Below are 111,086 nucleotides of genomic sequence, written 5' to 3'. Positions count from 1 at the left end.
CCGTGCCGATGCCGACGAGCGGGAGCAGCGGGGCGGCCGGGGCCGCGGCGGGAATCGGTTCAGACATAGCCATCGGTGGCCCTCCTGCGGGCGAGTACGGCCTCGGCCAGGACCAGGTCCAGCGGCCGGGTCACCTTGAACGCCTCCTCGTGGCCGGGAACGACCACGACCGGCGAGCCGAGCCGTTCGACCAGCCCGGCGTCGTCGGTGACGCCCTCGCCCTCGACGACGGTGTCATGCGCCTTGCGCAGGGTCGCCAGATCGAAGCCCTGCGGCGTCTGTACGGCGCGCAGCAGCGCCCGCTCCGGGGTGCCGACCACCGGTTCGGGGGCGCCCTGCGGCTGCGGATCGACCTGCTTGACGGTGTCGGCCAGCGGCAGCGCCGGGACGACGGCGGGCGCACCGGCGCGGACGGCGGCGACCACCGCGTCGACCGTGTCGACCGGGACCAGCGGCCGCGCGGCGTCGTGGACCAGCACCACGTCGATGGTGTCCGGGAGCGCCGCCAGACCGAGCTGGACGGACTCCTGGCGGGTCCCGCCGCCGGGGACGACCCGCAGGTCGGTGCGCCCGGGCAGCGGATGCTCATCGAGCAGGCGGCTGACCTCGGCGGCGCCGTCGGGCGGCGCGACCACGACGATCACGGAGACGGCACGGGACGCGGCCATCGCACGGACGGCGTGCACCAGCATGGGGGTGCCGCCCAGGGTGCGCAGCGCCTTGGGGGTGCCGGGACCGAGCCGGACACCACGGCCGGCGGCGGGAATCACCGCGGCGGTGCGGAGGGGACGGGGGGGATCTGGCATCGATGACTCCGGAGTCCGGGGCGAGCCCGGAATTGACGCAGACAGGTTTGTTTCCTCGGACGAGGTGGGTATGGCCTGGGCGTGCCCCCTACGGGGGGAGTGCCGGGCGCGACGCCTTGACCGGACCCTTCCGTGACATCGGTCGAGCCAGCTGCCCGGGCCCGGCACGTCACAGGGGGGCGGTGGTCCTCACCGGCACCAACCGGCCCCCATGGATCCGTCGTAACACCCGCAGATATGCCGCAGCGCCCGGCAACGGACCGCTTCCCCTCGGGGAATCGATCGTCACTCGGGCACCGCGGCATTGCTACGTCGTCGCTGCGTAGGATTTCCGTGGAGTGGATTTCCTGGCGCTGGCTTTGCCTGCGTTGGATGGCGCCAACGCCGGTTATGGCCAATGCTTCAGCGTCGTCAGGACGCGAGTACCTCGTCGAGCAGGGCCTCGGCCTTGTCCTCGTTGGTGTTCTCCGCGAGAGCGAGCTCGCTCACCAGGATCTGGCGCGCCTTCGCGAGCATCCTCTTCTCACCGGCGGAGAGGCCGCGCTCACGCTCACGCCGCCACAGGTCACGCACCACTTCGGCAACCTTGATCACATCGCCGGAGGCGAGCTTCTCGAGATTTGCCTTGTAGCGACGGGACCAGTTCGTGGGCTCTTCGGCATACGGTGCGCGAAGCACCTCGAAGACCCGGTCCAGCCCGTCCTGACCAACCACGTCGCGTACGCCGACGAACTCCGCATTGTCCGCTGGCACACGAACAGTCAAGTCGCCCTGGGCGACCTTCAGCACCAAGTAGGTCTTGTCCACGCCTTTGATCTGGCGAGTTTCGATGGCCTCGATCAGCGCGGCCCCGTGATGGGGATAGACCACGGTGTCGCCAACCTTGAACGTCATGTGACAGGTACCCCTTCCGTGGCTATCCATGCTAACACGGGAACGGGCCGTTCTGAATGGCGTTTTCGCAGGTCAGGGCGTATCTCGGGGCTTGACAACAGCGACCGGAACGTGCTGCGAGGGGCCTCCGGAGACGGGAATTCGCAGGTCGGAGGGGCTGCACGGGTGAGCGGAAACATGCCCGTCACGTACCGGGAAGGCGATGATCGGCAGGCCGAACGTCCCGGTTTGCACGGATCCACACGAGCGAGTTCCGGTACTCCGTTCGGCTGCTCAGGGGCCTCTTGGGGCGGATTCCGGAATTGATCACGAACCGGCGGGCGAAGAGTGTGATCAATTCCGCGAGCCCTTCACATTCCCTGCGAATACCGCTTTTCCCAGGAAGGAAACCAGCCCCTCACCACCCGAACAGCCGCGTGCCGAAAATTCATGCCCGTTCTTGAGAACGTTCTCGACTCCGTCTGATCTGCGAACCGTTCCGGGAGCCGTTCCAGCCGCCGTTCCGCGGGCCGTTCCGTGTACCGCGTGCGGCCGCCCGTTTCCCGGTGCGTTCTCCCGCCCTCTTCCCGGGTGCTCCGGCCGCCGTCGGCTCCCGTTCGGGGCCGCGTGTCGGGGGCGGCGGAACGGGGGTCCGGACGGCGGTGGCGGGCCGCTGATCACGCTGGGGGCGGGTCGGGTGCGGCGGCGCGTGGGCGGCTCGGTAACCTAGCGGCGCTGACACACCCTTAGGGCGGCTTTACGCACCCGTCGTCATGACGCGTACGGAGGCCGCCCCAGCCGTCCATCCGCGACCGGGCACGAACGTTCGGCCGCCGTAGCTCGTCAAGGAGATGCCGCCGCCGTGAGCCGCAGCCTTCGACGCGGCGTCCTCGCCGCCACCGTCCTTTCGCTCTCGATCGCCACGCTGTCCGCGTGCGGGGCCGGGAACGACGCCCAGACGCTGGAGGTCAAGCCGGACAACGCCGCGACCTCCGTGGGCGACATCAAGATCCAGAACGCCAACGTGATCACCCAGCCCGAGGTGGACGCCAAGGGCCCGGCCGTGATCTCCGCGACGGTGTTCAACAGCGGCCTCAAGGACCAGAAGCTGACCGCGATCTCCGTCAACGGCAGTGGCCAGACGGCCAAGCTCGCGCCGGCCGACCACGGCTCCGGCCCGATCACCGTGCCCGCCGGCGGCTCCGTCGTGATCGGCGGCGAGGGCAACCCCTCGGCCGTCCTCGCCAGCGGCCGGGAGGCCGTCCAGGACGGCAACGCGCAGCCGCTGACCTTCAAGTTCAGCTCCACCGGCCAGGTGCGGATCAACGCCTACGTCGTCCCGGCGAAGAACTACTTCGAGGGCTACGGGCCGTCGCAGCTGCCGTCGCCGTCCGGCTCGCCGTCGCCGTCCGCGTCCGGCAAGCCCTCGGGCAAGCCGTCCGGCTCCGCGTCCCCGTCCGGTTCGGGTAAGCCGACCACGGCGGCGGACCACGCCGAGGACTGAGCCGGCCGCACGACGGCGGCAGGCCGTCACCAGTACGCGTCAGGGGCGCCCCTCCAGATCGGAGGGGCGCCCCTGACGCGTAGTGCCTCAGCCGCGCGGCGCAGCGCGGCTCACTGGTGCACAGGCCGGTTTACGGCTCGAACTTGTAGCCCAGGCCGCGGACCGTGACGAGGTAGCGCGGTGCGCCCGGATCGGGCTCGATCTTGGCGCGCAGCCGCTTGACGTGCACGTCCAGCGTCTTGGTGTCGCCCACGTAGTCGGCGCCCCAGACCCGGTCGATGAGCTGCATACGGGTCAGCACCCGGCCGGCGTTGCGCAGCAGCATCTCCAGGAGGTCGAACTCCTTCAGCGGCAGGTCGACCTTGCCGCCGGCGACCGTGACGACATGGCGGTCCACGTCCATCCGGACCGGACCGGCCTCCAGGGCCTGCGGGGCGACCTCCTCGGGCTCGCCGCGGCGGCGCAGCACGGCGCGGATCCGGGCGACCAGTTCGCGGGAGGAGAAGGGCTTGGTGACGTAGTCGTCGGCTCCTATTTCCAGGCCGACCACCTTGTCGATCTCGCTGTCCTTGGCGGTCACCATGATGACCGGGACATTGGAGCGGCCGCGGAGCTGGCGGCAGACCTCGGTGCCGGGCAGGCCGGGCAGCATCAGGTCCAGCAGCACGAGATCGGCGCCGTTGCGCTCGAACTCGTCCAGTCCGTCAGGGCCCGTAGCCGCGATGGCGACCTCGAAGCCCTCCTTGCGAAGCATGTACGACAGTGCATCGCTGAACGATTCCTCGTCCTCGACGACAAGCACTCGGGTCACGGAAGGACCTCCGGGGCTGGGTGAGCAGGGAGCGGATCGTTGAAGGTCTCGTACGGGCGGTCCTCTTCGTCGAGGCCCTCCGCTGAGAGGTCGGCGGGCCGTTCGCGGTCGCGTACGGCCCCGGCTTCCGGGAGACGCAGGGTGAAGGTGGAGCCTTGTCCCTCGGCGCTCCACACCGTGACCTCCCCGCCGTGCGAGGCGGCCACGTGCTTGACGATGGCGAGGCCGAGGCCGGTCCCGCCGGTGGCGCGCGAGCGCGCCGGGTCGACGCGGTAGAACCGCTCGAAGACGCGGTCGCGGTCCTTCTCGGATATCCCGATGCCCTGGTCGGTCACCGCGATCTCGATCAGGTCGCCACCGGGCGCCGAGACATGGCGTCCGGCGATCCCCACGCGGGTGCGCGCCGGGGAGTAGTTGACGGCGTTCTCGACGAGGTTGCCCAGGGCCGCCGCGAGCTGGCCGCGATTGCCCCAGACATGCAGGTCGGCGGTGCCGCCGACGGCCATGGTGATCTGCTTCGCACCGGCCTGCTGGCGGCAGCGGTCCATCGCCTCGGCGACCAGCTCGTCGACCCGGACCGGCTCGGCGTCCTCCAGCGGGTCGTCGTTCTGCACCCGGGAGAGATCGATGAGCTCCTGGACGAGGCTGGTCAGGCGGGTCGCCTCGTTCTGCATCCGGCCGGCGAAGCGCTCGACGGCCTCGGGGTCGTCGCTGGCGTCCATCACGGCCTCGGAGAGCAGTGACAGGGCGCCGACCGGCGTCTTGAGCTCATGGCTGACGTTGGCGACGAAGTCGCGGCGGACCGCTTCTATGCGGCGGGCCTCGGTGAGGTCCTCCACCAGCAGCAGGACGAGCCGGGAGCCGAGCGGGGCGACTCTGGCGGAGACCGCGAGGGCCTCGCCACGACCCGTGCCGCGGCGCGGGAGGTCCAGCTCGACCTGGCGTATCTCGCCGTCCCTGCGGGTGTCGCGGGCCATCTGCATCATCGGTTCGACGGCGAGCTTGCCGCCGCGGACCAGCCCGAGGGCGTACGCGGCGGAGCTGGCCTTGACGACGGCGTCGGCCTCGTCGAGCACCACGGCGGAGGAGCGGAGCACCGAGAGCACGGTGTCGACCCCGGGCGGCAGCGCGGCGTCGACGTGCAGCGAGCTGCGGGTGGGCTTGGCCTGATCGCGCTCGCTCCAGCGGAACGCCAGCATGGCGAAGACGCCGGTGCACAAGCCGGCGATCGCTGCCACTGCGGCGACGGCCGCATCCACGTTCATGACTCCAGGTTATGCGCCGGGTCGGACACTTCCCCAGCCGTGCGAGGCCCTGCTCGAACAGCCGTCGCCCAGAGTTCACCGTGGCGTCCACACCGGTTCACTCCGGAGGCCGGTGCGGAGCGTGTGCCCGCCCGCCGGATACCCCTAGGGAAACCGGCGCGTGCGCCCCGCCGCTCCGGCGCACGGCCAGGTGAACCGCCCGACCGGCCTCGGGGCAGTGGATACGTCGCCCAGAGTTCACCTTCACGTCGGTGCGGGTTCACCCCCGGTGGCACCGCAGGTCGCGCGGCGCCCGCAAGGTGAGGGTGCGGGTGCCGGACCGGTTCCGCTCCGACCCGCGACCGGACACCCTGAGCCACCGCGGGCGGGCGCCCCTCCGGAGCACGGCACCGCGGAGTACCGGCTCCGCGGAGCGCTCCTCCGGGATCCGGGCCGCGCGGGCACCGGCCGTGAGAGCGTGGGCACAGGTCACCCTGCACCCCGTTCCACCTCCCACGCCACATCACCACATCGAAGCGAGAGAAGGTCACTGATGCGGGACGCGTACCACGAGGAGCTGGATTCGATCGGCGAGGGCCTGGTCGAGATGGCCCGGCTCGTCGGCTCCGCGATCGGGCGCGCCACCACGGCGATACTCGACGCGGACCTCAAGCTGGCCGAGAACGTCATCGCCGCCGACGAGAAGGTCGACGACCTCCAGCGCGACCTGGAGGCCCGCGCCATCGCCCTGCTGGCGCGGCAGCAGCCGGTCGCCACCGACCTGCGGATCGTCGTCACCTCGCTGCGGATGAGCGCCGACCTGGAGCGCTCCGGCGACCTGGCCCAGCACGTGGCCAAGCTGGCCCGGCTGCGCTTCCCGGAGACCGCCGTTCCGCAGGATCTGCACGCCACCATCCTGGAGATGGGGCAGCTGGCGCAGCGCCTGATGGCCAAGGCCGCCGAGGTCATCATCACCAAGGACGTCGACCTCGCGCTCCAGCTGGAGCAGGACGACGACGCGATGGACATGCTGCACCGCACGCTCTTCCAGCACCTGATGGACGACCGCTGGAAGCACGGCATCGAGACGGCCGTGGATGTGACCCTGCTGGGCCGCTACTACGAGCGCTTCGCCGACCACGCGGTGTCCGTCGCCAAGCGGGTCGTCTACCTGGTCACCGGCGAGCACGCCGACGAGATCGCCCCGCCGACGGCGGTGGAGGGAGCCTGACGGCAGCGGCGGGCGGAGGGCGCGAGTCCGCCCCATGAGCCACCGTGCGCCGTTGACGTGTGCTTCCACGCGCCGTTGACGCGCCTCGTCACCCGGGCTTGCAATGGGCAGCAGGTGACCCCTAGGAGGCAATGCATGGCACCCATGGCGGACTCCCCCAACCCCGCGGCCGAGGCCCCGACGGCCGTCGACCGCCCGCGGCTCCCGCTGCTCGGCGCCTGTGGCTGCGGCCCCGGCTGCAGCTGCGGCTGCCAGTCGGGCGGACCGTGCCAGTGCGGCGGCGGCTGCTAGCGACCCCGACGGCACAGCGCCACGGCGGCCCCGGCCGGTCGGTCTTCACGACCCTCCGGCCGGGGCCGTCCCGCATTCCGTCATTCCGCCGTCGTCACAGCGTGATCGCCAGCGGATGGATCTCATCCGCCTTGTGGCCGGCGCGCTCGTGTATGCGCTGCACCGCTCCCGCCGACGGCGCTTCCGACAGACAGAACACATCGCCGGACTCGGTGTCGGCCCAGGCGTTCTCGAAGGTCACGCCCTCCTCGCCCTGGATAGCGAGATCGGCCTGATGCGCGGCCTTGAACTCGTCGGCCGTGAGGCCCTTCATACCGTGATGAATGTCCATGAACTTGGGCATCGAGCTCATCCTCCAGATCGCAGACGACACCCCTTCTTCCATGCTGCCTGCTGCCCTTGTTCTCAGCTACGGCTGCCCGTCGGGCGCCGCCGGAACGGTCCGGGCGAGGGCGCCCTCCTGGGGCTCTGACCTGCCCGGATGGGCGGTGCGCCGAGCGCACGCCAAGGCCCCCGGCCGATGCGTATCACCGCGGACCGGGGGCCTGCTCCGCACACGCGGTGCGGACTGCTGCTGCGTGGGCTACTTCTTCTTGCCCTGGGTCTGGCGGGCCCGTTTTTTCGACCAGGTCAGCGGGACACAAACTACCGCTGACCTGCGATCGGGCTGTCATCGTTGGTCGTTGTTGGCTGTTGCTTGTCGCCTTCGGAGGGCCCAGAGAGGGCCCGGCGGTGTCGCCCCAGCCCCCCTCACTCATGAAGAGGAGCAGCCCCCCGACGCCGCAGCGCGAGGGCCTCCGCATGCTTGCGGATCGCTGCCATCCGAGCCTCCCACTCCGCACCCGAGCGGTGGTCAGGGTGGGCGGTCGTCTGTCCCTGGTGTTTGCGGTAATGGAGACCGGTCTCACCGATGAACCAGCCGTCAGCCATCACATCGAGGGCCATCAGGAGGGCGGTGTCCTCGGACGCGGGTAGGGCCATCCATCCACCTGCTTCCGCGATCAGGCCTTCTCGGACGCAGAGCGACGCGGGGTGAACCTGGGGTCGGTGAGTGGATTTCCAGTAGGCATACAGGTCGCCTCGGACGAGCAGACCGGGTTCGGGGTCGCCGAGCGTGTTGTGCCGAAGTGAGCCGTCTGGCATGAGGTCGAGCACCCGGCAGACAGTCCAGCCGACGGACGGGTGCGTCTCCATGACCTCGATGTCTCGGGCGAGAGCGCCGCCGGGCAGGATGTCGTCGGCGTCGAGAACCTTCACCAGCTCACCCCGGCTGCGCCCCCAAGCCAGGGTTCGGGCCACTCCAGGGCCGCCGCGCCGGTTGTCGCTCACCATGACGCGAGAGTCCTCGCGGATGTCGACCGGCACGTCGGTCTGCTTGCCGCCGTCGACCTGGACCAGCCACTCCCACTCCCAGCCATCCGGCAGTTCCTGCGCGCGGAGCGAGGCGAATGCCTCGGACAGGAAGCTCAACGCTGTGTCGTGCACCGGCGTCACGATCGATACGAACTGGGTCACTGGGTCCACCTCTCCAGCGGCACGGAGTACTGAAGCTCCGTCCGCTCCCCGGCAAGCACCACGTGTGAGTACTCAACGACGTCGCCATCGGTAGACACGCTGGTCTTGTCCAGCAGGATCACTGCGCCGCCAACAGGGATGCCCAGCTTCCGCGCCTCGGCCTGGGTGGCTAGCCGGGTCCTGACCCCGTCGTCGATGCGGTCGATCTCAATCCCGATGGTGCTCAGTTGGTGGTGTGTGCCTCCGGGCCACGGCTCCTTGGAGCTGTCCAACAGATCGGGGTTTTGGGCAGCAACCTCGTGGACCAGGTAGGAGTCGATCAGCGACAGTGCGGTTGTATCCCCAGAGGTGCTGTGCCAGTACTGCCGGTGCAGCATCAGGGTGCCGGTCTCCACCCCGAACCGTTCGGCAAGGTTGTCATCTGCGGGGATGGTGCTGAACGTCGCGTGGGTCTCGATCTGGTCGTGGTCCAGGCTGGTGTCCTTGTCTATGACCCCTTGGCTCCGGCGTACTTCGTCGGGTCGCCTCGCCAGTCTTTTCTCCCAGACGTAGCGCTCTTGATGCCGGCGAATCTGGTGCGGCGGGCGTTCGCGGACCTTCGTACCGTGCCCTCGGACCATGCTGACCAAGCCCTCAGCCTCCAAGGCCTTGTACGCCGCGAGGATCGTGGTCTTTGACCCCTTGCCTTGGGCGACCAGTTCCCGAATCTGGGGCAGCTGATCTCCCGGGCGATACCCGGCGGTGCCGGCTGCGATCTCCTGCGCGATCTGTTCTGCGAGTCCGCGCCATTGCGGCGTTTTGGGTGCCATGTAGTACCCCTCTCTCAACCCCGCTAGTGAACCACAGTCCCGGGATAGCGCTGTCCCGGGACTGTTGACAGTCCCGGGACAGCATGCCAATCTCATGGACGTGCCAAGCAGTCCCGGGACAGCAAATCCGGGCTGGTGGCGGCTCGCCAAGGGGCCCTTCTTTGGGCTGCTTTGTGGGCGTGTCGGTTCGGGATGGCTCGTGCAAGTGGGGCCCTGAGCTGGTCGTTCCTTGAGAACTGAACAGCGTGACAAGTCGACGGGGTGCAAGTCCCCGTCCCCCGCAACGGCCCGGGTGATGGCCGCGGCGGCCACTTAGCGGCAGGTGAACCTGTCCTGCCCGCGTACTGGCTCTGAGGACGCCCCCTTCACCGGGGAGCGCCACCCCGTACGCGCCGCCCTGCTGGCGTCAGAGCAGTGACGATGACGCGCCCGATTTTCCCGGCTCGGGACCGGTGCTCCGTGGCAACGGCGCACCGGTGAAGCCGCATCCCTGCTCTCTGTGGGAGGTCGGTGTGAACCGACGACATACCTCGGCGCCGCCCTGATGGACCGCTCGGCGGCGCCTCCACGACTTCCGGTCCGCCTCTACCTGGCCCCGCAGCCCTATGACGCTGCGGCCGGTTGCCTCCTCCGCCCGTCCGGCCTGTGCCGTACGGGCGGGGCTGAGGGGAGCCGGAACCCCCTGGTTCCACAACGGCGCGCGGCCCCGGTGTTCGAGCACCGGGGCCGCTTTCTGGGCCGTTCCACTGCGAAGGGAGCACGACCCGATGAGGAACATCGCTGCTGTTCAGGCGGTCGTTACCGCCACCGAGTTCGACCGCGGGCCGACGGCCGCGGAGCTGGACGCGATCGACGCGGAAATGCTGTCGATCCTGGAGGACGTGGTGCGACTGGACGAGCAGATCGCCCTGCTGAACCCTCCTCTCTCGGAGCTGAAGGAGCGGCGTCACCGCCGGGCCCGGCGCCGGGTGCTGGCCGAGCGGCGGGTCCTGGCCAACCGCAACGCCGCGCAGACCGGCGATGCGGCATGAGCGAGTCCTTGACCCCCGCCGCACACATGCAGGCCGCATCCGAGGCGGTGCGCCAGCACAACCACGCCGCCATGGCCGGCGGGTACGACAGCACGCCCGAGGTCAGCCGCGCTGTGATCGCCCTGGTGGAGATGTGCGCGCGGTTGCAGCAGGCGACCGAGCACATGGACAGGCGTGTGCACCGCGATCTGGCGGCCGGAAGGCTCGCCCCGGATGACGGGACGACGCCCGAGGAACACGCGCACGGTGCCGGTGTGGCGCTCCTGGAGGCACGGCTGGCCCTGTCTGAACTGCTCGGCCAACTCCAGGAGGCCAGTGGCCATCTGTGGCACCTGGGCATGGTCTACGAGCCCAGGGAGACCGACGCATGAGCCACGAAGACACCACCACCGATCTTGGTGCGTCGCTCCGCGTCGAGGACCGGTCGACGGGCGTCAACGCCTCGTCGACGCCCGTCGACATCGGCTACGTCATCGCCGTGCTGGCGGGCGCCCTGACCGTGCTTCTGACCGCCGCGGCGTTCTGGCTGTCCTACGAGCACCTGCAGGAAGTCGCCGCCCGCCACGGCATGGCCGACGCAACCGCCCGCTCCTGGGCCTGGCCCGCCACCGTCGACCTGTTCATCGTCATCGGCGAACTCCTCATCCTGCGCGCCTCCCTGGCCCACCGGGTCGACGGATGGGCAATCCTCCTGGCCGCAGCCGGATCAGGCGGCTCCATCGCCCTGAACGTGGCAGGCGTCGGCGACCACGCCCAATGCCTCGACTACGTCGTAGCCGCCGTACCACCGGTCGCGGCCCTCCTGGCCTTCGGCGCCCTGATGCGGCAGGTCCACGCCTATCTCGCCGCCCGCATCACGACGCCCGGCGACGCAGATGCCGACACCGTCAACCGCCCGTCGACGCCCGTCGAAAAGGCGCCCGACCAGACCGCCGAACCGGTCACCGAGTCCACCCCAGCGGCGGACCTCCCGCTACCGGAACCGCTCCTGGAGGCAGCAGACACCAAGGCACCGTCGACGCCCGCCGACGCACCGGCCGACCCCGTCGAGGAGACCTCGACGCCCGTCGACCTGTGCACCCCGGTGATCTACCCCAACCGCGTCGACCAACTGATCCGCGCCCTGTACGGCACGGACTTCACCCAGCCGAACACCGCCCGCATGACCGAAGCCATGGCCGCCGCCGGCCTTGGCACCTCCGAATCCACCGCCCGCACCGCACGCGCCCGAGTCCGCACCCGCGAACCCCAGCTGGCCGCCTTTCCCACCGCCATCGCGAGCTGACATCCCCAGCCTCAAGGAGGAGGAACAATGCGAACCAATACCTGGGCCTCCCCGCGGCAGCGCCCCGGGCGTCCCTCCAGCCAGCCGTTCGTCGTCGACATCCCCGAAACGCCCCTCCCACGCCGGCCAGATGGCCATGCCTCTGAGGGAGGTGGCGTGAGCGAGCCCATCGTGCTGACGCGCACAATCCTGCCGGTACAGGGCTGGTGGCGAGACGTCGAGCCCGCCCCGGCCAGCCTCCCGCCCGGCTACGTGGCCGCCCGGCGGCCGGTCATCGCCGGTCCGGACGCTGACGAGCTGCGGGTGCGCGCGTGGCTGCGTCGGCGGCTCGGCGGTGCGGCATGACGACGCCTCCTCCGCCCTCGACCCCGCCGACCGTCCACCTCCCGACTCCGGCGGACACCACCGCAGATGACTGGTGGGAGGCCCTCTACGGCGATGGCACCGCCGACGCTGCCGAGGTCCCCGCGCCGCGTGCGGTGACGGCCCCGGCTGGCCGCCTCCCGTTCTGGTGGACAGGGGAGGGGGTCGCCCTCGGCGACGACGCCGAGGAGGTGGACACCGACCCGGTGCCGCCGTGCGAGCACCCCGAGCTGCTGGAGGTCCACGACACCTACGGCGAGCTGGTCGCCTACCTCTGCCCGGCCTGCGACGCCCAGTTTCCCGCCCCGGACACCGAGGAGGACGAGGCGCGGCCGTACGACCGGTTCGTCGCCACCACCCGCTCCGCGGCCTCGACGGCGTCCTCGAAGGTCTCGGGCTGGTTGCCCGCCGGCGCCAAGGGCATCGAGCTCAACCCTCGCGCCCGGCGCCTGCTCTACAACGGCAGCGCCGCCGGGCTGGGCTGGTACCTGCACATCGGCCCGCCCATCAAGCACCTCCTGGAGGAGTGCGGCCGGGAGGCCAGCATCGGGGCCTCCCTCATCGTCGGCGTCGCCATCTGCGGCGCCGCCGCCGTCCTCGTCGACCGCCGCACCCGCCACTGGTGGCCGCCGCTGGCGTGGGTCTGCCGCGCCCCGCTGGCCGCCGCCGTCCTCGCCCTGTGCCTCTACACACCCACCGCGTTCTAGGAGTTCACATGTTCACGCTCGCAGCAGCACACGCCGGTATCCAGGGCGGCCAGATCCTCGGCACCCTCGGTGCCAGCGGCGCCGCGCTGGCCGCCACGGTGATCCTCGTGATGGGGGTCAAGGGCCAGCACAAGATCAAGCTCGACCAGATGCAGGCGGCTGGCGTCGGGTTGGTCGCGGGCGTCCTCTACGCCACGGCGGCCAGCATCTGGAGCACCCCCGGCAACGTCACCAAGGGCCTGGCCTCTGCGATCCAGGGGGGAGTCGGCGGCAACGTCGGCATGGGAGCCATCGCCCTCTGCCTGGTCGCGATCATCTACGGCAAGAAGCTCAAGCCCCGGACCGCCGCGCTGTTCGGCATCGCGGCGGCGACCATCTTCGCGGGCGCGGGCGGCATCTGGGGCGTGTTCAACACGACCCTGGCTGCGTTCCTCAACCAGGCTCTCGGGGTGGCCTGATGACCAGCGAGACCATGACGGAGGCGGGGGAGCGGACCGAGGCCGGCCATGACTCCCCCGGCCTCCGGGCCTACCTCCCCACCCGCCAGCTCGCCCGTGCGCTGTGCTCCGGCTCCGCCGTCCTGATCGGCAAGGGCTGGGCCTGGATCACCGCCGAGGGCGCCAAGGAGGCCGGGTCCCGGCTGCTCTACAGCGGCTTCGGCCTCTACGCCGGTGCCTACGTCGCCCACACCACCCCGCAGATCGTGATGCCGGTGGTCGTGGTCGGCTGGATCGGCGGCGCCCTGATGTTCGCCCCCTCCCCTCCCCCACCCGGCAAGGCCAAGCCCCGCGTTGACCTGACCAAGCCGGCCGCCACCGAGGACCAGCACCAGGATCTCGTCGAGGACCAGGAGCTGGACGAGCCCGAGCCTGAGCCGGACCTCGAATCCGTCGCGCGGCTCGTCCGCTGCCTGGCCGGGACGCAGCACCAGGGCGCGCACCTCGATGACCTCCTCGCCACGGGCGAGCTGGGCGACTGGGACAAGGACGCGCTCAAGGACGCGCTCGCCGAGTGGGAAATCCCGGTCGAGGAGAAGGGGTTCAAGCTCACCCTCGACGGCCGCCAGCGGGTGCGGCAGGGGGTGCGCCTACGGGACCTCCCGGCCGGTGCCGGGGAGGCCCCCGCGGCGGCCGGGGAGGGGGCCCCGTCCGGCCCTCCGTCGGCGCCCGCTCAGGCGCCCGCCAGCACCCCGCCCGAGGGGCCCGCCGAGACCGTCGCCGACCCCTCCCCTCCCCTCGCTCCAGAGACCCTCTCAGGGGCCCCGGTAGGCGGGTAGAAACCGCAGGTCAGCCCGGCGCCTACCAACTCGCCTACCAGGCGCCTACCTACCGCCCTACCTCCAGCCGAAAGAGGTTCTCGATGAACCACTACCGCTACCGCTGCGACCACTGCGGCATCTCCTGGCCGCTCCGCGAAACGCTCGCTGAAGCCGACCACGACCGTGCCGAACACCGTGCCACCCACGAGCCGGTGTCCTTCCGCCCCGCGCTCCGGATGGCCGCCGGCATCGGGATCGTCGGCACCGCCATGGCGATCTGGAACTGGATCCACGGCCGCTGACCGCTGCCTGTCCGCCCTCCGCGTGGGGGCGGGCGGGGAGCGCGTCAGAAGCCGCTCCACAACAGCGCGGGCCCGGCCGTCATCCGCCAAGACACCGACCGGGCCCGCTCCCATCTCCGAAGAGACGGAGCCCATCGTGCCACTCAAGCGCGGCATGCCCACCCGCGACCCCGAAAAGGCCCGGCCCGAGGACGTACGGGAGTACTCCGCCCGCGACGGCGGCTGGACCCGCGACCCCTCCACCCGCCCCGTCCCCGGCACCCCGAAGGAGGCCAGGTGATGGATCAGGAGCAGCGCGAGCGGCTGGAGCGCGAACTGCGCGACCGGAACAACAAGTCCAGCAACAACAAGTCCGGCAAGAACCCGAGGTGACCTGATGCCCGTCGACGACGAGTTCATCGACTGCGACCTGTGCGACCCCACCGACGGCAGCGAGTCCTACCCCTACCCCCACTGCTGCCAGTGCGGTGCCGACGGCTCCAGCGAACGCCCCGACTGCACCTGCGCCTAGCCATGGCTAGGGCGGGCCGCAGTCATTGGCGTGAGGCGGCCCGCCCTGGTCTCCATCCAGCGTGAAGAGGAGACACCCAGCATGACGCAACCCGCTCCCATCCGGCGAGCACCCGGCCATCTCGCCGTCGCTCTCAATCTGGCGCGACGCGGGATTCCTGCCCTTCCGCTGCGGGCGGGGAAGGTCCCGTTCGGGAACTGCCCCGCCTGCCGCGACAACGCCTGCAGCGGCCGGCCGAACATGAAGACCCCCGGCCCCTGCCACTGCCCCCGCATCTGCCACGCATGGGCCGCCGCCACCACCAACCCCGCCGTTCTGAGTGGGCGCCTGTGGGCGCAGGCGTGGGAGGAGGCTCAGGCGGTGGCCTATCACCCCGGTGGGGCAGGGCTGACCGTCGTCGACCTCGACAACACCGAGGCAGTCACCTGGGCCCGGCACACGCTCCCCGCCACCCGGACCGTGCGCACGACGCGGGGGGAGCACTGGATCTACCGAGGTGCGATGCAGTCCGCGAACGCCGTGCGGCCCGGTGTCGACATTAAGTCGCACATGGCCTACGCCCGCTGGCTCGGCCCCGGCACCGGCACCGGCACCATGACCGACCTGCCGGACGCCGTGCGGGCGCTGGCCGTGAAGGAACCCTCTGCGGCCCGGCCGGTGCCGCAAGTCATCGCCGTGCCCACAGGGCCCGGGAGCGGGACGTGTCGCCATCGCTCGCCCGTCTATCTGGACCGTGGCATCGCCATGGCTGAGCAGCGCATCGCCGAGGCCCGCAGCGCGGTGCACACCACCGTCTACCGCACCTTCCTCGCCGTGCTGTCCGCCCACGGCCGGTGCGGCTGCCTGACCGACACCCACGTCGCGCGACTGTTCACCGCCGCTCAGGCCAAGGGCGAATCCCCCCGGCACTGCACCGACGCCTGGACCAACGCCCTCACCGCATTGGGACTGTGACCATGTCCGACGACGAGAAGAATCCCGCCCGCGAGGTCATCACCGACTACGCGAGGGCGCACTTCCGGTACTTCCGCACCGCTGACGGCACCGTGTACGCGCAGAAGAACGGCCACCCCGTCGCCCGCCCGATCCGCTCCCAGGGCACCACGGGCAGCCACCGCCAGGAACTCATGGTCGGCCTGTTCAAGGACGGGCGCGGCGTGTTCAACGGCACCGCGCTCAAGGAGGCGTTGGACTTGATCGAAGCACTCGCGCTGACCGAGGACGTGCAGCCCGTCCACATCCGTGTGGCCCCCGGATTCGACGGGGCGACGTGGCTGGACCTGGGCCGCAACGACGGGCAGTCCGTCCGTATCCACCCCACCGGCTGGGACATCGCCATCCCCGACCCGCGCGAGGTGTGCTGGCGGCGCACCCAGCTCACCGGGGAACTGCCCCTGCCGGCCAAGGACACCGACGGCAAGGGCATCGACCTGCTGCTGAGGCTGTGCAACTTCGCCAACGCGGAGACCGAGTGCCTGGCCCTCGCCTGGCTGATCGGCTGCCTCGGACCGTCTGTGCCCGTCCCCGCTCCGTTCCTCACCGGCCCCCAGGGCGCGGGCAAGTCCACCGCGGGGCGGATGCTCCTGCGGATCATCGAGGGCATGAGCGGCGACCTGCGCCGTCCCCCGAAGGATGAGGAGAACCTGATCGCGGCCGTCGCCGCCGGGTGGGTCACGGCCCTAGACAACCTCTCCCACATGACCCCGGACCTGTCCGACGCCATGTGCTGCATCGTCACCGGCGCCGAGAACGTCAAGCGCGCCCTCTTCACCGACGGGGACGTTCACCGCGCCCGCTACCGCCGCCCCTTGCTCCTGACTGGCATCGACGTGGGAGTTATTCGGCCCGACCTCGCGGAACGGCTCCTGCCGCTGCGGCTGGAGCGCCCCCGCGTCCGGCGCACCGAGGCGGAACTGTGGGCGGAGTACGCGGAGGTTCTGCCCGTGGTCCTCGGGTCCTTGCTCGATCTCACGGTCAAGGTCCGCGCCGCCGAGGCGGAGACCCCTACCGACCTGCGGATGGCGGACTTCGCGCACCTGTGCGCGCAGCTCGACGCGGCAACCGGCCTCGGAGCGCTTACCGCCTACCGGGCCAGCCTGGACGATCTGAACGACGACGTGATCGAGGGTGATCTCCTCGCGCAGACTGTCCTCAGGCACGCCGAGGGCCTTGAGGCGGGCGGAGAGCAGCGGATGACCTCCACCGAGTGGCTGCACTGCCTCAGTCGCCTCTACGGCGGCGACGAACTGCGTCCCCTGCCCAAGGGCTGGCCGACCACGGGCAAAGTGCTCTCCGACCGGCTCAAGCGTCTCCAGCCGACGCTTGCCGCTCGCGGTGTCCTCATCGACTCGGGCCGCACCAGCGAAGGCCGCTACCTCGAAATGACCCGTCTGCAAGCCCCGCCACCGCACGATCCGAAGCGGATGTTCTGACCCGCGATCCGCACGATCGCCCGGACAAGCAAGAAGAGCACCCCCGGCCACCCCCGGCCCGGCGTGCTCCTCTTGCTGTTCGGCGGAACGCCGCCCGATGGTCGCGCCGCGCAGCGGCTCCTTCTTCACGCTGTAAGGCGCACCGCACCACAACAGACACCACCCCCTCTTTTGTCCTAAGAGGAGAGACGCTGCGTCATCTGCGTCATGCCAGCCGGAAAACGGCCCCTGACCTGCGACGAAAGCCATGACGCAGACGGCGGACTCTGCGTCATCCTGCGTCATCTGCGTCATTCAATGACGCAGCCCATGACGCGCCGATGACGCACCCCCTGGCCGCTGCGTCACACGAAACCGCAGGTCAGAAGCCTGAATGACGCTGATGACGCAATGACGCAGAAATCCGCACCTCGGACACACGCGAAGTCCCGAGAACCCCGAAGCCAACGTGAACTCAACCTCTGAGGACCCCATGAGCCGAACTCGTTCCGCTCAACCCGACCCCTGCGCCACCCTCCGCGGCGGTCTGCCCGATCGGTACCTCACCCCCAACGACGTCGCCGAGATCTTCGGCGTCCCCCTCGAAACCGTCTACCAGTGGCGCAGGAAACGCACCGGTCCGCCCGGCTTCCGCGTCGGTAAGCACGTTCGCTACGACCCCGCCGAAGTGGGGGCCTACGTCACTCAGCTCAAGAACGTCGACCGCGTCGCGGCCTGACGCGACCTCACACGCCGTCAGGGGTGGCCGCTGAACGGCCACCCCTGCTCCATGCTGGGAAAGGACTCCGCCTCTGATGGCAGGAAGCATTCAAGACCGTTGGTTCAGGACCGAGACCGACGCCAACGGCAAGACCGTCCGCGTCAAGACCGAGCGCCACGGCACCGGCCTGCGCTACAGGGCTCGCTACTTCGCACCCGACGGCAAGCGCAAAAGCAAGTCGTTCGCCGACGGACAGAAGCGCCTCGCCGAGCAGTGGCTGAGCAAGATGGCTGCGGACGTGGCTCGCGGCGACTACATCGACCCGAACGCGTCCCGGACGTCCTTTCAGGAGTTCGCGGAGGGATGGCTTGCGAGCCAGAGCGGAGACCCGAACACCCGAGCGTCGATGCAGTCTCAACTCAGGCTGCACGCCTTCCCCCGCATCGGGTCACGTCCGCTCGGGTCGTTCCAGCCAAGCCACATTCGCGAGTTCGTGACGCAGCTCGAAGCGTCCGGCATGTCCGGCGCGTACGCCCGTGTGATCTTCTCGAACGTCCGGGCCATCCTCTCCGCGGCCGTGGAGGACGGCTACCTACGCCGGAACCCCTGCAACTCGCGCACGGTGACGCTCCCCGAGATGGGCATGCGCCGTGTCGTCCCGTGGCAGCCGGAACGGGTCTTCGCTGTGCGGGCCGCCATGGTCGAACGCTTCCGCACCATGGTCGACATGGGCGCCGGCTGCGGCCTGCGTCAGGGCGAGGTCCTCGGGCTGTGCGTCGATGAGCTGGACTTCGACACCAACACCCTGCACGTGGTGCAGCAACTCAAGCTGAGCCTGAGCAAGCCCGTATTCGCGCCCCCAAAGGGCGGCAAGCTCCGTGACGTGCCTCTGCCCGATCCTGTGGCAGAGGCACTGAAGGAGCACATCGAGCGCTTCCCGCCCGTCGAAGTCACGCTGCCGTGGATGCGGGCGAACGGCCAGCCCGTGACCAAGCACCTGATCTTCAGCGGACCGCGCGGGGGGCACGTGTGGCGTACGTCACTGAACGAGGACCACTGGAAGCCCGCACTGGCCAAGGTGGGCGTCATCCCCAAGGCGAAGAGCCGTGAGCACGAAGCCGCGCGGGAGCACGGCATGCACGCCCTGCGGCACTTCTACGCGTCCGTTCTCCTGGACGCCGGGGAGAGCATCAAGGCCGTCAGCGAGTACCTCGGGCACTCCGACCCAGGGCTGACGCTGAAGGTGTACGCACACCTCATGCCGAGTAGCCGGGACCGCGCCCGGAAGGCTCTCGGGCTGGCGCTCCGGCCGCAAGGCTCGGGGGGCTGAGGGCCCGCAGTGGGCCCAGGCCGTGAAAACGCCCCCGACCGGCACCATAAGTGCAGGTCGGGGGCGTGATCGCGATTCTTACTTCTTCTTGCCCTGGTTCTTCACTGCCTCGATGGCGGCCTTGGCGGCCTCCGGGTCGAGGTAGGTGCCGCCGGGCTTGAGGGGGCGGAAGTCGGCGTCCAGCTCGTAGGCGAGCGGGATGCCGGTGGGGATGTTCAGGCCGGCGATGTTCTCGTCGGAGATGCCGTCGAGGTGCTTGACCAGGGCGCGGAGGCTGTTGCCGTGGGCGGCGACCAGGACCGTGCGGCCGGCGAGGAGGTCCGGGACGATGCCGTCGTACCAGTACGGCAGCATGCGGACGACGACGTCCTTGAGGCACTCGGTCTTCGGGCGCAGCTCCGGCGGGATCGACGCGTAGCGCGGGTCGCCCGACTGGGAGAACTCGGCGCCGTCCTCCAGGGCGGGCGGCGGGGTGTCGTACGAGCGGCGCCAGAGCATGAACTGCTCCTCGCCGAACTCGGCCAGCGTCTGCGCCTTGTCCTTGCCCTGGAGCGCACCGTAGTGGCGCTCGTTCAGCCGCCAGCTGCGGTGGACGGGGATCCAGTGCCGGTCGGCGGACTCCAGGGCGAGCTGCGCGGTGCGGATGGCGCGCTTCTGGAGGGAGGTGTGCACTACGTCGGGGAGCAGGCCGGCGTCCTTGAGCAGCTCTCCGCCGCGGACTGCCTCCTTCTCGCCCTTCTCATTGAGATTGACGTCCACCCAGCCGGTGAACAGGTTCTTCGCGTTCCACTCGCTCTCGCCGTGGCGGAGGAGGATCAGCTTGTACGGTGCGTCGGCCATGGCGTCGAGCGTAATCGACGTCCGGACCAGGCCCTGCGCGGGTCCAGGAGCTGGGATCTCCGACGACGTTTGACGTTTCCCGTCAATTGAGTGGCGGGTCGAGCCGGGCGATCAGTAGGGTGCGGATGCCGCACTCACCACTTACACCAGTCGCCGCCCCTTCCGTGTCCGCGCCCGCGCTTCCGGCGCCCGCCGCGGCCGCAGCCGCCCGCAGCTCCGCCACGCACCGCTTCACCATTTCGACGGGGGAAATGTCATGTCCGCATCCACGCCTGGCTCCACCAGGCGGTCCGGTTTCCGACGGGCCGCCGTGGAGAGCGTCTCCGGCCTCCCCCCGCAGTTCTGGTGGCTGTGGACCAGCACCTTGATCAACCGGCTGGGCGCCTTCGTCGCCACCTTCCTCGCCCTCTATCTCACCGTCGAGCGCGGCTACTCGGCCTCGTACGCGGGACTGGTGGCGGCGCTGCACGGCCTGGGCGGCGTGATCTCGTCCGTAGGCGCCGGGGTGATGACCGACCGGCTCGGCCGGCGGCCCACCATGCTGATCGCGCAGCTGTCGACGGCGGCGTCCGTCTTGCTGCTCGGCTTCATGACGGACCCGGTCGCCATCGCGGTGGTGGCGGGCCTGGTCGGAATGGCGAGCAACGCCTCCCGCCCCGCCGTCCAGGCGATGATGGCGGACATCGTCGCCCCCGGGGACCGCGTCCGTGCCTTCGCGCTGAACTACTGGGCGATCAACCTCGGCTTCGCCATCTCCTCCACCGCCGCCGGACTCATCGCCGAGCACGGCTACTTGGCCCTCTTCGTGGGCGAGGCCACGCTCGTGCTGGCCTGTGCGCTGGTGGTCTTCTGGAAGCTTCCGGAATCGCGGCCCGCCCAGAGCGCTTACGACGGTCCGGACGACGAGGGCACCGGGCCGGCCCCCGCACCGGTCTCCATGCTGACCGTCCTGCGCGACGGCCGGTTCATGACTGTCGTCGGTCTCAACCTGCTGCTCGCGCTGCTCTTCCAGCAGGCCTATGTCTCGATGCCGGTGTCGATGGGTCAGGACGGCTTCTCCAGCACCGAGTTCGGCATGGTCATCGCGGTCAACGGCGTCCTCGTCGTACTCCTTCAGATCCCGGTCACGCGCTTCATCGAGCACCGCAGCCCGGCCATGCTGCTCATCGGCTCCGCCCTGCTGGCCGGCTACGGCTTCGGGCTGACGGCGCTGGCCGGTTCGGTCGCCATGTACGCGGTCGCCGTCACCGTCTGGACCCTCGGCGAGATCATCAACTCCCCCACCCAGATGGGGCTGGTGGTACGGCTGTCCCCGCTGCACGGCCGCGGCCGCTACCAGGGCATGTACTCCCTGTCCTGGTCCGTCGCCTCCCTGGCGGCCCCGCTGGTCGGCGGTGTGGTGATCGACCAGTACGGGGCGGATGTCCTGTGGGCCGGCTGCGCGGCCGTGGGCACGGTGGCGGCGGTGGGGTACGGGCTCCTGCTCCGGGGCCTGCCGGAGCAGGAGGGCGGGGCGGGGAAGGTGGCGGCGGGTCAGTCTGCTGTGGGGCAGCCCGCCGCGGGGCAGTCGGCTGTGGGCACGCGGGAGTCGTCGGAGTCGGTGCCGCGACCTTCCGTGCGGGAGCGGGAGGCCGGGACGTCGGTGGGGGCGGGCGAGCCGGTGGGGTGATGGGGGCGGGTGGCCCGGGAGGTGGCGTGGCCGCGAGGCCCGCGCCGCTCCCCCGCCCGGCCCCTTCCTCGTTCCTCGTACGGCTACGCCGAAGGACGCTGCGTCAGATGCGCGAAGGCGTCGAGGTTGCGGGTGGATTCGCCGCGGGAGACCCGCCAGGCGTACTCCTTGCGGATTGCCGTGGCGAAGCCCATCTCCAGCAGGGTGTTGAAGCTGCCGTCGGCGTTCTCCAGGACGGTGCCGAGGATGCGGTCGAGTTCGTCGGGGGTGACGGCGGCCAGCGGGAGCTTGCCCACGAGGTAGATGTCGCCGAGCTTGTCGATCGCGTAACCGACGCCGTAGAGGCGGGTGTTGCGTTCGAGGAGCCAGCGGTGCACGGCCTCGTGGTTCTCGTCGGGGCGGCGGACGACGAAGGCGTTGATGGAGAGGGAGTGCCGGCCGACGATCAGCGAGCAGGTCGTGGAGAGCTTGCGGGTGCCGGGGAGCTTGATGACGTAGGTGCCGGCGGAGGGGGATTCCCAGTCGAGGCCGGCGTCGTTCAGCGTCTGCTCGACCACGTCGTGCGCGGTCGCACCTTGGGGCACGGCCGGCCCGGCCTGCCCCGTCGTCCTGCTCACGCCGTGCTCCTCGCCCGTGTCACCCATGGAGCGATCGTAGGTGACGGCGGTGTTCCTGCATGGCGGCGGAGTAGACCTCACCGGTCGCGGCGGCGGCGGTGTCCCAGCCGAAGGACTGGGCGTGCCGGGCCGCGTCGGTGCCCATCCGGGTGGGCAGGGCCGGGTCCGCGACGAAGCGGGCGAGCGCGCGGGCGTAGTCGGCGGGGTCATGACCGGCGACGAGGAAGCCGCTGACGCCGTCGCGCACCGCCACCGGCAGTCCGCCGACCGCGGCCGCGATGACCGGGGTGCCACAGGCCTGGGCCTCGATGGCGACCAGTCCGAACGATTCGCTGTACGAGGGCATGACCAGCACGGAGGCAGCGCGGTACCAGTCGGCGAGCTGTTCCTGGCCGACCGGCGGACGGAACTGGACCAGATCCGCGATGCCGAGCCGGGCAGCCAGCTTCTGGAGGCCCTCGGGCTTGGCCAGACCGCTGCCACTGGGCCCGCCGACCACGGGCACCACCAGACGGGAGCGCAGCGAGGGGTCCCCGTCCAGCAGGGCGGCGGCCGCACGCAGCAGGATGTCAGGGGCCTTCAGCGGCTGTATTCGGCCGGCGAAGAGCGGAATGATCGCGTCCTGCGGCAGGCCGAGGCGGGCGCGGGCGGCGGCCCGGCTCTCGGCGACGTCGTCGCCGGTGGGCCGGAAGCGGTCGAGGTTGACGCCGGGGTGCACCACCGCGATCTTGCCGGGCTCGGCCTCGTAATGCCGGGCGAGCTCGTCCGCCTCCTCGGCGGTGTTGGCTATCAGCCGGTCCGCGGCCCGGACGATCTGGGTCTCGCCGATGACCCGGGCTGCCGGCTCGGGGGTGTCGCCCACGGCCAGCGCGGCGTTCTTGACCTTGGCCATGGTGTGCATGGCGTGCACGAGCGGGACGCCCCAGCGCTCGCCGGCCAGCCAGCCGACGTGGCCGGAGAGCCAGTAGTGGGAGTGCACCAGGTCGTAGTAGCCGGGGCGGTGGCCGGCCCAGGCCTGCATCACGCCATGGGTGAAGGCGCACAGCTGCGCGGGCAGCTCCTCCTTCGCCAGGCCCTCGTACGGGCCGGCGTCCACATGCCGTACGAGGACGCCGGGGGCGAGCTCGACGGCGGGCGGGAGGGTGCCGGTGGTGGCGCGGGTGAAGATCTCCACCTCGATGTTGATCGAGGCGAGCTTCCTGGCCAGCTCGACGATGTAGACATTCATGCCGCCGGCGTCGCCGGTGCCGGGCTGATGCAGCGGGGAGGTGTGGACGCTGAGCATCGCCACCCGCCGCGGACGGCGGGGGCTGCCGGGCAGCCGCAGCCGGGCCTGGCCCGGGAACTGGCCATGGGGACGACTGCGGAGCCGGGACACGTATTGGCTCACGTCGAGCTACCTCCTAGGCGGGGCGGCGGCGCGCCTCCGACCCCGTCCAACAACTGACCGCGGCCATCCATTTCCGTTCGGCACGCGCTCCGCGTACTTTGCCAAAGCGTGACCGAGTGGGGCGGGCGGGAGCCCGGTGGGCCTGGGCGCCGGGGGGCCTGGGCGGGAGCCGACGGGCCCGGAGCGGTCAGGTGGCGCCCCCGTAGGCCCTCGGCCGGTCCCGGCGGGCCTCCGCGGACGGTGCACCCGCGGCCACCCCATACTCTCGATGCCATGGCCCGCCGCCCCTCCGTCCCCGCCGCCGCCCCGGCGAGCGCACCGTCCCGCCCCGTCGGCAACGCCACTCGCGGGACCACCAACCCCAACCGGCTGCGCCGTATGGACCGCTGGATCGCCGCGGAACACGGCGCCGTGCTGCGCCGCGCCGCCGACCCCGTCGCCGTCGACCTCGGCTACGGGGCCGCGCCCTGGACCGCGGTGGAGCTGCTGGGCCGGCTGCGGACGGTCCGGCCGGACGCCCGGGTCGTCGGCATCGAGATCGACCCGGCGCGGGTGGCGGCCGCGCGGACCTATGAGCGGCCGGGGCTGGACTTCCTCCACGGTGGCTTCGAGGTGCCGCTGCCGGGTCAGCGGACGCGGGCGCCGGTCCTCATCCGGGCCGCGAATGTGCTGCGGCAGTACGGCGAGGACGAGGTGGCCGCCGTGTGGCGGCGGCTGTGCGCACGGCTGGCGCCCGGCGGGCTGCTGGTCGAGGGCACCTGCGACGAGATCGGGCGGCGGCACGTCTGGGTGGCGCTGGGCCCCGAGGGGCCGCGCACGGTGACCTTCGCGGCCCGCCTCAGCGCCCTGCAAACCCCCTCTGACCTGGCCGAACGCCTTCCGAAGGCGCTGATCCACCGAAATGTGCCGGGCGAGCCGGTCCATGCCTTCCTGCGGGACTTCGACCGCGCCTGGGCCACCGCCGCCCCGCTCGGCGCGCTGGGCGCCCGCCAGCGCTGGCGGGCGGCCGTGGCGGCGCTGGCCACGGACTGGCCGCTGACCGGCGACCCGCGGCGCCGCCGCCAGGGAGAGGTCACCGTGCGGTGGGAGGCCCTGGCCCCTAGGGGGTGACCGGGGCCGCGCACCTAGGGGGTGAGCGCGGCCGCGCCTTACGCGGTCAGCAGCGGGTCGCCGAGCTTCCCCAGCTCCCGGATGCGCCGCTCCGTCTCCGAGCCGCCCGGGGCCGTGTACGTCACCAGCGCCTGGTCCGGGTCGGTGCCCAGCCGGAAGCTCTCGAAGGTGACGACGAGCTCGCCCACCTGGGGATGCAGAATCCGCTTGGTGCCGCGCAGGCACTCGTGCACCGACTGCGTCTCCCAGATCCGCCGGAAGTCCGGGCTGTGGGCGAGGAGTTCATTGACCACCTCGCAGATCCGGGGGTCGTCGGGGTGCCGACCGCTGTCGGCGCGCAGATTGCCGACCACCTCCACGGCCTTGTCCTCCCACTCCGGGTGCAGGGCGCGGGCCGCCGGGTCGAGGAAGACCAGCAGGGCGGCGTTCCGCCGGTCCGGGGCGAGCGCCTCCAGGTCGAAGGCGATCCGGCCGCCCAGCGTGTTCCAGGCCAGGATGTCCAGCCCGCGGCCGACGACCATGGCCGGGACGGTGTCCGCCATCGCGTCCAGGACCTGCTGGATCTCGGGGCGTACGGTCTGCCGGGGCGCGGGGCAGGGCGCGCATTCCGCTCCGAAGCGCCGGGGTACGGCGATATTGCGCAGATAGGTCACCTCGCCGCCGGACAACCGCAGCGCCCGCGCGATGGCATCCAGGACGGAGTCGGAGATGGCGGGCGCCCGGCCCTGCTCGATCCGGGTGTAGTAGTCGACGCTGATGCCGGCGAGCTGGGCGACCTCCTCGCGCCGCAGCCCGCGCACCCGGCGCCGGTTCACGCCACCGGGCAGGCCCAGGTCGGCCGGGTCGAGCGCGGCGCGGCGCGCCTTGAGGAACGAGCTGATCTCGATTTCCGCGTACAGCATCGGTCCAGTATGCGGCGCACGGCCGGTTGGGTGGTTCCCGCCGTCCCAGGTTGTGACGGGCCTGGTCCGCTCCCGGTACGGACAGCAATGTGGTGCCCGGACGCCTCCGGGGCGCCCCGGAGGCGCACTCCGGCACGCCCCGGAGAAGCCCTTCGACAACCCCTGAGAACTCGCAGAAGGAGCACCTCATGCAGCGCAGGATCCTCGGCGGCACCGGCATCTCGGTCAGCGAGTACGCGCTCGGCGCGATGATGCTCGGCGGCTGGGGCAACACCGATCACGACGACTGCGTACGGATCGTGCACCGTGCGCTGGACGCCGGGATCAACTTCGTGGACACCGCGGATGTGTACGCCGCCGGCGAGTCCGAGGAGATCGTCGGCAAGGCGCTCAAGGGCCGTCGCGAGGACGTCGTCCTGGCCACGAAGGCCGTCAGCTCCATGGGCCCGGACGCCAACCACGGCGGCAGCTCCCGGCGTTGGATCGTGCGGGCGGTGGAGGACAGCCTGCGCCGTCTGGGCACCGACTACATCGACCTCTACCAGATGCACCGCCCCGACCCGACGACCGATATCGACGAGACGCTCTCCGCGCTCTCCGACCTCGTCCGCGCCGGGAAGGTGCGGGCGATCGGCTCCTCGACCTTCCCCGCCGAGCAGATCGTCGAGGCCCAGTGGACCGCCGAGCGCCGCGGCCACCTCCGCTTCCGCACCGAGCAGCCGCCGTACTCGATGCTGGCCCGCGGGGTGGAGAACGCGGTGCTGCCGACCGCGCAGCGCTACGGCATGGGCGTGCTGACCTGGGGCCCGCTCAGCGCCGGCTGGCTGTCCGGCCGCGACCTCTCGGCCAGTTCACGGGCCGGTCTGGAGAGCCAGAAGTTCGACCTCTCCATCCCCGGGAACGCCCGGAAGGCCGAGGCGGTCCACGCCCTGTCCGAGGTCGCGGAGGAGGCGGGCCTGCCCCTGCCCCATCTGGCCACCGCCTTCGTCCGCTCCCACCCGGCCGTGACCTCCGTGATCATCGGCCCGCGCACCCTCGACCAGCTCGACAGCATGCTGGAAGGCTCGGAGGTGACCCTCGGCGCGGACGTCCTGGACCGCATCGACGCCATCGTCCCCCCGGGCACCGACCTCAACCGGGCCGACGCCTACTACCTGCCGCCGGCGGTCGCGGATGCCTCGCTGCGGAGGCGGTGACCGTGACGGAGCGCCCCGCTCGGCGGCGGCCGTCAGCGCAACGCCCCTGACGAAGAGGCCGCCCAGACGGCGCGGTGCTGTCACCCCGGCAGCACAGCAGACACAGGTTCTCGGGACCGGCGGACGGCGCTGCCGTCATCTCGCGGTCCGTTGCACCGCGTGGCTGGTCGGCAGGCCGGACGGACCCAGCACCGGTGCGGTGTGCGGCGCTGTCACCCTGGGCTGCCGGCCGAGGGGAGGCCGGTACCGCTGGAGTTGTCCGACGGTGCCTCGCCCAAGGCTCTGCTGAGCGTTTTCAGTGCCACGATCACCGCGTCGGCTTCCGCGTCGGGCAGTGTGGGCAGCATCTGCCGCAGAGCCGGTTCGGCGTCCCTGTTCCGGGCTTCCCTGGCCTGTGCGCCGGCCTGCTCGGCGATCTTGGCGACGGTGCGGCGCCGGTCGGCCGGGTCGGCTCCCAGCTCGACCAGGCCCCGCTTGTGCAGGGCTGCCACCACCGTGGACACCCTGCTCTGGGCGAAGCCGGTGCGCTGGGCGATGGCTCCCACCGGCTGCGGACCGGCGAGGTACAGGCATTCCAGGACCAGCAGCTCGGTCGGCCCCAGGTCGGAGGTGTCCTTCATCGCCGCGGTCGCGGCAGCCGTGAGGCGTCTGGCGAGTTGGTGCAGCTCAGCGAGGTTCATGGGACTGGTCGGCGGCGTCACGCACATCCTCCTTCAGGAACATCCTCGATGATACATCTGAAGTAATGCATCTCAGGAGATGTATCTTGGGTGATGAATCCGCACAGGCGCAGCCCTGACAGCGCCACCACATGCCGAGGAGGAAACATGGTCCGGCCGATAGCCCGGGTGCTGCTGTTCCCGTTCGCGATGGCCGTCCTGCTGGTCGGCATCTACACCGCCGCGATGCACGCTCCGGCCCCGCACCACCTGAAGGTCGCGGTCGCCGGAGCGCCGGCGCAGACCGAGCCACTGACCGCTTCCCTGCGCCGGGACCTGGGCGACGCGTACGACATCAGCACCGTCACCTCGGCCGAACGGGCCCGGCAGCTGGTCGTGCAGCGGGCCGTGGCGGCCGCCTACGTCCCCACGCCTTCGCCCGGTGACCGCGACACGGGCGCGCCGAGCAAGGCCTTCGCCCAACCGCCGCACCCGGACGGCCCCGTGCTCTACGTTGCCTCAGCCGCCGGTGCCGCCCAAGTGCCCCTGGCCGCCGTGCCGTTCACGAACGCCGCCGTCCAGCAGCACCAGTTCCTCCAGGTCCGCGACCTGGCCCCGCTCAGCCCCGATGACACCAGCGACACCAGCACCATGTACGCCGCCATCGGCTTCACCCTGGCGGGCTACCTCTCGGCAGTCATGCTCTCCACCGCATTCGGCACCGCGCTCACCCGGCGGCGCACCGTGGCCGCCCTTGCCGCCTTCGGCGCCGTCTCCGCGCTCACCGTCTGGCTCATCACCGGACCGCTCCTGGGTGCCGTACACGGCACGGCCCCCGCCATCCTCGTCACCGGCTGGCTCACCGTGGTGGCCGTCGGCCTGGCCACCGTGTTCCTGTCCCGCTTCTGCGGGCGCATGACCGCACTGCCCGCCGTCGGGATCTTCATGTTCCTGGGCATGCCCGCCTCTGGAGCGGCCCTGCCCATCGAGACCATGCCCGCCCCGATCCGCGCCCTGCACGACCTGCTGCCGATGACCTCCACCTCCGGCAGCCTGCGCCAGATCATGTACTTCGACAGCGACGGCATCGGCCGCTACTGGATCACCCTCGCCCTGTGGGCCGCCGCCGGCCTCGCCCTGACCCTCGCCTACGACGCCCTCAAGGCCCGCCGCGCCGGTCGCCGCAACGACACCGCCGCCCTGCCCCGCCAGACCGCCGCCGAACCCGCCCTCTCCCACTGATCGCGCTCCGGCACACACCCACCCCAGCACCCCAGAGAGAGGCCTCATCCGTGACCGACGTGCCGCTCCCGTTTCCCCATCACGGCCACGACACCGACCCGGCCGGTCCGACCGGCCCGCCGGGAGACCCACTGACGCTGCTCGCCACCCGAACCGACCTGGCCGATGTCGACTTCACCGGACTGGACCTGCGCTCGGTACTGCGTCGCGATCCGCGTCCCCGGACGTTTACGCGCTGCGTCTTCACCGAGGCCAACCTGCGCGGTGCCCACCTCGCCGGAGCCGTCTTCACCGACTGCTCCGCAGCGGCGGCCGACTTCACCGGCGCCCTGCTCGACCAGGCCCGCTGGCAGGGCGGCAGCGCCGCCGGCGCCAAATTCACCGACGCCGACTGCGGCGACCTCACCTGCGACAGCGCCGACCTGGCCAACACCAAGTGGGGCGGCGCCCTGCTCGCCGACGCCACCTTCACCGGCTGCCGCATGATCGGGGCCCGCCTCACCGGCCACCGCGGCCTGGGCCTCCAACTCGCCCGCTGCAACCTGGCCGTCGCCAACCTCAACGGCCTGAGCCTGCGCGGCGCCCACCTCGTCGGCATCCGCTTCACCGAAGCCGACCTCGGCGGTGCCGACTTCCGCGACGCCACCCTCGAAGACTGCCGCCTCGCCGAAGCCAACCTACGGGCCGCCAACTTCACCGGCGCCGATCTGCGCGGCGCCGACCTCGGCGAACTCACCATCGCCATCGCCGCACAGTTCCGCGGCGCAGTCATCTCCCCAGACCAAGCCGCCCAAATTTGCGACGCCCTCGGCCTGAACGTCCTCGGCTGATCCCCGGTGGAAGGGCAGCGCAGATCACCCCGGTGATCACATGCACCGCATCCGCCGGCGGTGGCGGACGCTTCGCTGCCGAGGCGGTGAGGCAGGTGGGGCCGGGGCCGGCCCCACTCCTGTGGGACCGGCCCCGGGCATAGCGGGCGACGGCCACAGCGGAGGGTTGACTGCGGCCATCTCGAACGGCGCGGCTGGTCAAGCCGTACGGGTGCGAGGGGCTCCTCTGAGATGCTTGGGACACCACGTGAGAAGGGGCGGCGTTCATGCTGTGGAAGACCCATGGGGAACGGCAGATTTACACGAACCAGTGGGTGAACCTGTGCCTCGTCGATGTCGAACAGCCGGATGGGCGGCGCTGGGAGCATCACGTCGTACGCCTGCGTCATCTGGCCGTAGCCGCAGTGGTCAATGAGTACCGCGAAGTCCTGATGATGTGGCGCCACCGTTTCATCACCGACTCCTGGGCATGGGAGTTGCCCATGGGGCTGATAGAGGCGGGTGAGACTCCAGAGCAGGCTGCGGCTCGGGAGGTGGAGGAAGAGACCGGCTGGCGCCCCGGCCCGATGAAGCCGTTGATCTATGCCGAGCCGGCCAACGGAATCACGGACTCCCAGCATTACGTGTTCCGGGCAGACGGCGCGACTCACATCGGCCCGCCCACGGAGAAGAACGAGTCCGACAGGATCGAGTGGGTTCCTTTGGAGCGGGTGCGCGGAATGATCGACCGGCGAGAGGTCGTCAGCAGCGGTTCACTCGTCGGTCTGCTGTATGTCCTTATGGACGAGGTGATCCGCGGCCCGCACGAAGCGTCCGCAGAGCCCGCCCCCGCGGATGTCATGCGGCCTTGAGCCGCGCCACCTCCCGCGCCCGTTCGGACAGTTGGCGCACGGCGGGAAGCCGACGATACGGGCGCAGCCCCACTCCCAGAGTGGCGAAGTGCTCGTCCCCGCGAGCACTGGAAGTCCCGGCGTAGTCGTCCAGGAAGCGGTCCCACGCCTCGCAGGACTCCTCCACGTGGCGCAGGGCGAGGAGGCGTCGGGCGAGAAGTCCGTTGGCGTGCAGTCGTCCTTGGCGTTCCGGTGCCGGCCGGTAGCGGTTGGACCGGCGCAGCGCCCTGACCGATTCCGGGCGGTCGCCCAGCTCCCACAACACGTGGGCCACGTGGAATTCGTAGGCAGCACGGTCGTAGCCGCCGATGTGGTCGTTACGGCCGTCGGCCCGCGACAGGGCCTCTTCGGTCTCCCGTAGTCGGGTGAATGCCTGGCGGCGGTCCTTCACCATCGCGGCGCCGTGTGCCTGTTGCCCCCGGAGGAACGCGGTCAGGCGGGGGCCTGCGACGGGGGCGGCTACGGCGGCCGAGTCGGCAAGTTCAAGTGCTTTCGCGCCGTGGCCGAGGTTCGAGGCCTGCAACGCCATGCCCCGCAGGGTGCGGCAGTAGGTGACGTGGTCCTCGGCGGCGCCGGCCAGCTTGAGCGCCTTGACGTAATACCGCTGTCCGATGCGGTGTTCCCGTTCGTACATGGCCATCCAGCCCGTGAGGTAGACGAGATCGGCGGCGGCCGACCGCATCGCTTTCCGGGCTTCGTCCGTGCCGCCTGCTTGCATGTAGGGGCCGACGGTGTTGACGAGAAAGGCGGCGGCCATCGGCCGTGCGTGCGCTCCGCCGAGATCGTCGAGGATGTCCGCGACGTTCTCCGTCATCTTCCGGACCGTCTGAATGTCGCCCATGCCGATCCGTACCGTACGGCCGGCGGGCGTCGCTTCGGCCCTTCCGGTGACGGCATCGAAGCGCGGCACGACCAGCGCTGCCGAATACAGTCCGGCGCCGAGTACCGCGCGCCGTGAAGGGTCCATGTCGGCCCGCCCCAAATCCATCACTCCCGCCGCGACGTCCGCTGCTTCGCCCGGGTCGGCGCTTTCGCCGAGTCCGGCTTCGACCAGCGTTACGGGGCGCTGCAAAAGCCGTGAGAGCGCCTCGGCGACCGCGCCGCGCGCCTCCACCTTCGGTACGGACCCCTTCAGCCAGTGGGACACCGACGATTTGTCGTAGTGCAGCGTCACCCCGAGCTCTGCGGCGGCCCGGTTCACTGCCCGCGCGAGCTGCGCGTTTCCGATCCCTCCTTCCCGCATGAGGTCTGCGAGCGCGAGGTTCGGAGTTCTTGATCGTGGTGCCATCTCGTGGACCCCCGAGCGTTCAACCAGTTCAACCGTCTCTCCACTCTGCTCCCTTACCCGGTGCGCAGTAAGGGAGTTGAGTGAATACCGGCCGTCGGAAGGTTTCTCCGTCGGCTGCTTGACAGCCCTGTTCGCGCCTGCCCCTGAGAGGTGGACGAGGTGGAGGACAACGGCCGCCGGACGATCGTGACCGACATCCACCAGGGCGTCTATCTGTTGCGGTGTGGTTCGCGCGTATGGCCTGCTGTGGACCCTGTGGGACTGCGGATCATCCGGACGCGGGCACAGCGGATCGCCGACGGTGACTTCCGGTGAGCGACGCACGCACGCAACGTCGAACGACAGGGCGTGCGGCCGGGGCGCGGGCGCTCACGCCAAATGCAACGCCGCCAGCAACGCATCCACCAACGGCCGGTCCCGCTCCTGAGTGAGGCGGGTGCGGGCCTCGTCGGGGGAGAGCCACTCCAGGCGGTCGACCTCGGTGTTGGGGGTGAAGGCGCCGGCCAGGGCCTCGGCGGCCCAGTAACGGACCTGTTTGGGGCGGCCGTTGGCGTAGTAGTAGGAGGTGGGCAGGGGGGCGCCGGGGCGGCAGTCCATGCCGGTTTCCTCGGCCACCTCGCGCACCGCGCCGGCCAGCGCGCTCTCGCCGCGCTTCAGCTTGCCTTTGGGGTGCGACCAGTCGTCGTACTTGGGGCGGTGGACGAGGGCGATCTCCAGCCCGTCCTCGGTCGAGGCGCGGCGCCACAGGACGCAGCCCGCGGCCCGTACCGGCTTCTGAGGGGACGTCACCTCGGCACCCCTTTCCGTGCGGTCATGGGGCCACCTTCTCAGCCCGGCCGCGCCCCGTCCGCGCGTTCATGCCCCGCGTCGCCTCCTCAGCCTTTGCGGTCCGGCGTCCGGGGCAGCCAGACGCGGCCGAAGGCGAAGCGGGCCGCCTCGACCTCGTGGCGCTGGTCGGCGTGCAGCACACCCAGGGCGTAGGCGGTGGCCGGGGCGATACGGGGGGTGCGGGCCGCGGCGGCGGCTGCGGCGGCGGCCTCCGCGGCGTCCCGGTGCCACTCCAGGGCCCGGCCGGCCTCCGCGAGCCGGAGGTCGCTGGTCTCCGGCGCGATCACCTCCCGGGCGTAGCGGCTCAGCCGCACCAGCATCCGGACCTGGTGCCAGGGCGCGTCCTGGCGCTGGTCGGCGGCGAGGGCGGCGGCGTTGTACGGGTAGCCCGCGCGGGACAGCGGCAGGGCGGCGACCGCGTCCGCGAGCCGCCGGTGGGCCTGCTCGGCGAGCGGTGGGAGCGCCTCGTCGGCCGGGAGCTCGGCGGCCGTACGGGCCAGCGGCGCCTCGGAGGCGAGCACGGCCACGGAGTCGGCGACGGCGTGGAAGCGGGAGGAGCCCAGGGCCTGGAGCGCGGCGGAGTGGGCGCGGGTGCGGGCGAGGGTGAGCTGCCGGTCCAGCAGCGCCCCGGCGCGCGCCGCACCGGCCGACAGCGCGCCGTCGGGGTCCGGGTCGGAGGAGGAAGTGGAGGAGGAGGCGGAGGAAGGGGAGGACGCGGTGGCGGCAGTGGCGGAGGGGGTCGGGCGGTCGGACCGTTTTCCCCGTTCTCCGCGGGCGGTCCGGTCGCTGCGCTCCGGGCCCCGGCCGGTCAGTCGCTGGAGGGCCGTCATGAGCCGTTCGCGGCGGGCCGCGCAGGCCTGTTCGCGGGCCAGGGTGCCGGACAGCCAGCCCAGTTCGGAGCGGAGCTGGTCGGCCCAGTCCTCTTCGGTCAGCGGCCGGAAGGTGTGCAGGGTGGCGCTGATCCGGCGGGCGGCGCGGCGCAGCTGCCGGGCGGCCTCACCGGCGCCCTCGGCGTCCGAACCGCTCTCCCGGTGCAGCCGCAGACTGCGCAGGAAGTCCGCGGACTGCTGGTGCAGGTAGTCGGCGAGCACCTCATCGGCCGTATGGGAGGCGAGCTCGGCACCGAGGTCGGGGGTGCCGGGGTCGGTGCCGTCGTCGCCGGTGCGGGCGGCCGTCACGGGGTCGTACGCGGTGTCGTCCGGCCCGTACATGCCGTCGTTCCCCCCGTACGGCCCGTCCACCACCGCGGCACGGGCACCGGGCGCCCGGCCGGGCTCGTATCCGATTCCGAGGAGACCCGCCGGCCCTCCGGTCGACTGGTCATGTCGCTGGGCCACGCCGGCGCCTCCGGGCGTCAATGAGCATTTCCTGTACGTTGCGCAGCGGCGCGCCGTCCGCGTCCACCGCATGCCGGGTCCAGTCCCCGTCCGGGCCCAGGTGCCAGGACGAGGTGGCATCCGACGTCCCCCGCTCCAGCAGCCGGTTGAGGGAGGCGCGGTGCGCCGGGTCGGCGACCCGTACCAGTGCCTCGATCCGGCGGTCCAGATTCCGGTGCATCATGTCGGCGCTGCCCAGCCACACCTCGGGCTCCCCGCCGTTGCCGAAGACGAAGATCCGGGAGTGTTCGAGGAAACGGCCGAGGATGCTGCGGACCCGGATGGTCTCGCTCAGGCCGGTGACACCCGGCCGGAGCGCGCAGATGCCGCGCACCCAGATGTCGACCGGCACCCCGGCCTGGGAGGCGCGGTAGAGCGCGTCGATGACGGCCTCGTCGACCATCGAGTTGACCTTGATACGGACGTAGGCGTCGCGGCCGGCCCGCTGGTTCTCGATCTCCTTGTTGATCCGCTGGATCAGGCCGTCCCGCAGGGACTTGGGGGCGACCAGGAGGCGGCGGTAGGTCTCGCGGCGGGAGTAGCCGGAGAGCCGGTTGAAGAGGTCGGAGAGGTCCGCGCCGACCTGCGGATCGGCGGTCAGCAGCCCGAGATCCTCGTAGAGCCGCGCCGTCTTGGGGTGGTAGTTGCCGGTCCCCACATGGGAGTAGCGGCGCAGCATCTCGCCTTCCTGGCGGACCACCAGCGAGAGCTTGCAGTGCGTCTTGAGGCCGACCAGCCCGTAGACGACATGGCAGCCGGATTCCTCCAGCTTCCGCGCCCACTTGATGTTGGCCTGCTCGTCGAAGCGGGCCTTGATCTCGACGAGGACGAGCACCTGCTTGCCGGACTCCGCGGCGTCTATCAGGGCGTCCACGATCGGCGAGTCACCGGAGGTGCGGTAGAGCGTCTGCTTGATCGCGAGCACGTCCGGGTCACCGGCGGCCTGCTCCAGGAACGCCTGGACGGAGGTCGAGAAGGAGTCGTAGGGGTGGTGCAGCAGGACGTCGCGGGCGCGCAGGGCGGCGAAGATGTCCGGCGCGGACGCCGACTCCACCTCGGCGAGGTCACGGTGGGTGCCGGCCACGAACTTGGGGTACTTCAGCTCCGGCCGGTCCAGCGCCCCGATGCCGAAGAGGCCGGTCAGGTCCAGCGGGCCGGGCAGCGGGTAGACCTCGGCGTCGGAGATCTTCAGTTCCTGGACGAGCAGATCGAGCACGGCCGGGTCGATGGACTCCTCGACCTCCAGGCGGACCGGCGGCCCGAAGCGCCGCCGCATCAGCTCCTTCTCCAGCGCCTGGAGGAGGTTCTCCGCGTCGTCCTCCTCGACCTCCAGGTCCTCGTTGCGGGTGACCCGGAACATGTGGTGCGCGCGCACCTCCATGCCCGGGAACAGCTCCTCCAGGTGGGCGGCGATGACGTCCTCGATGGGGACGTAGCGCTGCGGGGAGGCCTCCAGGAAGCGGGAGAGCAGCGGCGGTACCTTGACCCGCGCGAAGTGGTCGTGGCCGCTGGCCGGGTTGCGTACGACGACGGCCAGATTCAGCGAGAGGCCGGAGATGTACGGGAAGGGGTGCGCCGGGTCCACCGCCAGGGGCGTGAGCACCGGGAAGATCTGCTGACGGAAGAGGGTGAACAGGCGGGCCTGCTCCTTCTCGGTCAGCTCGGGCCAGCGGATCAGATGAATGCCCTGGTCAGCCAGCTCGGGGGCGATGTCCTGCTGGAAGCAGGCGGCGTGCCGGGCCATGAGCTCACGTGAGCGCGTCCAGATGAGGTCCAGCACCTCACGGGGCTGCAGCCCGGACGCGGAGCGGGTGGCGACGCCGGTGGCTATCCGCCGCTTCAGGCCCGCGACCCGGACCATGAAGAACTCGTCCAGATTGCTGGCGAAAATCGCCAGGAAATTAGCCCGTTCGAGGAGGGGGGTGGCCGGGTCCTCGGCCAGTTCCAGCACCCGCTCGTTGAAGGCCAGCCAGCTCCGCTCGCGGTCCAGGAACCGGCCGCTGGGCAGCTCCTCGCCGTCCGCGCCCACCACGCCCTCGTCCTCGTACGCGTCCGGATCGGCGTCCAGGTCGGGCTCCAGGCCGGGCACCGTGCCCCGGACCGCGTTCGGGCGGTGCGCAGCGATGGAGCCCACCGAAGGCTGGGCCGAGGGGCCCGGGGCCTGCGAGGGCTTCGTGGTGGACATCTCGGGCTGGATCTGTGCCTGAGCGCTGGGCTGCTGGTTCATGGCCTTATTCTTCCGCGTTCCGGGGGTTCCAGGCGCGTCGGGAGGTGGCGGCGGCGCGAGATGGAGCCTCGGGTTCGGGACGGTCGGCACAGCGGGCTGCATTCAGCGATGCTCGCAAGCGACTTTGAATCGCCGGTAACGCGGATATGGCGGACAGGCAAGCGGGGTGCTACGCCCAGGGGTATTTCGGGTCGGCCGGGGCCGGGCGCCACGCCGGGTGCGGCGGGGCTCGGAGGCCGGGGCCGGAGGCCGATCGGCGGGCCGCGTCCCTTGTCTTTCCCCTGGGCTGCCTTTGTAACACGCCCGGAGAGCCGGGAGAAATACGCGGATTTCTGATCAAGGAATTGCGGGGAGGGTGATCTTGCGGAAGGGGGCGGGAAATACGTCCACGCCCCTAGGGGTCCGCGGGATGCGCCGCGATTCGCGGGGTTCTTCGGGGTTCATCGGAGTTCATCGTGGTTCCGCATATTCCGGGATTCCGGAGGGCGGCGGACGTGAGAGCCGACGGTGCGGTCCGGGGGGGCGCCTCCCGCCGGGGCTGGTGCCCCGCCGGTCTGCCGACCCGCCGGTACGGCCCCCGCGCGCCCCGCCCGCGTTCCCCCTCCCGCCCTTTCCGTGACCGAGCCGAATTCCCGGCGGCCGAAATGCCACGGCGATGAGGGCGGGAGGGAAATCCCGTAAGGGCCGTAAGGGACGTAAGACCCGGAAGGAGAAACCGCCGGGATATCGCGATGCGGTTTCAGCCGTGCCGGCGGCGCATCACCCGGAATGCGATCACCGTCAGTACGGCCGTCAGGGCGAGCACGATGCCGCTCTCGATCCAGGCCAGCGGCCAGTGGTGCGATACCGGGTGGTGGTCCATGTACTGGCCGACCACGTGGTGCGTCCGCAGGCAGCCCTCGTGGTTGCCCGCCGACTCGCAGATGGTGTCGGGCAGATGGGCGCCGGAGCGGGTGTAGTACCCCTGGCCCACGAGCCAGGCGTTGTCCGGCAGCTGGGCCGACTCCTTGGGCCCGAACTCGGTGCTCCTGGTCGGCAGCAGGTACGGCCTGATCTGCCCGAGCGCGACCTGGACCACGACCATGGCGCCCAGCGTCACCCCCATCGTCAGCACCGTACGGCGCAGCCGCAGCCCGGCCAGCACCCCGATCGCCAGGGCCAGCAGGGAGTAGGCGACCGGCACCGGGCCGAGAGAGGCGAAGCCGAGGGTCGAGTACCAGTAGGAGCCGGAGACCTCGTCGCCGACGACCTGCCACATCCAGGCGAACACCGCCGAGAGCGCCGCGGTGGCGGTCAGGACGACCAGCGCGGGCAGCGCGGTCTTGGCCGCCAGCCAGCGCAGCGGGCCGACCGACTGGGTCAGTACGAGCTTGTGGGTGCCGGCCTCCAGCTCACGGGCGATCAGCGGCGCACCGAGGAACAGGCCGATCAGCACGGGCAGCAACAGCAGCTCCGCCTCGGCGAGTTGCAGGGGGCGGGCGTAGGCGCTGCGGAATGCGTTGACCGCGTCCTGGGTGCCGTCGCAGCGCGGGACCAGGGAGATCATCGAGCAGCCGTCGAGGTGGTGGGCGTCGATGAACGCGGCCGCCCGGCTGCGCAGCACCGCGCACCCGACCGCACCGGCGGTCACGGCGGCGAGCAGCACGCCGAAGAACAGCCGGTGCTGCCGCCGGACCAGCCAGACGAGACCGCCCAGCCCTCCGCGGCCGCCCGCCTCCCGGGTTCCGCCCGGATCGCCCGCGGCGGGTCCGGCCCCGTTCGCCCCGAGGTGTGCTGTGGTGGTCATGCCGCCGCTCCCTTGCCGCTGTGATGGATGTGCCGTGTGCGTGGTGCGCCGTCCGGCGGGTACTGCCTGCCGCCGCGCAGGCCCGCCGGGCCGGGCGGCCCGTTGCGCGGCAGGCCGGGGATACCGGGCTTGTTGCCGGGCCGGCGCCGCTCGGGCGCCGAGAGCGGTTCCGCACTCGGTGCGATCAGGCCGGGGGCGCCGGGCGCGCGCAGATAGGCGAGCAGCAGCTCCTCCAAGGACGGCTCCGCGACCTCCCAGGGCCCGGCCGCCACCGGGCCCTTGCGCCGTACGACCGCGGTGAAGTGACGCCCCGACAGCTGCGCCTCGATGACCGGGTGTGCGCCGATCCCGGGCGGCAGCCCCGCACCCCGGCGCTGCCCCATCACCAGGGCGTGCGCCCCGATGACGTCATCGACCTCGCCCGCGAGCCGCACCCGGCCGCCGCCCAGCACCAGCAGATGGTCACAGACCCCGTCGAGCTCGGCGAGCAGGTCCGACGACAGCACGACGGTGGTGCCCTGCTCGGCGGCCTGGGCCAGCAGCAGTGCGGTGATCCGGTGCCGGGCGAGGGGGTCGAGACCGGCCAACGGCTCGTCGAGCAGCAGGAGTTCGGGGCTCCTGGCGAAGGCGAGGGCGAGAGCGAGAAAGGTGCGCTGCCCCTGGGAGAGGGCGCCGACCCGGGCGCCGAGGGGGAGGTGGCCGTCCCGGACGATCCGTTCGGCGCACCGTCCGCTCCAGCGGCCGGGGTTGAGCTCACGGCCCCGCCGCAGGGTCTCGGCGACCGTCAGCCGGGGGTAGCGCGGCGTGCCCTGGGTGAGGTGGGCGACCCGGGGGCGGGCCGAGGCGCCGGACGGAGCCTCGCCCCAGACCCGTACGGACCCTTCGCGGGGGCGGGTCAGCCCGGAGACGAGTGAGAGCAGGGTGCTCTTCCCGGCGCCGTTCGGCCCCACCAGCGCGCAGATACGGCCGGCCGGCAGCCGGAAGGTGCAGTCGCGCAGCGCCCAGCGGCGGCGGTACCGCTTGCCGAGGCCGACCGCCTCGACGGCGGTACGCCCCGGGGTCCGGCCGGTCACCTGGTCCATGGCCATCGGCCGCATCCCGCCCCCCTGAGCCATTCCACTAATTAAGTAGTGAAAGGGTGGGGGAAGTGGGCTGCACCTGTCAACCTCGGCTGTCCGCGCAGCCCGTGGGGCGGCCACTTCCGCCCACGCGACCAGGCCCCCGGCAACGCCGAAGGGGCGGCCCTCACGGGTCCGCCCCTCAGATTTCAGCCGCGCCCCGGCGCCGCCCGGCCGCCGCTCTCCGGCCTCAGCTCATCGCCCTCAGCGCATCGGCCCTCAGCTCATCGCCGTCACGTCTCCGAGCGATACATCAGATCCGTCTCGTGCGTCGCGAACCCCATCCGCTCGTACACGGTCACCGCCGCCTTGTTGTCCGCGTCCACGTACAGCATCGCCGTCGGCAGCCCCTGTCCGGCCAGATGACGCAGCCCGATCGAGGTCAGCGCCTTGCCCAGACCGCCGCCCTGGGCGCCCGGCCGCACACCCAGCACATAGACCTCACCCAGGCCCTCGTCGGCGTGCACCTTGGTCCAGTGGAAGCCGACCAGCCGCCCTTCCTTCTCCGCCAGGAAGAAGCCCTTGGGGTCGAACCACGCCTCGGCCTTGCGGTCGTCCAGATCGCGCTGGATCAGCGAACCCTGCTCCGGATGGTGCGCGAACGCCTCCGCGTTCACCTCCAGCCAGGCCGCGTCATCGGCACCCGGCTGGAAGGTCCGTACGGACACGCCCTCCGGCAGCACCGGCTCCGCCAGCTCCAGATCCGTCAGCGAGCGCCGCATCTGCCGCAGCTCCCGGAACATCGTCAGCCCCAGGGTCTGGGCGAGGTGCCGCGCGGCCGGATGCCCGCCGTGCGCCCAGACCCGCAGCCGGCGCCCGGACTGCTCCAGCAGCTCGCCGCCCAGCGCCCGGCCGTGCCCGCGGCCACGGTGCCCGGGGTGCACCACCAGTTCGGCGGCCGGCGCCTCCACCGGGTCGGTGTCCTCCAGCTGCCCGTAGGCGACCAGCTCCTCACCCTCGTCGCCGCGCGTGTACACCAGCACATGGCGCACGCCGTCGCGCCGGCCCCCGCGCAACTGGAGCCGCCCCTGCTCGGACACGGCGGGCTGCCCATCCGTCCGCGCGGCCCGCTCGATCAGCTCAAGGACGGCCGCGCCCGCTTCCGGCGCCAGCTCGTCGACCACCTGAATCCTGCGGCCGGCCCGGCCCATCTCCTGTGCAGCGTCATTCATGTGTGAAGCGTACGACTCCCCCGGGCCCCGGGCGGGGCACCACCCGCACACGGTCCGCTCCCCCGCAACCAGCTCGTCACCTGTGCACCCCTGTTGCGCTACGCGCGTGGACCATAAGCTGCCGTCCGCTCAGGAACATCCAGGAGGGGACCCCCATGCCCGCGACACCGCAACGGCGCCGCGCCGTACGAAGATTGACGATCGGCGCCGCCGTACTGGCCGCCGCAGGAATCGCCGCCGGTGCTCTGCCGGCCGGCGCCGACACCGGCCACCGCGACCGCACCGGCCGCACCGTCGACGTCCAGCTGCTTTCCTTCAACGACTTCCACGGCAACCTGGAACCGCCGCAGGGCTCCTCCGGCACGGTCGAGGAGCTCCAGGCGGACGGCAGCAAGAAGAGCGTCCCGGCGGGCGGTGCCGAATACCTCGCGCAGTCGCTGCGGACGGCCCGTAAGGGTCACCCCTACTCGGTGACCGCCGCGGCCGGCGACCTGGTCGGGGCCAGCCCGCTGCTGTCCGGGCTGTTCCACGACGAGCCGACCGTCGAGGCGATGAACAAGCTGGGCCTCGATGTCACCTCCGTCGGCAACCATGAATTCGACGAGGGCCGGAAGGAACTGACGCGTCTTCAGAAGGGCGGCTGTCACCCGAAGGACGGCTGCTACGAGGACGGCAAGAAGTTCCGGGGCGCCGGCTTCCCGTACCTCACCGCCAATGTCACGGACGAGAAGACCGGCAAGCCGCTGCTCAAGCCGTACACCGTCTGGAAGCACAAGGGCGTCAAGATCGGCTTCATCGGGGTCACGCTGGAGGGCACCCCGGACATCGTCAACGCCGAGGGCATCAAGGGCCTGAAGTTCCATGACGAGGTCGAGACGATCAACAAGTACGCCAAGGTCCTCAACCGGCAGGGCGTGAAGTCGGTCGTGGCCCTGATCCACGAGGGCGGAATGCCCGCCTCCACCTCGTACAACTACAACTGCGACAGCCCCGGCCCCGGCGACGGCATCTCCGGTCCGATCACCGAGATCGCCAAGCACGTCACCTCGAAGGTCGACGCGCTGGTCACCGGCCACACCCACCAGGCCTACGCCTGCACCATCCCGGACCCCTCCGGGCGGCCGCGCACCGTCACCTCCGCCGCGTCGTACGGCAAGCTCTACACCGACACCACGCTCACCTACGACCGCCGCACCCACGACATCGTGCGGGCCGGCGTCAAGGCGCCCGGTGCGGTCAACCACGTCGTCCACCGCGACCAGCCCAAGGCCGCGGACATGACGTCCCTGATCGCCCGCTGGAACAAGCTGGCCGCGCCGGTCGCGAGCCGCCCCGTCGGCCATATCTCCGCCGACATCGCGGGCCGCGGCGCCAACGCCCCCGAGTCACCGCTCGGCGACGTCATCTCCGATGCCCAGCTCGAAGCCACCAAGGCGGACGGCAAGGGCGGCGCCCAGCTCGCCCTGATGAACCCCGGCGGCATCCGCTCCGACCTCGCCTTCACGGCGTCCGGCTCGGAGGGCGACGGGGTCGTCACCTACGGGGAGGCGTTCACCGTCCAGCCGTTCACCAACATGATGAACGTCATCGACCTCACCGGCGCCCAGCTCCTCAGCGGCCTCCAGCAGCAGGTCAGCGGCCCCAACGCGGCCTCCCCGAAGATCCTCCAGGTCTCCAAGGGCCTGACCTACACCCTGGACATGACCAAGTCGGGCGCCGACCGCGTCGTCAAGGACTCGGTGAAGCTGAACGGGGAGCCCCTCGACCCGGCCAAGACCTACCGCGTCGCCATGAACGAGTTCCTGGCCGGCGGCGGCGACGGCTTCCCCGCCTTCAAGGACGCCAAGAACAAGTACGTCGGCCCCTCCGACCTCGACGCCTTCACCGCCTACCTGACGGCCCACTCCTCGGCGGACAAGCCCCTCACGCCGCCGAAGGCTGACCGGATCACGGTCGTGAAGTAGGGCGCGGCAGCCGGTCGGGGCCCCTCCACAGCTACCGGCGCCGATGCAGCTCCCGCAAACACCGCGTCCCCGCTCCGGACACCTTCCGGGGCGGGGACGCCTTCGTCTAGTCGCGCGTAGCGCCCTCGGGCCACACGATGTCTACGGGCACCCCTGCACTCCGCGCATAGGCCACCACGTCAGCCGTTCCTCCAAAGCCACGCGCGGGCTGCCCGTCCCATACAGCGATCAGCCGGTCGACGAGGCCGACGAGGATTTCGCTGCCCGTCATATGCGTCTGTGACGTCGATTCACTCATGCCCGTGTGGTGCACCTCTACGGCCTGTTGTAGCAGTGCGTCGTAGGCAGCGTGATGCGTGGAAGGCAGGCCATCCCGGTACTGGTCAGCAGGAATCACCACCTCAATCCGCCCGCCAGCAGCGAGCACAGATTCGGCGAACCATGTGTCGGGACCGTCCGCGATGCACGAGACGCCACACAGCTCCGTCGGCTCGTACTTCTTCACCTCGGCATCAAGACTCGTCCTGACGAGCTTTTCGACTGCGGCTGACAGCCCGCGATGCCCCGTGATTCCGACCCTCACAGCAGCGCACCTCTCATCATGGTCACAGGAAAACGCCATAGAGGCGTTCATCGAAATCGCGCACGATCTTCGCCGGTGTTGCCGATGTATAGCCTCGGCGTAGCGCGCGTGCCCGTTCTACGATCCGTCCGGACTTGTACCGCAGGCCGATCTCCAATGCGCGCGAACCCAACCCGAACGCCGCGTCCAGGCGACCGCCTGCCAGGTGCCCGGACGCTACGTCGAGTGCCAGCAATGCCCTTTGCTTCTCATGCCCAGCTGTCATGACCGCACCGGCTGAATCCTGGGCACCCGACACCCATCGCGGAATCCCAAGACGAGCGCCGCAGGAGACACGACACGCTGCAACCTTGTTGTCGTTGAAGGTGAATACCCATGGCCATGGGGGCGATTCGTCGTCCGTGATCTTTTCCGCGCTACGAGCAGCAGCGGTCAGTGCCGCGTCCGCTGCTGCCTCATCCCTCGCCGCAGCATGCGCCAGCGCCTCCACACTCGACAGCCAGGCATCAGCGATGTGCGGGCGTCCTGCCCCAAGCTGTTTGCGTGCGGCGCGGCACAGGTCCAACGCCTGTGAAGCATTACCCGCATGCGCTTCAAACTGCGCCAGGCTGCCTACCTGATATGCCGTCAGTAGAGGGTTGGCGGCGCTCCGTGCTGCCTTTACCGCTGAGCCGTACCATGTGCGGGCCGAGCCGTAGTCGCCCATGTCCCATGACAGCCAAGCGGCAAGGCCGGCAACCTCGCTCCCCACAGCAGCGAGCCGTACCCTCTGCTCCTTTGTCTCAGCCTCACTGGCCAAGCCTTGCGCAAACCGCAGGTGCGCCAAGACTGGTTCCACAAGAAGGCGCGAGGCAGTCGAGCCGTCCATCCGCCGAAACGCTGAAGTCGCCACACGCAGTGTGGCAGCCTGCCCGCCGTCCGCAGGCTGCGCACGAGTAGCCGGGAAAGCCGCGAAGGCCGGCGCGGCGGCAACAGCCGCAGCACCCGCGAGAAAATTGCGCCGTTCCACGTCAGCGCCCTCTGCTTTCACAGCGAGAGCCGCTGTGTGATCGGCGAGGCCGACCAGGTGCGGAGGGATCTGTAAGTGCTGTGCCGCTCTCGCCAATTGCGCAGTGTCGTATGAGTCAGCCCCACGCTTCTCCAGACGGGACACAGCAGACTGACTCGTTCCGCAGGCTTCCCCGAGCTGTTTCTGTGACACGCGCCGTATCGCACGCGCGAGCTTCACGACCTTGCCGTAGTCGCCCACTCGTGAAACCTCCCGGATGGCCTGCGACGACCAGCTCATCAGCCCCGCCCCTTCGGTTGTACAAGCGCTGACCCCGGTGTCAGCACCAGCATTCACTTTGCGCATAGCCGTATGCAGAACGCGGGTCATTCCTGGCTCGTCCAGCATGCCGGGCGATTGAGTCGGTTCACTACCCGTCACCGGGAGGGAACACACGATGACGACGCACCAGAGGGCTTCAGCGTGCGAGGCAACCGCAACGAACCTCAACGGGCAAGACCTCGACCTCAACACCGTGCGGTACGCGATCAGCCGCGCTCGCGGCCAGAGCAGCGCGCCGCTGAACCATGACGCGCTGACCGAGTTGGAAGCCGAACTCTGCAACTACATCGACCGGTTGTTGCCGGCCGCCAAGGAAGCCGTCGCCAAGCTGTGGCACGGCGGTACCGCGTGGCACCAGCAGATTTCCCGCCTGGACGGGATCGAGCGCCAGGTCGGACAGGGTTTGGGCGCGGGTGTGCTCTCAGCGCACGTTCAGGTGCAGCAGCTCGCCAAAGACTGCCAATGGCTCATCAACCACCAAGGGCAGCAGCAGTGACAGACCGGTCAAAGACGAGCCTGCCGAAGATCGCCCCAGCTCGGAAACAGGGAACGCCACAAGGACCATGGGGCCCGCCCGCGGGGGCGCAAGTGGCGCACATGCGGATCGGAAAGTTCCTGGACGTAGTCGAGGCCCCCGGCATCATCGGCACGGCCATGCTCGCCCTGGGGACCACTCCCGTTCCACACATCGTCACCCCGGATGACCACACGGCGCATTGGCTGCTCCCGCGCGGCGCCGCCAACCGTCGTCCATGGCCCTGGGCTCGCATCTCCCGTTACGTCAAGGTCCGCACAAGCGTCACAGAGTTCGGCGTACCTGGAACCGACCTCACCGACGGGCCCGGCCCGCACTGGGTCTACCCGGATGGATGGGACGGCGGCCACGTCGCTGACGAGTGGCTCGTGGAAGACCTCGCGGTCTGCACCCTCGGGCACCTCGGGCCGCCCGCGCAGCGCTGCGAGCTGTGCCCCAAACCCTTGTGGCCCGAAGACGGTGTTCGTGTCGTGCGCTCCCGCAGCCCCGTGCGGACACACCCCAGTAACACCATCCGCGTGCACACGCATTGCGCCCGAACCCGGGGCCTCAAGCCCCGCCCTGGCGGGTCGCGACCGTAGCGCGAAGCCGCTGGTACAGGCCGGGCAAGCGCTAACCCAAACTCCCGCCCCAGCCACCGCAAGAAAACAGACGGCACCCGGGGCGGGTCAGCAACGCACGACGGATCGGGGAGAGTCCCCGAACCGGACGGCTTGAGGAGGCAACAGCCATGACTCTCAAGGAAGCGCTGAAGCGCGCAGCCATCGTTCGCGGCGGTGGCGAGGACGACGACGATGGCGGGGGCGGCAACCCGCCGACAGGCGACTCCGACGACGGGCGCGACTACATGCACTGACCGGCAGTAGTCTCCCCTGACCTGTGGGGCCGATCCTCTGACGCAGCGGGTCGGCCCCTGCCGCCGAGAGGACTCAGCTGTGCCCGGCAAAGGACCATTCGAACTCCCTGACCACGTGCAGAGCGTGGTCACACCCATGAGCACACGACTCGTCGTCAACCGCCGTGGCTCCACCGTCTGGGACGTACAGACTCCCGATGGCCGGTTCGCGGTCAAGCTGGGCTACCCCAGCCAGACGCACGCATGGACGGCATGGGCCCCCGCCCGAGAAGCCACCATCCTTCGCCAGCTCATTCCCGAAGAAGTGCGGTTCGGGGAATGGGCAGAGGGCACCTGGAGCGCGCAACCGTGGCGCGAGGGCGAGTCTCTCCACCGCGTGTGGGAGCCTCATCGACACCTGAAGGAGCCCACGGCTCCCGATCCAGAGGAAGCGCGTTCATGCGCCGCGGCACTGGCCAAGCTGCACGAAGACGGGTGGGCACACGGCGATGTGCAGCCGAACCACTTCGTCATCGGCCCCACCGGAACCTTCCTCATCGACCTGGCCCTGGCGCACGGCGGCGAAGTGCCGGAGGACTACGACTTCCGATACCGGGGCTGTCTGGTCCACTACGAAGCGCCGGAGATTTCGCGAAGCATCTTGGACAGCGGCACCGCCACGCCGACGAAGGAGGCCGATGTCTACGCGCTGGGCGCCTCGTTCTTCCTCTCCGCCACCGGCCGGCGGCACGTCCCCTTCCCGGACGACGCCAGCCGGAGGGATCAGCGGCGAGCCATCGTGGACAAGCCACACCGGCCGATCACCGTGCCGGGTGCGCAGGGCAGGCTCATTGAGCAGATGATGAGCCGCGACCCGGCCGATCGACCGAGCAGCACCGAAGTCTGCCAAGCACTGCGTGCGGCACGCTGAGCCCGCCCCCTCACCCCGTCCCGAACCACGTCTCCGCGAGGGATTCCAGGGTCGGTTCGGGTGGGGTGGGCAGTTCGCGGAGGTAGCGGGGAAGGTTGCTGTAGACGTGCAGGAGGGTGTGGGCGAGGAGGTCGGTGGGGGTGAAGGTCTCGCCGTAGGCGCGGAAGATGCGTGACAGGAGGCGGGGGTCGGCGCGGGAGACGTAGAGGCCCACGGCGACGAAGTCGTAGGCCCGCTGCCCGATCATCGCGGGTTCGAAGTCGAGGAGGCCGGTCAGCCGCCAGTCGTCGTACTCGTCGACGGTCAGATGCTGGCGCATGAACTCCGTGTGGAGCAGGACGCCGGGCTCCCGGGCGGAGGGCGGCACGGCGGCGAGGAAGCCGGGGATCTGTTCCAGCCAGGGTTCGGGGAGGCCGTGGGCGCGCTGCCGGTCGACCGCGGTGGTGCGCTGCCGGGCGAGGAAGTCGTCCCAGTCGTCGGGGCCGAGGATCCCGGCGAGCGGTGACGGGTCCAGGGCGTGCAGGGCGGCCAGGGTCTCGCCGGCTTCGGTGGCGATCCGGTCCTGGTCGGCGCGGGGTATGCGGGGCCAGGTGACGGCCAGGTCGGTGCCGCGCAGACGGGACATCAGGACGTAGCGCCAGCCGTTCTCGTACGGACCGGCGTCGTGGACGTACGGGGTGGGGACGGGGAGCCGCCCCTGGAGGTGGGTGAGGACCTGGGCCTCGGTCACGCCGTCGTCGGCCGCGGCGGCGGGGAAGAGCTTGAGGACATAGCGCTTCCCGACGGCGTAGACGGGCTGGGAGCCCGCCGGATAGCGGGTGAGGGGGTCGGCCCGGAGGCCGAGCCGGGTACAGAGCGCGGCGACGCCCGGCCGCATCACCGTTTCGTCGGGGACGATCGCGTCCCACTCGTCGTCCGTGTCCACGCGAGGCAGCATGCGCGGACGGTAGGGCGGTGAGCGGGGCGGCGGCAAAGGATTTTCGGCGGGTCGGGGGGCATCGGGGTAGCACCCAGGGGGAGTGGGGGCTCCGCCGGGTGGGGGAAGGGGCGGGGCCGCGGGAGGACGCCGTCCGGCCATGGGGCCGCCGGCTCCCACCCTGGATGGTGCTGCCGCCGCTCTGGTTCGGGGCGGTGCTGCTGGTCGTACGGGGTGTGCCGGGGCTGGTCGAGAACGTCACCACGGTCACCGGGCTCACCCCTTACGGGCTGCTGGGGATGGCGGAGCGGCCGGCCGATCCGTCGTCCGGGGAGTTCTGGACCGGCATGGCGATCAATGCGTACTTCTTCGTGGGCGCGGTGGTGTTGCTGCCACTGGCCGTGCTCCACCACAGGGGCCTGCGGGCCGCCGGGGGCACCGGCGGCCCGGCCGGTCAGGAGAAGTCGGCGGCGTGATCCCGCGCCCACTGGGCGAACGTCCGGGCCGGGCGGCCGGTGATCCGCTCGACGGTGTCCGAGACGGGGAAGGCCGGCGCGTCGACCGTGCGGCCGAACATCCGGACCAGTTCCAGCGCGGCCTCCTTGGGGAAGTGCGGTCCGGCCATCGCCTCGGCCGCCGCCTCCTCGGAGATCTGCTCGACCCGGGTCTCCTTACCGGTCGCCCGGCCGATCTCGGCGACCTGCTGGGTCACCGTCAGCTCCGCCGGGCCGGTGACGAGATACGCCTGGCCGAGATGCGCTCCGCTGCGGTCCAGCAGGGCGGTGGCCGCGACATCGGCGAGGTCGGCCTCGTGGACGGGGACGCCGCGGGCGTCCGGGTGCGCGTCACGGACCACACCGGAGGTGCGGATCGCCGGAGCCCAGGCGAGTGCGTTGGTGGCGTAGTTGCCGCCGCGGACGAAGGTCCATTCCAGGCCGGAGTCCCGCACCGCGCGCTCCAGACCGGCGTGCAGGCGGGCGATGTGGTGCGCGTCGTCGTCCGGCGTATCGGTCACCGCCATCGAGGAGTTGAGGACGATCCGGCGGACACCGGCCCGGACGGCGGCCTCGGTCAGCGCCGCCGCGGCGTGGTCGCCGCCGGCCGCGAGATTGAGGAACAGCGCCTCGGCACCGGCCAGCAGCGGTTCCAGGGCGTCCGCGCCGGTGAGGTCGGCGCGGACGGTCTCGGCCTCGGCGGGCAGCCCGGCGCGGGCCGGATCGCGGGTCAGCGCGCGGACCGCGGCGCCCTCCGCGAGGAGCCGGCGGACAAGTACGCGGCCGATGTTGCCTGTTGCGCCGGTCACAACGATCATGGGGGCAGCTTCCTGCGACTTCATGGGATGACAACCGTCTTCCGTTAGTTGAGTGAATGCACGGAATGTGAGCAAGGAAACAGAAAAGCTGGGCAATGGCGCGGAGCGTATTGGTACGGATCAATGGGCGCCGACAAGTCTCACGGTGTTGCAACGGTGTTGCCGGGGTGTTGCATGGGTCACCAAGAGATGTGACGGTAGTTCAAGTCACCGTGGATGTACGGCAATTTTCTGCCAAGAGTGCGGGGACAACCCTCATGTATCCGACTTACTTCCGGTGTGACTTGCGTTCACGGGCCCCGCTCGTGGTGAGATAAGCGGATGCGAACCCCCACACGCATATCTTCACCCTCGCCCACGCCCGCCGCGCCGCACTCCTCGCATTACCCCGCGCCGGGCGCCCAGGACGACCCCACCGGCGACACCAGAAAGCTCGACGCGATCAATCCCTACGCGGACCTGGCGGCCCTCGCCGACCCCGAGCCGGAGCCGGAACTCGATCCGGAATTCGGCTCGTTCGACGCCGATGGCGCCCCGCGGCGCCGCACCTACCTCAACGAGCGCGACGACAGCGACGACCCGCTGGGCCTCGGACTGCGCTCGGATGACGAGACCGGCGAGGCCTGGAAGCCGCCGAGCCACCGCCGCCGGAACGGCAACGGCAGCCGCAGCCGCAGCCGCCGCAAGAAGCGCGGGCTCAGCAAGTTCGCCGCCATGTCGATCACCCTGAAGCTGCTGGTCACGGCTTTGGTCGGGGTGGCATTCCTGACGCTCTTCGACCGGTTCGCGGTGCTGTACGTACAGAACGCGGCGGCGAAAAAGGTGAAGGACGCACTGCATCTGAACGCCACTCCCGAGGTCGACATCAAGGGATTCCCGTTCCTCACCCAGGTCATGGACAAGCATGTCGACCAGGTGAAAGTCACGATTCCCGACCTGGCCGCCGACCGGGTTTCGCTGGCGAAATTCGAGGCCACCGCGAATGACGTACGCATCGACGGTGATCTGCCCAGCTCCATCAAGGGCGCCACGATCGGCACCATGAACGGCAGCGTGCTGCTCGCCTTCGACGACATGAACCGCGAGCTGGGGGCCTCGCAGGTGAAGTTCAGCGAGCGGGGGCCCAGCGCGGTGCGCGCGGTCGGTCAACTGCCGATCGCCGGACATGAATTGCGGGTACAGGCAGAGGCGCGCATCCGGCGGGCCGGAGACCGCGGGGTCTCCACCGACATCAGCCGGATGCGCCTGGACATCGGCGATATCGCCGTCTACCGCCCCGGCACCGGCAAGGAGGAGGGCCTGCGGCTGACCCGCAAGACCGCCGCCGAGCTCAGCCGGCAGGCCGCCAAGGTGAAGTCGATGCTGAGCGTCCCGGCGATCGCGGACCGGATCGGCATTCCCAAGCCGTACATCCAGGAAGCGCTGCACAACGAGGAGAAGCTGCACGAGCTGACCGGGTCGCCGCGCTTCGTCCAGAAGCTGATGAAGGTCAATCTGGTCGATGTGGTGGCCGACCACCCGTGGCTGCTGGAGAAGGTCGGCATCGACCCGAAGATCCTCGGCGCGCTGACCGGGCTCACCAAGCCGCAGCTCGCGGACCAGCTCTCGCTGTCCTTCCAGCTGCCCAAGACGCCCGGGAACGTCCGGCTGCGCAACATCTCCGTCGAGGAGGACGGCATCCGGGCCGATATCGCGGGGTCGGAGCTGCCGTTCGGGGACGCGGCGAAGAAGCAGCCGAAGAAGTAACCGGCGAAGCAGCCGGAGAAGCAGAAGCAGGGGACGCGCGGCAGGGGCCGCGGTGGCGGGCGCCGTAGGGGGCGGGTCCGCTGCCGCGGCCCCTGGGCGTTCCGCGGGTCGGCTACTGGGGGGCCGGGGGTTGCGGCATCCCGGGCGGCGGGGTCGCGGCGCCCGGCAGTGTCAGCACCGCCTCGGTGCCGCCGACGTCCGCGGACCGCAGCCGCACCGCACCGCCCGCCTGCTCCGCCGTACGCGCCACGATCGACAGCCCCAGGCCGCTGCCGGGCAGGCTGCGGGCGGACGGCGAGCGCCAGAACCGCTCGAAGACATGCGGGAGTTCGTCCTGCGGAATGCCGGGGCCGTGATCGCGCACGGTCAGCTCGCCGCCGGTCAGCCGCACCTCGACGGTCCCGCCGGGCGGGCTGAACTTCACCGCGTTGTCCAGCAGATTCACCACCGCCCGCTCCAGCGGGGCCGGCTCGGCCCGGACGAACCAGGGGTTCAGCTCCGCCGCGATGGTCAGCGACGGGCCGCGCAGCCGGGCCCGCTCCAGCGCCGCGCCGACGATCTCGTGCAGCGCCACCACCGCGACGGCGCTCTGCCCGGCCACCGGCGGCCGCGACAGCTCCTGCAGATCGCCGATCAGCTCCGCCAGCTCGCCCATCTGCGCCTTCACCGAGGTCAGCAGCGCCTCCTTGTCGGCGGGCGGGATCGGCCGGCCGGACCGCTCGCTGCGCACCAGCAGATCGATATTGGTACGCAGCGAGGTCAGCGGCGTCCGCAGCTCATGCCCCGCGTCCGCGATCAGCTGCTGCTGGAGATCACGGGAGGCGGCCAGCGCCGCGGTCATGGAGTTGAAGGAACGGGAGAGCCGGGCGATCTCGTCCTCGCCCTCGGCCGGGATGCGGATGGTCAGGTCCTCGGTGCGGGCGACCTGTTCCACCGCGTCGGCCAGCCGGTCCACCGGCTTGAGACCGGAGCGCGAGATCACCAGGCCCGCGGTGCCCGCGCCGACGACGCCCAGCCCCGCGACGGCGATCAGCAGCAGCGCCAGGCGGTTCAGCGCACTGTCGACCTCGGTCAGCGGACGTGAGATGGACACCGCGAACTGCACGCCCTGGACACCGATGTGCTTGGTCAGCACCCGGACGTCCGCGCCACCGGTGGTGACCGCGTCATGCAGGGTGTCGCGCGCCAGGCCCTGCGCCACCGCGACATCCGCGCGCTGCACCTGCACCGGCTGGGAGTTGGGGCCGATGCAGCGCGAGCCGTCGACCTGGACGATCTGGACGTTGTAGTACGAGGGCGGGGCGTTCTTGCTCTCGGTCGGGTCGGTGGGCTGGCAGTTGGCGTAGGTCAGCTGGAGGTAGTCGGCGGGGACGCTGACGTTCTGAAGGGAGCTGTCCACCTCCTCCAGCAGCTGGGCGCGGGTGAGCAGCCAGCAGGCCAGCGCGGAGACCGCCACCGCCACGGCCACCGCGGCCGCCGTGAGCAGGGTCAGCCGCGAGCGCAGCGGCAGCCGCGCGATCCGGGCGCCGAGCCGGCTGCGCGCACCGTCCGCCGCCACTCCCCCGTGTGTGTGCGCCGTGCTCATTCCGACCCGCCGTCCGTCCTCAGGACGTAGCCGACCCCCCGCACGGTGTGCACCAGCCGCGGCTCGCCGCCCGCTTCCGTCTTGCGGCGCAGATACATCACGTACACATCGAGGGAGTTGGAGGTGGGCTCGAAGTCGAAGCCCCAGACGGCCTTCAGGATCTGCTCACGGGTGAGCACCTGCCGCGGATGGGCGAGGAACATCTCCAGCAGCGTGAACTCCGTACGGGTCAGCTCGACCTGCCGACCGCCCCGGGTCACCTCGCGGGTCGCCAGGTCCATCCGCAGGTCGGCGAAGCTCAGCACCTCGCCCGCCTCGGGCGGCGCACCGGCCGCCGCCGCGTACGAGCTGCGGCGCAGCAGGGCACGGATCCGGGCGAGCAGCTCGTCCAGCTCGAAGGGCTTGACGAGATAGTCGTCGGCACCGGCGTCCAGCCCGGTGACCCGGTCGCCGACGGTGTCCCGGGCGGTCAGCATCAGGATCGGCACGGTCACCCCGCTCGCCCGCAGCCGGCGGGCGGCGGTCAGCCCGTCCATACGGGGCATCAGAACATCCAGCACGATCAGTTCCGGGTCGTAGGCGGCGACCTTCTCGACCGCGTCCAGACCGTCGACCGCCTGCTCGGTCACATAGCCCTCGAAGACCAGCGAGCGCTGGAGGGCCTCACGGACCGCGGGCTCGTCGTCGACGATCAGGATGCGGGCGGGATGGTCACCGTGCTCGGCGGGGCTCATGTGCGTGGTTACCTCGGACCTCGGGTGTGCGGACGGCTGGAGCTCAGCCTTGCACGACGACGGGCGATCCGAGAGGGGGACGCAGCCTCTCGCCGGGCGGGGCAGGGCGGCGGGCGGGTGCGCGGTCAGACACCGCTGCTGCCGCCGCCGCGCAGGGCGTCGAGGTCGTCCTTGACGGTGTTGATCGGTATCGCGAAGCCGAGACCGACGCTGCCCGCGCTGCTGCTCGATGCCGAACTCGGTGAGTACATCGCGGAGTTGATGCCGATGATCTGCCCCTGCATATTGATCAGGGCGCCACCGGAGTTGCCGGGGTTGAGTGAGGCGTCGGTCTGGATGGCCTTGTACGAGGTCTTCGACGAGCCGGTGTCGCCGTTGTACTGATTCCCGCCGAACTCGAACGGCCAGCCGCCGCCCGGACCACCCTGCTGCCCCTGCCCCTGCCCCTGCCCCTGCCCCTCGTCCTTGGGGACGGTGACATCCCGGTCGAGGGCGGAGACTATTCCGCTGGTCACGGAGCCGGTGAGGCCCTCGGGCGAGCCGATCGCCACCACCTGGTCGCCAACCGTGATCTTGCTGGAGTCGCCGAGCTGGGCCGCGGTGAGGTCCTTGGCGCCGCGCACCTTGACCAGCGCCAGGTCCTTGTCGGGATCGGTGCCGACGACCTTGGCGGTCTTGCGGCTGCCGTCGCTGAAGGTGACGGTGACCGAGTCAGCCCCGGCCACCACATGGTTGTTGGTGACGACCTCGCCGCCACTGGTGACGACCACACCGGACCCGGTGGACTCGCCGCCGGCGGTCCGCGCCTTGATCTCCACGATCGCCGGGCTGACCGCCTTGGCCACCCCGGAGACCCCGCTGCCGCTGGTCTTGCCCGCGTTGACCAGCGGGGTGGAGGAGGTGTTCTGCGTCGAGGAGTGGGTGGCGCCGGCGATCAGCGCCGCGCTGCCACCCCCGATGAGACCCGAGGCCAGCGCCACCGCCGCGATCAGCGCGACCGGCCGCCGGGCCCGCCGCCGCGGCTCGGGGGCGTACGGAGGCGGCGGCGGAACCGCCTGCTCACCGAACCCGCCGTACGAGGCACCCGGGCTCCCCGCGGTCCCCCCGTACGCCTCATGGCCGTGGCCGTAGCCCTGACCGTGATCCGGGCCGTGGTCCTGGCCACGACCGTCATCCTGGCCGTGGCCCTGCTCGTCGTCGCCGTACGCGTACGGCCGGTGCTGAGGCATCTCATCGCCGCTTCGGCGGTAGCTCTGGGTCATGAAAATGACTCTGCGGCCGCTCCATGAGAGCTGCCTGAGAACGTCCTGAGAGACCCGACAGAAGTGGGTATGCCCGGTATAAAGACGGCCGGATCAGCGGCGCGTACCGGCTCGTTCAGCCGCCGCAGCCGCAGGAACGCCGGACCACCAGCCGCGACGGGAACTGCCGCAGCCGCTCCCGCCGGGAGCCGACCACCCGCAGCCCGTCGTCCAGCACCAGATCGACCGCGGCCCGCGCCATCGCCTGCCGGTCCGAGGCGACGGTCGTCAGCGGCGGATCGGTCAACGCGGCTTCCTTCACATCATCGAAGCCCGCGACCGCCAGCTCACCGGGCACATCGATACGCAGCTCGCGCGCGGCCCGCAGCACACCGATGGCCTGGTCGTCCGTCGCGCACATGATGGCCGGCGGCCGCTCCGGACCGGCCAGCAGCTTCAACGCGACCTGGTAGGCGTCATAGCGGTTGTACGGCGACTGGAAGTAGTAACCCTCCGGCGACCGCCCGGACTCCAGCATGGCCCGCCGCCAGCCCTCGACATGGTCGGTGACCGGGTCGCCGGACTTCGGGGTCTCCTCCGTACCGCCGAGGAAGGCGACATACGGATGGCCGTGCTCCAGCAGATGCCGGGTCGCCAGCTGCGCGCCCCACACGTCATCCGTCATCACCGCGACATCGTCGATGGCGTCCGGCCGCCGGTGCAGCAGCACCACCCGCGCGTCCCACGCGTCGATCTCGGCGGCGGCGTGCTCACTGGGCCCCTGGCTGATCAGGATCAGCCCGGACACCCGCATCCCGAGGAACGCGCGCAGATAGTGCACCTCGCGCTCATCGAGATAGTTGGCGTTCCCGACCAGCACCATCTTTCCGCGCTCGGCGGCGGCCTGTTCGACGGCGTGCGCCATCTCCGCGAAGAACGGCTGCCGGGTGTCCGGCACGATCAGACCTATGAGATCGGTACGGCGGGACGCCATCGCCTGGGCGACGCGGTCCGGCCGGTAGCCGAGCTCCTTGATGGCGGCGAGTACCCGCTCGCGCGTGGCCGGGGCGACCGGCCTTGGTCCGTTGTTGATGACGTAACTGACAACGGCGGTGGACGTACCCGCCAGTCTTGCCACATCATCCCGCGTCACCTTGGCCACGCGCGGCAGTCTACGCGGGTGGTGCTACCGGCGGGCAGGTCGTGCGCCCCCGGAGTCCGCGCCCGCGGTGACCGCCTTCCCGGAGCCGTCACCGTCCCCCGCGCCGCGGCCCTGGACCGGCTCCCCACCACGGCCGGACTGCGCCGCCTTCGCCGCGTCCTCCTTGGCCTTGGCCTCCGCCGCCCGCTCCACCTTCTCCGGCGTCACGAAGCGGTAGCCGACGTTACGGACCGTGCCGATCAGCGACTCGTGCTCGGGGCCGAGCTTGGCGCGCAGCCGCCGGACATGGACGTCGACCGTCCGCGTACCACCGAAGTAGTCATAGCCCCAGACCTCCTGGAGGAGCTGGGCGCGGGTGAAGACCCGGCCGGGATGCTGCGCCAGATACTTCAGCAGCTCGAACTCCTTGAAGGTCAGGTCCAGGACCCGCCCCTTCAGCTTCGCGCTGTACGTCGCCTCGTCCACCGAGAGATCACCGTTGCGGATCTCCATCGGGCTGTCGTCGGTGGTGATCTGCTGGCGGCCCATCGCCAGCCGCAGCCGCGCCTCGACCTCGGCGGGGCCCGCGGTGTCCAGCAGGACATCATCGACGCCCCAGTCCGCCGTGACGGCGGCGAGCCCGCCCTCCGTCACCACCAGGACCAGCGGGCAGCCGGGCCCGGTGGACCGCAGCAGCTGGCACAGGGACCGCACATGCGGCAGGTCACGGCGGCCGTCGATCAGTATGACGTCGGCCCCTGGGGTGTCGATCAGGGCCGGGCCCTCGGCGGGAGCCACCCGCACACTGTGCAGCAGCAGGCCGAGCGCCGGGAGCACCTCCGTCGACGGCTGGAGTGCGTTGGTCAGCAGCAGAAGTGAACTCACGTCCGACCACCTACCCGGTTCTCGGGGTGCTGTGCTCTCGGTTGCGTGCGGTCCTGCCTGCTTCGCTCGCCCATGACGTCTGGTTCCTCCTCGGTCCCTGCGACGGGGGCACCTCCCGGCCCTGGCCGGGGGAGTCTGCGGCACTGCTTCGTACGGTCCTTCCCACCGCGCACCAGGCGGTTGAAAGCACAAAAGGACCCGGGGGCTACGCTGCCCGGATCCTTCTTGCCCAGCAGAATAGCTCACCTGGGTTCCGGACCCGAGGCGACTTTTGCAGCTTTTTGTATTCCGTCGATCACTTCGAGTGGTCAACGGGTGCCGTCGTTGACCATCCGACGGGGCCACTCGCGGGGCGCCCGCAACGCGGCTCAGCCCCCATTTGACGGGGCCGGGGACGTCTTGGCCCGGGCCCGGCCGCGGCGCATGCGACGGGCGTCGCGGGTGCGGCGAGATGTGGCGAATTTCTTGCCGCGACGAGTCCACGATGTGGACTGCTTCCCACGTTTTCGGCTTTCCCCCCATGTGGGACCTCGCCGTTGCGCCTGCGGCGGGCGGGTCCGCTGCGCGGGGCTGTCGGGGTGCGGTGACGGGCCTCCGCGGGTGGGGGTTTCCGGACTGCTTCGCTTTACGACCGGAAACCCCCACCCGCTCCGACCCGTCCCCTCCCGTCGGGGGATGGGAAAAGCGTTGGTGGGGGACCCGTAGGTGGTCCGGCGCACCTCGTAGATCGCAGTGCCTCGTTGATCGCAGCGCCTCGTAGATCGCAGTGACAGCTCGGTCGCACCGACACGGCTCACGGCGGCGCGCCCCCACCCACCGTCACTCACTCCCCCAACGGGAGGTGACGGGCCTCCGGGGCCTGGTGTGTGGACGTAAAGCGAAGCAGTCCACACACCAGGCCCCGGAGGCCCGTCACCGCACCCGACACCCACCCAGCCCGCCGCAGGCGCAACGGCGAGCAACACCCACGGCGGGAAAGCCAAAAACGTGGGGCTCAGCCCGCCTCGGCGAGAGGCTCGGCGAATTGGGCCGCGTACAAGCGGGCGTATGCCCCGTTGGCCGCCAGCAGGGCGTCGTGGGGGCCCTGTTCGACGATGGCGCCGTTTTCCATGACGAGGATGACGTCCGCGTCGCGGATCGTGGAGAGGCGGTGGGCGATGACGAAGCTGGTGCGGCCGGTGCGGAGCTGGGCCATGGCGTGCTGGATGAGGACCTCGGTGCGGGTGTCGACCGAGCTGGTGGCCTCGTCGAGGACGAGGATGGCGGGTTCGGCGAGGAACGCGCGGGCGATGGTGATCAGCTGCTTCTCGCCGACGGAGACATTGCTGCCCTCGTCGTCGAGCACCGTGTCGTAGCCGTCCGGCAGGGTCCGCACGAAGCGGTCGACGTGGGTGGCGCGGGCGGCCGCCACGATCTTGTCCATGGGGGTGCCCGCGGGGGCGCCGTAGGCGATGTTCTCGGCGATGGTGCCGCCGAAGAGCCAGGTGTCCTGGAGGACCATGCCGATGTGGGAGCGCAGTTCCTCGCGCGACATGGCGGCGATGTCGGTGCCGTCGAGGGTGATCCGGCCGCCGCTCACCTCGTAGAAGCGCATCAGGAGGTTGACGAGGGTGGTCTTGCCGGCGCCGGTCGGGCCGACGATCGCGACCGTCTGGCCGGGGTGGACGGCCAGTGACAGGTCCTCGATGAGCGGCTTGTCGGGGGCGTAGCGGAAGGAGACGTCCTCGAAGGCGACCCGGCCCTCGACCCGGTCGGGGCGGGCCGGCTGCTCGGCGTCGGGGTCCTGCTCGGCCGCGTCGAGGAGTTCGAAGACCCGCTCGGCGGAGGCGACGCCGGACTGGACGAGGTTGGCCATCGAGGCGACCTGGGTGAGCGGCTGGCTGAACTGCCGGGAGTACTGGATGAAGGCCTGGACGTCGCCGATGGAGAGGGCGCCGGAGGCGACGCGGAGGCCGCCGACGACCGCCACCAGGACGTAGTTGAGGTTGCCGATGAACATCATCGCGGGCTGGATGATCCCGGAGATGAACTGTGCCTTGAACCCGGCGGCGTAGAGGGCCTCGTTCTGTTCGCGGAAGAGTTCGGCGGATTCGCGCTGGCGGCCGAAGACCTTCACCAGGCTGTGGCCGGTGTACATCTCCTCGATGTGCGCGTTGAGCTTGCCGGTGGTCTTCCACTGCTGGACGAACTGCGGCTGGGCGCGCTTGCCGACCTTGGTGGCGACGACGACCGAGACCGGGACCGTGATCAGGGCGACCAGCGCCAGCAGCCACGAGATCCAGAACATCATGGCGAGCACGCCGACGATGGTCAGGAGCGAGGCCACGATCTGGCTGAGGGTCTGCTGGAGCGTCTGCTGGACGTTGTCGATGTCGTTGGTGGCGCGGGAGAGCACCTCGCCCCGCTGTTGCCGGTCGAAGTAGCTCAGCGGCAGCCTGGCCAGCTTCTCCTCGACCTGTTCGCGCATCCGGAAGACGGCGCGCTGGACGACCCGGGTGGCGATCCTGGCCTGGACGAAGCCGAAGAGCGAGGCGGCCGCGTAGATCACGGCGACCCAGAGCAGGACCTGGCCGACGGCGCCGAAGTCGATGCCGTGGCCGGGGTGGACCGGCATTGCGCCGATCATGTCGGCGAGCCCGTCCTGGCCGTGGGCGCGCAGTGCGTCGGCGGCCTGGTCGCTGGTGAGCCGGCCGGGCAGCTGCCGGCCGATGATGCCGGCCATGATCAGGTCGGTGGCGTGGCCGAGGATCTTGGGGCCCACGACGGTCAGTGCCACGCTCAGCGCGCCCAGCAGCAGGGCGACGGTCATGATGCCGCGCTCCGGCCGCATCTGGGCCAGCAGCCGTTTGCCGGAGCCCTTGAAGTCCATCGACTTCTCGGTGGGCTGGCCGCCCATCATCCGGGCGGGTCCGGCCGCCGGGGCCGGACCGCGCGCCGGGGCCTTGGGGGGTGTCTCCCCGGCGGCAGCCGGGACCCCGTCGCGGGGGGCCGCCCCCTTGTCCGCGGTGGTCATGCCGCCTCCTGCTCGGTGAGCTGGGAGAGCACGATCTCCCGGTAGGTCTCGTTGCCGGCCATCAGCTCGGCGTGGGTGCCGGTGCCGACGACCCGGCCCTCGTCCAGGACGACGATCCGGTCGGCGCCGCGGATCGTGGAGACCCGCTGGGCGACGATCACGACGGTGGCCCGGTCGGTCTCCCGGGACAGCGCGGCCCGCAGCGCCGCGTCCGTCGCGTAGTCGAGCGCGGAGAAGGAGTCGTCGAAGAGGTAGATCTCGGGGCGCCGCACCAGGGCGCGGGCGATGGCCAGCCGCTGGCGCTGGCCACCGGAGACATTGCCGCCGCCCTGGGCGACGGGCGCGTCCAGGCCGCCTTCCATCCGCTCGACGAAGTCCCGGGCCTGGGCGGTCTCCAGGGCGTGCCACAGCTCGTCGTCGGTGGCGTCCGGGTTGCCGTAGCGCAGGTTGCTGGCGACGGTGCCGGAGAAGAGGTACGGCTTCTGCGGGACCAGGCCGATGGCCGTGGCCAGCGTCTCCTGGTCGAGGGTGCGGACGTCCTCGCCGTCGACCAGGACCGTGCCGCCGGTCGCGTCGAAGAGGCGGGGGACGAGCCCCAGGAGGGTGGACTTGCCGCTGCCGGTCGAGCCGATGACGGCGGTGGTCTCACCGGGGCGGGCGATCAGCGAGATGTCCTTGAGGACCGGCTGTTCGGCGCCGGGGAAGCGGAACTCGACGCCGCGCAGCTCCAGTTCGCCGTGGCGGCGGAGTTCGGTGACGGGGTTCTCGGGCGGGGTGACGCTGGAGTCGGTCGCCAGGACCTCCTGGATGCGCTCGGCGCAGACCTCAGCGCGCGGCAGCATCATCACCATGAACGTCGCCATCATGATCGACATCAGGATGTACATGAGGTAGCTGAGGAACGCGGTCAGCGCGCCGATCTGCATGGAGCCGCTGTCGATGCGCAGCCCGCCGAACCAGACGACGGCCACGCTGGAGAGGTTCACGATCAGCATGACCAGCGGGAACATCATCGACATCAGCCGGCCGGCGCGCAGCGAGATCTCGTAGAGATCGGTGTTGGCCCCGGCGAACCGCTCGCGCTCGTGCCGGTCGCGGACGAAGGCGCGGATGACGCGGATACCGGTGATCTGCTCGCGCAGCACGCGGTTGACGGTGTCGATGCGCTCCTGCACCCCGCGGAACAGCGGACGCATCCGGCGCACGATCAGTGAGACGAGTATCCCGAGGACCGGGACGATGACCAGGAGCAGGCCGGACAGCGGCACATCCTGGTTGAGCGCCATGATGACGCCGCCGACGCACATGATCGGCGCCGAGACCATCATCGTGAACGTCATCAGCACCAGCATCTGGACCTGCTGGACGTCATTGGTGGTCCGGGTGATCAGCGACGGCGCGCCGAAGGTGCCCAGCTCGCGGGCGGAGAAGGACTGCACCCGGTCGAAGACCGCGGCGCGGATGTCCCGGCCGAGCGCCATCGCCGTACGGGCACCGAAGTAGACGGCGCCGATCGCGCAGACGATCTGGAGCAGGGTGACGGCGACCATGAAGCCGCCGATACGGAGGATGTAGCCCGTCTCCCCCTTCACGACACCGTTGTCAATGATGTCGGCGTTGAGGGTGGGCAGGTAGAGGGTGGCCAGGGTCTGGATCAGCTGGAGCAGAACGATCAGGGATATCGAGCGCCTGTGGGGCCGCAAATGCGCCCGCGCTAGTCGGACCAACACACCGTGAGCCTAGGCGAACACTTGCCCTCGGCAATCGAATTTTCGTGTTCTGCCCCCGTCCCGTTCCTGACCCGTTGCCGGAATGTGCCCGGAACCGGAGGGGCCGCCGCGTACGCCATCATGGAGGCGGCAACGACGGGGCCTCCGCCACCACGGAAGCCCCCCGACCGACACGACGAAGAGGCCGCCGTGACAACAACTGGCACCGTGCGCTACTGGGCCGCGGCCAAGTCCGCCGCAGGCACGGCAGAAGAGCCGTATGCGGCGGCGACGCTCGCCGAGGCGCTCGACGCGGCACGCGCGGCACACGCCGCGAACCCCGAGTTCGCGCGCGTCCTGCTGCGCTGCTCCTTCCTGGTGGACGGCGATCCGGTCGGCACCCGCGACCACGGTGCGGTCCCGCTGGCCCAGGGCGGCACCGTCGAGGTCCTGCCGCCGTTCGCGGGAGGGTGAGCACACGATCATGAGCGACCACCAGCCGCAGCACCGCCCGTCCTACGAGCCGCACGACCCGTACGCGCCGCAGGATCCCTACGCCCAGCAGGACCCGTACGCCCCGCAGGAGCCGTACGGGCGACCGGACCCGTATGGGCGGCAGGACCCGTACGGCCGTCCGGCGCAACAGCCCGCGGCGCAGCAGCCGTACGACCCGCAGGCGGCGTACGACCCGCAGGCGCCGTACCGCCGGCAGCCGGCCCCCGACCCCTATCGGCAGCAGCAGCCCGGCCCGGCGCCGCAGCCGGGGCCCGGCCCCTACGGGCGCGGACGGCCCGGGCAGGACCCGTACGGGTACGAGGCCCACGGACAGCAGCCCCGGCACGGACAGCCGCAGCAGGGACAGCCCCAGCACGGACAGCCGCAGCACGCCCGGCCGGTGCCGCAGCCGCCGCACGGCCAGGAGGGCTACCGGGCCCCGCACGCCGAGCCCGCGCCGCTGCCCCCGCAGCACCAGACCGCGGCACCGGCCGAGGAGCCGTACGCCCGGCGGCACCCCCAGCAGGCCAGGCCGGCGGCCGCCGCGCCCGCACCGGCCGCCGCGGTGGTCTCCAGCGCACCGCTCGCGGCCAACCAGCGCGCCCGCGCCGAGGGCCGCTCGCCGATCATCCCGCCCGGTGTCCAGCCGGCCGCGCTGACCGCCGCACTGGCTCTGCTGCTGGCGCTGACCGCGCCACTGGCCCGTCCGGTGCTGGCGATTCCGGTGGCGCTGCTCCAGGCCGTCACCGCGGCCGGCTGGTTCCGGCTCAACGGCATGTGGCCGGCCCGCCAGGGCATCGCACTGGCCTTCCTGGCCGGGCTGACCACCGATGTCGCCCTGCTGGCCACCGACCCCGAGAGCGCGCCCCTGGTCGGCATCGGCACGCTCGGGGTGTGGTGTCTGCTCGTCCTCGTCCTCCAGCTGCGCAACCGCAGCAGCGCCGACGAGCGGATGTACGCGCTGACCGCGGGCCTGACCTCGACCGCCCTCGTGGTGCTGGCCGCCGGGCAGCTCGCGGCGAGCCCGCACGCGGTGGTGGTCGGCGCCGCCGCGGTCGGGGTGGCCACCCTGGCCCGTGCGCTGCCGCTGCCGCCGGTCGCCTCGGTCGGCATCGCGCTGGTGGCCGCCGCGGGCGCCGGGATCGCGGCCGGGCAGCTCACCGGCCTGGGGGCGTCCGGTGCGCTCCTGGGGCTGGCGGCCGGCGGCTGCGCCCTGATCGGCCTGCGGGTGGCCAGCTACGACTACCCCTCCCGCTTCGTCCACCTGACGGCCGGGGTGGCGCTGCCGCTGGCCCTGGCCGCGCCCGCGGTGTACGTCCTGGGGCGGGCGCTGGGATAGCGCTCAGGGCGAGCGAAACGGAGCGGCGGCCGCCGGTGGCGCACCTTGTGCGTTCCGGCAGCCGCCGCTCCCGTTTGCCGGAGCCCGTCGTCTAGGCTCCCCCGGAGCGCAGGCAGGGGGCCTGCATGGACGAGTCGGCCGTAATCCGGCCCAGTGTGGGGGTAGTGGTTCGATGCGTGCACTACGCGTGCTGTTGATCCTCGTGGTCATACTCGGGGGGCTGTTCGTGGCCGCCGACCGGGTGGCCGTGGGGCTCGCCGAGGACAAGGCCGCGGAGAAGATCCGCGGCAGCCAGGGGCTCGACCGGACCCCGACCGTCGCCATCAAGGGCTTCCCGTTCCTGACCCAGGTCGCGGGCCGCAGCCTCCAGGAGGTGGACGCCGATCTCGGGGGCATCGAGGCCCGGGCCCAGGGGCGCGCGCTGCGCATCGACCAGCTGTCGGCGCACTTCTTCGACGTCGGGCTGACCAGCGACTACACCTCCATCGAGAGCGCCGCCTCGGCCACCGGCAACGCCCGGATCACCTACGCCGACCTGACGAAGGCGGCGGGCGGCGGCGTCAAGATCAGCTTCGGCGGGCAGAAGAACGGCCGCAGCCAGGTCAAGATCTCGCCGAAGATCCCGGTCCTCAGCTCGCTGGAGGTGACCGGCTCCATCAGCATCGTGGGCGGCGACACCGTCCGGCTGCGGGCCGACGGGCTCCCCGGGATGTGCCGGGCCCTCCCGGGCTGTGAGGCGAAGGTGCGCGCCCAGACCGACCACGACTGGAAGCTGGACCAGCTGCCCGGCAACCTGAAGCTGGACAAGGTCGTGACGATGTCCGAGGGCCTCTCGATCTCCGCCTCCGGCAAGAACGTCAAGCTTCCCGGCTGACCGGACTCCCCCGGCGGACCGCCCCACCGGTCCGCCGGCCGATCCGGACACCGTCCATTTCCTGAGACACCCCGGTCCGTACGCCAGACCCCCCACGGGCGTACGGCCGCCAGGAGCCCGTGCGGGACCGCGCCGCACGCCCTCCGGTCCCACATCACGGACAAACGCGTCTCACTATCCGACACGCCGGTGACATGCGACGCTCCGCGTCCCTACGATCGGTGGCATGCAGAGCTCATTGAGCGGTCTCCGTCCGCGGGGACGGGCGGTACTGACGAAGCGGCGGGCAGTGGACCTGTGCCGCGTCGCCGCCATGCTCTGTCGCCCTGTCTGACGGGCTGACGCACCCTTTCCCGCGCTCCTGAGGAGCAGGGGTTTCCCCGTCGCCCGGCCGGCCCCTTTCGGCCGTTTCCGTACGTCCCCGCACAGCGCCACGTCGGCCCCGTACACCCGACACGGCCGTCCGGAAGTCCACGGCGCGCACCCGGCATACCCGAGTGCAGCTCTGCCACTGCCCCCCGCAACTGCCCCGGAGGAGAACAATCATGAGCCGTAGCGACGTCCTCGTAGACGCCGACTGGGTCGAGGCCCACCTCGAGGACCCGAAGGTGGTTCTCGTCGAGGTTGACGAGGACACCTCGGCCTACGACAAGAACCACATCAAGAACGCCGTCCGGATCGACTGGCAGAAGGACCTCCAGGACCCGGTCCGCCGGGACTTCGTCGACCAGGCCGGCTTCGAGAAGCTGCTCTCGGCCAAGGGCATCGCCAACGACGACACCGTCGTCCTCTACGGCGGCAACAACAACTGGTTCGCCTCCTACGCCTACTGGTACTTCAAGCTCTACGGCCACGGCAGCGTCAAGCTCCTTGACGGCGGCCGCAAGAAGTGGGAGCTGGACTCCCGCGACCTGGTCGACGGCTCCGAGGTTCCCGCGCGTCCGGCCACCGACTACAAGGCCAAGGCGCAGAACACCGCCATCCGCGCCTTCCGGGACGACGTCGTCGCCGCGATCGACAACCTCAACCTGGTCGACGTGCGCTCCCCCGACGAGTTCAGCGGCAAGCTGCTCGCCCCGGCGCACCTCCCGCAGGAGCAGTCGCAGCGCCCCGGCCACGTGCCCAGCGCCCGCAACATCCCGTGGTCGAAGAACGCCAACGACGACGGCACCTTCAAGTCGGACGACGCGCTCAAGGCCCTCTACGAGGGTGAGTCCGTCGACCTCGCCAAGGACACCATCGCCTACTGCCGCATCGGTGAGCGCTCCGCGCTGACCTGGTTCGTCCTGCACGAGCTGCTCGGCCAGACCAACGTCAAGAACTACGACGGGTCCTGGACCGAGTACGGCTCGCTGGTCGGCGTGCCGATCGAGCTCGGCGCCGCCAAGTAAGCAAGCACGCTTCTCCCCTCCCCCGAACCCCTCAAGGAAGTACCCCCATGTGTGGAGCAAAGGCAGGCGGCCCCGACGCCTCGACGATCAAGCCCGGTGAGACCACGATCCAGGGCAGCGTGACCCGCGACGGCGAGCCCGTCACCGGTTACGTCCGACTCCTGGACAGCACCGGCGAGTTCACCGCCGAGGTCCCCACCTCCGCGACCGGACAGTTCCGCTTCTACGCGGCCGAGGGCACCTGGACGCTGCGTGCGCTCGTCCCGGGCGGCACCGCGGACCGCACCGTCGTCGCCGAGAAGGGCGGACTGGCGGAGGTCGCCATCGCCGTCTGACGGCAGCACGCGGGGCGGCGGCCCCCGGGATCACCCGGATTCCGCCGCCACCGGCAGTACGGCCGGAGGGCCGCACCCCAGGGGTTTGGACGCCTTGGCTGGGATGCGGCCCTCCGTGCCGTGCGGGGCCGGTACCGGGGTCCCGCCCCGACTTCTGTCCGGCCCCGCACGGACTTACCGTGGAGTCATGGACGCGCACCGCCGGTCGCCCGTACAGCGCCGCCATCGCAGGTACTTCGTCCTGATGGGCGTGTGCCTGGTGCTGTTCGTCCTGGCCTGGGGTGTGGTGCGGCTGTGGTCGGTACCGGCCGCGGTGGGCATGTGCGTCGTCGCCATGGTCATCCCGCCCGTCGCGGCCGTCATCGGCAACCGGCGCGAGCCCGGCGAGCGCTGGTGGGACGAGTCCGGCGACCCCGAGTCCGACCGCTGGTGGCGGGAACTGGACGACCGGGGCGACGACAAGCACCCGCAGTAGGCCGGACCCGCCGCGGTGCGGGCGCCAGGTGTCCGCCTAGTACACCAGCGCCTGGACGTCGTCCGGCATGATCTCGCTGACGAACAACTGGGCACCGGCGATCCCGGCCCCCTCGATCAGATCCTTCTGCTCGATGTCCCGCCGCGCCGCGCACTGGGTGCAGACCGTGATGGCCCCGCCGCCCGCGCGGATGCCGTCGATCAGCTCCGGCAGTGGCGCCGCGTGGGGCAGCTCGAACTCCGCCGCCCGCCCCGGCAGCGCGAACCACACGGACTCCCCGGTCAGCCACAGGGACACCTCGACGCCGCTGGCCGCCGCCACCGCCGCCACCGTGAACGCCTGCGAACACCGCTCGGGCGCGTCCGCGCCCGCCGTCACCTTGATCACGAGCTTCTTCGCCATGAGGCAAGAGTAGGCGCGGCGGACCTCACAGCGCCGCTGTCACCGCCGCCGACTAGACTCGCAGGCGGTCCGTTACACCCTCCTCGTACAAGGGGCGCGCTCGTGCTTGAGGCATTCTTCACCACTCTGCTGGTCCTGGTCGGCGTCGCCGTCATCGCGTTCGCCGGTCTGACCTGGAAGAAGCTGTACCAGGGCCAGCGCTGAGCGCGCCTGTCACCACCACCCCTCGCCGGAGCGCCGCCCGCGCCCCCGGCGGTCCCCCTCTCTATAGATCGTCTGAGCTCTCATGATCGAGATCCCGTCCGACCTGAACCCGGCCCTGGTGCCGCTCGCCTTCCTCCTCGGCAACTGGGAGGGCGCCGGCGTCGCCGACTTCCCCGGTACCGAGAAGTGCAACTTCGGGCAGGAGGTCACCTTCAGCCACGACGGCCGTGACTTCCTGGAGTACACCTCGCACAGCTGGGTGCTCGACGCCGAGGGCAAGAAGGTCCGCCCGCTGGAGTCCGAGAGCGGCTACTGGCGCATCGACGCGGACCGCAAGGTCGAGATCGTGATGTGCCGCGACCAGGGCGTGGTGGAGGTCTGGTACGGCGAGCTGGCCGACCAGAAGCCGCAGATCGACCTGGCCACCGACGCCATCGCGCGCACCGCCGCCTCCGGCCCGTACAGCGGCGGCAAGCGGCTCTACGGCTACGTCAACAGCGACCTGATGTGGGTCGGCGAGAAGTCCACCCCGGACGTTCCGCTGCGGCCGTACATGTCCGCGCATCTGAAGAAGGTCGCCGACCTCAAGGAGTGGGCGGAGAGCCTGCCCGAGGACATGCCGGACGGCGTCTCCTTCTTCCGTCCGGACGGCACGCCCTACAACCCGTAAACCTCCCGGGGAGAGTCCCGCTCTCCCTGCCAGCGCCCCGCGGGGGAAGCCGGTCGAAGTCCGGCGCTGACCCGCAACGGTAGGCGGAAGGTCTCCTTCCGCGAGCCCGATCACCCGCGGTGCGCACTGCTTCCCGTACAACTCGCCGTGGACTGCGAGGGGACCCCGCCCGGCCCGCGCGGCCCCGGGCCACCCCTTGGTACGTACGGACGCGGCCCGACCCGTAGGCGGCCGACCGTGGCGACCACCAGCGCGCATCCGACGACGGACGAGGCCGGCGCGCCGCCGCCCGCCCGGCGGCTGCCAGTACCACCCCTGATCGCCGTGCTCACGGCCGTGCTGCTCGGCTCCGTGCTGTGCGGCGCCGGGCTCGGCGCGGCCGGTCTGAGCTGGGCCGAGGTGCTGCGCTATCTGGGGGCCGGGCTGACCGGCGGCACGATCTCCTCCGACGAGGTCGCCGTCTACACCATCGTGTGGGAGCTGCGCTTCCCGCGGGCCCTGCTGGCGGCCGTCGTCGGCGCCGGGCTCGCCGCCCTCGGCGTGGCCGTCCAGGCCCTGGTCCGTAACGCCCTCGCCGACCCGTTCGTCCTCGGGATCTCCTCCGGGGCCGCCGTCGGCGCCAACGCCGTCCTCCTCTTCGGGGCGCTCGGCGCGCTCGGCGTCTGGGCGCTGTCGGCGGCGGCCTTCGCCTCCGCGCTGCTCGCCATGGCCCTGGTGTACGCCGCCGCGCGCACCGCCCACGGGCTCACCCCGCTGCGGCTCGTGCTGACCGGCACCGCGATGTACTACGGCTTCTCCGCGCTCACCACCCTCATGGTGTTCACCGCCGACCGCGGCGAGGCGGCCCGCTCGGCGATGATGTGGCTGCTCGGGAGCCTGAGCGGGGCCGGCTGGGGCTCGCTGCCGGTCGCCGGGGCCGCGGTGGCCGCCGGACTGGCCCATCTGCTGCTCTCCGCGGGCCGCCTCAACGCGCTGGCCATGGGCGACGAGACCGCCGCCGCCCTCGGCGTGGACGTCCCCCGGCTGCGCCGCGAGCTGTTCGTCGTCGCGGCGGCGGGCACCGGTGCGGTGGTCGCGGTCAGCGGCGCGATCGGCTTCGTGGGGCTGATGGTGCCGCATGTCGCCCGGATGCTGGTCGGCGCCGACCACCGCCGGGTGCTGGCCGTCGCCCCGCTGCTCGGCGCGGTGCTGCTGGTGTGGGTGGATCTGCTCTCCCGGGTGCTGCTGGCGCCCGTCGAACTGCCCATAGGCGTGCTCACCGCCGTCCTCGGCGTGCCCTGCTTCGTCCTGCTGATGCGGCGGCGCGGCTACACCTTCGGAGGCGGCGCCTGATGCGGATCGACATCACCGGCCTGTCCGTGGAGGTGGCCGGGAAGCGGCTGGTCCACGACATCACCCTGCGGGCCGGCAGCGGCCGGGTGGTCGGCCTGGTCGGCCCCAATGGCAGCGGCAAATCGACCCTGCTGCGCTGTGTCTACCGCGCGCTGCGCCCGGCCGCCGGGACCGTCCGGCTGGACGACGCGGATCTGCACGCCATGGACGCGCGCACCGGCGCCCGGCTGCTGGCCGCGCTGCCCCAGGAGGCCGGTACGGAGTTCGACTTCACCGTGGCCGAGGTCGTCGCGATGGGGCGGCTGCCGCATCAGCGCGGCTCGGGCCGGGCGAGCGCGGCGGACACCGCGCAGTGCACGCGGGCGCTGGCCCGGGTCGGCGCGGACCACCTCGCCGGACGCGGCTTCCTCAGCCTGTCCGGCGGCGAGAAGCAGCGGGTGCTGATCGCCCGTGCGCTGGCCCAGGATCCGCGGGTGCTGGTCCTCGACGAGCCGACCAACCACCTGGACGTCGCCCAGCAGTTGGCGGTGCTGGCACTGGTGCGGGACAGCGGGCTGACGGTGCTGACCGCGCTGCACGACCTCAATCTGGCCGCCCTGCACTGCGACGAGCTGTATGTCCTCGCCCGCGGCCGGATCGCCGCCGCGGGCCCGCCGCACGACGTGCTCACGCCGGAGCTGCTCGCCGAGGTCTTCGGCGTCCGCGCCCATCGCGTACGGCATCCCGAATCGGGCGCCGTCCAGCTGCTGTTCGACCGCCTGACCGCCCCCGCCGCCGACTCCTGAGGACCGCCATGCGCCGCCCCACCGCCCCGCTCACCGCCCTCGCCCTCACGCTCGCCCTCACCGGCTGCGGCGCCAAGGTCTCCGACGACGACGGCAGCGCCGCGCACGGCCGGCACCCCGCCGGAGCGTCCGGCCGCTACCCCGTCACCGTCGAGAACTGCGGTATCCGCACCACCTACGACAAGCCGCCCGCCCGCGTGGTCACCAACGACGTCGGCATCACCGAGATCATGTTCGCGCTCGGCCTGGAGGACCGGATGGCCGGGTATGTCATGCCCGACGACAAGGGCGATGTCGGCGCCGTCCCCTGGAAGGCCGCGTACGGCAAGGCCCCCTGGCTAGGCAAGAAGGCCCTCACCAAGGAGATCGCCCTCGACGCCCGCGCCGACCTGGTCTTCGCGGGCTGGAACTACGGCTTCGGCGAGGACACCGGCCTCACCCCCGCCGCCCTGAAGAAGCTCGGCATCGGCAGCTATGTGCTGACCGAGTCCTGCCACAACGGCAGGGACGGCGCCCGCGGCGTGATGCCGCCGCTGGAGGCGCTCTACACCGACCTGACGACGCTCGGAAAGATCTTCGGAGTCGAGGACCGCGCCACCGCCCTGGTGAAGAAGTACCGGAAGCAGGTGGCCGACGCCGCCGCCAAGGCCCCCGCTCCCGCGAAGCGGCCCTCCGTCTTCCTCTACGACGACGGCCGCGACAAGCCGTTCACCTCGGGCAAGTACGCCGGACCGCACGACATCATCACCAAGGCCGGCGGCGACCACGTCATGAAGGACCTCAAGGACTCCTGGACGACCGTCGGCTGGGAGACCGTCGTCGCCCGCGACCCCGAGGTCATCGTGATCAACGACTACGGCGACACCTCCGCCGCCCGGAAGAAGCAGTTCCTGATGTCCTACGCCCCGCTCGCCCACGTCTCGGCGGTCAAGCACCACCGGATCTACGTCATGGACTACGCCGACCTCGTCGAAAGCCCCCGCAACCCCGCCGCCGTCACCGACCTGGCCCGCTACCTGCGCGGCATACGGGCGGGCGGCTGACCCCTCGGTGTACGGACACCCGGCGCCCGCCCTTCTACACTGGCCGTGTGGTGACCACCGACTGGCAGAGCGACCTCCGCAGGCGCGGATACCGCCTGACCCCGCAGCGTCAGCTCGTGCTGGAGGCTGTGGACAGGCTGGAGCACGCCACGCCGGACGACATCCTCACCGAGGTGCGCAAGACGGCGGGCGGGGTGAACATCTCCACGGTCTACCGGACCCTGGAACTCCTCGAAGAGCTGGGCCTGGTCAGCCATGCCCACCTCGGCCACGGCGCCCCGACCTACCACCTCGCCGACCGCCACCACCACATGCACCTGGTGTGCCGGGACTGCACGGAGGTCATCGAGGCGGATCTGTCAGTGGCCGAACCGTTCACGGCGATGCTGCGCGAACAATTCGACTTCGAGACGGATATGAAGCATTTCGCGATCTTCGGGCGCTGTGCGGCCTGCCGTGCCAAGGCCGCCGAGGGCGACGGCTGAGGCGGTCGCCCCCGAGTCGTAGGCTGGCCCCATGCCGCGACCTTCATCCGCCAGCCCCCTGCTGTCGCTGCCCGGCGCCGTCCCCGCCGAGGCCCCCGACGAAGGCGTCGCCGCGCATTACGGCGACCTCTTCCGCGAGCAACGTGCCCTCGCCGACGGCACCGGCTTCGTCGACCTCTCACACCGTGGCGTGGTCACCGTCACCGGCGCCGAGCGGCTGAGCTGGCTGCATCTGCTGCTCACCCAGCACGTCAGCGACCTGCCACCGGGCCAAGCCACCGAGGCGCTGATCCTGTCCGCGCACGGCCACATCGAGCACGCGCTCTCCCTCGTCGACGACGGCGAGACGACCTGGATGCACACCGAACCCGGCAACCAGGAGGCGCTGATCGCCTACCTGGAGAGCATGAAGTTCTTCTACCGGGCCGAGGTCGCCGACCGCACCGACGAGATCGCCGTCGTCCACCTCCCGGCCGGCTCCATCGCCGAGGTGCCCGCGAAGGCCGTCGTCCGCGAGACCGCGCACGGCCGCGACCTGTTCCTGCCCCGCGCCGACCTGGAGTCCTTCGCCGCGGACCACGGCCCCGCGATCGGCGTCCTGGCCCTGGAGGCGCTGCGCGTCGAGGCCCACCGCCCCCGGCTGGGCCTGGAGACCGACCACCGCACCATCCCGCACGAGCTGGGCTGGATCGGCACCGCCGTCCACCTCCAGAAGGGCTGCTACCGCGGCCAGGAGACCGTCGCCCGGGTCCACAACCTGGGCAAGCCGCCGCGCCGGCTGGTCTTTCTGCACCTGGACGGCAGCGAGGTCCATCTGCCCCCGCACGGCACCCCCGTCCGCCTCGCCTCGGACGGCGAGGAGGGCCGCCAGCTCGGCTTCATCACCACCTCGGCCCGCCACCACGAGCTCGGCCCGATCGCGCTGGCCCTGGTCAAGCGGAATGTGCCGGTGGACGCGCCGCTGACGGCGGGCAGCACGGCCGCGGCGCAGGAGGTCGTCGTCGAGCCGTAGGGGCCGTCAAGCCGTAGGGGCCCGCGACTGACCCGCGGGCCCCCTGGCGGGGCAGAGCCTCGTCCGGCCCTGCCCCGCCGGACCGGTCTCAGACCTCTACCAGCACCGTGAACGGCCCGTCGTTCGTCAGCGACACCTTCATGGACGCCCCGAAGCGGCCGGTCTCCACCTGGGCACCCAGCGCCCGCAGCTGCGCGACGACCTCGTCGACCAGCGGCTCGGCGACCGGCCCCGGTGCGGCCGCGTTCCAGGTGGGGCGGCGGCCCTTGCGGGCGTCACCGTAGAGAGTGAACTGGCTGATCACCAGCAGCGGCGCCGCGGTGTCCGAGCAGGACTTCTCGCCCTGAAGAATCCGCACCGACCACAGCTTGCGGGCGAGCTGCGCCGCCTTCTCCTTCGTGTCCTCGTGCGTGACCCCCACCAGCACGCACAGCCCCTCGCCGACGATCTCCCCGACCGTCTCGCCCGCCACCTCGACGCGGGCACCGTCAACCCTTTGCACCACAGCTCGCATACCCGCCATCATGCCGGGCGGCCCACCGCCTTCGGACAGCCGTGCCCCCACGGGGGCCGTTCGGGTGCCATGGCCCTGCGGAAGGACCGCCCAGAGTGGCACGATGCGTGCACGTGGTGCGTTTCATGGACAACATGCCCCAGGACGCGGCACCGGACGAGGGGACGGAACGATTCATGAACACTCTCGGCGCCGGACAGACACCCGGTCCCGTACCAACCGCCCGTACGACACCGGCCGGACGGACGACATCGACCACCCCCGCGACCGACCCCGCACATCCGGCGCCCGCCACCCCACCACCCCCCACCGCCCTGACGACGACCACAGCGACGGCTCGCGTCGAGCCCCCCGGCACCGAGGACGGCCCCATGCTCCAGGCAGGCCAGACGCAGCACCCCCGCCCCCCGCAGCAGCGCGACCACTGCCTGCCGGCCGCCACCCCCGATCTGTCCGGCCTGGGGCTGCCCGAGCTGCGCGTCGTACGGCGTGATTCCCAGCAGGAAGAGGCCGATCTCAGCTATCTGCGGCGGCTGTTGCAGGGCCGGATCGACATCCTGCGGGCCGAGATCGCCCGCCGCACCGCCCAGCAGTCACCGCTGCTGGACCGGCTCCCGGAGATCCTCACCGACCTGCCGTCGCGGCACCGCTCCTCCGCCCGGCATGTGACGCTCGGTACGCCGCACAGCGAGGAATACCGCAGGCTCGCCGAGGACATGCTGGGCGAGGTGGAACTGTCCGACCTCACCGCGCGTACGGACCAGGAGCTGCACGACGCGATGGGCCGGCTGATCCGCTACGAACAGCAGGTGTCCCGGCGCCGTCAGTCGTTGCAGCGCACCACGGACGATTGCAGCGCCGAAATCGCCCGCAGGTACCGTGAAGGTGAAGCGCAAGTAGACGACCTGCTGTCCTGACCGGGCCACAAGCCTCTGGGGGGCGCGGGTCACTCCCGGAAGGCCGACGATGACCTCGCCCACCCCCATATCCGAGCCGACCTCGGAATCCACCACGTCCCCGGATTCCCCGGCGGCCGCGCTTTCCCCCGCTTCCTCCGCTTCCCCCGTTTCCTCCATCTCCTCCGCCGTCTCTCCGGTCCTCGCCGAGGTCGTCCGCTCCGGCTTCGTCGAGGGGCGGCACCGGGGCTCCCTCGTGGTGCTCGCCGCCGACGGCAGCGTGGACTGGTCCCTGGGCGACGTGACCGCGCCCGTCTTCCCCCGCTCCACGAACAAGCCGATGCAGGCAGCGGCGGTGCTGCGGGCCGGCCTGGACCTCTCCGGCGAGCGGCTGGCGCTGGCCGCCGCGAGCCACTCCGGCGAGCCGTTCCACCTCGACCTCGTACGGACCATGCTGGCCGAGCACGGCCTGACCGCCGACCACCTCCAGACGCCCGCGGACCTGCCGCTGGACCCCGAGGAGGCCGAGGCATACCTCGCCTCCGGCCGGGTCCGCGACCGCCTCACCATGAACTGCTCGGGCAAGCACACCGCGATGCTGGCCGCCTGCGCGCTCAACGGCTGGCCGCTCGCCACGTATCTCGACGAGGTCCATCCGCTCCAGCAGCTGGTCGCCGACGGGGTCCGCACCGCCAGCGGCGAGGACGTCGCCCATGTCGGCACGGACGGCTGCGGGGCGCCCCTGCTGTCGCTGTCGCTGACCGGGCTGGCACGCGCCTTCCGGCACTTCGTCATGGCCGAGCCCGGCAGCCCCGAGCGGCGGGTCGCGGACGCGATGCGGGCCCACCCGGAGTACGTCGCCGGCACCCGGCGGCCCGACACCTGGCTGATGCAGGCCCTTCCCGGCGCCCTCTCCAAGATGGGCGCCGAGGCCGTGCAGGCGCTGGCCCTTCCCGACGGCCGCGCCCTCGCCTTCAAGATCGACGACGGCGCCACCCGCACCCTCGGCCCCATCCTCGCCCGCACCCTCCGCCTCATGGGCCTCGACGCCCCTGTCCTCACCCGCCTTGAGGACGCACCGCTCCTTGGCGGCGGGACGCGGGTGGGGGAGATTCGGGCTTCGTTCTGACGGCTGGTGGTTGGCTGCGGGTTCGTTGTGGCTGGGCGGTCATGCCCGTCGTGTACCTGCGGGGTCGTTGTGGCTGGGCGCGCAGTTCCTCGCGCCCCTGTGGGGGTGGCCGCGGCCTTTTTGCTGCGGCTGTGTTGTGGCTGGTGCCGTTGCGGGGTTTGTGGCTGCCGCGGGGGCCGGAGGGGACGCACCGGGGCCCTCCCCCAGCCTCCGGCCGGGAGGTGCCCCCACGGCGCGGGCGACGCGGGTCCATGGGATTGAGTACCCCGGTGTTTGCTCCGGTCCTGCGGGCGGGCCCCGGTACATCCCCTCCGACCGTCCCCCGTCGCCGACTGCCGGACGGTGGCACCGTCCGTCACCACCCATCTCGGCCCGCGCCCAAGCTGCGGACGGCCGGGCCAGATGCCTGCCAAGAGGTGCCGCTGCCTTGCCGTAACGGTGATCCGTACGGCGGGACAACCGCGTACGGACGGAGGGCGGAGGGGATGCCCGGTGAGCCGCCCGCAGGACCCGGAGCGGACAACGGGGCTTAGAACCTCTGGGACCCGCGTCGCCCGCGCCGAGGACGGCTTACCGGGCGTCCCCTCCGACCCCACCACCCACCAAGCCATAGGCGCACCGGCCCCAGCCCACGGCAAACCCGCACCCACGCCCACCCCACGCCCAGCCACCGGCAACGCGCGCCCGCTGCCGCTCCCGCGACGGCCTGCATAAGGTGGCGATGACACGGTGCACGCACGTATCACCCACCAACAGCAGGAGGCCGGCGACCATGAGCGACGCGAATTCCGAGCCGCAGGGGCCCGAGGCGATCGAGCACGCGCACGACCCCGAGGTGCTTCAGCTCGCGGCCAAGGTGTTCGACCTGGCGCGGCACGGTGACACCGACACGGTCGCCGCCTACGTGGACGCGGGCGTGCCCGCCACCCTGACGAACGACAAGGGCGACTCGCTGGTGATGCTGGCGGCGTACCACGGCCATCCCGCCACCGTGGAGGCCCTGTTGCAGCGCGGCGCCGACGCGGACCGCCCCAACGACCGCGGCCAGACCCCGCTCGCCGGCGCGGTGTTCAAGGCCGAGGACGAGGTCGTCAAGGTCCTGATGGCACACGGCGCGGACCCGACGGCAGGTACTCCGTCGGCGATCGACACGGCCCGGATGTTCGAGAAGGCGGAGCTGCTGAAGCTGTTCGGGGCGGAGTGACCCGGCGGACGGCCCGGTAGCTGAGGACCGGCCCAGCCCCTTCGCGGCCAACGGCGCGGCCGCGCCACCGCTTGACCTCAAGCTCGATTGAGGTTCTAGCGTCGGGTCGAGACGGCACCCCGCCGTTCACCGACTCGCGCCGCACGCCACGAAGGGCCCCGCATGTCCGAGCACCCCTACCGCCTCGCAGTGATCATCGGCAGCACCCGGGAGGGCCGGTTCGCGCCCGTCATCGCGAACTGGTTCACCCGGCACACCGAAGGCCACCCGCACATCGACGTGGACGTCATCGACCTGGATGCCGTCCGCCCGTACGAACTCCGTTACGGCAGCGAGGAGTACGAGACCTTCGCCAAGCGCGTCGACGAGGCGGACGCCTTCGTCGTGATCACCCCGGAGTACAACCACTCCTTCCCGGCCCCGCTCAAGCACGCCATCGATCTGCTGCATGCCCAGTGGCACGCCAAGCCGGTCGGCTTCGTGTCGTACGGCGGGATCTCCGGCGGTCTCCGCGCCGTCGAGCAACTGCGGCTGGTTTTCGCCGAGTTGCACGCCACCACGGTGCGCGAAACGGTGAGCTTCCCGCTCGCCGGCAACCTCTTCGACGACACGGGCCACCTGCACGACCCGGCCTCGGCCGCACAGGCCGCCGACACCCTGCTCCACCAGCTCACCTGGTGGGCAGTGGCCCTCCGCGAGGCCCGCGCGACCCGGCCGTACGGCGGCTGAGGCCCGCAGGGTCGGTACGCGTCCGGCACGTGGCCCGGCAGTGAACCGGATCCGCCTTCGCCCCCCTCAGGCACCCTGCCCCCGCACCGCCGTCGCGACATGCACCTTCATCCCGCACGGAACGCGTCCGTCCGGCAGCGCCAGCCCCGCCGACTCCGCCTCGAAGCGGGCCCGCAGATCCGCCGTGACCGCGGGGGCGAGCGGCCCGAGGTCGTAGTACGTGCCCACGGTCCGCCAGACCTGTTCCGGCGGGCCGGTCAGGTCGATCCGTACGGTCTCCCACTCGGCCGGGGCGAATCCGGCCGGGCGGAAGACCGCGTCGAAGCCCTCGCGGGTGCGCAGCCGGGGGTCCCCGAGCGGCGGAATCCGTTGTGCCGCGGGGGCCGCCTCGAACAGCGGGCGCGCCAGCCGCAGAAAGCTCTCGCACGCCTCGCCGCCCGCCGCACCGGCCCCCAGGACGACGGCCAGCGTGCCGCCCGGCGCCAGCACGCGTGCCATCTCCGCCGCGACCCGTTCCGCCTCGCCCATCAGCATCAGCGCCATATGGGATACGCAGCCGTCGAACCAGCCGTCGGCGAAGGGGAGTTGCTGCGCCCGGCCGGGGCGGAGGTCGGCCGCGGCGAGGCCCGGACGGCGGCGGGCCAGCGCCAACTCCTCGGCGGAGAGGTCGAGTCCGGCAAGCACCGAGGGGGCGCCCGAAGGCCGGGCGGCGAGGAGCTCCAGCAGCAGTCCGTCACCGCAGCCGAGATCCAGCACCCGGTCGCACGCCGATACCCGGTCCCGCAGCAGCTCGTAACTGGAACGGCCGTCCGCGGCCTTTCCGTGGGCCATCGCCCGCACGGTCACCGCGGGATGCGCGGCATGAAAGGTCCGCAGAAACTCTTCCTGAAGCGTCGTCATCCGCCGAGCCTAGGAGCGGGCGCGCCCGCCGCGCTCAGCTCTCGGGACGCTCCTGGAGCGCCCAGCCGTTGCCGTCCGGGTCGCTGAAGTAGACGAACGAGTTCCATGCCCCGCCGGGGCCGTCCGCCATCGCGCCGTCCTCGACGTGCTGCACGGGGCCGGCCGGCACCCCCCGTTCGACCAGTTGCGCACGGGCCGCGGCGATATCGGAGACCACCAACTGCAGCCCTTGCAGAGAGCCTGGCTTCTCTTCCATGACGCCGGTGCCCGCGCCGATGACGATCGAGCAGCCCGACCCCGGCGGCGTCAGCTGCACGATGCGTGCCTCGTCGCCGATGCACATGTCGTGATCGACGGCGAAGCCCATCTGCTCGCTGTAGAAGCGCTTCGCCCGCTCCACATCGGTGACCGGAACCGGTACCAGTTCGAGCTTCCAGTCCATGGCGCGCCGTCCTTCCGTACGGGCGACGGCCCCTGCACAGCGGCCGTCGGACCGGCCTTGTCGCGCTGCAAGAAGTCTAAGGAGCGGTGAGCTGAGGCGCGCCTCCATGACGGAGTGAGCACTCACTCCGTACTGTGCCGCCATGACGCCACCCTCCTCCCGCCGACGCGCGCCCGGCATGAGCGTCGAGGAGCGCCGAGCCATGATCGTGGCCGCCGCGCTGCCGCTCGTGGCGGAGTACGGCGCGGCCGTCACCACCAGCCGGATCGCCCGCGCCGCAGGCATCGGCGAAGGCACGATCTTCCGGGCCTTCAAGGACAAGGACGAGCTGCTGGACGCCTGCGTCACCGAGGCGGTCGGCACCGACCATGTGCTGCGCGAACTCGCCTCGATCTCCCTGGACGGACCACTCACCGCCCGGCTGGCCGAGGCCGCCGAGGCCCTGCACGCCCATATGGAACGCATGGGCACCGTCGTCGGCACCCTCCACGCCTCGGGCCACCGGCGGGGCCGCGGCCCGGATAGCGGGAGCCGGGGCGAGGAGACTGCCCTGCTGGATGGCCGGGGTGGGCAGGCTCCGCCACCGGATGGCCAGGACCGGGAAGCTCCGCCGCCGAACGGTCGGGACGGGCAAGCTCCGCCGCCGGACAGCCGGGCTCAGTCCCTCACCGCCCTGCGCAACGCCGTCATCGAGCTGCTCGAACCCGACCGGGCCGCCTTCCGCCTGAGCCCCGACAAAGTCGCCGCCGTCTTCCTGGGCCTGCTCTTCACCCGGCTACAGACACCGGCATCGGCATCGGCACCGGAGGCCGACGCCCCGCCACTCACCCCCGACGAACTCATCGCCATCCTGCTGCACGGCACCCTCAACGCCCCCGGGAGCGCCTGATCCCCGTGCCCCTCAACCACACTCCTCCCCCATTAGGCCCAGCAGCGTCCGACACGGCACTCCAGGCCCTGGCCCAGGTCCGTCAGCAACCAACCACCAGCACCAGCCGTCAGCCCCATCGCCCCAAGCCCGTCCTCAGCCCCTCACCCGTTGACGAACGTCATGCTGGACTCGTCGTAACGGGTTCCGGCTATCTGGCCGGTCGGGGCGGCGGCGTCGATCGCGGTGAGTTCCTCGGTGGTCAGCTCGATGGCGAGTGCGCCGAGGTTCTCTTCCAGGTACTTCTGGCGGCGGGTGCCGGGGATCGGCACGACATCCGCACCGCGGTGCTGCACCCAGGCCAGGGCGAGCTGACCGGCGGTGACGCCCTTCTCCGCGGCGAGTTCGTCGAGCTTCTTCACGATGGTCAGGTTCTGCTCCAGGTTGCCGTCGGCGAAGCGCGGCTGGCTGCGGCGCATGTCGGACTCCGGCAGGTCCTTGGCCGAGGTGTAGCGCCCGGTCAGGAATCCGCGGCCGAGCGGCGAGAACGGCACCAGGCCGATGCCGAGTTCACGGCACACCGGTGCGATCTCGTCCTCCAGGACGCGGGTCCACAGCGACCACTCGCTCTGGAGCGCGGCGATCGGATGCACCGCATGCGCCCGGCGGATGGTCGCCGCACTCGCCTCGGACAGCCCGAGGTGGCGCACCTTGCCGGCCGCGACGAGTTCGGCCATCGCGCCGACGGTCTCCTCGATCGGCACCTCGGGGTCGACGCGGTGCTGGTAGTAGAGGTCGATGTGGTCGACCCCGAGCCGGCGCAGCGACGCGTCGCAGGCCTCTCGTACGTAGGCGGCGTCGCCCCGGATCACGGTCGGCTCGCCGAGGGCGTTGGCGAAGCCGAACTTCGTCGCCAGCACCACCTCGTCCCGCCGCCCGGCGATGGCCCGGCCGATCAGCTCCTCGTTGTGTCCCGCGCCGTAGAAGTCGGAGGTGTCCAGGAGGCTGACGCCGAGGTCGAGCGCGTGGTTGATGGTCGCGATCGACTGCGTGTCGTCCGACTCCCCGTAGGCGTGGCTCATGCCCATGCAGCCGAGCCCCTGTGCGGAAACCGCCAGCTCACCGAGGTGACGCGTCGGGATGTTCGTCGTGGTCATGCTGTTGCTCCTCCTGGACGTGCGGTGGACGGGATCTGCATCCCGGAACCTGCTCCGAGCTCCCGGTCCCCCAGCGCCCTGATCCCCGATCCCTGAGCCCTGAGCTCTGAGTCCGGCGCCCGCGTTGCGGACGTGTCCCGTAATCCCGTCCCGGACGCTATGAGTTGGAGTGCACTCCAAGTCAACAGAGTTTTTTCAGGCGGGGTTGGACAGCCGCGGGTTGGGCGGGTGCGGCGCCCCCGACATCCAGCTTTCAGGCGCCCGCGCCCTCTGTCAGCCTCCGTCGGCGCCGTTTCCCGCTATCGCCCGTAGGGCCTGGCAGTGCGCGGCGAAGGCGGTGCGGCCGCCGGGTGTCAGGGCGAGCCAGGTACGCGGGCGCTTGCCGACGTATCCCTTGGTGACGGCGACATAGCCGGCCTTCTCCAGGGTGGCTACCTGCCGCGACAGGACCGAGTCGCTCACCTCGACGGTGTCGCGGACGAAGGCGAACTCGGCCTTGTCGGCGGCCGCCAGGGTCGCCACGATGGAGAGGCGGACCGGGGCGTGAATCACCTCGTCGAGTTCATGACGTGGATGTGCCCCCGGACTCGTTTCGGTCACCGCCGCGCCTCCAGATAGCCGCCTATCAGCCCGGGAAGGGCCACCACCACTGCCCCGGGGACCCACCACGACGCGGCACCCTGATGCCACGTCACGCCGGGGAACAGCACCGCGAGGTAGAGCAGCGTCCACACCATGATCAGGCCTACATGCCGCCGACCGAAGCCGCGCCGGGAAACGCGCTGCCGGGCCGCGTAGACCGACAGCCCGGCGATGGTGGCGATCCAGCCGCCGACGCCGATCGCCACCCCCTGGGGCGAGGGCAACAGTCCGACGCACAGCACCATGACCGCGGCTGCGCAACCGTAGATCACTTGATACCGGACGTACCACTTCGAGCCCTTCCGCACCGTCGAGTCCAGCTCCTGCACCCGGGCCAGTGCGGCCGCCGCGTCGTGTGAGGCGTACTCCCCCATGCCGATTCCCCCTGTCTGATGATCCGACTTCCTGCGTTCAGCGTGACAAATACTTTCCAATTCGACAAGTACTTTCCAGCCATTGTGAGTTGGGCTCGGCGATCGCACCCCTGCGGCTCCGCGGCGTCCAGGGAGGGAGGGCAGCGGTCGCGGGGTCGGCCGCGTCACGGCCGCCTGGGCGACGAGGCCCAGGTCAGGTAGGGTGGCGCTGCCATCAGTGAACGGACCCAGGAGGTGAGACCGATTCCCCGCCAGACCAGGCAGGTGCTCCCGGCTCACGCCCGTGCGGTCCACCCGATGCAGGTGACCCTCCGACACACGTGACCCGGGAAGCGCACTCGGCGCCCCGAAAGGCTCACATGTCGTCATCTCCGCTTCCGTCCCACCCGTCACCGCTCTCATCGCCCCTCCCGGCCCCCCTCTCCACGCCGCACTCCGCACCGCACTCCCGCGCCACCGTCATCAGCGAACTGCGCGCCGCCGGCTGCGTCTTCGCCGAGGACGAGGCGGAACTGCTCCTCTCCAGCGCACGCACCGCGGCCGAACTCGCCGCCATGGTGGAGCGGCGCGTCATCGGCCTCCCCCTGGAACACGTCGTCGGCTGGGCGGAGTTCTACGGCCGGCGGGTCACCGTCGACCCCGGCGTCTTCGTGCCGCGCCGCCGTACCGAGTTCCTCGTGGGCCAGGCCATCGAGCTCGGGCGCCGGGCCGGCGACCGCACCGGGCGGGCCCCGGTCGTCGTCGACCTGTGCTGCGGATCCGGCGCGGTGGGCGCCGTACTGGCCGACGCCCTGGACCGGATCGAGCTGCACGCGGCGGACATCGAGCCCGCCGCGGTGCGCTGCGCCCGCCGCAATGTCGCTCCCGCCGGGGGTGGGGTGTACGAGGGCGACCTCTTCGACGCCCTGCCCGGCGGCCTCCGGGGCCGTATCGACGTCCTGGTGGCCAACGTGCCCTACGTACCGACCGGCGAGGTCGGGCTGCTGCCGCCCGAGGCCCGCGAGTACGAGCCGCTGGTGGCGCTCGACGGTGGTGCGGACGGGCTCGACGTCCTGCGGCGGGTGACCGCGGCCGCGCCGCAGTGGCTGGCGCCAGGAGGCCATCTGCTGGTCGAGACGAGCGAACGGCAGGCCCCGCACGCGGTCGGGGCCTTCACCCGCAACGGGCTGCTCCCCAGGGTGACCGGCTCCGAGGAGCTCTACGCCACCGTCATCATCGGCACGCGGCCGGCGGACGGGCGGGCCATACCGGGACCGTCGTAACGCCGTCGTCCACTGGCCCGCAGCGGGGAGGCGTGCGGGCCAGCGGAGGGGCACCCCGCGGTACGCGAGGGTGTTTCCCCGCCCCCATCGGGCAGCCGACAAACAAGGAACAGGCCCCCGGCCCAGCGCCCCCGCTCGCAAGCCCCGCCCCCACCCGACCGGAGTACTATTGCTAGCGCTTGCTTGCAATAGTTAGCAGGGCGAGGCACCATCGGGGTATGGCATCACTCAATGTCGGCAATCTCGGCGAGTTCCTGCGGGAGCAGCGGCGCACGGCGCAGCTGAGTCTGCGGCAGCTCGCGGATGCCGCCGGGGTGTCCAATCCGTACCTCAGCCAGATCGAGCGCGGCTTGCGCAAGCCGAGCGCGGACATTCTTCAGCAGCTCGCGAAGGCGCTGCGGATATCCGCGGAGACGCTGTATGTCCAGGCCGGGATCCTGGACGAGCGGCGCGGTCTGGACGGGGTCGAAGTGCAGACCGCGATACTCACCGACCCGGCGCTGAACGAGCGGCAGAAGCAGGTCCTGCTCCAGATCTACGAGTCCTTCCGCAAGGAGAACGGGCTCGGGAGCGACGGCAAGGACACCGCTGCGAGCGGACATGAGGACGGGCGCGGCACGGACTCCCTCACGACAGAGGCCGACGGCGGCCCGCACGCCACCTGAGCAACCGATTCCGTTTCCAGGAGGAACAACGCCATGGCCATCAACACCGATGACCTCCGCAAGGCCCTGACCGACGCGACCCCGCTGTACGCCCTGGCCGGCACCGTCGACCTGGCTGCCGAGAAGCTCGGCGAGGTCCCGCAGTTCGTCGAGAAGATCCGGGCGGAGGCGCCCAAGCGCTTCGAGTCCGTCCGCAGCACCGACCCCAAGGACGTCCAGGCCCTGGTCAGCAAGCAGGCCAAGGACGCCCAGGAGAAGCTCGGCGAGCTGCTGGGGTCGCTGGACGGCGACATCAAGAAGGTCCGCGACCAGGCGCAGGAGCTGGCGCTCCAGGGCGTGGGCCGGGCCGCCGAGGCCGTCGTCCGGGCCCGTGAGGGCTACGAAGAGCTGGCCGAGCGCGGCCGGGGCGCCGTGGCGACCTGGCGCGGCGAGGCCGCCGACCAGGTCGAGGACCTCGCGGTGGCGATCGAGCCGGAGCCCGCGCCCAAGCCGGCGCAGAAGCCCGCGAACAAGAGCGACGCGAAGAACCAGGCCGCCAACGGGACCAAGGCGGAGACCAAGGCCACCCCGTCGACGCAGCCCAAGCCGGCCGCGCCGAAGAAGCCCGTCGCGCAGCGCAAGCCCGCGCCGGCCCGGAAGAGCACCCCGCCGTCCGCCAAGTGACCGCGGAGCACCGGGTGAGTGGGCTGTGAGCCGGCTCACCCGGCGCCGGGAGCGCCGATTGACCGCACGGGCCGGGCACACTTCAGGTGCCCGGTCCGTTGTGCGGGTACGGTGGGGCCGCGTGGGCGGCCGACGGCCGCAGCAGCGGACCGAGACGACACGACGGGCGAACGGGCGGTGCAGGGCGTGCTGATTTACGGGTTCCAGAGCATTCTGAGCTGGGTGCAGCTCACCCTGGGTGTCTATGCCGCCGTGATGCTGATCGATGCGGCCGTGCGGCGGGAAGACGCCTATCGCGCGGCGAGCAAGCAGAGCAAGGGCATGTGGCTGATTTTCCTCGCTCTTGCCACGGCGCTGCTGTTCATCCTGCCGATCATGTCGTTCCTGCCGGTCATCGGCGTGATCGCGGTGATCGTCTACACCGTCGACGTCCGGCCGGCGCTCCGGCAGGTCTCCGGCGGTGGGCGCGGGCCGCGCCGCGGGGGCTCCAGCTCGGACGGGCCGTACGGGCCCTACAACGGCGGGCGCTGAGCCGCACCGGGCCGCCCGGCCCCCGGGGCCCACGGCGGCGCTGAACGGCGCCGAGCCGCACGGCCCCGGCGACCCGCGACTCCGTCCCCGGCGCCCCGCGGCTGCGTCAGCGCCGGTCCAGCAGCAGGACGGCCACGTCGTCCGTCAGCTCGCCGCCGTTGAGATCGCGGACCTCCCTGACCGATGCGTCCAGCAGCTCCTCGCCGCTGAGACCGGCCGCCATCTGGCGGCTGACCAGCTCGGTCATGCCTTCCTGGCCGAGGCGCTGATTGCCCTTGCCGATCCGGCCCTCGATCAGGCCGTCGGTGTACATCATCAGGCTCCAGGAGCCGCCCAGCTCGACCTGACGGCGCGGCCAGCGGGCGTTCGGCAGCAGGCCGAGCGCCGGGCCGCCGAATTCGTACGGCAGCAGGTCCGGGCGCTCGCCGGCGCGGGCCAGCAGCGGTGCGGGGTGGCCGGCCAGGCACAGCCCGGCGCGGCGGCCGTCCGCGGAGATGTCGACGGTGCACAGCGTCGCGAAGATCTCGTCGTCCGCGCGCTCGTGCTCCAGCACCTTCTGGAGGGTGGCCAGCAGCTCGTCGCCGCAGAGTCCGGCGAAGGTCAGCGCGCGCCAGGCGATCCGCAGCTCGACGCCGAGGGCGGCCTCGTCCGGGCCGTGGCCGCAGACGTCGCCGATCATCGCGTGGACGGTGCCGTCCGGGGTGCGGACGGTGTCGTAGAAGTCGCCGCCGAGCAGCGCGCGGCTGCGGCCGGGGCGGTAGCAGGCCGCGAACCGGAGGTCGGAGCCGTCGAGCAGGGGCGTGGGCAGGAGGCCGCGCTCCAGGCGGGCGTTCTCCTGGGCGAGCATCCGCGACTCGGTCAGCTGGCGCTGGGCGAGGTCGGCGCGTTTGCGTTCCACGGCGTAGCGGACCGCGCGGCTGAGGACCGCGCCGTCCAGCTCGTCGCGGAAGAGGTAGTCCTGGGCGCCGACGCGGACGGCGTCGGCGGCGCGCTCGGCGTCCGTCTCGTAGGTGAGGACGAGGACGGCGTGCGAGGTCGCCATGCGCAGCACGTCGCGCAGTATGCCCAGGGTGTCCCCGGGTGTGCCGTCGCCGTCAGGGTCGGCGGCGGGCTCCGCCGGGGGCAGGTCGAGCAGGATGCAGTGCACGTCGTCGGTGAGCAGCCGCTCGGCCTCGGTGAGGTTGCGGGCGGTCCGCAGGCGCACCTTGCGGCCGGCCCAGTCCCACATCTCGGGGACATGGCTGTTGGGGTCCTCGCCGATGAGGAGCAGGGTCAGGCCCTGGTGGAGCGGTCCGCGGTCGGCCGAAAATCGCTGTTCGTCCGGCTGGGGCTGCCCGGACTCCGGGTAGCCGTGCGGTGCCGGACGGGCCGGTTCCTGGCCGCCGGCGGGCGCCGGGACGCTCGTGCCCCGGGCCGTCGCGTCCCCCGCGCCCGGCGCGTCGGCGACCCGCGCATGCGCGCAGGCGTCGTCCGCCGGTCCTGCCTGATGCGGCAGCACGACCGTCCGCTGGTGCGGTACGGGTACGGGCATTGGTCTGCTTCCTTCCCTCCCCCCGAGGGGTGCGGCGGGGCGCCGACGGCGCACCACCGTGCCCGGCTCCACGTCGCTCGTCGGTCAAATGAGTGGGCCGTGCCAGGCACTGACAGGCGACCATAGCGTCAGTACGGAGAGGTATGGAATGCCCGGCGGCAATCGGCCATCGTCATATGCCGCACCCGATAAGCCATTTGACCTGGGGAGGGCGGAATGCGGAATGACGAACATCACCCCGCTTGAGTGCATTCCGCTACGCCACGACAACCCTCAGACAGCAAGAAATCCGGTCATTCATCGTCCGTTGTGACGCGCGCCATCACCGTCGTCCCCACCATCGGGGCGGACGACCCCGAGGATCGGCATGGAACCGACGCCGGTGATCGTCACCTGCCGGCCGGGACGTGGCGCATGCACAATTGCGCCGTCACCGAGATACATCCCGACATGGCTGGCATCCGAGAAATAAATGATCAGATCGCCCGGCCGCATATCCCTGAGGCCGACGCGCGGCAGCTGCCGCCACTGCTCCTGTGAGGTGCGCGGAATCGTGTGGCCACCGGCCTGCCAGGCCCGCAGGGTCAGCCCGGAGCAGTCGAAGGTGTCCGGCCCCTCGGCGCCCCAGACATAGTCCTTGCCGAGCTGTGCGGTGGCGAAGGAAATCGCTTTCTTGCCGGCCGCCGACGCATTGTTGCTGATGTCTTTCAGCACGCCGGAGTCGAGCCACTTCTGCTGCCGCGCGAAGGCCTGCGCGTCCTCCAGCTTCTTCAGCCGGTCCTTTTCCTTGGCGGCCAGCCGGGATTCCAGCTGCTTTGCCTCGTCGATCTTTTTCTTGATGTCCCGCTGGGCGCTTTCCTTCTTCTTGCGGTTCGCCTCCAGCTGCTCCCAGCGGTCCGTGGCGGAGTCCGAATACTTCTCCAAGTCACCCTTGAGACGCCCGAGTTGGCTGATCACACGCTTGGCGGCGAACTGTCCCTTACGGGCCAGAGTGGCATTGTCGAGAAAGCCTTCCGGGTCGGTGTCGAGCATCAGTTTCGCCTCGGAGGGGACCCCGCCGCCGCGATACTGGGCGCTGGCCAGCGAGCCCGCCTGCCGCTTCAGGGCGGCCAGCTTGTGCTGGGTGCGGTCGATGCTGCGGGCCAGCCGGACGATCTCTTTCTGCTGGAGCCCGACCTGCTCCTCGGCGGCGTTATACGCGTCGGTGGCCTGCTCGGCCTGGCGGTAGAGGGCCTCGATCTTCTTGCGTACGCCGTCGAGGCGCTCGGCGTCGGCGTCCGCGGCGGCCGCGGCGCTCCCGGCCCGCCGGGCGTCCGCGGACGGGTTCTTCGGGTCATCGGCGTACGCGGCCGTCGCCGTACCGCCGAGCAGACCCATCGCGCACAGGACGACGGTGGTGCACACCACCAGTCTGCGGCCTCTTACTCCCCGTGCCCCCCGCATGCCTCGTACGTCCCGAACGCCCTGCTGTGCCCCCTGGCTCCCCACCAGCCACCTCCGGTCGTTCCGCACCGATATCGCCTTGCCTCAGGCGCGGATGCTGCCATACCGACTGGTAATTCAACAGGGTGACGGGCTGTTTCGCACCACTCGGTGAGCACTTCTCCCCCCGCACCCAGCCGATGGCCGAGGTTCACCCTGCGTTCACTCTCCTCCTTCGGCCGCTTCACCTGATCTACCTAATTTCAGCCGTACCGAGTGCGCGCCATGCCCACAGCGCAAGCGCGACACGGCTAGCTGGCATCGCACGAACGCGACAGCCAATGCCCCGCTCACCACCTCGCACGCCGACGAAGCGGCGCGCCCCAGGAAGGAACTCTCGACAGTGAAGCTTCAGCGCAAGAACCGGGTTCGCGCCCTCGCCGTTGGCGCTCTCGCCGTCTCCGGTGCCCTGGCCCTGTCCGCGTGCGGCTCCGATGACACCACCGGTGCCGGTGGCGGTGGCGCCGCCAAGCCGTCCAACATCAAGTGCGACGGCAAGGGCAAGCTGCTCGCGTCCGGCTCGTCCGCGCAGAAGAACGCCATGGACGTCTGGGTGCAGAACTACGCGGGCGCCTGCAAGGGCACGGAGATCAACTACCAGCCGACCGGCTCCGGCGCCGGTGTCACGACCTTCCTCCAGGGTCAGACCGCCTTCGCCGGCTCCGACTCGGCCCTCAAGCCCGACGAGGTCACCAAGTCCAAGCAGGTCTGCAAGGGCGGCCAGGCCATCGACCTGCCGATGGTCGGCGGCCCGATCGCGGTCGGCTACAACGTCCCGGGTGTCGACAACCTGGTGCTGGACGCCCCGACCCTGTCGAAGATCTTCAACTCGGAGATCAAGAAGTGGAACGACCCGGCGATCAAGAAGCTGAACCCGGGCGCCAAGCTCCCGGACCTCAAGGTCCAGCCGTTCCACCGCTCCGACGACTCGGGCACCACCGACAACTTCACCAAGTACCTCAAGGCCGCCGGCGACTGGAAGCACGAGCCGGCGAAGAAGTGGGAGGGCGCAGGCGGCCAGGCGGCGTCCGGTTCGGCCGGTGTCTCCTCGCAGGTCAAGCAGACCAGCGGCGCGATCTCCTACTTCGAGCTGTCGTACGCCACGGCGAGCAAGATCCAGACGGCCAAGCTGAACACCGGCGCCAAGGCGCCGGTCGAGGCCACCGTCGACAACGCCTCCAAGGCCATCTCCGAGGCCAAGCAGGTCGGCAAGGACGATGACCTGGCCCTGGATCTCAACTACACCACCAAGGCCGAGGGCGCCTACCCGATCACCCTGGTGACGTACGAGATCGCCTGCAACAAGGGCAACAAGGCCGAGACGCTGCCCGCCACCAAGTCCTTCCTGACCTACATCTCCAGCAAGGACGGCCAGAGCGCCCTCAAGGCCCTCGGCTACGCCCCGCTGCCCACCGAGATCGCCGACAAGGTCCGCGCGACCGTCGCCAAGATCTCCTGACCTACCGGGCGGCGGCCCATGAACCGCCGTACGGTCCAAAAAAAGGGGGCCCCTTCACCAGGGCCCCCTTCGGGCCGCCGCCCGTCCGGTGCACCGCCGCGCCAGGAGCCGTCATCCGGCTCCGCAGACCGGAGAACCCATGAACACAGCCACCTCCACAACCGACACCCCTCCGCCACCCCACGACGGCCTCTCGGCCATATCGGGCAAGGCGGTCCGCCCCGGTGACCGGATCTTCCTCGGACTCTCCCGGGGCTCCGGTATCGCCCTCCTGGTGATCATGGCCGCGATCGCGGGCTTCCTCACCTACCGGTCCGTGCTCGCCATCTCCGGCGACAAGGCCAACTTCTTCACCACGCTGGACTGGAACGCGAGCGGGGCGGAGCCGAAGTTCGGCATCGCGGTGCTCGCCTTCGGCACCGTCGTCAGCTCCATCGTCGCGATGGCCCTCGCGGTCCCGGTCGCGGTCGGCATCGCGCTGTTCATCTCGCACTACGCCCCGCGCCGGCTGTCCTCCACGCTCGGCTACGTCATCGACCTGCTCGCCGCGGTGCCCAGCATCATCTACGGCCTGTGGGGCGCGCTCTTCCTCGTCCCGCATCTGACCGGCCTCTACACCTGGCTGGACGACTACCTCGGCTGGACCGGCATCTTTGAATACGGCGGCGGGGCGGCCCGCTCGCTGTTCACCGTCGGCATCCTGCTCGCGATCATGATCCTGCCGATCGTGACCAGCGTCAGCCGCGAGGTGTTCCTCCAGGTCCCGAAGATGCACGAGGAAGCCGCGCTGGCCCTCGGCGCCACCCGCTGGGAAGTCATCCGGATGTCGGTGCTCCCCTTCGGCCGCTCCGGGGTCATCAGCGCCTCCATGCTGGGCCTGGGCCGTGCGCTCGGCGAGACGATGGCCGTCGCCACGGTCCTCTCGCCCAGCTTCCTCATCAACGCCAGCCTGCTGGACCCGGGCGGCGGCACGTTCGCCCAGAACATCGCCAGCAAGTTCAGCGAGGCCGACCAGTTCGGCCAGGACGCCCTGATCGCCTCCGGTCTCGTCCTCTTCGTGATCACGCTGCTCGTCAACGGCGCGGCCCGCCTGATCATCGCCCGTCGCAAGGAGTACTCGGGAGCCGCCGCATGAGCATCACGACCGACCGCCCTGCGGTCTCCAATGGCGGCACCCCGCTTCCGGTCTCCCTCAAGCACGCCCGGCTGCCCCGCTGGTCCCCGCCGGTCATCGCACTGGCCGCGGCCGGCGCCGGCGTCGGCATCGGACTGGGCGCCGGCCTGGACAGCACGGTCCAGTGGGGCCTGATCGCGGCCGCGCTCTTCGTCCTCGGCACCTTCGTGCTGGCCGCGGCCGTCGAGGGCACCCGGCAGGCCAAGGACAGGCTGGCCACCAGCCTGGTCTGGATGGCCTTCCTGACCGCCGTCGTCCCGCTGGCCTCCCTCCTGTGGGAGACCGTCAGCCGCGGCACCGCGGTCCTCGACGGCTACTTCCTGTCGCACTCGATGGGCACCACCCCGGACGCGCTGCCCGGCGGCGGTATCTACCACGCGATCATCGGCACGCTGGAGCAGGTCGGCCTGGCCACCCTGATCGCCGCGCCGATCGGTCTGCTCACCGCGATCTACCTCGTCGAGTACGGCCGCGGCCGGCTCGCGCGGGCCGTCACCTTCTTCGTCGACGTGATGACCGGCATCCCGTCGATCGTGGCCGGCCTGTTCATCCTCTCCGTGTGGATCCTGATCCTCGGCTTCGGCCCGTCCGGCTTCGCCGGCTCGATGGCGCTGGCGATCCTGATGATGCCGGTCGTGGTCCGCTCCACCGAGGAGATGCTCAAGCTCGTCCCGAACGAGCTGCGCGAGGCCTCACTGGCCCTCGGCGTGCCCAAGTGGCGCACCATCCTCAAGGTCGTCCTGCCGACCTCGATCGGCGGCATCACCACCGGCGTGATGCTCTCCATCGCGCGCATCACCGGAGAGACGGCACCCGTGCTGCTCCTGGTGTGGGGCGCGAAGACGATCAACAACAACCCCTTCGAAGATGCCCAGCAGTCACTTCCGCTCTACGTTTTCCAGCAGTGGCAGCAGGGTTCCGAGGCCTCGTACGACCGCGCATGGGCCGCGGCACTGGTCCTCATCGCCTTCGTCATGATCCTCAACCTGGTGGCCCGCGGCATCGCCCGCTGGAAGGCCCCCAAGTCCGGCCGCTGACCAAGCCGCCAACAGAAAGAAGCAGTGATTTCCATGGCCAAGCGAATCGACGTCAGCGGCCTCTCCGCGTACTACGGCAGCCACAAGGCCATCGACGACATCTCGATGACCGTCGAGCCGCGCTCCGTGACGGCCTTCATCGGCCCGTCCGGCTGCGGCAAGTCGACCTTCCTGCGCACCCTGAACCGGATGCACGAGGTCACCCCCGGCGGCCGCGTCGAGGGCAAGGTGATGCTGGATGACGAGAACCTCTACGGCTCCGGGGTCGACCCGGTCGCCGTCCGCCGCACCGTCGGCATGGTCTTCCAGCGCCCCAACCCGTTCCCCACGATGTCGATCTTCGACAATGTCGCGGCCGGTCTCCGGCTGAACGGCTCGTACAAGAAGAGCGAGCTCAAGGACATCGTCGAGAAGTCCCTCAAGGGCGCCAACCTCTGGAACGAGGTCAAGGACCGCCTCAACAAGCCCGGTTCGGGCCTGTCCGGCGGCCAGCAGCAGCGGCTGTGCATCGCCCGCGCCATAGCCGTCGAGCCGCAGGTGCTGCTGATGGACGAGCCGTGCTCGGCGCTCGACCCGATCTCCACGCTCGCCATCGAGGACCTGATCGGTGAGCTCAAGGAGCGCTTCACGATCGTCATCGTGACGCACAACATGCAGCAGGCCGCGCGGGTGTCGGACCGGACGGCGTTCTTCAACCTCGCCGCCGTCGGCCAGCCCGGCAAGCTGATCGAGATCGACGACACCGAGCGGATCTTCTCCAACCCGTCGGTCCAGGCCACGGAGGACTACATCTCCGGCCGCTTCGGCTGAGCGACGAGAGCGCGGCCCGGCCGCTCCGGCCGGGCCGCCCCCACCAGCGTCCTGCGGTGCTGCATGGCGGTGCCACCGCAAGGCGAAGGGCCCGCCCCCACTTCCCGGGGGGCGGGCCCACTTGCTGTCCGTGTCAGCTGCCGGACCGGACGGCTGCCGTCCGCGTCAGCCGAAGGCCAGCTCGACGATCCAGTACGCGCCCGCCGCGACCAGCGCCGCGGCCGGCATGGTGATGAACCAGCCCATCACGATGTTCTTGGCGACGCCCCAGCGCACCGCGCGGGTGCCCTTGGTCGAGCCCACGCCCATGATCGCGGAGGTGATGACATGGGTGGTGGAGATCGGCGCGTGGAACATGAACGACGCGGTGTACATGACCGAGGCGGCCGTGGTCTCCGCCGCGAAGCCCTGCGGCGGGTCCAGCTCGATGATCCGGCGGCCCAGGGTGCGCATGATGCGCCAGCCGCCCGCGTACGTACCGAGCGAGAGCGTGATCGCGCAGGCCAGCTTGACCCACAGCGGGATGGCCGCGTTCTGGTCCTCGACATCGGCGATGACCAGGGCCATCGCCACGACGCCCATGGTCTTCTGCGCGTCCTGGAGGCCGTGTCCGAGCGCCATACCCGCCGCGGACACGGTCTGGGCTATGCGGAAACCGCGCTTGGCCTTGTGCGGGTTGGACTTCCGGAACATCCAGAGGATCACGACCATCACGAGATAGCCGAGCACCAGACCGATGACGGGCGAGATGAACATCGGCAGGACGACCTTCTCGACCACCCCGGACCAGATCACGGTGGTGCCACCGGCGAGGGCCGCACCGACCATGCCGCCGAAGAGGGCGTGCGAGGACGACGACGGCAGACCGAAGTACCAGGTGACGAGGTTCCAGACCACCGCGCCGAGCAGCGCGGCGAAGAGGATGCCCATCCCCTTGCTGCCGTGCGGAGTGGAGATCAGCCCCTCACTGACGGTCTTGGCGACCCCGCTGCCCAGGAAGGCACCGGCGAGGTTCATCACGGCGGCCATCGCCAGCGCCGCCCGCGGAGTCAGCGCCCGCGTCGAGACCGAGGTCGCGATGGCGTTCGCCGAGTCGTGGAAGCCGTTGGTATAGGTGAAACCGAGCGCGACCGCAATGGTCACGACGAGCGCGAAGGTGTCCATGGGCGGCGCTCAGGACTCCTTGACCGCGATGGTCTCGACGGTGTTGGCGACGTGCTCGAAGGCGTCCGCCGCCTCTTCCAGGATGTCCACGATCTGCTTGAGCTTGAGGACCTCGATGGCGTCGTACTTGCCATTGAAGAGGTGCGCCAGCAGCTTGCGGTGGATCTGGTCGGCCTGGTTCTCCAGGCGGTTGACCTCGATCCAGTACTCGGTGAGGTTGGTCATCGTCCGCAGATGCGGCATGGCCTCGGCGGTCAGCTCGGCCGCCCGCGCCAGCACCTCGATCTGCTGGTCGACGCCCTTGGGCAGTTCCTCGACCTTGTAGAGGACGACCAGGTCGACCGCCTCTTCCATGAAGTCCATGATGTCGTCGAGCGACGAGGCGAGGTTGTAGATGTCCTCGCGGTCGAACGGCGTGATGAAGGAGGAGTTCAGCTGGTGGAAGATCGCGTGGGTCGCGTCATCACCCGCGTGCTCCGCCGCCCGCATTCGCTCAGCGATCTCTGCACGAGCGGAGGCGTCCGCCCCGAGCAGTTCCATCAGGAGCTTGGAGCCTGTGACGATGTTGTCCGCAGAGGCGGCGAACATGTCGTAGAAGCTCGTCTCCCTGGGGGTCAGACGAAAGCGCACGTGAAATCCTCGGGGTACATCGGATTCGGTCGAGTTGATGCTAGGCGCATCATCCAGCCACAGCTAACCGGCATTCCTTCAGTGTCGCCCATCGTGCAGCATGCTCTGCACGGGGTACCACAGGTGCCCGCAAAGTTCGGTACCATATACCCACCAGGGGTATGTAGATCGCCTAGATACCACGGGAGACGGCCATGCCGACCACGGACGCCGACACCAGCGGCAGCGCCGCAGCCGCCGCGGCCCCCCACCCCCCGAAGCCGGACGCCGACCCCCGAAGCGACGTTCAAACCGTGACCCATCACGCAGAGACTTCTCCGGCGGCCGGCGTGCACGGCTACGCACAGCAGAAGGACGCACACATCAAGCGACTGCGGCGGATCGAGGGTCAGATCCGCGGACTCCAGCGGATGCTCGAAGAAGATGTCTACTGCATCGACATACTCACCCAGGTCTCGGCGAGCACCAAGGGCCTCCAGTCCTTCGGCCTCCAGCTCCTGGAGGAGCATCTGCGGCACTGCGTCGCCGACGCGGCCGTCAAGGGCCCCGAGGCCATCGACGCCAAGGTCCAGGAGGCCACCAAGGCCATCGAGCGGATGCTGCGCACCTGAACCGGCGCGCTAACCGGGACAGCGGCCGGCGGCTCCGGTCCCGGGCGGCACCCGGTCCGCGGGGTCGCCCCCGTCGCCGTCGACCTCCAGCACCTCGTCGATACGGTCCGGGCTGAGTCGATCCTCACTGGCGGCCGCGGCCGCGATCATCAACTCACCGGTCAGGTCGATCTCGACGAGGGCTACGTGGTCCTGGACCGTCGTAGGGCGGTGTGCCACGTACAACACCTCCTCCTTCGAGCGCCTTCCCACGCCTGGGGTGGTTACCGCAAGCCTAGGGACGGGCGCACGCTCCGCGCATGGCACGGATGGACCATTTCCGCCATCCGGCAAGGCGCCCCCGTCACATGCCCGGCCCACGGCGCCCGCCCTCATGGCGTGGGTGAAGCGATCTTTCCCGCGTAGATGTCCCGTTCGTCCGGCAGTTGCACCGCGACCTTCGTCCCGAAACCGGACAGTTCCGTCGTGGACGTCACCGAGGCCCCCTTCGGCGCGCCGTTGGCGAAACGGAACCACTGGCGCACCTTGCGCAGCCGCCCGGCCTCGTCCAGATACGCGTCGAACGGCACCTCTCCGGTGGTGAATCCGTCCCCCGCGGCGGCCAGCGCGGGTGCGGTACGCGGTGACGCCGCCGCGGCGGCCGCCCCGATGTCCGTCGTACCCCGGTAGTGCCGCACCCGGACCCCGTCCAGCCACTCCTCGCCCTGATACGTCACCTCCCGTGCACCGCGCAGCAGTTCGGCGGCGGCCAGCGGATCGGTCGCGCCGCCGGTGACCAGATTCCCGTCGGCCAGTGACGCGGTGGCCACCCGCACCCATTTGTCGGCGGGCACCCCGGCCCCGCGGTTCTTCATGAACAGCGCACCGGGCGCGAGGATCTCCGTGATCGGCTGATGGCCGCCGCTGGGCCGGCCCGCCGGGTCGGGGAGCACGACCCGCAGCCGGCCGGTGCTGGTGGCGAAGTCGTAGCCGCCGGTGCCGCGGATCGCGACACGGGTGCCGCCGCTCGCGGTCTCCATGGACGTACGGACCGCGGCGGAGCCGGCCCGCACCAGGGCGTCGGCGCTGTCCCGGACCTCCGCGGCGGCGGGGGCGGCCCGGCCGGCCGGCTCCTGGTCGTCGGCCGCGGCGCCGTCCGGGGAACAGCCCGAGGTCAGCAGCCCGACCGCCAGACCCGTCCCGCACGCCATGGCCACGGCGACCGTGCCGCCGCCTCGCCTGTCCTGCACCACCATCGCGTACGAGCCCCCTCGGCCGCTGTCTTCGGGAACGGCCTGGGCCGGCCGGTCCGCTCGGGAGGGTCGGACGTCCCGCCGCCGCACCTGACGTTTCGCCGACCGTTCCGTTCAACGACCGCCGAGGGGGCTCGTCACGCAAGGACACCCTGGGCGCGTAGCGTGGCCAGGTGCCCGACCGAGCCCCTCACGCGACCTCCACCACCGAACGCGGCGCCTTCTGCACGGCCCGCTGTGACTGCGGCTGGCGGGGGCCGGCCCGGCGGGCCCGCTCGCAGGCCCGTACGGACGCGGAGCGCCATCTGGCCGAGGCCGAGGCCGGATCCGGCGGCGACGGCAACGGATCCGGGCGCCCGCTGGAATGAGGAAGTCCGTTCCGGGAACCCCGCACGCCCCTGCCGCATCTGCGTAGACAGGGAAGCAACGGCACCGCGCCACCAAGGGACTTCAGGGACAGCACCGGACAGCGCGGGCATCACCGGACACAGCGGAACGCGGGGCAGCGCGTCGCCGCGACCGTCCGGTGCGGATTCCCGGGCAGCGCCCCGTGACCTCAGACCGGGCCACCGGCAGGCGGGGCGGGACAGTACGACATCAAGGGGGATTCATCCCAGTGAAGCGGCGCACACTCCTGCAGACCGGCGGCGGACTGGCGGCGACCGCGGTCGCCCTGGCCACCGGCTGCGACAACAAGACCGGCACGGCGGACGCGGCGGCCGGCAGCACGGAGACCGCGGCCGGCGCGGGCGCGACCCGGACCAATGCGGCGGCCGCCGCCGGGGGCGGCACCAAGGGCCGGGCCTCCCAGTCGTCCTGGACCGCGCTGCGCAAGAGCCTGGACGGCAAGCTGGTGCAGGCCTCCGACTCCGCCTACGCGACCGCCCGGCGCCTCTACAACACCCGCTACGACACGCTGAAGCCGTCGGCCATCGCCTACGTCAAGCATCCGGCGGACATCGCCGAATGCCTCTCCTTCGCCCGGCGCTACGACACCCCGGTCGCCATCCGCAGCGGCGGCCACTCCTACGCGGGCTGGTCCAGCGGCAACAACAAGCTCATCATCGACGTCTCCGCCCTCTCCAAGGTCGGCGCGCCCTCCGGCGGCATCACCCGCATCGGGGCCGGCGCCAAGCTCATCGACGTCTACGAGGGCCTCGGCGCGCACGGCGTGACGATACCCGGGGGCTCCTGCCCCACCGTCGGCATATCCGGCCTCACCCTCGGCGGCGGCCATGGCGTGGTCTCCCGTGCGTACGGCCTGACCTGCGACAGCCTCGTCGGCGCCACGCTGGTCACGGCGGACGGCAAGACCGTCGACTGCGACAAGAAGCAGCACGCCGACCTCTTCTGGGCGCTGCGCGGCGCCGGCAACGGCAACTTCGGCGTGGTCACCGAACTCCGCTTCCGTACGCATCCGGCGCCGCGCGCGGTGATGGCGTATCTGACCTGGCCGTGGTCGAAGGCGGCGAAGGTGGTGGCCTCCTGGCAGAAGTGGGGGCCGGTGCAGGCCGACGAGATCTGGTCCGCCTGCCATCTGGACGCGCACCCCGGCGGCACCCCGTCCGTCTCCGTCGCGGCCTTCTCGCTGGGCAGCTACGGCGATCTGAAGAACGCCCTCGACAAGCTCGCCGACCAGCCGGGCGGCCCCGGCCCCGCCAAGAGCGTGCATCTCACGCCGACCGGCTACCTGGACGCGATGGAGTCCTACGCGGGCTGCTCCTCCAAGTCCACCGCGCAGTGCCATGCGCCGGGTTCGCTGCCCGGCCAGACCGGCGCCGGCCAGCTGGGCCGCGAGACCTACGCCGCCCGCTCGCACTTCTTCGACCGCTCGCTGTCCGCGGCCGGTATCCGCACGCTGATGGACCAGATCGAGGCGGGCGGCCGCAAGGGCGTCGCCGGGAATGTGGCGCTGACGGCGCTGGGCGGCGCGGTCAACCGCGTCAAGAGCTCCGACACCGCCTTTGTCCACCGCGGCTCGCGGTTCCTCGCCCAGTACCTGACGTCCTGGCCGGCGAACGGCTCGCCCGGTTCCCGCACAGCGTGGCTGAATTCCTTCCATGACGCGATGCGCCGTCACTCCTCGGGCGCCGCCTACCAGAACTACACCGACCCCGGTCTCAGCAACTGGAAGTCGGCCTACTACGGCGGCGCCGCCACCCGGCTCGCCGAGGTCAAGCGGACCTACGACCCGCAGCGGCTGTTCAGCACCTTCCCGCAGGCCCTCTGAGAGCCCCCGGACACACGGACGGCCCGGCCCCCGCGAGGGGCCGGGCCGTCCGCATCCGCCAGGCCTTGTAAGCCGGGGGCGTGGCCCGCCGGTTCACCGGAACCGCCGGGCCGTGCCCTCAGGCCGCCAGATCCTTGTCACGCTCCTTGTGCCCGCCGCGCATCGCCGAGCCCGTGGCCACCACCCGGCTGCCCTCGCCGTCCTGCCCCGCACCGGCGCCCGGCGCGCACACCAGCCACGCCAGCTTCGACCGGGCGATCGCCGTCGTCACCGGCACCAGCAGGGCCTGTGCCAGCGGCGCGAGCAGCAGTGCGACGGCGGTGCCCAGGGCGAAGCCGCCGACCACGTCGGTCGGGTAGTGCACGCCCATGTAGACGCGGCAGAAGCCCTCGGCGAGCGCCAGCAGAATGCCGACCAGGCCGAACTTCCGGTGGGCGATGAACAGCCCGACACCGACCGCCATGGTGAGCGTCGCGTGGTCGCTCACGAACGAGAAGTCGCTCTTGCCGGGGATCAGTACTTCCAGTCCGGCGTGTTCCTTGAACGGCCGCGGCCGTTCGACGAACGACCGGATCGGGATATTGGCCAGCAGGGCGATGCCCGCGGCCAGCGGCGCCCAGACCAGGCCCGCGACGGCGGCCGGCGCGCCCGGATTGCGCCGCGCGGACCACCAGGCGATCAGACACAGCACGGCGAGGCCGGCGATGATGCCGTACTCACCGATGTACTCCATGGCCTTGTTGACCCAGTGGGGGGCGTCCTTCGCGAGGCCGTTGATGCCGTCGAGCACGTCGACGTCGGGGTTCGGCCCCTCGAGTGCGAGTCCAGCCATCTGCAGCGGCCCCTTATCTTTCGCGCGCGCGAGCGCCTTCGTAGTGCTGCCTGCCCCCGTGGTCGTCGAGCGTGTGCCGTGTCAAGCGCTGCTACGTCCCCACGCCAAGGAAACGCGATGCCCGCCCCTGGCGTTCCACTCTCCACCGGATGATCACCAGGACGTTATCGAAGCTTGACTCATCACCGCAGTTCAGGGCCCTATGTTCACGCAGCGTTGGTGCCGGGCAGCGCTTTTGCGCCATCCGACGTGACGCGGGTGGCACCGATGTAATCCGGCGAATCGATCTTGTCGAACCGGATCCTGGCCCCGGTGTACGGCGCGTTGATCATGTACCCGCCTCCCACATAGATGCCCACGTGGTGGATGGACCGCGGGTCCTTGAGGTCGTACGCGAAGAACACCAGATCCCCCGGGAGCAGCTCGTTCCGCTTCGGGTGTGCCCCGGCGTTCCACTGGTCGTTCGCCACCCGGGGCAGCTCGATGCCCACGGAGTGGTACGCGGCCTGGGTCAGCCCGGAACAGTCGAACCGGCCGCCCTGCGCCGCGGTGCCCGTGCCGCCCCACAGATAGCGCGTACCGAGCTTCTGCTGGGCGAAGTAGATGGCGGCGGCCGCCTGGCGCGACGGTTCCACCCGCCCCACCGGCGCCTCGAAGCTCTTCGCCAGCGTCGTGATCGTCTTCACATAGTTCCGGGTCTCGCTGTACGGCGGCACCCCGTTGTACTGGATGACGCGATACGCCCCGGCGTTGTAGGCGGCGAGCATGTTGTGCGTGGCGTTGCCCGGCGCGCGCTTCACATAGCTCGCCAGCTCGCAGTCGTACGAGGCCGCCGACGGAATCGCGTCCTCCGGGTCCCACACGTCCTTCTTGCCGTCGCCGTTCCCGTCGACGCCATGGGTCTGCCAGGTCCCCGGGATGAACTGCGCCATGCCCTGGGCGGCCGCCGGGCTCTGCGCCCTGGGGTTCCACCCGCTCTCCTGATAGAGCTGCGCCGCCAGCAGCGCGGGACTTATCGCCGGGCAGAGCGTCCCCCACTTCTGCACCAGCTGCTGATACTCGGCGGGCACCGACCCCTTCGCCAGCCCGATCGCCCGCCCGCCGGCGCCGGCCAGACCGGCCGCCGCCATGTACGTACCGATCACAAGCAGCCCGAGCAGGCAGAGCACCAGCCCCGCCCCGAGCCCTCCGGCCACCCAGAATTTCCGCACCCTCCAACCCTCCCCCATTCAGCCCCGGTTCACTGCCTTTTTCCGGCCGCTCCCGCGCGCCCCGCCGCCCCGGGTGCCGCACGGCGGCGCATGCCGCGGCGCACGGGGCGCTCCGGCCGGGGTGCGGCGGCACGTACGGCGACGCCCCTGCATGCCGCCGGACGGGCGACACCGCGTCAGAACCCCGGCAGGACCGTAGCCATGGACCCGAACGGGCTACAAACCGCCCGGGCGCGCCGGACCTGCCACCGGTGCTCCCGATGATCATTGCCCAGGGTTATCCCCCGTGATACACACGGTGAGACCAGCCGGTTCAATGGAGGGCGTGCGCCCACAGGCACACGCCACCCGCACGGGATCCTTCAAAGAAAGCCGCCAAGTCGACAGCTGACGGCCCATTTGTCAGCGAAGATAGAGACTGACCTGTGCCGCATCGGCACGGAGACACAACTACCCATCAAGGGGCGGTGAGTTCACACATGTTCATTGCGGCCGAAAAAGGCGACATCACCACCATCATCGGCGGAATCGCCCCGGACTGGGGGCCGTTCGGGAGCCTGGGCAACGAGGCCCGCGTGATGGTCGAAGTGGTTATGGCGGTAGCGATCCTGCTGTGCCTCGGCATCGCGATCTGGGGCGCCGCCAAACAGCGCATCGGCGCCACCGCGCTGCGCGACACCTTCAGCGCCGAACAGGGCAAGGGCCTGATCGTGGCCGGCCTGACCGGAGTCTTCATCATCGGCTCCCTCGGGACGCTGTTCACCATCGTCTACGGCATGGCGGTCTAGGCCCACACCCCGGCCCGTATGGCGCGCCCCCCGGTACCCGTCCGTCCCCGCGTCGCCCCCGTGCGCCCCCGCCCACCCTCTCTCCGCCGCCCCGTGCCCCCACTCGCTCCCACCGGCCCCACCTCCCCTGCCGAGGCCACATGCTGACGCCTGCTCACGCCGGCCCGACGGCACCGCAGCACGCCCTCATCACCCCCGCCACCAGCGGACCGATTGGGCCGAGCGCTGCGCGGGGACAGGTGGTTGCGGGGGCAAGAAGGCGACCGGCGACCGCGGAGCAGAGGATGCGTACAAATAACCCAGAGTCCCCCATTCGCCTCTGCCGTACCGCATCTGAGGACCCGTCACGGTGAGATGTACTCGTACCGCCGCACCCGAGTCGCCGTTCGCGCGGCTACGGTCATATGAGGGCGGCACAACACAGCACGCACGGCGACGGCGGCAGAGGGGGCACAGGCGCGATGAGTCTCAGTGACGACGGCGGCTACGGCGGTGACAGCCACCGCGGTCCAGAGACGGGCCAGACCCGGACCAGACTTCCCGACAACGACGGCGACATCTACGGCCCGGGACGGCGCTCCCGGACCGGCCTGTCCAGCCGCAACCTCGTCACGATCGTCGGCGTGATCGTCCTGCTGCTCGCGGCCATCGCCTTCGCCAACCGCGGCGGCAGCGGCAACAGCGAAACCACCGCCAACGACTCCCCCAAGGACCCCGGCCACACCCAGCCCACCGCCCCCACCGGCACCAAGGCCGTCGACGGCAAGACCGGCGGCATCGCGTCGGGGTTCGCCAAGACGGAGCAGGGGGCGCAGTCGGCGGCGGCGAATTTCGCGGTGGCGCTGGGGTCCTCGGACATGTTCAACACGGACCAGCGGCACAAGATCGTGAACACCGTCATGGCGCCGTCGGCCGCCGCCACGTTCCAGAACAAGCTCGATGACGCCTACTCGCCGGACTTCTTCAAGACCGTCGGGCTGAAGGCCGACGGAAGCACGCCGACCGGGATGACCTTCGTCTCGCGCACCATCCCCGTCGGCACCAAGATCAAGGACTTCGCGAAGGACCAGGCGACCGTCGAGGTCTGGTGCACGGGCCTGCTCGGCATGGCCGGCGAGGGATCCGTCAAACCCGTCACCACGAGCTGGTTCACCCTCACGATGAAGCTCGCCTGGACCGGCGACGACTGGAAGACGCTGACTCGCTCTCAGACAGACGGCCCCGCACCGGTCAGCGGGGACGTCCCCGCCTCCGGAGCGAAGGACATCGCGGGCGCGGTCCAAGGCTACGGAGGTTTCACGTATGCCCGGTAGGCCCAAGCACCGCCGCGCGGCCGCGGTTCTCAGCGTGCTGGCAGGCGTACAGACCTGCATGATCCTGCTGGCGACACGCGCGATGGCCGCGCCTCCCGACCCGGGTCCGGCGTCGGAACGCTGCAAACTCCTCAGCGGCCCGGCCCTCCAGCTCTGCCAGAAGCGCAATGAATCCGGCAGCGACTCACCCCCCACCAGCCCCCTCGACAACAACCCCCTCGACCCCCTCGAATCCCTCGCCAAAGGCTGCGCCAAAGCCGCCGCCTGGATCGTCACGAAGCTGTCGGAGGCGGTGAAGGCCACCTCCCAGGTGGACTTCACCAACGCCGCTTTCCTGCGGCAGTACGCCGTCGTCTTCGCCGCCTCCACCGTGCTCACCCTCGTCCTGTGGCTGCTGGCCGTCGCCAAGCGCGCGGTGCGCGGGGTGCGGCTGACGGAGGCGATCGGTGAGGCGGTCGGGTTCCTCTGGCTGACCGTGCTGGCCTCCGCCTTCACCCCGCTGATCCTCTACACCATCGTCTCGGCGACCGACGGGGTCACCGAGATCATCGCGAAGGGGACGGGGGCGCAGACCGACACCTTCTTCGGGGCGTTCTCCCAGGCGCTCACGAAGGGCACGGACATCGGCGGCGGCCCGATCATGCTGATCGTGGTGTCGCTGGTCTCGGTGCTCGCCGCCGGTGTGCTGTGGCTGGAGCTGGTGATCCGGGCCGCGCTGCTGTACGTAGGGGCGCTGCTCGGCACGGTCGTCTACGCCGGGCTGGTCGACAAGAACATGTGGGGGCATGTGCGCCGCTGGGCGGGCATCATGATCGCGGTGATCCTGGTGAAGCCGGTCATCGTGATCGTGCTCGGCGTCGCCGGTGCGCTGTCGCACGACAAGGGCCCGAACGCCTTCTCCGCGGTCGTCTCCGGCCTCTCGATCATCGTCCTCGCCATCTTCGCCAGCGCGGTGATCTACCGCTTCGTCCCCGGCTTCGGCGACGAGATGGTCTCGGCCCGTACGAACAAGGGCCGGGCCACCGACGGCAGCCAGGCCGCCGCGATGATCTCCTCGCCCGCCGCACTGGTCTCCCAGGGCATCAAGACCCACAGCTCCCGCAGCTCGGGCGGAGACGGCGGGCAGGGCGCGCAGGGCGGCCAGTCCCGGCCGGCCGACGCGGTGGCCGGCGGCGTCGCCGCCCACAGCTCCCGCGGCGGCCGCGCCCCGGCCCCCGCCACCCCCGCTCCCCGTACGAACCCGAACCCCGGCGCGGGCAGCAGTTCCCGCTCCGGCAAGACCGCAGGAGGTGAGGGGCGTTGAGTACGCAGTCCCACCCGATCGCCCCGCGCCGCACCTATCTGATCGGCCGCGCCCGGCCCAACGCCATCGTCGGCAAGAACCGCGAGACCGGCGAGATCGCGCTGATCATCGCGGGCGCGTTCCTCGGCATGATGTGTGGGCTGCTGGTGCCCATGCTGCCGCTGCGGATCGTGTCCCTGACCGGCTTCCCGATGCTGGGACTCGCCCTCGTCTACGTGCCGTACAAGGGCCGGACGTTCTACAAGTGGTTCGAGATCCGGCGCAGCTTCCGCCGCACGGTCCGCCGCGGCGCCACCTACCGCTCCGGCGCCGCCGAGGCGGGCGTCCGGCTGGACGGCCGGGAGGTCGAGATCGGCCCGCCGCCGGGCATCGGCCGGATCAACTGGCTGTCCGCGCCGTTCGGCCCGGACGAGATCGCGGTGCTGCTGCACGCCGACCGCAAGACCGTGACGGCGGCCATCGAGATCGAGGGCCCGGGCGTCGGCCTGCGGGACAGCGAGGACCAGGAGGCGCTGGTCGACCGTTTCGGGACGCTGCTCAAGCATGTGGCCAACGGGGACGGCTTCGTGACCCGGCTCCAGATGCTGGCGCGGACGCTGCCCGCCGACCCGGACGCACACGCCAAGGACGTTGCCCAGCGCGGCGACAAGCGCTCCCCCGACTGGCTCCAGGAGTCCTACGAGCAGCTCCAGTCGATGGTCTCCACCTCCTCCGAGCAGCACCGCGCCTACCTCGTCGCCTGTATGCACTACACCCGCGAGCTGGCCGCCGAGGCACAGACCATGGCCCGTGCCGCGCGGATGCACCAGGGCGGGCTGCTGCGCAAGAAGCTGGACCGGGACGCCGGTCTCGCCGTCGTCATGGCCCGTGAACTCACCGATATCTGCGCCCGGCTCGCCGAGGCCGACATCCGGGTGCGCCAGCCGCTCGGCCAGGCCCGGCTCGCCTCCCTCGTGCACTCCATGTACGACCCGGACCACCCCATCGACCACATCCAGGCGATGAGCAAGCGCAACGCCTGGCCGGCCGAGCTGGACGCGATGGAGCCGACGTATCTCCAGGCCAAGACGCGTGAGTCGACCACCCGCGCGCCGTGGTGCCATGCCACCGCCTGGGTCAAGGAGTGGCCGCTGACCCCGGTGGGCGTCAACTTCCTCGCGCCCCTCCTGGTGCACACCCCGGATGTGATCCGTACGGTCGCGGTCTGCATGGACCTCGAACCCACCGAGATCGCCATCGAGCGGATGCTGACCGAGAAGACGAACGACGATGCCGAGGCCAGCCGCGCGGCGAAGATGAACCGGGTGGTGGACCCGCGGGACGTCGCGCACCACGGCCGGGTGGACCAGCGGGGCGAGGATCTGGCGTCCGGTGCCGCCGGCGTCAACCTCGTCGGCTACCTCACGGTCTCCTCCCGCTCCCCCGAGGCCCTCGCCCGCGACAAGCGCACCATCCGCGCCTCGGCCGGCAAGTCCTACCTGAAGCTGGAGTGGTGCGACCGCGAGCACCACCGGGCGTTCGTCAACACCCTGCCGTTCGCGACCGGGATCCGCCGCTAAAGCCGCTGGGAGGCGCGTACGTCATGGCCATGCTCGATCCGATCGGAGCGCTCACCGAGGCGTTCACCAGCTTCCTGTTCGGGAAGGTGGAGACCACCCGGCTGCCCGTACGCACCTCCACCGGCCAGGCCCAGGCGGTCTATCTGCCCACCGCGGCCCCCGGTCTCGGCGACTCCGGCGTGATCATCGGCCGTGAGGTCTACAGCGGCAAGGGCTACATCTACGACCCCTTCCAGCTCTACGGACAGCAGCTGCCGGCCCCGCACTGGCTGGTCCTCGGCGAGTCCGGCAACGGCAAGTCCGCGCTGGAGAAGACCTACGTCCTGCGGCAGTTGCGGTTCCGGGACCGCCAGGTCGTGGTGCTGGACGCGCAGGGCGAGGACGGCGTCGGCGAGTGGAACCTCATCGCCCAGGAGCTGGGGATAACTCCCATCCGCCTGGACCCCACCGCCGCCCTCAACGGCGGTATCCGCCTCAACCCCCTCGACCCGTCGATCACCGCCACCGGCCAGCTGGCCCTGCTGCGCACCATCATCGAGGTCGCGATGGGCCGCGGCCTGGACGAGCGCTCCGGCTTCGCCCTCAAGGTGGCGCACGCATACGTGACCGACACCATCACCCACCGGCAGCCCGTCCTGACCGACATCGTCGAGCAGCTGCGGCACCCGGAGGCGGAGTCGGCGGAGGCGATGAATGTCGACATAGACGACGTCCGGGCCTGGGGTCTGGACGTGGCGCTGGTCCTCGACCGCCTGGTCGACGGTGACCTGCGCGGCATGTTCGACGGACCGACCTCGGCCGGCATCGACCTCGACGCACCGCTGATCGTCTTCGACCTTTCGCACATCGACCGCAACTCCATCGCGATGCCGATCCTGATGGCGATCGTCGGCGTCTGGCTGGAGCACACCTGGATCCGCCCCGACCGCAAGAAGCGCATCTTCCTGGTGGAAGAGGCCTGGCACATCATCAACTCCCCGTTCGTGGCGCAGCTCTTCCAGCGGCTGCTGAAGTTCGGCCGCCGGCTCGGCCTGTCGTTCGTGGCCGTCGTCCACCACCTCAGCGACGTGGTCGACGGCGCCGCCGCCCGGGAGGCCGCGGCGATCCTCAAGATGGCCTCGACCCGCACCATCTACGCCCAGAAGGCCGACGAGGCGCGAGCCACCGGCCGGGTACTCGGCCTGCCACGGTGGGCCGTCGAGATCATCCCGACCCTCACCCCCGGCATCGCGGTCTGGGACGTCAACGGCAACGTCCAGGTCGTCAAACACCTCATCACCGAGGCCGAACGCCCGCTGGTCTTCACCGACCGGGCGATGACCGAGGCGTCCGCGATGCCGACGGACGAGGCACGCGCCATCCAGGAGGCGGCGGACGCCGAGGCCGAGGCACGCGCCGAGGCGATGGCGATGGAGCGGCAGTGGAGAGACGAGTCGAGCGAGACGGTGGCGTGACCCGCGGATACGACGACGAACGAGGCGCCGCCCGGCCCCGGGGGCGCGGCATCCCCGACTCCCTGCTGGTCGGGTTGCTCGCCTTCCTGCTGGGCCTGACCGTCCTGGTATGGACGGCGACCGGGCTGGCCGGCCTGTTCGCACACGGCGCCTGGCCCGCGGGCGTCACCTACTCCGGTACGCCGATGGCGCTGCGTCATCTGGTCTCCGCGCCGCACGACATGGCCGCCGCCTGGCCCGAGACCCCCGAGGGCCAGCTCTCCGGCTACGGCCTCTTCTGGGGCATTCTCATCGGCGAACTGATGGTGCTGCTGGTCCTGGTGATCTTCACACTGGGGACCGTCGCCCGCTACCGCGCCGTACGAAAGGCCCGCCGCGCAAAGGCCCGGGAGGCGCGGGAGGCCCGCCTGACGGACCAGGAGGCACGGGAGGCGGAACGGGCCGCGCGGGACGCCAGGGAGGCCCGAGCGGCCCGGGACGCCGTACGGGAGACCGTCCCAGCCGCCCAGGAGCCCACGGCGCCCAGCGAGGACGCCCCGGCCACACCCGCCGTCCTCGCCCCGCCCCTCGACCCCGTCGCGGCCGGCCCCGTCCCGGAACAGCGCACCGCGCCCCCGCTCACCCCGGCCGCCGGCGCCCCCATCGAACCCGCCCTCCCCCGCGTCCAGTTCACCACCGACCGGGCCGCCGCCCGCGCGGCCTCCGTCGCCGCCGCGGCCGCCGCCCCGGGCCCGCTGATCGTCGCCACGACGGACCCCGCCGTCTGGGCCGAGACCAAGGACGCCCGCGCCAAGCTCGGCCCGCTGCTGACCTACGACCCGACGCACCACCTCGACACCCCGGCCCGGCTGCGCTGGTCCCCCACCTCCGGCTGTACGGACCTCGCCACCGCCACCGCCCGCGCCACCGCCCTGCTGGCCCCCGTACGCCCGGCCGCCGCCCTGGACTCGGCGGTGGCGGACGCCGCCCAGACCCTGCTGCGCTGCTGGCTGCACGCCGCCGCGGTGGACGGCCGCCCGTTCCGCCAGCTGCACCGCTGGGCCCACGCCACCGGCGCCGCCCAGGAACCTGTCCGCATCCTGCGCACCAGCCCCAAGGCCTCGGCCGGCCAGGCCGGCGAACTGGAATCGGTGCTCACGGCCCACCCCGAACGCCGGGAAGCCGCCCAGGCGTTGATCGGCCGGGCCCTGACCGCCCTCTCCTCGATCCACATCCGGGACTCCTGCACCCCGCTTCGAGCAGATTCGGTTCTCCTCGAATCATTTCTCGATGAAGGGGGAACGCTTTACGTGGTAGGCGAGCCCATCGAGGATCCGCGTACCGACCCGGGTGCGATGCCGCTGCTCACCGCACTCCTCTCGAGCGTGGTCGAGCACGGCCGCCGCATGGCCGAACGGTCATCTGACGGTCGGCTCGACCCACCACTCACCCTGGTCCTGGACGACATCGCGGCCCTCGCCCCTCTGCCCGCCCTCCCCGGCCTCCTCGAAACGGGCCGCACACGCGGCCTGCTGACCCTGGCCACCATGCGCTCCCAGGAACAGGCCCGCGCCCGCTGGCCCCACCACTCCCTACGGACCTGACGCCGGGCCCCACGCACTACCCCCGCCGCAGCGCCATCTCCCGCTCACTCGCCGCGGAGTCCTTCGGATCGGCCATGGTCCGCCCCGTCGCCGAGAACCCCAGCCCCCGGTAGAAGGCCTCCGCCCGCGCGTTCTCCTCGTGCACCCACAGCCGTACGCGCTCGACCACCGGCTCGGCCACGCCCCACGACCACGCGATCGCCGCCCGCAGCAACTCCCCTGCCAGCCCCGTCCCCCGGTGCTCGGGCCGCACATACACCCCGACCACATGCGTCTGCGGCGCCTCCTCGTCCGTCTCGACAAGAGCCACCACCATGCCGCCCCAATCCCCGTCCGCGGCCTCCCCGATGAACGTCACGACCGAGTGCCCCTCAGCGCTCCGCGCCGCCCGCTGCCGCCAGAGCTCATCCGGCCGGCCCACGGCCTCCTCGAAGGTCTCGTTGAACGCCACCCGGGCCACGGGATCGGCCAGCGCCGCCAGCCGCAGCTCCTTCAGCCGTTCCCACTCGCCCGCCTTCACCGGCCTGATCACGTATCCCATGCCTCTCAGCATTCCAGCGACCGTGCCGAACAGCGGGCCCATTTCTGCCCGGAAACGCGAAAAAGCCCCTCGGGAACTTTCGTTCCCGAGGGGCTTTAACAAAATTTGTTCGGCGGCGTCCTACTCTCCCACAGGGTCCCCCCTGCAGTACCATCGGCGCTGAAAGGCTTAGCTTCCGGGTTCGAAATGTAACCGGGCGTTTCCCTAACGCTATGACCACCGAAACACTATGAAGTTAACCAACCCGGCATAAACACAGGTCGTTACTTCAGAACCTACACAGTGGACGCGAGCAACTGAGGACAAGCCCTCGGCCTATTAGTACCAGTCAACTCCACCCGTTACCAGGCTTCCATATCTGGCCTATCAACCCAGTCGTCTACTGGGAGCCTTAACCCCTCAAAGGGGGTGGGAGTACTCATCTCGAAGCAGGCTTCCCGCTTAGATGCTTTCAGCGGTTATCCTTTCCGAACGTAGCCAACCAGCCATGCCCTTGGCAGGACAACTGGCACACCAGAGGTTCGTCCGTCCCGGTCCTCTCGTACTAGGGACAGCCCTTCTCAATACTCCTACGCGCACAGCGGATAGGGACCGAACTGTCTCACGACGTTCTAAACCCAGCTCGCGTACCGCTTTAATGGGCGAACAGCCCAACCCTTGGGACCGACTCCAGCCCCAGGATGCGACGAGCCGACATCGAGGTGCCAAACCATCCCGTCGATATGGACTCTTGGGGAAGATCAGCCTGTTATCCCCGGGGTACCTTTTATCCGTTGAGCGACGGCGCTTCCACAAGCCACCGCCGGATCACTAGTCCCTACTTTCGTACCTGCTCGACCCGTCAGTCTCACAGTCAAGCTCCCTTGTGCACTTACACTCAACACCTGATTGCCAACCAGGCTGAGGGAACCTTTGGGCGCCTCCGTTACTCTTTAGGAGGCAACCGCCCCAGTTAAACTACCCACCAGACACTGTCCCTGATCCGGATCACGGACCCAGGTTAGACATCCAGCACGACCAGAGTGGTATTTCAACAATGACTCCACAACCACTGGCGTGGCCGCTTCAAAGTCTCCCACCTATCCTACACAAGCCGAACCGAACACCAATATCAAGCTATAGTAAAGGTCCCGGGGTCTTTCCGTCCTGCTGCGCGAAACGAGCATCTTTACTCGTAATGCAATTTCACCGGGCCTATGGTTGAGACAGTCGAGAAGTCGTTACGCCATTCGTGCAGGTCGGAACTTACCCGACAAGGAATTTCGCTACCTTAGGATGGTTATAGTTACCACCGCCGTTTACTGGCGCTTAAGTTCTCAGCTTCGCCACACCGAAATGTGACTAACCGGTCCCCTTAACGTTCCAGCACCGGGCAGGCGTCAGTCCGTATACATCGCCTTACGGCTTCGCACGGACCTGTGTTTTTAGTAAACAGTCGCTTCTCGCTGGTCTCTGCGGCCACCACCAGCTCAGGAAGTAAATTCCATCACCAGCAATGGCCCCCCTTCTCCCGAAGTTACGGGGGCATTTTGCCGAGTTCCTTAACCATAGTTCACCCGAACGCCTCGGTATTCTCTACCTGACCACCTGAGTCGGTTTAGGGTACGGGCCGCCATGAAACTCGCTAGAGGCTTTTCTCGACAGCATAGGATCATCCACTTCACCACAATCGGCTCGGCATCAGGTCTCACCCTTAACGTCATCCGGATTTGCCTAGATGACGGGCTACACCCTTACCCCGGGACAACCACCGCCCGGGCTGGACTACCTTCCTGCGTCACCCCATCGCTTACCTACTACCACCTTGGATCGGCGGCTCCACCACGTCCCTTTGTCCGAAGACTCCAGGCCGGCTTCACGGCCTTAGCATTAATGGATTCGATATTGGGCGTTTCAAAGCGGGTACCGGAATATCAACCGGTTGTCCATCGACTACGCCTGTCGGCCTCGCCTTAGGTCCCGACTTACCCTGGGCAGATCAGCTTGACCCAGGAACCCTTAGTCAATCGGCGCACACGTTTCCCACGTGTGTATCGCTACTCATGCCTGCATTCTCACTCGTGAACCGTCCACAACTCGTTTCCACGGCTGCTTCACCCGGCACACGACGCTCCCCTACCCATCACAGCCTCCGTTGGGAGTATTGCTGCAATGACATGACTTCGGCGGTGTGCTTGAGCCCCGCTACATTGTCGGCGCGGAATCACTTGACCAGTGAGCTATTACGCACTCTTTCAAGGATGGCTGCTTCTAAGCCAACCTCCTGGTTGTCTCTGCGACTCCACATCCTTTCCCACTTAGCACACGCTTAGGGGCCTTAGTCGATGCTCTGGGCTGTTTCCCTCTCGACCATGGAGCTTATCCCCCACAGTCTCACTGCCGCGCTCTCACTTACCGGCATTCGGAGTTTGGCTAAGGTCAGTAACCCGGTAGGGCCCATCGCCTATCCAGTGCTCTACCTCCGGCAAGAAACACACGACGCTGCACCTAAATGCATTTCGGGGAGAACCAGCTATCACGGAGTTTGATTGGCCTTTCACCCCTAACCACAGGTCATCCCCCAGGTTTTCAACCCTGGTGGGTTCGGTCCTCCACGAAGTCTTACCTCCGCTTCAACCTGCCCATGGCTAGATCACTCCGCTTCGGGTCTTGGGCACGCTACTCAACGCCCTATTCGGACTCGCTTTCGCTACGGCTTCCCCACACGGGTTAACCTCGCAACATACCGCAAACTCGCAGGCTCATTCTTCAAAAGGCACGCAGTCACGACTGCATGTGCAAGCACATACAGCGACGCTCCCACGGCTTGTAGGCACACGGTTTCAGGTACTATTTCACTCCGCTCCCGCGGTACTTTTCACCATTCCCTCACGGTACTATCCGCTATCGGTCACCAGGGAATATTTAGGCTTAACGGGTGGTCCCGCCAGATTCACACGGGATTTCTCGGGCCCCGTGCTACTTGGGTGTCTCTCAAACGAGCCGCTAATGTTTCAGCTACGGGGGTCTTACCCTCTACGCCGGACCTTTCGCATGTCCTTCGCCTACATCAACGGTTTCTGACTCGTCTCACAGCCGGCAGACTGTAAAAGAGAGATCCCACAACCCCAACCACGCAACCCCTGCCGGGTATCACACGTGACTGGTTTGGCCTCATCCGGTTTCGCTCGCCACTACTCCCGGAATCACGGTTGTTTTCTCTTCCTGCGGGTACTGAGATGTTTCACTTCCCCGCGTTCCCTCCACACTGCCTATGTGTTCAGCAGCGGGTGACAGCCCATGACGACTGCCGGGTTTCCCCATTCGGACACCCCCGGATCAAAGCTCGGTTGACAGCTCCCCGGGGCCTATCGTGGCCTCCCACGTCCTTCATCGGTTCCTGGTGCCAAGGCATCCACCGTGCGCCCTTAAAAACTTGGCCACAGATGCTCGCGTCCACTGTGCAGTTCTCAAGCAACGACCAGCCACCCACCACCCCAACCCGAAGGCTGAGTTCACTGGGGCCGGCATCGCGAAGGTCCAGACTCAACGGTCCGTACCCTCAGATACCCAACAACGTGCCCGGCCCACTCGATCCATCACCACGTTCCACGCCGAAGCAGTACTAGTGACAACCAATCAAGTGCGCCGAATAGTCAACGTTCCACCCATGAGCTAACCACCGTCGAACATTTGCCGACGTAGTGGCTCTGGATCTCTTACGAGATCTAGATGCTCCTTA

The 111,086-nt window shown here is 70.5% G+C and carries 112 protein-coding genes, 2 rRNA genes and 1 riboswitch (1 of these 115 cut by a window edge); of the genes, 65 read left to right on the top strand and 49 right to left on the bottom strand.

Going from position 1 to position 111,086, the window contains the following annotated elements; all coding sequences use genetic code 11:
* The 3 genes from ispF to QT196_RS23615 all read right to left on the bottom strand — a co-directional run.
* Positions 1-67 carry the start of a 2-C-methyl-D-erythritol 2,4-cyclodiphosphate synthase gene (gene ispF / locus QT196_RS23625; protein WP_168483929.1) on the bottom strand. The gene continues 458 nt to the left of window position 1, outside the view, so only the first 67 of its 525 coding nucleotides appear in the window; it begins with the start codon at positions 65-67; the stop codon falls past the left edge of the window.
* Entirely contained in the window at positions 60-806 is a 747-nt protein-coding gene (gene ispD, locus QT196_RS23620) for a 2-C-methyl-D-erythritol 4-phosphate cytidylyltransferase (protein ID WP_290355624.1), read from the bottom strand. The genes ispF and ispD overlap by 8 nt, the downstream gene beginning before the upstream one ends.
* A gap of 411 nt (positions 807-1,217) precedes the next feature.
* Positions 1,218-1,700, bottom strand: coding sequence for a CarD family transcriptional regulator (locus tag QT196_RS23615; RefSeq protein WP_003953493.1), 483 nt, complete (start codon positions 1,698-1,700; stop codon positions 1,218-1,220).
* An 841-nt stretch (positions 1,701-2,541) separates the two neighbouring features.
* Here QT196_RS23615 and QT196_RS23610 point away from each other — a divergent pair.
* On the top strand, positions 2,542-3,183 hold the full coding sequence (locus QT196_RS23610; protein WP_290355623.1) for a DUF461 domain-containing protein: 642 nt from the start codon (positions 2,542-2,544) through the stop codon (positions 3,181-3,183).
* A gap of 130 nt (positions 3,184-3,313) precedes the next feature.
* Here the strand turns inward: QT196_RS23610 and QT196_RS23605 are convergent, their stop codons facing one another.
* Together QT196_RS23605 and QT196_RS23600 are read right to left on the bottom strand one after the other, a co-directional pair.
* The gene (locus tag QT196_RS23605) at positions 3,314-3,994 is read right to left on the bottom strand and encodes a response regulator transcription factor (RefSeq protein ID WP_018089768.1); all 681 of its coding nucleotides are present in this window, start codon (positions 3,992-3,994) and stop codon (positions 3,314-3,316) included.
* Positions 3,991-5,259 (bottom strand): ATP-binding protein, encoded by a 1,269-nt coding sequence (locus QT196_RS23600; RefSeq protein ID WP_168480877.1) that lies wholly within the window; start codon positions 5,257-5,259, stop codon positions 3,991-3,993. Before QT196_RS23600 ends, QT196_RS23605 begins: the two co-directional genes overlap by 4 nt.
* Positions 5,260-5,791: 532 nt before the next feature.
* Here QT196_RS23600 and phoU point away from each other — a divergent pair.
* Together phoU and QT196_RS23590 are read left to right on the top strand one after the other, a co-directional pair.
* On the top strand, positions 5,792-6,469 hold the full coding sequence (phoU, locus tag QT196_RS23595) for a phosphate signaling complex protein PhoU (RefSeq protein WP_168480876.1): 678 nt from the start codon (positions 5,792-5,794) through the stop codon (positions 6,467-6,469).
* Positions 6,470-6,604: 135 nt separating this feature from the next.
* A complete protein-coding gene (locus QT196_RS23590; RefSeq protein WP_158894179.1) occupies positions 6,605-6,760 on the top strand; it encodes a hypothetical protein in 156 nt (51 codons plus the stop codon).
* Between the two features lie 94 nt (positions 6,761-6,854).
* On the opposite strand, the gene QT196_RS23585 is transcribed toward QT196_RS23590, so the two are convergent.
* The 3 genes from QT196_RS23585 to QT196_RS23575 all read right to left on the bottom strand — a co-directional run bounded on the left by QT196_RS23585 (position 6,855) and on the right by QT196_RS23575 (position 9,084).
* Complete coding sequence (locus QT196_RS23585) at positions 6,855-7,103, bottom strand: SCO4226 family nickel-binding protein (RefSeq protein WP_168480875.1); 249 nt, start codon at positions 7,101-7,103, stop codon at positions 6,855-6,857.
* 407 nt (positions 7,104-7,510) lie between these two features.
* Entirely contained in the window at positions 7,511-8,275 is a 765-nt protein-coding gene (locus tag QT196_RS23580; RefSeq protein WP_290355622.1) for a glycosyltransferase family A protein, read from the bottom strand.
* The gene (locus QT196_RS23575; protein WP_290355621.1) at positions 8,272-9,084 is read right to left on the bottom strand and encodes a GntR family transcriptional regulator; all 813 of its coding nucleotides are present in this window, start codon (positions 9,082-9,084) and stop codon (positions 8,272-8,274) included. The genes QT196_RS23580 and QT196_RS23575 overlap by 4 nt, the downstream gene beginning before the upstream one ends.
* Positions 9,085-9,851: 767 nt before the next feature.
* Between QT196_RS23575 and QT196_RS23570 the strand changes: the two genes are divergently transcribed.
* The 14 genes from QT196_RS23570 to QT196_RS23505 all read left to right on the top strand — a co-directional run bounded on the left by QT196_RS23570 (position 9,852) and on the right by QT196_RS23505 (position 19,003).
* Entirely contained in the window at positions 9,852-10,115 is a 264-nt protein-coding gene (locus QT196_RS23570) for a DUF6284 family protein (protein ID WP_290355620.1), read from the top strand.
* Complete coding sequence (locus QT196_RS23565; RefSeq protein ID WP_290355619.1) at positions 10,112-10,486, top strand: hypothetical protein; 375 nt, start codon at positions 10,112-10,114, stop codon at positions 10,484-10,486. The genes QT196_RS23570 and QT196_RS23565 overlap by 4 nt, the downstream gene beginning before the upstream one ends.
* Positions 10,483-11,400: a DUF2637 domain-containing protein gene (locus QT196_RS23560; protein ID WP_290355617.1), complete on the top strand. Its 918-nt coding sequence runs from the start codon at positions 10,483-10,485 to the stop codon at positions 11,398-11,400. The genes QT196_RS23565 and QT196_RS23560 overlap by 4 nt, the downstream gene beginning before the upstream one ends.
* A gap of 156 nt (positions 11,401-11,556) precedes the next feature.
* Positions 11,557-11,745, top strand: coding sequence for a hypothetical protein (locus QT196_RS23555; RefSeq protein WP_263270376.1), 189 nt, complete (start codon positions 11,557-11,559; stop codon positions 11,743-11,745).
* A complete protein-coding gene (locus tag QT196_RS23550; protein WP_290355616.1) occupies positions 11,742-12,470 on the top strand; it encodes a hypothetical protein in 729 nt (242 codons plus the stop codon). Before QT196_RS23555 ends, QT196_RS23550 begins: the two co-directional genes overlap by 4 nt.
* A gap of 8 nt (positions 12,471-12,478) precedes the next feature.
* A complete protein-coding gene (locus tag QT196_RS23545; RefSeq protein ID WP_290355614.1) occupies positions 12,479-12,928 on the top strand; it encodes a hypothetical protein in 450 nt (149 codons plus the stop codon).
* Positions 12,928-13,746 carry a hypothetical protein gene (locus QT196_RS23540; protein WP_290355613.1) on the top strand — a complete coding sequence of 273 codons (819 nt, stop codon included), beginning with the start codon at positions 12,928-12,930 and terminating at the stop codon, positions 13,744-13,746. The genes QT196_RS23545 and QT196_RS23540 overlap by 1 nt, the downstream gene beginning before the upstream one ends.
* 83 nt (positions 13,747-13,829) lie before the next feature.
* Positions 13,830-14,030 carry a hypothetical protein gene (locus QT196_RS23535; protein WP_290355612.1) on the top strand — a complete coding sequence of 67 codons (201 nt, stop codon included), beginning with the start codon at positions 13,830-13,832 and terminating at the stop codon, positions 14,028-14,030.
* Between the two features lie 136 nt (positions 14,031-14,166).
* Entirely contained in the window at positions 14,167-14,310 is a 144-nt protein-coding gene (locus tag QT196_RS23530; protein ID WP_290355611.1) for a hypothetical protein, read from the top strand.
* Positions 14,311-14,406: 96 nt separating this feature from the next.
* Positions 14,407-14,541 (top strand): hypothetical protein, encoded by a 135-nt coding sequence (locus tag QT196_RS23525; protein ID WP_290355610.1) that lies wholly within the window; start codon positions 14,407-14,409, stop codon positions 14,539-14,541.
* Between the two features lie 81 nt (positions 14,542-14,622).
* Positions 14,623-15,495, top strand: coding sequence for a bifunctional DNA primase/polymerase (locus QT196_RS23520; protein ID WP_290355609.1), 873 nt, complete (start codon positions 14,623-14,625; stop codon positions 15,493-15,495).
* 2 nt (positions 15,496-15,497) lie between these two features.
* Entirely contained in the window at positions 15,498-16,973 is a 1,476-nt protein-coding gene (locus tag QT196_RS23515) for an ATP-binding protein (RefSeq protein ID WP_290355608.1), read from the top strand.
* A 472-nt stretch (positions 16,974-17,445) separates the two neighbouring features.
* Entirely contained in the window at positions 17,446-17,691 is a 246-nt protein-coding gene (locus tag QT196_RS23510; protein ID WP_290355607.1) for a helix-turn-helix domain-containing protein, read from the top strand.
* Positions 17,692-17,767: 76 nt separating this feature from the next.
* Positions 17,768-19,003, top strand: a complete 1,236-nt coding sequence (locus QT196_RS23505; RefSeq protein WP_290355606.1) for a tyrosine-type recombinase/integrase — start codon at positions 17,768-17,770, stop codon at positions 19,001-19,003.
* A 78-nt stretch (positions 19,004-19,081) separates the two neighbouring features.
* Here QT196_RS23505 and QT196_RS23500 read toward each other — a convergent pair whose 3' ends face one another.
* Complete coding sequence (locus tag QT196_RS23500) at positions 19,082-19,843, bottom strand: phosphoglyceromutase (protein WP_168480874.1); 762 nt, start codon at positions 19,841-19,843, stop codon at positions 19,082-19,084.
* A 256-nt stretch (positions 19,844-20,099) separates the two neighbouring features.
* On the opposite strand from QT196_RS23500, the gene QT196_RS23495 reads away from it, so the two are divergent.
* On the top strand, positions 20,100-21,512 hold the full coding sequence (locus QT196_RS23495; RefSeq protein ID WP_290355605.1) for an MFS transporter: 1,413 nt from the start codon (positions 20,100-20,102) through the stop codon (positions 21,510-21,512).
* An 83-nt stretch (positions 21,513-21,595) separates the two neighbouring features.
* On the opposite strand, the gene QT196_RS23490 is transcribed toward QT196_RS23495, so the two are convergent.
* Both QT196_RS23490 and mshA read right to left on the bottom strand, forming a co-directional pair.
* Positions 21,596-22,156, bottom strand: a complete 561-nt coding sequence (locus QT196_RS23490) for a YbjN domain-containing protein (RefSeq protein WP_248001280.1) — start codon at positions 22,154-22,156, stop codon at positions 21,596-21,598.
* The gene (gene mshA / locus QT196_RS23485; RefSeq protein ID WP_168480872.1) at positions 22,149-23,519 is read right to left on the bottom strand and encodes a D-inositol-3-phosphate glycosyltransferase; all 1,371 of its coding nucleotides are present in this window, start codon (positions 23,517-23,519) and stop codon (positions 22,149-22,151) included. The genes QT196_RS23490 and mshA overlap by 8 nt, the downstream gene beginning before the upstream one ends.
* A 273-nt stretch (positions 23,520-23,792) precedes the next feature.
* Here mshA and QT196_RS23480 point away from each other — a divergent pair, with 273 nt between their 5' ends.
* The gene (locus QT196_RS23480) at positions 23,793-24,629 is read left to right on the top strand and encodes a class I SAM-dependent methyltransferase (protein ID WP_290355603.1); all 837 of its coding nucleotides are present in this window, start codon (positions 23,793-23,795) and stop codon (positions 24,627-24,629) included.
* Between the two features lie 38 nt (positions 24,630-24,667).
* Here QT196_RS23480 and QT196_RS23475 read toward each other — a convergent pair whose 3' ends face one another.
* Positions 24,668-25,531: a helix-turn-helix transcriptional regulator gene (locus QT196_RS23475; RefSeq protein WP_168480871.1), complete on the bottom strand. Its 864-nt coding sequence runs from the start codon at positions 25,529-25,531 to the stop codon at positions 24,668-24,670.
* 188 nt (positions 25,532-25,719) lie between these two features.
* Between QT196_RS23475 and QT196_RS23470 the strand changes: the two genes are divergently transcribed.
* Positions 25,720-26,727 (top strand): aldo/keto reductase, encoded by a 1,008-nt coding sequence (locus tag QT196_RS23470; RefSeq protein ID WP_168480870.1) that lies wholly within the window; start codon positions 25,720-25,722, stop codon positions 26,725-26,727.
* Positions 26,728-26,939: 212 nt separating this feature from the next.
* Here the strand turns inward: QT196_RS23470 and QT196_RS23465 are convergent, their stop codons facing one another.
* A complete protein-coding gene (locus tag QT196_RS23465; protein WP_290355602.1) occupies positions 26,940-27,428 on the bottom strand; it encodes a MarR family transcriptional regulator in 489 nt (162 codons plus the stop codon).
* A 126-nt stretch (positions 27,429-27,554) separates the two neighbouring features.
* On the opposite strand from QT196_RS23465, the gene QT196_RS23460 reads away from it, so the two are divergent.
* From QT196_RS23460 to QT196_RS23450, 3 genes are all read left to right on the top strand, one after another.
* A complete protein-coding gene (locus tag QT196_RS23460; protein ID WP_290355601.1) occupies positions 27,555-28,628 on the top strand; it encodes an ABC transporter permease in 1,074 nt (357 codons plus the stop codon).
* 50 nt (positions 28,629-28,678) lie between these two features.
* Positions 28,679-29,458: a pentapeptide repeat-containing protein gene (locus QT196_RS23455; RefSeq protein ID WP_290355600.1), complete on the top strand. Its 780-nt coding sequence runs from the start codon at positions 28,679-28,681 to the stop codon at positions 29,456-29,458.
* A 266-nt stretch (positions 29,459-29,724) separates the two neighbouring features.
* Positions 29,725-30,309, top strand: coding sequence for an NUDIX hydrolase (locus QT196_RS23450; protein WP_290355599.1), 585 nt, complete (start codon positions 29,725-29,727; stop codon positions 30,307-30,309).
* Here the strand turns inward: QT196_RS23450 and QT196_RS23445 are convergent.
* Positions 30,296-31,591, bottom strand: coding sequence for a hypothetical protein (locus tag QT196_RS23445; protein ID WP_290355598.1), 1,296 nt, complete (start codon positions 31,589-31,591; stop codon positions 30,296-30,298). The two genes, QT196_RS23450 and QT196_RS23445, sit on opposite strands and share 14 nt — an antisense overlap.
* 204 nt (positions 31,592-31,795) lie before the next feature.
* Here QT196_RS23445 and QT196_RS23440 point away from each other — a divergent pair, with 204 nt between their 5' ends.
* A complete protein-coding gene (locus tag QT196_RS23440; protein WP_168476342.1) occupies positions 31,796-31,951 on the top strand; it encodes a hypothetical protein in 156 nt (51 codons plus the stop codon).
* A 54-nt stretch (positions 31,952-32,005) separates the two neighbouring features.
* Here the strand turns inward: QT196_RS23440 and QT196_RS23435 are convergent, their stop codons facing one another.
* The 6 genes from QT196_RS23435 to mshD all read right to left on the bottom strand — a co-directional run bounded on the left by QT196_RS23435 (position 32,006) and on the right by mshD (position 40,143).
* Positions 32,006-32,425: an NUDIX hydrolase gene (locus QT196_RS23435; protein ID WP_168480865.1), complete on the bottom strand. Its 420-nt coding sequence runs from the start codon at positions 32,423-32,425 to the stop codon at positions 32,006-32,008.
* 86 nt (positions 32,426-32,511) lie between these two features.
* A complete protein-coding gene (locus tag QT196_RS23430) occupies positions 32,512-33,822 on the bottom strand; it encodes a CHAD domain-containing protein (protein ID WP_290355597.1) in 1,311 nt (436 codons plus the stop codon).
* Positions 33,785-36,067: an RNA degradosome polyphosphate kinase gene (locus QT196_RS23425; RefSeq protein ID WP_290355595.1), complete on the bottom strand. Its 2,283-nt coding sequence runs from the start codon at positions 36,065-36,067 to the stop codon at positions 33,785-33,787. Before QT196_RS23425 ends, QT196_RS23430 begins: the two co-directional genes overlap by 38 nt.
* Before the next feature lie 739 nt (positions 36,068-36,806).
* Positions 36,807-37,853, bottom strand: coding sequence for an ABC transporter permease (locus tag QT196_RS23420; protein WP_168480863.1), 1,047 nt, complete (start codon positions 37,851-37,853; stop codon positions 36,807-36,809).
* Positions 37,850-38,950: an ABC transporter ATP-binding protein gene (locus QT196_RS23415; protein WP_290356704.1), complete on the bottom strand. Its 1,101-nt coding sequence runs from the start codon at positions 38,948-38,950 to the stop codon at positions 37,850-37,852. Before QT196_RS23415 ends, QT196_RS23420 begins: the two co-directional genes overlap by 4 nt.
* Positions 38,951-39,204: 254 nt before the next feature.
* Positions 39,205-40,143: a mycothiol synthase gene (gene mshD / locus QT196_RS23410; RefSeq protein WP_290355594.1), complete on the bottom strand. Its 939-nt coding sequence runs from the start codon at positions 40,141-40,143 to the stop codon at positions 39,205-39,207.
* A 155-nt stretch (positions 40,144-40,298) separates the two neighbouring features.
* On the opposite strand from mshD, the gene QT196_RS23405 reads away from it, so the two are divergent.
* A complete protein-coding gene (locus QT196_RS23405; RefSeq protein ID WP_168480862.1) occupies positions 40,299-42,107 on the top strand; it encodes a bifunctional metallophosphatase/5'-nucleotidase in 1,809 nt (602 codons plus the stop codon).
* A 106-nt stretch (positions 42,108-42,213) separates the two neighbouring features.
* Here QT196_RS23405 and QT196_RS23400 read toward each other — a convergent pair whose 3' ends face one another.
* Together QT196_RS23400 and QT196_RS23395 are read right to left on the bottom strand one after the other, a co-directional pair.
* A complete protein-coding gene (locus QT196_RS23400) occupies positions 42,214-42,690 on the bottom strand; it encodes a hypothetical protein (RefSeq protein WP_211117406.1) in 477 nt (158 codons plus the stop codon).
* 22 nt (positions 42,691-42,712) lie between these two features.
* On the bottom strand, positions 42,713-44,086 hold the full coding sequence (locus tag QT196_RS23395; RefSeq protein ID WP_290355593.1) for a helix-turn-helix domain-containing protein: 1,374 nt from the start codon (positions 44,084-44,086) through the stop codon (positions 42,713-42,715).
* A gap of 49 nt (positions 44,087-44,135) precedes the next feature.
* Between QT196_RS23395 and QT196_RS23390 the strand changes: the two genes are divergently transcribed.
* From QT196_RS23390 to QT196_RS23380, 3 genes are all read left to right on the top strand, one after another.
* Positions 44,136-44,516, top strand: a complete 381-nt coding sequence (locus QT196_RS23390; RefSeq protein WP_168480860.1) for a DUF6415 family natural product biosynthesis protein — start codon at positions 44,136-44,138, stop codon at positions 44,514-44,516.
* A gap of 769 nt (positions 44,517-45,285) precedes the next feature.
* Complete coding sequence (locus QT196_RS23385; protein WP_290355592.1) at positions 45,286-45,411, top strand: hypothetical protein; 126 nt, start codon at positions 45,286-45,288, stop codon at positions 45,409-45,411.
* A gap of 136 nt (positions 45,412-45,547) precedes the next feature.
* Positions 45,548-46,321 (top strand): protein kinase, encoded by a 774-nt coding sequence (locus QT196_RS23380; protein WP_290355591.1) that lies wholly within the window; start codon positions 45,548-45,550, stop codon positions 46,319-46,321.
* Between the two features lie 10 nt (positions 46,322-46,331).
* Here QT196_RS23380 and QT196_RS23375 read toward each other — a convergent pair whose 3' ends face one another.
* Positions 46,332-47,258: an aminoglycoside phosphotransferase family protein gene (locus tag QT196_RS23375; RefSeq protein WP_290355590.1), complete on the bottom strand. Its 927-nt coding sequence runs from the start codon at positions 47,256-47,258 to the stop codon at positions 46,332-46,334.
* 164 nt (positions 47,259-47,422) lie between these two features.
* On the opposite strand from QT196_RS23375, the gene QT196_RS23370 reads away from it, so the two are divergent.
* Complete coding sequence (locus QT196_RS23370; RefSeq protein WP_290355589.1) at positions 47,423-47,713, top strand: hypothetical protein; 291 nt, start codon at positions 47,423-47,425, stop codon at positions 47,711-47,713.
* Here the strand turns inward: QT196_RS23370 and QT196_RS23365 are convergent.
* On the bottom strand, positions 47,692-48,549 hold the full coding sequence (locus QT196_RS23365; RefSeq protein ID WP_168480856.1) for an NAD(P)H-binding protein: 858 nt from the start codon (positions 48,547-48,549) through the stop codon (positions 47,692-47,694). The genes QT196_RS23370 and QT196_RS23365 overlap by 22 nt on opposite strands.
* Before the next feature lie 321 nt (positions 48,550-48,870).
* Here QT196_RS23365 and QT196_RS23360 point away from each other — a divergent pair, with 321 nt between their 5' ends.
* Positions 48,871-50,295 (top strand): DUF2993 domain-containing protein, encoded by a 1,425-nt coding sequence (locus QT196_RS23360; RefSeq protein ID WP_168480855.1) that lies wholly within the window; start codon positions 48,871-48,873, stop codon positions 50,293-50,295.
* A gap of 112 nt (positions 50,296-50,407) precedes the next feature.
* On the opposite strand, the gene QT196_RS23355 is transcribed toward QT196_RS23360, so the two are convergent.
* The 7 genes from QT196_RS23355 to QT196_RS23325 form a co-directional block, all read right to left on the bottom strand.
* Positions 50,408-51,880: a HAMP domain-containing sensor histidine kinase gene (locus QT196_RS23355; protein WP_248001276.1), complete on the bottom strand. Its 1,473-nt coding sequence runs from the start codon at positions 51,878-51,880 to the stop codon at positions 50,408-50,410.
* Positions 51,877-52,614 carry a response regulator transcription factor gene (locus tag QT196_RS23350; RefSeq protein ID WP_085928109.1) on the bottom strand — a complete coding sequence of 246 codons (738 nt, stop codon included), beginning with the start codon at positions 52,612-52,614 and terminating at the stop codon, positions 51,877-51,879. The genes QT196_RS23355 and QT196_RS23350 overlap by 4 nt, the downstream gene beginning before the upstream one ends.
* A 125-nt stretch (positions 52,615-52,739) precedes the next feature.
* A complete protein-coding gene (locus tag QT196_RS23345) occupies positions 52,740-53,876 on the bottom strand; it encodes a trypsin-like peptidase domain-containing protein (RefSeq protein ID WP_290355588.1) in 1,137 nt (378 codons plus the stop codon).
* Positions 53,877-53,991: 115 nt separating this feature from the next.
* Positions 53,992-55,017 carry a LacI family DNA-binding transcriptional regulator gene (locus QT196_RS23340; RefSeq protein WP_085928107.1) on the bottom strand — a complete coding sequence of 342 codons (1,026 nt, stop codon included), beginning with the start codon at positions 55,015-55,017 and terminating at the stop codon, positions 53,992-53,994.
* Positions 55,018-55,041: 24 nt separating this feature from the next.
* On the bottom strand, positions 55,042-55,881 hold the full coding sequence (locus QT196_RS23335) for a response regulator transcription factor (RefSeq protein ID WP_168480853.1): 840 nt from the start codon (positions 55,879-55,881) through the stop codon (positions 55,042-55,044).
* 994 nt (positions 55,882-56,875) lie between these two features.
* A complete protein-coding gene (locus QT196_RS23330) occupies positions 56,876-58,894 on the bottom strand; it encodes an ABC transporter ATP-binding protein (protein ID WP_282189766.1) in 2,019 nt (672 codons plus the stop codon).
* On the bottom strand, positions 58,891-60,624 hold the full coding sequence (locus tag QT196_RS23325) for an ABC transporter ATP-binding protein (RefSeq protein WP_168480852.1): 1,734 nt from the start codon (positions 60,622-60,624) through the stop codon (positions 58,891-58,893). Before QT196_RS23325 ends, QT196_RS23330 begins: the two co-directional genes overlap by 4 nt.
* Before the next feature lie 207 nt (positions 60,625-60,831).
* Between QT196_RS23325 and QT196_RS23320 the strand changes: the two genes are divergently transcribed.
* From QT196_RS23320 to QT196_RS23295, 7 genes are all read left to right on the top strand, one after another.
* Complete coding sequence (locus tag QT196_RS23320) at positions 60,832-61,077, top strand: MoaD/ThiS family protein (protein WP_168483921.1); 246 nt, start codon at positions 60,832-60,834, stop codon at positions 61,075-61,077.
* A gap of 10 nt (positions 61,078-61,087) precedes the next feature.
* Complete coding sequence (locus QT196_RS23315) at positions 61,088-62,437, top strand: hypothetical protein (RefSeq protein WP_290355587.1); 1,350 nt, start codon at positions 61,088-61,090, stop codon at positions 62,435-62,437.
* Between the two features lie 172 nt (positions 62,438-62,609).
* Entirely contained in the window at positions 62,610-63,311 is a 702-nt protein-coding gene (locus tag QT196_RS23310; protein ID WP_168480851.1) for a DUF2993 domain-containing protein, read from the top strand.
* A gap of 226 nt (positions 63,312-63,537) precedes the next feature.
* Positions 63,538-63,645 carry a putative leader peptide gene (locus QT196_RS39400; RefSeq protein ID WP_350252853.1) on the top strand — a complete coding sequence of 36 codons (108 nt, stop codon included), beginning with the start codon at positions 63,538-63,540 and terminating at the stop codon, positions 63,643-63,645.
* Between the two features lie 211 nt (positions 63,646-63,856).
* Positions 63,857-64,702 (top strand): sulfurtransferase, encoded by an 846-nt coding sequence (locus QT196_RS23305; RefSeq protein ID WP_168480850.1) that lies wholly within the window; start codon positions 63,857-63,859, stop codon positions 64,700-64,702.
* Positions 64,703-64,749: 47 nt separating this feature from the next.
* Positions 64,750-65,037, top strand: coding sequence for a DUF1416 domain-containing protein (locus tag QT196_RS23300; protein WP_168480849.1), 288 nt, complete (start codon positions 64,750-64,752; stop codon positions 65,035-65,037).
* 187 nt (positions 65,038-65,224) lie between these two features.
* Positions 65,225-65,512 carry a DUF3099 domain-containing protein gene (locus QT196_RS23295; protein WP_085928099.1) on the top strand — a complete coding sequence of 96 codons (288 nt, stop codon included), beginning with the start codon at positions 65,225-65,227 and terminating at the stop codon, positions 65,510-65,512.
* Between the two features lie 36 nt (positions 65,513-65,548).
* On the opposite strand, the gene QT196_RS23290 is transcribed toward QT196_RS23295, so the two are convergent.
* Positions 65,549-65,914, bottom strand: coding sequence for a DsrE family protein (locus QT196_RS23290; protein WP_085928098.1), 366 nt, complete (start codon positions 65,912-65,914; stop codon positions 65,549-65,551).
* A 286-nt stretch (positions 65,915-66,200) separates the two neighbouring features.
* On the opposite strand from QT196_RS23290, the gene QT196_RS23285 reads away from it, so the two are divergent.
* The 6 genes from QT196_RS23285 to QT196_RS23260 all read left to right on the top strand — a co-directional run bounded on the left by QT196_RS23285 (position 66,201) and on the right by QT196_RS23260 (position 71,445).
* Positions 66,201-66,788: an FABP family protein gene (locus QT196_RS23285; protein ID WP_168480848.1), complete on the top strand. Its 588-nt coding sequence runs from the start codon at positions 66,201-66,203 to the stop codon at positions 66,786-66,788.
* A gap of 42 nt (positions 66,789-66,830) precedes the next feature.
* Positions 66,831-66,904: riboswitch (cobalamin riboswitch) on the top strand.
* A gap of 121 nt (positions 66,905-67,025) precedes the next feature.
* Positions 67,026-68,120 carry an iron ABC transporter permease gene (locus QT196_RS23280; protein WP_266734319.1) on the top strand — a complete coding sequence of 365 codons (1,095 nt, stop codon included), beginning with the start codon at positions 67,026-67,028 and terminating at the stop codon, positions 68,118-68,120.
* Complete coding sequence (locus QT196_RS23275) at positions 68,120-68,905, top strand: ABC transporter ATP-binding protein (protein WP_266734321.1); 786 nt, start codon at positions 68,120-68,122, stop codon at positions 68,903-68,905. Before QT196_RS23280 ends, QT196_RS23275 begins: the two co-directional genes overlap by 1 nt.
* 8 nt (positions 68,906-68,913) lie before the next feature.
* A complete protein-coding gene (locus QT196_RS23270) occupies positions 68,914-69,948 on the top strand; it encodes an ABC transporter substrate-binding protein (RefSeq protein ID WP_266734323.1) in 1,035 nt (344 codons plus the stop codon).
* Between the two features lie 47 nt (positions 69,949-69,995).
* A complete protein-coding gene (locus QT196_RS23265; protein WP_085928095.1) occupies positions 69,996-70,433 on the top strand; it encodes a transcriptional repressor in 438 nt (145 codons plus the stop codon).
* A gap of 31 nt (positions 70,434-70,464) precedes the next feature.
* Positions 70,465-71,445: a glycine cleavage T C-terminal barrel domain-containing protein gene (locus QT196_RS23260; protein WP_266734326.1), complete on the top strand. Its 981-nt coding sequence runs from the start codon at positions 70,465-70,467 to the stop codon at positions 71,443-71,445.
* A gap of 88 nt (positions 71,446-71,533) precedes the next feature.
* Here the strand turns inward: QT196_RS23260 and dtd are convergent, their stop codons facing one another.
* Entirely contained in the window at positions 71,534-71,959 is a 426-nt protein-coding gene (dtd, locus tag QT196_RS23255) for a D-aminoacyl-tRNA deacylase (RefSeq protein ID WP_042146934.1), read from the bottom strand.
* Between the two features lie 371 nt (positions 71,960-72,330).
* On the opposite strand from dtd, the gene QT196_RS23250 reads away from it, so the two are divergent.
* From QT196_RS23250 to QT196_RS23235, 4 genes are all read left to right on the top strand, one after another.
* Entirely contained in the window at positions 72,331-72,876 is a 546-nt protein-coding gene (locus QT196_RS23250; RefSeq protein ID WP_168483920.1) for an ABC transporter substrate-binding protein, read from the top strand.
* 49 nt (positions 72,877-72,925) lie between these two features.
* Positions 72,926-73,984 carry an asparaginase gene (locus QT196_RS23245; RefSeq protein ID WP_248001274.1) on the top strand — a complete coding sequence of 353 codons (1,059 nt, stop codon included), beginning with the start codon at positions 72,926-72,928 and terminating at the stop codon, positions 73,982-73,984.
* 772 nt (positions 73,985-74,756) lie between these two features.
* Positions 74,757-75,188 (top strand): ankyrin repeat domain-containing protein, encoded by a 432-nt coding sequence (locus QT196_RS23240; RefSeq protein WP_168480844.1) that lies wholly within the window; start codon positions 74,757-74,759, stop codon positions 75,186-75,188.
* 162 nt (positions 75,189-75,350) lie between these two features.
* Positions 75,351-75,917: an NADPH-dependent FMN reductase gene (locus tag QT196_RS23235; protein ID WP_168480843.1), complete on the top strand. Its 567-nt coding sequence runs from the start codon at positions 75,351-75,353 to the stop codon at positions 75,915-75,917.
* 66 nt (positions 75,918-75,983) lie between these two features.
* Here the strand turns inward: QT196_RS23235 and QT196_RS23230 are convergent, their stop codons facing one another.
* On the bottom strand, positions 75,984-76,817 hold the full coding sequence (locus QT196_RS23230; RefSeq protein ID WP_266734333.1) for a class I SAM-dependent methyltransferase: 834 nt from the start codon (positions 76,815-76,817) through the stop codon (positions 75,984-75,986).
* Between the two features lie 34 nt (positions 76,818-76,851).
* Entirely contained in the window at positions 76,852-77,259 is a 408-nt protein-coding gene (locus QT196_RS23225; RefSeq protein ID WP_168480841.1) for a VOC family protein, read from the bottom strand.
* 202 nt (positions 77,260-77,461) lie between these two features.
* Here QT196_RS23225 and QT196_RS23220 point away from each other — a divergent pair, with 202 nt between their 5' ends.
* Positions 77,462-78,148: a helix-turn-helix domain-containing protein gene (locus QT196_RS23220; protein WP_266734501.1), complete on the top strand. Its 687-nt coding sequence runs from the start codon at positions 77,462-77,464 to the stop codon at positions 78,146-78,148.
* A gap of 143 nt (positions 78,149-78,291) precedes the next feature.
* Here QT196_RS23220 and QT196_RS23215 read toward each other — a convergent pair whose 3' ends face one another.
* The 3 genes from QT196_RS23215 to QT196_RS23205 form a co-directional block, all read right to left on the bottom strand.
* The gene (locus QT196_RS23215) at positions 78,292-79,284 is read right to left on the bottom strand and encodes an aldo/keto reductase (RefSeq protein WP_168480840.1); all 993 of its coding nucleotides are present in this window, start codon (positions 79,282-79,284) and stop codon (positions 78,292-78,294) included.
* A 273-nt stretch (positions 79,285-79,557) separates the two neighbouring features.
* Positions 79,558-79,884 (bottom strand): transcriptional regulator, encoded by a 327-nt coding sequence (locus QT196_RS23210; RefSeq protein WP_168480839.1) that lies wholly within the window; start codon positions 79,882-79,884, stop codon positions 79,558-79,560.
* A complete protein-coding gene (locus QT196_RS23205; protein WP_168480838.1) occupies positions 79,881-80,300 on the bottom strand; it encodes a hypothetical protein in 420 nt (139 codons plus the stop codon). The genes QT196_RS23210 and QT196_RS23205 overlap by 4 nt, the downstream gene beginning before the upstream one ends.
* A gap of 359 nt (positions 80,301-80,659) precedes the next feature.
* Here QT196_RS23205 and QT196_RS23200 point away from each other — a divergent pair, with 359 nt between their 5' ends.
* From QT196_RS23200 to QT196_RS23185, 4 genes are all read left to right on the top strand, one after another.
* On the top strand, positions 80,660-81,562 hold the full coding sequence (locus QT196_RS23200; protein WP_168480837.1) for a putative protein N(5)-glutamine methyltransferase: 903 nt from the start codon (positions 80,660-80,662) through the stop codon (positions 81,560-81,562).
* A gap of 218 nt (positions 81,563-81,780) precedes the next feature.
* A complete protein-coding gene (locus QT196_RS23195; protein WP_168480836.1) occupies positions 81,781-82,227 on the top strand; it encodes a helix-turn-helix transcriptional regulator in 447 nt (148 codons plus the stop codon).
* Between the two features lie 33 nt (positions 82,228-82,260).
* Entirely contained in the window at positions 82,261-82,890 is a 630-nt protein-coding gene (locus tag QT196_RS23190) for a hypothetical protein (protein WP_168480835.1), read from the top strand.
* A 186-nt stretch (positions 82,891-83,076) separates the two neighbouring features.
* Complete coding sequence (locus QT196_RS23185; RefSeq protein WP_290355585.1) at positions 83,077-83,421, top strand: DUF2516 family protein; 345 nt, start codon at positions 83,077-83,079, stop codon at positions 83,419-83,421.
* 106 nt (positions 83,422-83,527) lie between these two features.
* On the opposite strand, the gene QT196_RS23180 is transcribed toward QT196_RS23185, so the two are convergent.
* Together QT196_RS23180 and QT196_RS23175 are read right to left on the bottom strand one after the other, a co-directional pair.
* Positions 83,528-84,952: a PP2C family protein-serine/threonine phosphatase gene (locus tag QT196_RS23180; protein WP_168480833.1), complete on the bottom strand. Its 1,425-nt coding sequence runs from the start codon at positions 84,950-84,952 to the stop codon at positions 83,528-83,530.
* 297 nt (positions 84,953-85,249) lie between these two features.
* A complete protein-coding gene (locus tag QT196_RS23175) occupies positions 85,250-86,359 on the bottom strand; it encodes a C40 family peptidase (protein ID WP_290355584.1) in 1,110 nt (369 codons plus the stop codon).
* Positions 86,360-86,777: 418 nt separating this feature from the next.
* Between QT196_RS23175 and pstS the strand changes: the two genes are divergently transcribed.
* From pstS to pstB, 4 genes are all read left to right on the top strand, one after another.
* A complete protein-coding gene (gene pstS / locus QT196_RS23170) occupies positions 86,778-87,893 on the top strand; it encodes a phosphate ABC transporter substrate-binding protein PstS (RefSeq protein ID WP_168480832.1) in 1,116 nt (371 codons plus the stop codon).
* Between the two features lie 139 nt (positions 87,894-88,032).
* The gene (pstC, locus tag QT196_RS23165) at positions 88,033-89,028 is read left to right on the top strand and encodes a phosphate ABC transporter permease subunit PstC (RefSeq protein ID WP_168480831.1); all 996 of its coding nucleotides are present in this window, start codon (positions 88,033-88,035) and stop codon (positions 89,026-89,028) included.
* On the top strand, positions 89,025-90,104 hold the full coding sequence (gene pstA, locus QT196_RS23160) for a phosphate ABC transporter permease PstA (RefSeq protein WP_168480830.1): 1,080 nt from the start codon (positions 89,025-89,027) through the stop codon (positions 90,102-90,104). Before pstC ends, pstA begins: the two co-directional genes overlap by 4 nt.
* Positions 90,105-90,137: 33 nt before the next feature.
* Positions 90,138-90,914, top strand: a complete 777-nt coding sequence (gene pstB, locus QT196_RS23155; protein ID WP_168480829.1) for a phosphate ABC transporter ATP-binding protein PstB — start codon at positions 90,138-90,140, stop codon at positions 90,912-90,914.
* A gap of 165 nt (positions 90,915-91,079) precedes the next feature.
* Here the strand turns inward: pstB and QT196_RS23150 are convergent, their stop codons facing one another.
* Both QT196_RS23150 and QT196_RS23145 read right to left on the bottom strand, forming a co-directional pair.
* On the bottom strand, positions 91,080-92,078 hold the full coding sequence (locus QT196_RS23150) for an inorganic phosphate transporter (RefSeq protein ID WP_290355583.1): 999 nt from the start codon (positions 92,076-92,078) through the stop codon (positions 91,080-91,082).
* A 9-nt stretch (positions 92,079-92,087) separates the two neighbouring features.
* On the bottom strand, positions 92,088-92,708 hold the full coding sequence (locus tag QT196_RS23145) for a DUF47 family protein (protein ID WP_026170326.1): 621 nt from the start codon (positions 92,706-92,708) through the stop codon (positions 92,088-92,090).
* Between the two features lie 194 nt (positions 92,709-92,902).
* Here QT196_RS23145 and QT196_RS23140 point away from each other — a divergent pair, with 194 nt between their 5' ends.
* Positions 92,903-93,319 (top strand): metal-sensitive transcriptional regulator, encoded by a 417-nt coding sequence (locus QT196_RS23140; protein WP_168480828.1) that lies wholly within the window; start codon positions 92,903-92,905, stop codon positions 93,317-93,319.
* Between the two features lie 9 nt (positions 93,320-93,328).
* On the opposite strand, the gene QT196_RS23135 is transcribed toward QT196_RS23140, so the two are convergent.
* Entirely contained in the window at positions 93,329-93,547 is a 219-nt protein-coding gene (locus QT196_RS23135; RefSeq protein WP_168480827.1) for a hypothetical protein, read from the bottom strand.
* A 143-nt stretch (positions 93,548-93,690) separates the two neighbouring features.
* The gene (locus tag QT196_RS23130; RefSeq protein ID WP_085927979.1) at positions 93,691-94,554 is read right to left on the bottom strand and encodes a hypothetical protein; all 864 of its coding nucleotides are present in this window, start codon (positions 94,552-94,554) and stop codon (positions 93,691-93,693) included.
* 170 nt (positions 94,555-94,724) lie between these two features.
* Between QT196_RS23130 and QT196_RS23125 the strand changes: the two genes are divergently transcribed.
* A complete protein-coding gene (locus QT196_RS23125; protein ID WP_168480826.1) occupies positions 94,725-94,919 on the top strand; it encodes a hypothetical protein in 195 nt (64 codons plus the stop codon).
* Between the two features lie 248 nt (positions 94,920-95,167).
* On the top strand, positions 95,168-96,781 hold the full coding sequence (locus QT196_RS23120) for an FAD-binding oxidoreductase (RefSeq protein ID WP_168480825.1): 1,614 nt from the start codon (positions 95,168-95,170) through the stop codon (positions 96,779-96,781).
* Positions 96,782-96,899: 118 nt separating this feature from the next.
* On the opposite strand, the gene QT196_RS23115 is transcribed toward QT196_RS23120, so the two are convergent.
* Together QT196_RS23115 and QT196_RS23110 are read right to left on the bottom strand one after the other, a co-directional pair.
* Complete coding sequence (locus tag QT196_RS23115; protein WP_168480824.1) at positions 96,900-97,613, bottom strand: phosphatase PAP2 family protein; 714 nt, start codon at positions 97,611-97,613, stop codon at positions 96,900-96,902.
* Between the two features lie 206 nt (positions 97,614-97,819).
* Complete coding sequence (locus QT196_RS23110; RefSeq protein ID WP_290355582.1) at positions 97,820-98,824, bottom strand: bifunctional lytic transglycosylase/C40 family peptidase; 1,005 nt, start codon at positions 98,822-98,824, stop codon at positions 97,820-97,822.
* Between the two features lie 479 nt (positions 98,825-99,303).
* Between QT196_RS23110 and QT196_RS23105 the strand changes: the two genes are divergently transcribed.
* The 6 genes from QT196_RS23105 to QT196_RS23080 all read left to right on the top strand — a co-directional run bounded on the left by QT196_RS23105 (position 99,304) and on the right by QT196_RS23080 (position 106,824).
* On the top strand, positions 99,304-99,612 hold the full coding sequence (locus QT196_RS23105) for a hypothetical protein (RefSeq protein ID WP_031067282.1): 309 nt from the start codon (positions 99,304-99,306) through the stop codon (positions 99,610-99,612).
* 461 nt (positions 99,613-100,073) lie between these two features.
* Entirely contained in the window at positions 100,074-100,925 is an 852-nt protein-coding gene (locus QT196_RS23100) for a hypothetical protein (protein ID WP_168480822.1), read from the top strand.
* Entirely contained in the window at positions 100,915-102,228 is a 1,314-nt protein-coding gene (locus QT196_RS23095; RefSeq protein WP_211117404.1) for a hypothetical protein, read from the top strand. The genes QT196_RS23100 and QT196_RS23095 overlap by 11 nt, the downstream gene beginning before the upstream one ends.
* Entirely contained in the window at positions 102,225-103,787 is a 1,563-nt protein-coding gene (locus QT196_RS23090; protein WP_168480821.1) for an SCO6880 family protein, read from the top strand. Before QT196_RS23095 ends, QT196_RS23090 begins: the two co-directional genes overlap by 4 nt.
* Before the next feature lie 29 nt (positions 103,788-103,816).
* Complete coding sequence (locus QT196_RS23085; RefSeq protein ID WP_168483915.1) at positions 103,817-105,241, top strand: ATP-binding protein; 1,425 nt, start codon at positions 103,817-103,819, stop codon at positions 105,239-105,241.
* A complete protein-coding gene (locus QT196_RS23080; protein ID WP_168480820.1) occupies positions 105,238-106,824 on the top strand; it encodes a type VI secretion protein in 1,587 nt (528 codons plus the stop codon). Before QT196_RS23085 ends, QT196_RS23080 begins: the two co-directional genes overlap by 4 nt.
* A 16-nt stretch (positions 106,825-106,840) precedes the next feature.
* Here the strand turns inward: QT196_RS23080 and QT196_RS23075 are convergent, their stop codons facing one another.
* The 3 genes from QT196_RS23075 to QT196_RS23065 all read right to left on the bottom strand — a co-directional run bounded on the left by QT196_RS23075 (position 106,841) and on the right by QT196_RS23065 (position 110,786).
* Positions 106,841-107,365, bottom strand: a complete 525-nt coding sequence (locus tag QT196_RS23075; RefSeq protein WP_266734367.1) for a GNAT family N-acetyltransferase — start codon at positions 107,363-107,365, stop codon at positions 106,841-106,843.
* Positions 107,366-107,472: 107 nt separating this feature from the next.
* Positions 107,473-107,589: ribosomal RNA gene (gene rrf / locus QT196_RS23070) — 5S ribosomal RNA — on the bottom strand.
* A gap of 74 nt (positions 107,590-107,663) precedes the next feature.
* Positions 107,664-110,786 (bottom strand): 23S ribosomal RNA (locus tag QT196_RS23065).
* Between the last annotated feature and the right edge of the window lie 300 nt (positions 110,787-111,086).

This window comes from Streptomyces sp. P9-2B-2, from assembly GCF_030406865.1.
Classification (GTDB): domain Bacteria; phylum Actinomycetota; class Actinomycetes; order Streptomycetales; family Streptomycetaceae; genus Streptomyces; species Streptomyces platensis.
The sequence above is the reverse complement of the archived record's forward strand: the minus strand, read 5'-3'. Positions and strand labels throughout refer to the sequence as shown.

Excerpts from the sequence above, each read along its gene's own strand:
- dtd (WP_042146934.1), bottom strand. The coding sequence starts at position 71,959 with ATGCGAGCTGTGGTGCAAAGGGTTGACGGTGCCCGCGTCGAGGTGGCG.
- QT196_RS23115 (WP_168480824.1), bottom strand. The coding sequence starts at position 97,613 with ATGGCTGGACTCGCACTCGAGGGGCCGAACCCCGACGTCGACGTGCTC.
- QT196_RS23420 (WP_168480863.1), bottom strand. The coding sequence starts at position 37,853 with ATGACCACCACAGCACACCTCGGGGCGAACGGGGCCGGACCCGCCGCG.
- QT196_RS23375 (WP_290355590.1), bottom strand. The coding sequence starts at position 47,258 with ATGCTGCCTCGCGTGGACACGGACGACGAGTGGGACGCGATCGTCCCC.
- QT196_RS23380 (WP_290355591.1), top strand. The coding sequence starts at position 45,548 with ATGAGCACACGACTCGTCGTCAACCGCCGTGGCTCCACCGTCTGGGAC.
- pstC (WP_168480831.1), top strand. The coding sequence starts at position 88,033 with ATGAACACAGCCACCTCCACAACCGACACCCCTCCGCCACCCCACGAC.
- QT196_RS23290 (WP_085928098.1), bottom strand. The coding sequence starts at position 65,914 with ATGGCGAAGAAGCTCGTGATCAAGGTGACGGCGGGCGCGGACGCGCCC.
- pstB (WP_168480829.1), top strand. The coding sequence starts at position 90,138 with ATGGCCAAGCGAATCGACGTCAGCGGCCTCTCCGCGTACTACGGCAGC.
- QT196_RS23390 (WP_168480860.1), top strand. The coding sequence starts at position 44,136 with ATGACGACGCACCAGAGGGCTTCAGCGTGCGAGGCAACCGCAACGAAC.
- QT196_RS23205 (WP_168480838.1), bottom strand. The coding sequence starts at position 80,300 with ATGGGGGAGTACGCCTCACACGACGCGGCGGCCGCACTGGCCCGGGTG.
- QT196_RS23140 (WP_168480828.1), top strand. The coding sequence starts at position 92,903 with ATGCCGACCACGGACGCCGACACCAGCGGCAGCGCCGCAGCCGCCGCG.
- QT196_RS23100 (WP_168480822.1), top strand. The coding sequence starts at position 100,074 with ATGAGTCTCAGTGACGACGGCGGCTACGGCGGTGACAGCCACCGCGGT.
- QT196_RS23130 (WP_085927979.1), bottom strand. The coding sequence starts at position 94,554 with ATGGTGGTGCAGGACAGGCGAGGCGGCGGCACGGTCGCCGTGGCCATG.
- QT196_RS23570 (WP_290355620.1), top strand. The coding sequence starts at position 9,852 with ATGAGGAACATCGCTGCTGTTCAGGCGGTCGTTACCGCCACCGAGTTC.
- QT196_RS23525 (WP_290355610.1), top strand. The coding sequence starts at position 14,407 with ATGCCCGTCGACGACGAGTTCATCGACTGCGACCTGTGCGACCCCACC.
- QT196_RS23615 (WP_003953493.1), bottom strand. The coding sequence starts at position 1,700 with ATGACGTTCAAGGTTGGCGACACCGTGGTCTATCCCCATCACGGGGCC.
- QT196_RS23415 (WP_290356704.1), bottom strand. The coding sequence starts at position 38,950 with ATGCGGCCGATGGCCATGGACCAGGTGACCGGCCGGACCCCGGGGCGT.
- QT196_RS23445 (WP_290355598.1), bottom strand. The coding sequence starts at position 31,591 with ATGCGGGAAGGAGGGATCGGAAACGCGCAGCTCGCGCGGGCAGTGAAC.
- QT196_RS23315 (WP_290355587.1), top strand. The coding sequence starts at position 61,088 with ATGAGCGACCACCAGCCGCAGCACCGCCCGTCCTACGAGCCGCACGAC.
- QT196_RS23365 (WP_168480856.1), bottom strand. The coding sequence starts at position 48,549 with ATGATCGTTGTGACCGGCGCAACAGGCAACATCGGCCGCGTACTTGTC.
- QT196_RS39400 (WP_350252853.1), top strand. The coding sequence starts at position 63,538 with ATGCAGAGCTCATTGAGCGGTCTCCGTCCGCGGGGACGGGCGGTACTG.
- QT196_RS23105 (WP_031067282.1), top strand. The coding sequence starts at position 99,304 with ATGTTCATTGCGGCCGAAAAAGGCGACATCACCACCATCATCGGCGGA.
- QT196_RS23075 (WP_266734367.1), bottom strand. The coding sequence starts at position 107,365 with ATGGGATACGTGATCAGGCCGGTGAAGGCGGGCGAGTGGGAACGGCTG.
- QT196_RS23180 (WP_168480833.1), bottom strand. The coding sequence starts at position 84,952 with ATGCCCGTACCCGTACCGCACCAGCGGACGGTCGTGCTGCCGCATCAG.
- QT196_RS23235 (WP_168480843.1), top strand. The coding sequence starts at position 75,351 with ATGTCCGAGCACCCCTACCGCCTCGCAGTGATCATCGGCAGCACCCGG.
- QT196_RS23550 (WP_290355616.1), top strand. The coding sequence starts at position 11,742 with ATGACGACGCCTCCTCCGCCCTCGACCCCGCCGACCGTCCACCTCCCG.
- QT196_RS23600 (WP_168480877.1), bottom strand. The coding sequence starts at position 5,259 with ATGAACGTGGATGCGGCCGTCGCCGCAGTGGCAGCGATCGCCGGCTTG.
- QT196_RS23240 (WP_168480844.1), top strand. The coding sequence starts at position 74,757 with ATGAGCGACGCGAATTCCGAGCCGCAGGGGCCCGAGGCGATCGAGCAC.
- QT196_RS23490 (WP_248001280.1), bottom strand. The coding sequence starts at position 22,156 with ATGGGTGACACGGGCGAGGAGCACGGCGTGAGCAGGACGACGGGGCAG.
- QT196_RS23590 (WP_158894179.1), top strand. The coding sequence starts at position 6,605 with ATGGCACCCATGGCGGACTCCCCCAACCCCGCGGCCGAGGCCCCGACG.
- QT196_RS23515 (WP_290355608.1), top strand. The coding sequence starts at position 15,498 with ATGTCCGACGACGAGAAGAATCCCGCCCGCGAGGTCATCACCGACTAC.
- QT196_RS23560 (WP_290355617.1), top strand. The coding sequence starts at position 10,483 with ATGAGCCACGAAGACACCACCACCGATCTTGGTGCGTCGCTCCGCGTC.
- QT196_RS23245 (WP_248001274.1), top strand. The coding sequence starts at position 72,926 with ATGACCTCGCCCACCCCCATATCCGAGCCGACCTCGGAATCCACCACG.
- QT196_RS23585 (WP_168480875.1), bottom strand. The coding sequence starts at position 7,103 with ATGCCCAAGTTCATGGACATTCATCACGGTATGAAGGGCCTCACGGCC.
- QT196_RS23520 (WP_290355609.1), top strand. The coding sequence starts at position 14,623 with ATGACGCAACCCGCTCCCATCCGGCGAGCACCCGGCCATCTCGCCGTC.
- QT196_RS23095 (WP_211117404.1), top strand. The coding sequence starts at position 100,915 with ATGCCCGGTAGGCCCAAGCACCGCCGCGCGGCCGCGGTTCTCAGCGTG.
- QT196_RS23510 (WP_290355607.1), top strand. The coding sequence starts at position 17,446 with ATGAGCCGAACTCGTTCCGCTCAACCCGACCCCTGCGCCACCCTCCGC.
- QT196_RS23195 (WP_168480836.1), top strand. The coding sequence starts at position 81,781 with ATGGCATCACTCAATGTCGGCAATCTCGGCGAGTTCCTGCGGGAGCAG.
- ispD (WP_290355624.1), bottom strand. The coding sequence starts at position 806 with ATGCCAGATCCCCCCCGTCCCCTCCGCACCGCCGCGGTGATTCCCGCC.
- pstA (WP_168480830.1), top strand. The coding sequence starts at position 89,025 with ATGAGCATCACGACCGACCGCCCTGCGGTCTCCAATGGCGGCACCCCG.
- QT196_RS23270 (WP_266734323.1), top strand. The coding sequence starts at position 68,914 with ATGCGCCGCCCCACCGCCCCGCTCACCGCCCTCGCCCTCACGCTCGCC.
- phoU (WP_168480876.1), top strand. The coding sequence starts at position 5,792 with ATGCGGGACGCGTACCACGAGGAGCTGGATTCGATCGGCGAGGGCCTG.
- QT196_RS23545 (WP_290355614.1), top strand. The coding sequence starts at position 12,479 with ATGTTCACGCTCGCAGCAGCACACGCCGGTATCCAGGGCGGCCAGATC.
- QT196_RS23540 (WP_290355613.1), top strand. The coding sequence starts at position 12,928 with ATGACCAGCGAGACCATGACGGAGGCGGGGGAGCGGACCGAGGCCGGC.
- QT196_RS23230 (WP_266734333.1), bottom strand. The coding sequence starts at position 76,817 with ATGACGACGCTTCAGGAAGAGTTTCTGCGGACCTTTCATGCCGCGCAT.
- QT196_RS23285 (WP_168480848.1), top strand. The coding sequence starts at position 66,201 with ATGATCGAGATCCCGTCCGACCTGAACCCGGCCCTGGTGCCGCTCGCC.
- mshD (WP_290355594.1), bottom strand. The coding sequence starts at position 40,143 with ATGAATGACGCTGCACAGGAGATGGGCCGGGCCGGCCGCAGGATTCAG.
- QT196_RS23565 (WP_290355619.1), top strand. The coding sequence starts at position 10,112 with ATGAGCGAGTCCTTGACCCCCGCCGCACACATGCAGGCCGCATCCGAG.
- QT196_RS23495 (WP_290355605.1), top strand. The coding sequence starts at position 20,100 with ATGTCCGCATCCACGCCTGGCTCCACCAGGCGGTCCGGTTTCCGACGG.
- QT196_RS23385 (WP_290355592.1), top strand. The coding sequence starts at position 45,286 with ATGACTCTCAAGGAAGCGCTGAAGCGCGCAGCCATCGTTCGCGGCGGT.
- QT196_RS23295 (WP_085928099.1), top strand. The coding sequence starts at position 65,225 with ATGGACGCGCACCGCCGGTCGCCCGTACAGCGCCGCCATCGCAGGTAC.
- QT196_RS23310 (WP_168480851.1), top strand. The coding sequence starts at position 62,610 with ATGCGTGCACTACGCGTGCTGTTGATCCTCGTGGTCATACTCGGGGGG.
- QT196_RS23190 (WP_168480835.1), top strand. The coding sequence starts at position 82,261 with ATGGCCATCAACACCGATGACCTCCGCAAGGCCCTGACCGACGCGACC.
- QT196_RS23330 (WP_282189766.1), bottom strand. The coding sequence starts at position 58,894 with ATGACCACCGCGGACAAGGGGGCGGCCCCCCGCGACGGGGTCCCGGCT.
- QT196_RS23300 (WP_168480849.1), top strand. The coding sequence starts at position 64,750 with ATGTGTGGAGCAAAGGCAGGCGGCCCCGACGCCTCGACGATCAAGCCC.
- QT196_RS23425 (WP_290355595.1), bottom strand. The coding sequence starts at position 36,067 with ATGAACCAGCAGCCCAGCGCTCAGGCACAGATCCAGCCCGAGATGTCC.
- QT196_RS23260 (WP_266734326.1), top strand. The coding sequence starts at position 70,465 with ATGCCGCGACCTTCATCCGCCAGCCCCCTGCTGTCGCTGCCCGGCGCC.
- QT196_RS23480 (WP_290355603.1), top strand. The coding sequence starts at position 23,793 with ATGGCCCGCCGCCCCTCCGTCCCCGCCGCCGCCCCGGCGAGCGCACCG.
- QT196_RS23350 (WP_085928109.1), bottom strand. The coding sequence starts at position 52,614 with ATGAGCCCCGCCGAGCACGGTGACCATCCCGCCCGCATCCTGATCGTC.
- QT196_RS23500 (WP_168480874.1), bottom strand. The coding sequence starts at position 19,843 with ATGGCCGACGCACCGTACAAGCTGATCCTCCTCCGCCACGGCGAGAGC.
- QT196_RS23395 (WP_290355593.1), bottom strand. The coding sequence starts at position 44,086 with ATGCTGGACGAGCCAGGAATGACCCGCGTTCTGCATACGGCTATGCGC.
- QT196_RS23370 (WP_290355589.1), top strand. The coding sequence starts at position 47,423 with ATGGTGCTGCCGCCGCTCTGGTTCGGGGCGGTGCTGCTGGTCGTACGG.
- QT196_RS23575 (WP_290355621.1), bottom strand. The coding sequence starts at position 9,084 with ATGGCACCCAAAACGCCGCAATGGCGCGGACTCGCAGAACAGATCGCG.
- QT196_RS23450 (WP_290355599.1), top strand. The coding sequence starts at position 29,725 with ATGCTGTGGAAGACCCATGGGGAACGGCAGATTTACACGAACCAGTGG.
- QT196_RS23250 (WP_168483920.1), top strand. The coding sequence starts at position 72,331 with ATGCTCCAGGCAGGCCAGACGCAGCACCCCCGCCCCCCGCAGCAGCGC.
- QT196_RS23085 (WP_168483915.1), top strand. The coding sequence starts at position 103,817 with ATGCTCGATCCGATCGGAGCGCTCACCGAGGCGTTCACCAGCTTCCTG.
- QT196_RS23200 (WP_168480837.1), top strand. The coding sequence starts at position 80,660 with ATGTCGTCATCTCCGCTTCCGTCCCACCCGTCACCGCTCTCATCGCCC.
- QT196_RS23225 (WP_168480841.1), bottom strand. The coding sequence starts at position 77,259 with ATGGACTGGAAGCTCGAACTGGTACCGGTTCCGGTCACCGATGTGGAG.
- QT196_RS23215 (WP_168480840.1), bottom strand. The coding sequence starts at position 79,284 with ATGACCACGACGAACATCCCGACGCGTCACCTCGGTGAGCTGGCGGTT.
- QT196_RS23460 (WP_290355601.1), top strand. The coding sequence starts at position 27,555 with ATGGTCCGGCCGATAGCCCGGGTGCTGCTGTTCCCGTTCGCGATGGCC.
- QT196_RS23220 (WP_266734501.1), top strand. The coding sequence starts at position 77,462 with ATGATCGTGGCCGCCGCGCTGCCGCTCGTGGCGGAGTACGGCGCGGCC.
- QT196_RS23355 (WP_248001276.1), bottom strand. The coding sequence starts at position 51,880 with ATGAGCACGGCGCACACACACGGGGGAGTGGCGGCGGACGGTGCGCGC.
- QT196_RS23150 (WP_290355583.1), bottom strand. The coding sequence starts at position 92,078 with ATGGACACCTTCGCGCTCGTCGTGACCATTGCGGTCGCGCTCGGTTTC.
- QT196_RS23470 (WP_168480870.1), top strand. The coding sequence starts at position 25,720 with ATGCAGCGCAGGATCCTCGGCGGCACCGGCATCTCGGTCAGCGAGTAC.
- QT196_RS23505 (WP_290355606.1), top strand. The coding sequence starts at position 17,768 with ATGGCAGGAAGCATTCAAGACCGTTGGTTCAGGACCGAGACCGACGCC.
- QT196_RS23535 (WP_290355612.1), top strand. The coding sequence starts at position 13,830 with ATGAACCACTACCGCTACCGCTGCGACCACTGCGGCATCTCCTGGCCG.
- QT196_RS23305 (WP_168480850.1), top strand. The coding sequence starts at position 63,857 with ATGAGCCGTAGCGACGTCCTCGTAGACGCCGACTGGGTCGAGGCCCAC.
- QT196_RS23360 (WP_168480855.1), top strand. The coding sequence starts at position 48,871 with ATGCGAACCCCCACACGCATATCTTCACCCTCGCCCACGCCCGCCGCG.
- QT196_RS23275 (WP_266734321.1), top strand. The coding sequence starts at position 68,120 with ATGCGGATCGACATCACCGGCCTGTCCGTGGAGGTGGCCGGGAAGCGG.
- QT196_RS23345 (WP_290355588.1), bottom strand. The coding sequence starts at position 53,876 with ATGACCCAGAGCTACCGCCGAAGCGGCGATGAGATGCCTCAGCACCGG.
- QT196_RS23405 (WP_168480862.1), top strand. The coding sequence starts at position 40,299 with ATGCCCGCGACACCGCAACGGCGCCGCGCCGTACGAAGATTGACGATC.
- QT196_RS23475 (WP_168480871.1), bottom strand. The coding sequence starts at position 25,531 with ATGCTGTACGCGGAAATCGAGATCAGCTCGTTCCTCAAGGCGCGCCGC.